We start from the raw sequence: 113,462 nt of genomic DNA, 5'->3' as shown, positions 1-113,462 counted from the left end.
GTGCGGCCGGTATAGGTCCGCACCGCGACTTCGGTATGTGGGGTGGCGCTGTCAGCCTGCTGCCGGATCTTCGCGACCATGGTCGATCCCGCCGCCAACTGCCGATGGAACTGCGGCACCAGTGACCGAATCGCTTCCAGGTCGGCGACTTCCACACCACCGGCGAAGGTGGTCGCGATGCCGATGCCGTTCCACAGATCGGCATGCCTGCTCGGGTCGAACTCCGCGATCCGAGCCGCGACCCCCTCGACCGAGCCGCCGCCGATGAACCAGAGCGCGCGCCCGATGCCCTGATCGGCAGCCCGTTTCAACGGTGCGGTATCCCCCATCCAGGACGGGTAGCGCTGGTCGACGTGCTGGCGGTCGATGTATTTCTCGGTACGGAAGAAGGCGTTGTAGAAGCCGTATCCGTCGATCGCGAGCCAGCGGTACACCGGATGTTTCGGAAAGACCTTCTTCCAAATCGGTTTCGGAATCTTGCCCATCGCAAGACCGACGCCGACGTACATGGTCAGGTCGTGTTTGGCCGCGGGACCGGTGAACAGGTCCGCGGCACGGTGGCTGAACGGGGTGATCGAGTCGACGGCCGCGAGACCCGTTGCGGCGCCCTCGAATGCGAAGCCCTGGTACTGCTCGGGCAGCTGTTGGATCTGCTCGATCAACTCCGCATTGTTCTTACTGCATACGGCGACGTGGATGCTGGTCGACAGGTGGGTGGCGACCCGCTCCAGTTCGGCCGCGGTCGCCGGGCTCGGCGTCGCGAAGCCGGGGCGTTTCAGCGGTTCCTGCTCGATATTGGTGCCGAGCAGGGTGGAGCGAAGTGGTCCGATCAGTGATGGCATATGAACCTCGATTCTGTTGGGGTGGTGTTTGTTTCGGCTATGAAGACCGCGCCGGTTCCTTCTCCGGTTCGACTGCCACCGGATCGCCGGACGCAACCGCCGCTGGATCGTCCGACTCAACAGCCACCGATTCGCCCGACTCAGCTACCACCGGCTCATCCGACTCAACCGCCGCCGGTTCATCCGACTCGACCGCCACCGGCTCGCCAGGCTCGACCACCGCCGGATCGCCGGACTCAACTGCCGCCAGGCCTCGGGACTCAACCGCCACCGGCTCATCCGACTCAGCTACCACCGGCCCGCCCGACTTACTCGCCGCCAATTCATCCGACTCAACCGCCACCAGCTCACCCGACTCGACCACCGCCGGATCACCAAGCTCGACCACCGCCGGATCACCGGACTCAGCCGCCACCGGATCACCCGACTCAGCTACCACCAGCTCACCCGACTCGACCACCGCCGGATCACCAAGCTCGACCACCGCCGGATCACCGGACTCAGCCGCCACCGGATCACCCGACTCGGCTACCACCGGCTCGCCCGACTTACTCGCCGCCAATTCATCCGACTCAACCGCCACCAGCTCACCCGACTCGACCACCGCCGGATCCGCAGGCTCGACCACCGCCGGATCGCCGGGCTCGACTGCCGCCAGCTCACCCGATTCAGCTGCCACCAGGTCTCCGGACTCAACCGCGACCGGATCACCCGCTTCAGCTGCCACCAGCTCACCCGACTCAACCGCCGCCAGTTCATCCGGCTCAGGTGCCGCCTCCTGGACGTCCACCACCACAACGGTCGCGCGATTGGCCAGCCACTCCCGAATATTCCGGCTCCACCAGAACATTCCGCGACTCGCGCAGACGATCACCAGCGCGAAGAACAAGCCGAACGAGACGTGCAGGGCCATCAGCACGCCGTACATCAGGCCGACCGAGGCGCCGAAGATGATCTGGTCGCGCTTGGCGAACGGTGTCGTCGCCGGGTCGGTGATCATGTAGTTGGTGTAGAGCACGAAGGCGATACCGGTCATCGGCAGCAGCGCCGCGATGATCGAGATATTGCTGTCCAGCAGGCCGCGCACCACCGCCTGCAGCACATACGCACCGAGCCAGGCCATGATCAGCGGTGTCTTCTTGGTCAGCTTGGCGTTGAGCATGGTGCCCGCGCCGAGCAGGCCGAGCACGATCAGCGCGTCGGCCGGACCCGAGATGTTCTCGACGAAGTGATACGGACCGACCACGGCGATCGTCGGGAAGACCAGCAGCGCGACCACGATCCCGAAATTCGACGGGTTCATGAAGTGCTTGACCTTGCCGTTGACCTTGGCCCGTAGTACCCACTTCGTGCCGACCGCGACCGTGATGCCGAACATGATCGGCAGGAACTGGTCTGCCGCATACATCAGGAAGTTGAAGGCCACACCGGTGATGTGCGCGGGCAGCAGGAACACGATCAGCCCGCGAAGTCCGTTGCCCCGGTATCCCGCCGGGCGGCGATAGGCCCACGCCGCCAGCGTCTCCAGGATCATCTCCACCACGTACGCGGTGGCCGCACTGAGGAACGGCCACAGCCACGGCTGCTCGAACCCGAGCCACAGGAAGCCCAGGATATTGAAGATCGTCAGCGAGGCCGCGAAGTTGCGCAGCGCGAGATAGCGCGGATCACGTCCTTCGATATTGACGCCCAACCACTTTCGCCGCCAAATCTGCACTGGGGTGAGCGCGGGCTCGGAGCCGTTGGTGTTTTCGATGACGGCTGTTCCGTTCGAATGTGCTTGAACACTCACTGGTGCACCTCCCGGGCATCGGAGTCGAGAACGAGGGTGTGTTGCCCTGGTTGCAGTTGCAGCTGCTGGGTGTGCACGGCGCCATGGTTATCGCGCCACGCGAGTTGTACCGGCAGCGCGGCAGTGGGATCGATATCACCGAGTCCGACGTGGATATCGGTGGACCGTTTACCCGCGTGCCCACTGCCGCCGTCGACCTGTGCCACATGGGTTTTGCCGTCCGGCATCGTCACGGTGACTTCGGCGCCGAGGGCCGGAGACCCGAGCACCGGCTTGCCCGCGACCGTTGTCTCGCCGACGGCAGCAGTGGTCGGTGGGGTCAGCAGTCGCAGGCCGAGGTACTGCCCGGGACGCGGTGCGTCGTTGCGGTAGAAGACCGGTGCTTCCCACTGCCTGGCAACCGCGAAGCTGAGGTTGCCGGTTCCGGTCGAGTCACCGACCGCGATGCCGCGGGTGGGTGTCGCCGCGAAGGTGTCCAGGGCGGGCGAGATATTGGTGAACTTGCCGCTGTCGTCCTGGGCGAAGAAACCGATCCGGTTATTGCCCGCCAGGTCCGATTCCTCGGTGAATTTCGGCCAGGCCCACGGGTATTTGCTGAAGTCGTCGTTCATCGTGGCCATTTCCTGCACCTGCGGCCAACGCGTACTCGAACCCTTGAACATGCCGTTGGTCTGCACGATCTGCGGTCGGCCGCTGTTGTCGAAGTCGGCGACCTTGGTATCCCAGCACCAGCCGTCCCAGGCGATGCCTTTCTCCACGGCACGGTTCTCGAACGGGGCGATACCCGACTCCAACTGCGCCGCGGCTTGTTTCGGATCGGGCGCGGTGTTGTAGAAGGCGAGGTTGGCTTCGACGATGCCCCAGCGCTGCGCGATATTGCTGACGAACAGATCGGGCATGCCGTCGCCGTCGAGATCGGCGAAGTCCGCGCCCATACCCTTGAACGAATCATGGCCGAGCACAAAGGACTTCGGATCCGTCGGACCGCGCTCGCCTTCGGCCAGGCCGAAGCTGATGTGTCCCGGTGTCGACTTGTTCACGAACAGGCGATCCGGGCCCATATCGTTGGCGACATACAGCTCGGGTAGTTGATCGCCGGTGAGGTCCTGTGTCGCCGATGCCAGCGTCCAGCCATTCGCCTTCCCCTCCGGGAGCGCATCGACCACCTCGCGGTACACCGCGGTCGGTTCGGCACCGCCGGTGCCCTGCTGGAAGGTGAGGATGCGGTCGGTCCCGGCATTGGTCGCTTTGGAGAACGATTCGTTCAGGGTCAGGCTGTGCTGACCGTCCGGCCCGATGAAATCGCTGTCCGGGAAATAGTTTCCGAGGTAGACGTCCGGGTTGCCGTCACCGTCGAAGTCTGCGACGGAGGCGGCCAGGGTGAACCAGCGCGCACCCTGATAGCTGCCGTCCTTGGTGGCAGGCGGCTCCACCATTTCCACCGGCCGGAATGCCTTGTTGTCAAGATGCTTGGCTCCCGCGCGCGGCAGGTACAGGATCGGGGTGCGGCCGCCGTAGTACACCATCAGACCGATGCGACCGGAGTGGTCGAAATCGCCTGGGACACAGCCGGTCGGGGCCATCCGGTCGTCGGTCGGCAGCGGCGCCGGATCGAGTACGAACGGTGCGTAGCGGCTGGTGTCGCTGTCCGGCGTCGGCGTCACGATCACCGTGTCGGATCGGGAATCGACCAGGCACAGATCATCGGCACGGCCGTTGCCGTCGATATCGTTGATCGCCGCCGCGGAGTTGACCGAGGACATCCAGGCGACGACATGCTCGTACCGTGGCTCGATATGCCGGATCTTGCGCTCGGGCAAGCCGGGTGGCAGCGCGATCGGCATCTCGGTGAAATGGAACCGGCTCGCCAGCGGACTGTTCGGATCGGTCTCGACCGGGGCGATCATGGCCGAGTGGGCCGGTACGAACAGCACCGCCATCAGCGTCACCGATGCCAATGGCACCAACGCTTTTCGCAACAGAGAAGAACTGACCGGCAATTTCACGAGTGGGGACTCTCTTCCGTGGTGAGACCGTCGAACACCGACCGCAGGGTGTCCAACGCGTGATCGAGCTGCGCCTCGGTATGACGGCAGTTGATGAAGAACCGCAATCGCGCCTCGCCCTCGGGGACCACCGGATGCCCGATGGCATTGGCCATCACATTGCGCTCCAGCAATTCCATCGAGGCACGGACCGCGGGTTCGTTCGCGCCGGTGAGGATCGGGGTGATCGGTGTGGCCTGGCCGTTGCCGGTGTCGAAGCCGAGTTCGCGGGCTCGGCGATGGAAGTACTCGGCGTTGTGCCGCAGTGCCGCGACACGTTGCGGCTCGTCGTGCAGCACGGCAAGGCCCGCCAGGGCGGCCGCCGCCGCGGACGGCGCGGGTGAGGCCGTGTACATGCTCAGACCAGCGGCGGAGTATTTGAACCCTTCGACGAGTTCGCGATTGGCCGCCAGGTAGCCGCCGACGCTGCCGAGCGCTTTCGACAGCGTGCCCATCCAGACATCGACGGCATCGCCGGGCAGATCGAACAGCTCACGCGCGCCGAGCCCGCGCTCGCCGAGGACACCGAAGGAATGTGCCTCGTCGATCATGATCGAGCAGTCGTATTTCCTTGCCACCTCGATGATTTCGGGCAGCCGGACCACATCGCCGTCCATGCTGTACACGCCCTCGATCAGCACCAGGGCCCGATCGAAGCTGCGCCGCGACATCGCCAGAATCGCGTCCAGCGATTCGGGATCGTTGTGCCGGAAGGTGACGCGTTTGCAGCCCGCCCATTCGGTACCGGAGACGATGCTGTTGTGGATCAGTGAGTCGCAGACCGCGATATCGCGCTTTCCGAGCAGGAAGGCGACGGCCGCCGCATTGGTGAGGAAACCGCTGGCCGTCACGATGGCGGCCTCGGTGTCGTAGATCCGCGCTAGCTCGCGTTCCAGCTCGCCGTAGAGCGGTAGCTCCCCCGCGACCATCCGGACCGCGGCCGCGGATGTCCCGTAGCGGCCGATCGCGGCAATGGCAGCGGCATGCACGCGCGGCTCGGCGGCCAGATCCAGATAGCCGAAACTGCTGAAGTTCAGCATGTCCCGGTCCGCGAAGCTGGTCACCGCCCCGCTGATGCCGTCGTGCGGCAGGTAGTAGGGATTGAGCACACCGGCCTCGCGCGTCCAGGCGTCGAAGGCGGCGAATTTCTCGTTGGCCTCGAGCACGCCCGGATGATCACGGAAAGAGGTCTGCAGGCTCGGGCCGCGAGCGGTCCGCACTTCGGCCGCACCGCGTTCGGGTCCCGGCGCCGTCGCCGTGCTCGAACCGTTGCCCGCATCGTGCTTGGCCATCAGGGCACGGGCGAGCGCACGGGGATCGATGCTCTCAGTTGTCATGCAGTAGTCCTCACGCTGCTGTCGTTTCGGTACTTGCTTCTTCGTGCGCGATCTGGGCGGCGATCTTGACGCCGAGGCCCGCGAGCGAGAGTCCGGCCCCGATCGACAGGACCGACATCTTGACGCCGAGGCTTTTCACGACGCGTGCACCGAATTCCATGGCCATCAGCGAATCCAGCCCCAGCTCCATGGTCGGAGTCGCCAGATCCACGGTGTCCGCGTCGACGCCGAGGACCACCGCGAGTTGTTCGGCGAGCAGACAGGCGACCACCTCGCCGCGGAATTCCGAGTCCAGCGCCAGGATTTCGGCGCGTAGAGCGCTCGTGCCCGCCGCGCCGCCGCCCGCGGCGGTGACCAGTTCGACGAAACGCGGCGCGCGCGCCGACGACCGGTGCGCGAGTGCCCACTGCGCCCAGTCGATGTCGAGTAGAGCGAGCTGGGTGATGTCGAAACGCAGACATTCCCGTAGTAGCAGAGTCGCGAAATCCATATCCAGCGAGCCGTATCCGGTCATCTCGGCATAGCGGGATACCGCCCGGGAGTCGGCCATACCGCCGTCGCCACGCATGAAACCCCAGTCCACCGACAGCGCGGGCCTGCCCTGTGCGCGCCGCGCCCAGGCGAGTGCGTCGAGCGCGGAATTGGCTGACGCATAACCCAATTGGGGCGACAGCCCCGCGATGCCGCTGGCCGAGGCGTAGAGCACGAACAGGTCGAGCTCCACGCCCGCGGCGGTGGTGGCCCGATCGAGATTAGTCGCGCCGATCACCTTCGGATCGAAGATCTCGCGCAGCGATTCGGCAGTGACCTCGGGAATCTCGGTGTTGTTGACCACGCCCGCGGCATGGATGACACCCCGCAGCGGCGCACCGCCGACCTGAATGCGCGCGACCAGATCGGCGACCGCGTCGTAGTCGGCGACATCGACGCGTTCCTCGCGCACGTCGACCCCCTCGTTCGCGAACCGCGCCAACTGTTCTCGCGCGGCATCGGTGGACGCGCCACTGCGACCGACGAGCACCAGGTGACGCACTCCGGCACGCACCAGCTGACGTGCGGTGGCCAGACCGAAGGCCCCGAAGCCGCCGGTCACCAGATAGCTTGCGGTGGGGTCGAATTCGAATTCGCCGGGAATGTGGCGTACCGCCGGATGTTCTTCGCGCAGATCGAGCACGACCCGGCCGATCTGGGCGGAGCGCGCCACCGTTTCGAATGCCGCGGTCAGCTGGTCCAGTGCGAACGGTGTATTCGGCAACGCGGTGTACTCGCCGTGGAACATCGCGTCCACCACGCGCCGGGCCGCCCGGCGGACCTGCGCGGGTCGCCGGGCCAGGATGCGGTCGATATCGACGGCGAAGAATGCCAGATTCCGGTCGAAGGGGCGCAGGTCGATGGTCCCCGAGCCGTAGATGTCGGCCTTGCCGATATCCACGATGCGGCCGAATTCGCCCGCGACCCGGAAGTTCTGCTGCAGAATTTCGCCGGGCGCGGAACTGTAGACGACATCGACGCCCGCACCATCGGTCAAGCGCAGCACCTCGTCGACGAAACCGATCGACCGGGAACCGAGCACCTCGTGCGCGCCGAGCGCCCGCACCCGGGCGCGCCGCTCCTCGGTACCGGCGGTGGCGATCACCCGCGCCCCCATCCGCAGCGCGACCTGGACCGCGGCCATGCCCATGCCGCCCGCCGCGCCGTGGATCAGCACCGTTTCGCCCGGCTGCACGCGCGCCAGTTCGCCGAGCCCGATTTCGGCGGTGAACAGCGGCATTACCGAAGTGCAGTGCAGCGGATCGAAGGTGCCGGGCGGGAAGATATCCATCCGGGTGGTCGCGCCGGTGTCCGGCCGGATCGTCACGTAGCGCTGCACGATTCCCGGTGCCACGACCGAAATCTCGTCTCCCGGTGCGATATCGGTGATATTGCTGCCGACCCGTGTCACGACGCCATAGCCGTCCATGCCGATCTCGGTGCCGAAAAATGTTCCGTCCAGCTCTTTTTCGGTCAGCACACCCAGCACCTTGAGGGTGTCCTTGTAGTTCAGGCCGACCGCCTGCATCCGGATCTCGACCTCGTCCGGTCCCGGCGCGACCCGATCGCAGGTGCGCAGTGCGAGTTCCGGCAGCAGTCGCGAGCGTGGGATATCGAGCCGGAAGGACTGTTCGGGATCGGTGAGCGGCCGCGGCACATCCCATCCGGCCAGCCGGTCGGTGAGGGTCTGCCGCCAGCGGATCGTCCAGCGCGCGCCCGCACGCAGCGCCACCTCGTCGACGGTGGTGTCGGTGTAGATCTGCTCGAGGATGTCGGCCGCCGCGGAGGCGGGTTCGGTATCCACCAGCCGCCACTGTCCGGCCGGAAGTTCGTTGAGCAGTTCGCGACGCGCTCCGGTCAGTACCGAATGCTCGAGCCGGGCGAACCGGTCGATCGGCAGGCACAACGCATGTTCGGTCACCACGACGGCGTGGAACACCACGGGCAGCTCATCGGACAGCAGCGCCTTGATCGCCTGGGCGACCTGTGCGAGCCCGTACACATTGCCCATGCCGTCGAGTTCGGACCCGGCGACGACAACGAGCCGCAGGCGCTCGACCTCGGGCCGGGAATGCGCGGTACGCAGCAGGTCCAGCAACTGTTCGTGGTCGGCCGCCGAGGCATGCTCGCCGACCGTCACCACTTCGGCCCCGATCCGCACATTGGCGACTTCCTTGGCGCGCTGGGAGATTTCCGCGCCGAGGTTGACGACGAGCAGGAACTCCTCGTCACCGGGCAGGTCTTGCATCGCCGGTTCCGCCGGGTCCGTCACGATCTCCCACACCGGTTCGTAGAACAGCCCGTCGAGCTGTTCGGAGAGCGCCGACTGCGGTGTGAGAGCGCGGAACTGCACTCCTGACATCGTTAGTGCGACGTCGCCGCTCGCAGACGCGATGCGGATATCGGCGCGCAGCGGACTACCGGGTACGCGGGTGAGGACCACGACCGGATCGACCGGAATCGGCCCGGTCCAACGGATCCCGGCGATCGCGGCAGGCACGACCACGTCGGCATCGGTGCCGGAATTCGGCTGTGTCGCAGCCGTTCTCGCGTACAGCGCGGCGAAACATTGTAGGGCTGAATCCACTATTGCCGGGTGCGCGAGATGCCGCTGACCGATCGTTGCAGACGAATCGAGGTGTGCGACAACGCTATCCGGTCCGACCCAGACCTGGCTCAGCAGCCGGAAGGCCGGGCCGTAGCGGAGTCCGTGCTCCGCCATGCTCTCGTAGAGCTCCTCGACCGCGACCTCCACCGAGTCCGCGGGCGGCGCGATGGCGACGGTCGTAGCGTCGGTGCCCGCCTCGATGAGACGGCCGCGCGCGTTGAGCGTCCATCCCCCACCACCCGCGGGCCGGGACTGGATGGTGAACCGGCGGGTGGTCTCCTCCACACCGATCCGCACGATGGGCACATCGTGCTCGTCGACGACCAACGGGCTGATGAATTCGACGGATTCGAGCCCGAACGAATCCCGGCCGGTGCGTAGCGCGACGGCGCTCATGGCGGCGTCCAGGTAGGCCGCTCCCGGCAGCACCACGGCACCGGCCACGACGTGATCGCGCAACCACGGCAGATTCGAAACCGACAGGTGGACTTCCCATTCCGTGGCCACCGAGCCCGTGCGATCGCCGAGCATGGCGAATCCATTCGGGGTGCCGATCCGATCCAGCTCCGTTTCCGGCTCCTGGGTCCACACGAAGCGGCGCTGCCACGGATAGTGCGGCAGGTCGACGTGCCCGACACCCGGATCGATCGCGCCGGGCAGGCGGTCACCGTCCAATGAACCCGCCCGGTACAACTCGCCTATCACGGTCAGTATGTTCTCGCTGTCATCGCCGCCACGCGTCAGCGTGCCGATGGCGGCGCCGGTAATACCCCGCTGCACAAGGATTTCCCGAATACTGCCGCTCAGCACAGGGTGCGGGCCGACTTCCAGGAAGACCCGGTGTCCGGCATCGAGCAGCTCGCCGATCGCGTCCGCGAACCGGACCTGGTCGCGAACATTACGGGCCCAGTAATCCGGACCCCAATCCTGTTGCGTCGCTTGCGCACCGGTGACCGTCGAGTAGGCGGGAACGGTGGTATCCCCCGGTGCGAGCGTCGCCAGTGCGGCGCGCAGATCATCGAGGATCGGGTCCATCAGATGGCTGTGGTAGGGGACTTCGACCCGTAGCGCCTTGGCGAAAATGCCATCGGCGGTGAGACGTTCGCCGAGACCCGCCAGTACCTGGCTGTCCCCGGCCAACGTGACCGCCGACGGGCTGTTCACAGCGGCGATACACACGCCGTCGAGGTCCGTCAGCAGTTCGCGCGCCTCGGCCTCGGTCAGCCCGACCGCCAGCATGCCGCCGGTCCCCGCCGTGGTGGCCTGCAGGCGGGACCGGTGGTAACTGACCGTGACCGCCTCGGTCAGCGACAATGCACCGGATACGTATGCTGTGGCTACCTCGCCGACGCTGTGTCCCACCGTGACAGCCGGTCTGATGCCGAGCCCGGCGAGTTCCGCCGTCAGCGCGGCCTGGAGCAGGAAGTTCGCCGGTTGCGCGATCTCGGTGCGCGAGATCCGGGAGTCCGCCTCGTCGCGGCCCATCTCCTCGAGGATCGACCAGCCAGCGAGTTCGGTGAACTCCCTATCGATTTCGCGCGCCAGTTCGGCTGCCGGGCCTTCGCCCGCGAGCAGGCCGCGGCCCATGGCCCACCACTGCGGCCCCATGCCACTGAAAACGAATACCGGGTCGCTGTGGCCTTCGGCGATGGCACGAGCGGGCGGTTGACCACCGCCAGCGGCGAATTCCGCCAGCTGGGAACGCAATTCGCCGGAATCGCGGTAGCGGAAAGCGGTTCGCAACGGGTGATGCGCGCGGCGCACCCAGGCTGCCTCGGTCAGGGCGTCGAGCGGTTCGGTGTCGGCCGCCGCCAATAGCCCTGCGGCGAGTGTGCGCAGCGCCGGTTCGCTGCGCGCCGACAGCGGCAGGATCGGCAGCCGCACTGCCTTTGTGTCGGAACGGGTTTCGACTGTGATCGGCGCTGGGCCGATGAGCGCATGCGCGTTGGTACCGCCGTAGCCGAAGCTGTTGACCGCCACCAGTGGCCGGACCAGCGGTTCGGCCGCCATCGGCACCCGCAGCCGCAGTTCGTCGAACGGGATCTCGGGATTGAGCTGGTCCAGCCGGGCCTGCGGCGCGATCGTTCGATGGTGAACGGTCAACGCGGCCTTGATGACTCCGGCGACGCCCGCCGCCGCCTCGGTGTGGCCGATATTGTTCTTGACCGACCCGACCGGCAGCGGCTCGGTCCGGCCGTCGATCGCGCCGTAGACCCTGCCGAGGGCCGTCATCTCCGCCGGATCGCCGACCGGTGTCCCGGTGCCGTGCGCCTCGACGTAGCCGATCTCATACGGTGCGATGCCCGCGCTGGTGTGCACGCGCCGGGCAAGTTCCTCCTGCGCAACGGGATTCGGGACCGGAATGGCCAACGTGCGGCCGTCCTGGTTCACGCCGCTGCCGCGCACCACCGCATAGATGCGGTCACCGTCGCGTACCGCGGCCTCGAGCGGCTTGAGGATCACCACGCCCGCACCCTCACCGCGGCCGTAGCCGTCGGCGGATGCGTCGAACGATTTGCAGCGACCGTCCACGGACAGGAATCGGCCCTTGCACATGGAGATGAAGGTTTCCGGCTGCAGCATGGCATTGGCGCCGCCGACGATGGCGGAGCTGCATTCGCCGAGCGCCAGTGATCGGACGGCCTGATGCAGTGCCACCAGCGACGACGAGCAGGCGGTGTCGATGGTCATGGTCGGGCCGTGCAGGTCGAGCAGGAAGGCGATGCGCGCCGAGAGCAGGGTGTGCGACGAGCTCGTCGGGGTGTGGCTGTTGATCGCGGAGCGGACCACGTTGCGGCCCACCGCATTGTCGTTCATGAAACCGCCGACGAAGACGCCGATATCGCGACCCGCGATCCGTCCGGCCATTCCGCTATCGTCGAGCGCCTCCCACGCGACCTCGAGCAGCAACCGCTGCTGCGGGTCCATGATCGAGGCCTCGCGCTGGGAGATGCCGAAGAAGTCGGCGTCGAACTCCCACAGCGACTGCGTCAGGAATCCACCCCTGCGGGTGTACATCCGGCCGGGCGCGTCCGGATCCGGATCGTAGAACTTGTCGAGGCTCCAGCGATCCGGCGGTACCTCGACGATGCCGTCACCCTTGCGGATCAGGAAATCCCAAAAGGCGCCCGGCCCGTCGATTCCACCCGGAAATCGACAGCCGATACCGACGATTGCTGCATCGGGCATTGCGCAGTCCTCGATTTCTACCCTGAGCATTGAACGGTAGGCAGCTTACTTTCGATATTCGATCGGCAGCGCAAAATGACTGAAACCTGTTGCAACGAGGGCCGATCGAGGTCCTTACAGTGAAATTACAGCGTTATCGGACAGGCCATGACATTGTTATCGCCGATGCTGACGCCGTTATATGTCGGCGCACTTCACAGCGGACTCGAAGAATAACAATGTCATGGGTTCGAATAACAATGTAATTCGATTCCATGACATTGTTATCCAAGTACGTTGTCGGCCATGAACTCTGGTGAATTCGCACTCGACCCGGCCGCCGAGCCCATCGAGGACACCGGCTGGCTGCGCGAGTTCGTCGAGCGCTACATCGCCGGGTGGAACACCGGCGACGGCGACGCGGTGGCGGCCTGCGTCACCGAGGACACCCGCTGGCTGGACCCGTCCGACGGGGAGCTGATCATCGGCCGGGCCGGGGTCGCGAAGTTCGTCCACGACACCAAGCGGGCATTCCCAGATGTCAACTACACCACCGTCTTCGAACCGGTCGTCACCGCGGACGCGCTGGCGGCGATCGTGCCGTGGCGAATGACGGGCACCCACCTCGGCATGATCGATCCGCCCGGATTCGCAGGCACCAACAAGAAATTCGACCTGTTCGTGGTCGACATCTGGCAGTTCCGCTCCGGACTCATCTGGCGCAGCAAAGCCACATGGGATCTGAACGAACTGCTGCTACAACTCGAATTGCTGCCCAAGCGCAACGGTTTCGCCGAGCGAGCCATGGCCCGCGCCCAGCGCCTCGCGGTCAAACTCCGTGGCTGATCACGTATGCGGGCCGGTCAGCGCGGTGACCTGCTCGAGGGCACGCGCCACCGACCGCTCGATCGTCGCGCGTTCGGCACCCATGCCGATCAGGATGTTGACGATCGAGGGCAACAGCACCTCCGCCACGCCTTGATCGCCATACAACCCGGCCATATCCAACTGGACGAAGCCGTACAACCCGGTCCAGAACTGCGCAGCGGCCGAGCGCTCGTTCGCGCTGTGCAACAGATCCGCCTCCAGCGCCCGCCGGGTCGCGCGCACCACGAAATCGAAGCTCTCCGCGAAGTTCTCGAAGTCGGAATCGCTGCCATCGGCCAGCACATTGCCGCGGTGCACCTTCACCTCGGCCTTCGGCGACTCGGTGGCGAACATCAGCCGGAACAGTTCGGGTTTGCGCACCGCCTCATCCCGAAAGATGAAGCCGAGCACCAGGATTTCGGCGATCGGATCGTCGCTGACCTCGCATTCGGCCAGCCGCGCGACCAATTGCGCGAAACCTTCCGAGCCGACCGCCTGGATCAAGCCCGGCATACCGCTGAAGTTGGAGTAGATCGCCATGGTCGAGACCCCGCATATCCGCGCCACGCGACGCACGGTCAACGAGGCGAGTCCTTCCGTCGAGATGAGTTGAACTGTGGCCGCTATCAAGCGATCGCGCATCGAGCCGGTTAGTGCGGGCTCCAACGCAGTTGCAGTGTCGATCATTACCTCACCTAGCAGTACTCGTCCTTGCTATGCCGCCGCGACGCCCAACTCCTCGGCGGTGATCTCCTCCAATGGCTTGCGCCGGGTTTCGACGATGAACCCGACGGCCACCACCGCCGCGATCGCGATCGGCGCCGCGCTGATCAGCGCGGTCACGGTGATCGATGGCGTGGCCACGGCGAGCACCACCAGCGCGATGACCAGTACACCGCCCGCCTTGGTCATGGCCGCCGCGACCCCGCTGCCGCGGGACCTGATCCGGGTCGGGTAGACCTCCGCGCCATAGGCGACGATGACCGCGACCACCGAGCTGGAACCCCAGATCGGCACCACGAGAAGGGCATACAGCAGTGTGGTGTTGTCGGCGACGTGGTCACCGAGGATTACGAAGCCGCCGAGCGCGACGGCGAGCAGCGTGCTGAGCGTGATCAGCGTCCATTTGGTCGAGCGGTGGTAGCAGTAGGCGACCAGGAAGTTCAGCGGGAAACCGATCAGCGCGGAGTCACGCAGGATCTTGTCGGCGGTGACGCCGGTGAATCCGAGGCTGCGCAGATTCGTCGGCAACCACAGCTGGAAGCCGTAGGTGACCAGTCCGACCCCGAGTCCCAAAAGCGCCAGCACGATGGTCATTCCGGCGAAGGGACGGCGCAGCAGCTGACCGAACCCGCCCGGCAGATCATCCTCGGTAGCGGCTTGCGGCTGCTCGACCTCGATGACCTCGGCGTTGTATGTGCGCAGCACCTCTTCGGCCTCGCGGTGCCTGCCGATGGCCATCAGGAACCGCGGCGACTCCGGAATCCAGCGGACCAGCAGCACCAGCAACAGTCCGGTGGGCAAGCCGATCAGCCACATGCTGCGCCAGCCGTAGGTCTCGCCGATCGTCGAGGACAGCCAGCTGGTGATGACGTAGGCCCCCGCGATATCGCCTCCGATCAGCACCAGCAGCCAACCGCGGTGGCGCGCCGGGATGGTCTCCGAGAGCAGCGTGAAGGCGATCGGCAGCATCCCGCCCGCGCTCAGGCCCATGATGAAGCACATCGCGACATTCAGCTCGAAGCTCGGCATTGCGCCGCAGATCGCGGTTCCGACAAAGAAGATTCCGGCCAGCAGGATCGCCGCCTTGCGGCCGATGCGGTCACCGAGCCAACCCCACAGGAACGACCCCAGCACCGTTCCGGTGATACCGGACAGCGGCAGCAGCGCCACCGGTAGCGCGTCCAGATGCGGGCTCGCCGGGGTGCGCAGGTGGTACTCGGCGCCGACACCCGGAACGACGAAGGCCAGGGTCGTCGGCTTCATCACGTCGATGGTGATCGCGGCGGCCATGATCAGCAGCAGCACCACGTGCACGCGATTGATCGGGGCGTCGTCGAGTGCCCGCACCCGCAGCCCGGCCACCGTGTCGTGCACCGCGCGCTGCGGGAACAGGCCGTAAGTTGTGACGGCCAAACCGATGACGATCAGGATCATCCCCGTGATCATGGCGCCGTCCATCGGCATGCCCGCCATTCGATAGCCCATGTCGCGCGCCATGAGATACATCGGAAGGTGCAGGCCGGTGCCGAGCACCGTCAACACCAGACCGAACCAGAAAGCTCCCGTACGACGACGGCTGACCGGACCCTCCGATCGAGGCGCGATATCGACAGCATTCACATGCATCACCGGACCCTCATCAGCCCCCACACACCAATTACCGATCGGTATTACACACGAGTTCCGTGCCGATGTGGGCTTTTTAATCTGTTCGGTATCAACAAGTTCGGGGCGCGGCGGACTTACCTATGAGAATGGTTACGACCGCGGGCGGCTGGGTAACCTGCTGCGCCGATATCGTATGCCGATTCCCACTGATGGGAATATGGTCGAAGTTGTCTATTATTCGACGTGCATGTGCCTGATGGATTCGCCGCCTTTTGTCTGATGTAGGCGGCCGAAGCGACTGTCGAGGAGGTTCGCCATGGCGTCGGCGGCGCCGGTATAAGCCTCTTCGACCGTGGCCGCGCGGTGGGTTACGGCGACCGGAGGCTGACCGGATATCCGGGCCTCCAGTACGCACTGTTTATCGTCCGGACCGCCTTTATCGGCGTTCAGATCGGTCAGATGAACTTCCAGTCGGGTGAGCTGCTCACCGAAGCGGTCGAGTGTCGAGGAGAGCGTCGATTCCACGCGCTCGGCCAGCGATGCGCCGCCGTGGATATTGCTGCCGGTGTTGACCTGAATCTGCACGAGCGTCTCCAATCCGATAGGTGTCTGCCCACGGTTACCGACTCGCCGAGCGCGAATTCAGCAATCCGTCGGCAATGCCGACACTACTCGCACGGGTGTGCGCTCAGCAGATTCCCAGGTTCAGACCGTCTGTGCCGCGATCGGTGGCGTCACTTGCTGCGCATCGGGAACGACAGTGCCGCGCAACGAGGTTCCCGCGGTCTCGCGCAGGAACGACCAGGCGACGAGTCCGATCAGGCTGGCGCCCACCATATACGCGGCCGGGAACAGTGACCAGCCGGTCGATTCGATCGCGGCCTCGTTGACCAGCGGTGCGGTGCCGCCGAATGCGGCGGTGGAGATGTTGTAGCCGAGGGCGAACCCCGCATAGCGCACATGCGTCGGGAAGATCGCCGGGAAGGTCGAGCTGATCGTCGCCAACTGGGGGACATACAGCAGGCCGAGCACGATGAATCCGGTTATGGCCCAACCGGTTCCCTGCCCCATCAGCCAGTACATGGGCAGCGCGAGTATCGCGAGTCCGACCAGCGAGACCAGCCAGAGCGGGCGGCGGCCCACCCGGTCGGACAACCTGCCGAAGAACGGCAGCACGATCATCATCACCAATTGCCCGATCAGCATCATCGCGGTGGTGGTCGATTCGCCGACGCCGATGGTGTTCTGCAGGTAGGTCGGCTGAAAGGTGAGCAGGGTGTAGTTCACCACGTTCAGGGCGACCACCAGGCCGATCAGCGTCAGGGTTTCGCGGTGGTACGTGGTCAGCACCTCCCACACGCCGCCCGGCGGGTGCGGTTTATCGGCCACCTCGGTGAACACGGGCGACTCGTTCAGATGCGAGCGCAGGTACCAGCCGATCAGGCCGAGCGGCACCGCGAACAGGAACGGCACGCGCCACCCCCAGTCGTGCATCGCATCCGAACCGAAGATGAGCTGACACAGCAGCACGACCGCCGATCCGCCGACGAACCCGCCGAGGGTGCCGAATTCCAGGAAGCTACCGAGGAATCCGCGCTTGCGGTCGCTGGCGCGTTCGGCCAGATACGTTGCGGCACCGCCATATTCGCCGCCGGTCGAGAAGCCTTGCACGACGCGTAGGGCGATCAGCAGAACCGGTGCGAACCAACCGATCTGGGCGTGTGTCGGGATCAGGCCGATGCATCCGGTAGCACCGGCCATCAACAGAATTGTGGTGGCCAGCACCACTTTTCGTCCGAGTCGGTCGCCGAGCGGTCCCCAGACCATGCCACCGAGCGGGCGCAGCAGGAAGGAGATGGCGAAGCCGAGCATGGTGCCGAGGGTGCCGAGTTCGCCCGGGAAGAATGCGTCGGTGAGGTAGGTGGCGGTCGCGGCGTAGACACCGTAGTCGAACCATTCGGTGGCATTGCCCATCGCCGAGGCGGCGACCGATCGGCGTAGCGTCTTCTTCTCCGATTCGCGATCCGTCACCTGCGCCTCCTCACCAGCCCAGGTCACGGGCCTCGATTCGTTCGACCGGCCCGATCCGGTTTTTCCGAGTGCAGGCACGGAATTAACCGGTACCCAGGTTCCAAACTGGGCAAACAAGCGGCGGGTCCGCCGAGCCGGTGACGGGCACGACGCCACCTGCGCGATCTCAAGTAAATGTGAGCATGGTCACACTTGCATTCTTGGGCGACGAATGCTGTTCGTTGTCGGACGTCGTTGGAGGCGTGATCGCCGCCGGAACGAGCCCATGGCTGATGCTGCGAACACCGCCACGGACAGCCATGCGAACCAGTCGCCGAATCGGGCGTAGACCGTCTTGTCCGAGTCCAGCGGGATGGTGGCGAGCACCGATCGGGTCACCGTGACATCGGTCCGCGCCGACGCCAGGATATGGCCGCGGGAATCACTGGCCACGAGTTCGCCGAGTTGCGGTGCGCGCGCGATGCCGACACCGGATTCGATGCCGCGCATGACGGCCATGCGGCTGTGCAACCAGCGATCGTTGGTGAAGTCGAGGGCGGGGACCAGCAGCAATGTCGCCCCGCGATTCCGGTTCTCGCGCACCAGATCCGGACCGTCGAGGTCGAAACACACTGCCAGTGCCCAAGGTTCGCCTGGAACCCGCTGCCAGCCGCTTCCCGGCTCGAGGTCGTCCTCCAGACCCGGGATCAGGCGGTGCTTGGCGTATTCGACGCCCGACGGGTAGGCGATGGCGGCGTTGACACTGATTCCGCCGGTGGTTTTCACGAGTCCCGCGACGACTTGGATACCGCGCCGGGTGGCGACCTCGGTGAGCGGACCGGACAGGGCCGTCAACGTCGATTCATCTGCGGTCCAAGCCTTTTCGGGAAGCACCACAACTTGCGCGCCCTGATCTGCGAGCCGATCGATCTCGCTCACCACACGCGCGACCATATCGCGACCGTCCGCAGAGTTCGCCGGAACGTATTCCGGCGGTTGGGACACCGCGAGGAGACCGACGCGCACGGTATCGCGCTCCGGCGCAACGGCCAAGCGCCACCAGCCGAATGCACCGACCGCAACAAGTAGCAGGGCGGTCGCGCTCGCGAACCGAAGTCGTTGCGCGCCGGTGACTCCGGGTGCGGTAAGTGCCGCAACGGTCGTGGGCACCAGCATGATGAGGAACGAGACTCCCCACGGACCGGTCAGTGCGGCTGTCTGAATCAGTGGTAGCAGTTCGAACTGGGTGTAAGCGATGCTCCACCAGGCACCGAACTGTCCGGCGAGCGATACCAGGAATTCGAAGGTGACCCAACCGGTCGGCAGCGCGAGCACCGCCGAGCCCGTACGGCCACGCAGCAACAATGCACGCGTCATCACCACCAACCCGCCGAATACCGCAGCGGTTCCGCCTAGCAGCAGCACCGTGACGAGTACAGGTTGCTCGATCGTGTCGATGAAGTACGGCCAGTACCGCAATCCGCTCCCACCCCAGGCCAGGAATCCCGCAAAGAAGGCCGCGGCCGCACCTACCCGCGGAGCTACCAGCAGCACCGGCAGTGGTGCGAGAAAAACCGAGCCGGGCAACGGATGTAGGCCGGTGCCGAGGTACCACAGCAGTGCCGACACCACGATGGCCGCCAGGACCGAGTAACGCTTCATCGAGAGCTCCACATTCGATCGGATGCTCTCCCATATTTCCGGCCCACCCTCTCCCCCACATCGCCCGAACGAGCGAACCCCGCCTCGCTCCTGCGGAGGGGCCGAGAACCCGCTCCGGAGAAGGCCATTTCGATGGAGGCTGCCGCGTACTCGGGTGCACCACATGTAATCTGGCGTCGGAGGGAGGGGCCCAATGCTGATCGATTTCGTTCCCGACGGGGATCTGTACCCTTTCGAGTCGCGCTGGTTCGACTCGTCCGTCGGCCGGGTTCATTACATCGATGAGGGGACCGGACCACCGATCCTGTTCTGTCATGGCGCTCCGGCGTGGAGTTTCCTCTACCGCCACATCGTGAAGGACCTGCGCGATCGGTACCGGTGTGTCGCCGTCGACTATCTTGGTTTCGGATTGTCCGAGCGCCCTGCGGGTTTCGGCTACACCATCGCCGAGCACACCGCGGTCCTCGGCGAGCTGATCGATCACCTGCAGCTCGACGGCTTCGTTCTGATGGGACAGGACTGGGGCGGACCCATCGGTCTGGGCGCGGTCACTGCCCGCGCGGATCGGGTGCGAGGGATCGTGCTGGGCAACACCATGTTCTGGCCGATCGAAGCGATGGCGAATCGGGCTTTCAGCGTGATCATGGGCAGCCGTCCGATGCAGCGGCGGATACTCGAACAGAATTTCCTCGTCGAGCGCGTCCTGCTCGCGGAGCTGGGAGGCAAGCTCACTGCGGCCGAGGCCGACCACTATCGCATGGTGCAGCCCACCGCGGAAGCCCGGCGCGGACTCGCCATAACGCCCAAGGAAATTCGTGCCGCACGCCCGCTGCTGGACCAACTCGCCCGGGACGTGCCCGTCCTGCTCGGCGACAAACCGGCCCTGTCGGTGTGGGGAATGCGAGACATGGTGTTCCGTCCGAACGCCTGTATCCCGCGAATACGTGCCGCCTTCACCGATCTCGAGGTAGTCGAGCTGCCGCGCGCGCGGCACTTCATTCAGGAACACGCACCGGACGCGATCGCGGCGGCGATCGCGAAGCGGTTTCCATAAGACGATCGGGCGGCACAAGGGATGTCGCGTCGACGACTGTCCGCGTAAGGCAGCTGCTCGGCAGACGTTGATCGACGCGGGTCAAATGAAGCCGGACGCGTCGCGGGAGTACTGATGACAGCGGCGGTTCTCGCGGCCGGGGACTATCAGGCCGGATTCGTAGGCGAAGACGACGGCTTGGGCGCGGTCGCGGAGGGTCAGTTTGGTGAGGACGGAGCTGATGTGGGATTTCACGGTGTGTTCGCTGAGGACGAGGGTGGCGGCTAGTTCGGCGTTGGAGAGGCCGCGGGCCAGGTGGCGGAGGATTTCGCGTTCGCGGTCGGTGAGGGTTTCGAGTTGGCGGGTGAGGTCGGGTCGGGGGTGGCCGCGGTGGGCCAGGTCGGCGATCAGTCGGCGGGTGACGGTTGGGGCGAGGAGTGCGTCGCCTGCTGCGATTACGCGTACGGCTTCGACCAGTTGTTCGCGGCGTAGGTCTTTCAGCAGGAATCCGCTGGCGCCGGCGCGCAGGGCGGCGTAGACGTATTCGTCCAGGTGGAACATGGTCAGTACCAACACTTTCGCGCTGGTCTCGGCGCAGATCCGGGCGGTTGCGGCGACGCCGTCCATGCGCGACATTCGCACGTCCATGACCACGACGTCCGGCTGTAGTTCGAGAGCCCGCTCGACGGCCTCTAGTCCATCGGCGGCCTCACCGACCACGGTGATGTCGGGCTGGGTGTCCAGGATCAGCCGGAACCCGGCACGGAACAGGTCCTGGTCGTCGACGATGAGCACGCGCATACTCAATTCCCCTGTGCGATAGGAAGTTCGGCGGTGACTTCGAAGCCCCCGGTAAGACTTGCCGAACGCCCGTACTCCAGCCGCCCGCCTGCGCTGGTGACGCGCTCTCGCATCCCGATCAAGCCATGCCCCAGGGAACCGTTGCCACCACGGCCGACGGCAGCACCTGCCGGACCATCATCGGTCACCCGCACCATCAGCCGATCCTCGAACCACCGCAACGACACTCGCACATCGGTGGCTCCCGCATGCTTCATCGTATTCGTCAACGCTTCCTGCACCACCCGATACGCCGTGACTCCGATATCACCGGAAACCACACGGCGCGTGCCGAATTCGTCGAACGACACGACCAGCCCACTGCGCCGCGACATCGCCACCAGATCGGGAATCGCCTCGATCCCGGGCTGGTGCGGCGGGTCATCGGGGCCGCGCAAAGCACCGAGACTGCGCCGAAGCTGTTGGACCGCTTCACGACCCGTATCGGCGATGCCCGCGAAGGTGGCATCTGCGCGATCCGGATCCGTGTGGGTCAGCAGCGGCCCGGTCTCGGCCTGGACGATCATCAGCCCGACCGAATGGCCGACGATATCGTGCATATCCCGCGCGATGCGCAGCCGTTCCCGATCAATCGCCGCACCCCGCTCCTCCTCGAGCCGCCGCGCCCGCTCCTCCAACATCTCGATCTGCAGCCGCCGCGCCCGCACACCGGTACCGAGCGCCCACGCCGTCACGAACGACATGGCCGCATAACCATAGGAATCCGGACTCTCGTTCGGAACGACCAGCGAGATCAGGATTCCGGCACTCACGCTGATCAGCGCGAACCGCCGCGGCCGAGTCGGACTGTAGGCCGCGATCGTGTACACACAGATGATGGTCCCGTACGGCAGTGCGGGCATGGCATGCAAACAGGCCAGCACGGTGATCGCGGGTCCGACCACGAGCAATACCAGAATCGGCGCGCGCCGCCGCCACAGCACCGGCGCGGACGCGAGCACAGAGCAGGCGACCACCCACCACGGCGCACGCGTCACGATCGCGGGCCCGACGCTGGCCACCGTGACCGCCACGGCGAGCACGATATCGACCGCACCTGACGGCAACGCGCGCAGCCGCTTCGACGACCAGGACACGGTCCGAGCAAGCACACCGGGAGAACTCATAGCGAATCCAGTTTCTCCCGCACCCGAATCAATCCGCCTCCCCCGCACGAATGACTCGCCACTCATCCTCGCGAGCGAGGCATTCACTGCCCCGGTTCGCGATCTCACGGCGCGAGCATGGTCGCGACGCTGCTCGTGACATCCTTCGCCAGCGCGGCATTCACCGGCGCGTGGTGGCTGAGCAGCCGGTACCACATGGCACCGAAGACGAAATCGACGATGAGATCCAGCGGGACGGCCGGGGTCAGTTTTCCGGCGTCGACACCGCGCTGGAGCAGTGCGCGCAGTGTCGCTCGTCGCGGACCGATCACGGTGTCCTGCAATCGTTCGGACAGGGCTGGATCGCGCTGCGCGTCCGCCATCAGACCGACCAGCGCCTGACCCGTCACTTTCTGCGCGAGGTCGAAAGTGGCCGTAAGCAGGCGCTCGACGGCGACGAGCACATCCACCGATTCATCCGAAACCCGCAGTGCCGCATGCTCTTCGGCCAAACCGATCAGCGCCTCGATCAGAATCGAGGCCTTGTCCGGCCACCAGCGGTAGACCGTCTGCCGCCCGACGCCCGCCCCATCCGCGATGGCCTTGATGGTCAGGTCTTGGTAGCCGTCGCGCTCGCAGAGTTCCAGCGCCGTGTGCAGGATCGCGCGCCTGGCGTCCTCGCTGCGGGGTCGACCGCGGGTTCCTGTCATGCGGGTCACTTTACAAGACACCGTGCCTCGAATATATTAACGAGGCACGGTGGTTCGAAAATCATCGTGGTTCGAACTTCAGGAGGATCTTGTGAACAACAAAGTCGTCATCGTTGGTGGGACCTCTGGAATCGGCCTGGCGACCGCTCGCCGACTCGCCAGGAACGGCGCGGAGGTCGTCATCGCCGGACGCAACGAAGAACGACTCGCCGCCGCACTGGCCGACCTCGGCCCGCAGGTCACCGGCAAGGTCGTGGATGCGCGCGCCGAAAACGAACTGGCACAACTATTTTCGGAAGTCGGGCCGGTCGACCATGTGGTGGTCACTGTGACCGGACCGTCCGGCACCACCCCGTTCCGCGAACTCGGCCTCGACCATCTGCAGGCCCATGTCTCCGGCAAACTGCTGCCGCATGTCGCCACCATTCAGGCGGCGCTGCCGCATCTCGCACAGGACGGGTCGATCACGCTGGTGTCGGCCGCATCCGCGGGCGGCGCCATGCCGACAACCGCCGCGTTGGCCGCCGTCAATGCCGGTGTCGAAGCCATCGTTCCCGTGCTCGCGGTCGAACTCGCACCCGTGCGTGTGAACGCCGTATCCCCCGGTGTGATCGACACCGAATGGTGGAGCTTCCTCCCCGAGGACGCCCGCGGCGAAGTGTTCGCCGGAATCGCGGCCCAGACCCCGGTCGGCCGGATCGGCACCGCCGACGATATCGCCAAGGCCATCGAATTTCTCACCGACAACACCTTCACCACCGGCGTGGTGGTACGCGTGGGCGGCGGCGCGCGCCTCGGCTCCCCCAAATAGCCCACCTCGCCCGGCTTTTTGTCACGAGCAGTGACGAAAAGCCGGGTGTGGTGGATCAGTACGCTATGAACAGAATCTCGTCCCGGGAATAGTCGTGCCCCGGGTGGTTCTCGGCCAGATGCGCCTTGGTCTTCTCGACCAGGTCGTCCTCATCCGTCCCGACGATCTGTTCGCCGCAGGGGCAGTTCAGATTTCGCTTCATCAGCGGTCCTTCCTTCTCCCCCGTCAGTCTAAGCACGCGTCCCACGCACGGGCCGGTGCCTACCCTATCCGGGCCACGACAGGCACCGCCAGGTTCAACCATTCCATTCGAGACGGCGGCAGCGCCGGGATTTCAGGCAGTCGACACGCGCGGCCGAGACCACCTCTTAGGCCATCGCCGACGACGGCATCGAATTATTCACCGGCCCACGGTAGTCGGGATCCTCGCGGCCGTGGTCTGGCTCGTCGGCGCGGTGCTATGCGTGACGCTGATCCTCATTCCGCTCGGGCTCCCTGTCATGCGGCTCGGCCGCCGCCTGTTCACGCTCGCCGGTCAGCTGATACACACTCCCTGAAGACCGTCCTGGGCACTTCGACGTCGGGACGCGCCGCCGACTTTCCGCGCGCCGCGACGGACATCAGCGTGCCATCGAGGCACTACGGCAGCGGCACCGGCCACGATAGGCACCGCCAAGTCGTGCCATTCCATTCCACGAGAAACGGCTCGGCGTGCGGCAGCGGAGTTCCCCACACCCGAGCACCGAGATCGCACAATCTTGCCAATGTCACGGTCAGGCTGGCGACGTGCCCGACTACAGCGACGGTCTCGCCACCATGGTCAGCCGCGATCCGCCGGAACGATCCGGCCATCCGGGCAACCACCTGCCGCCCCGACTCACCATCCCCGACGCGCTGCTCGAGATCACCCTCGACGATCCACGCGCGCATCACTTCCGCAGTCCGTCCCAGGATCGCCGGATCGCTGCTCCCGTCGAACTCACCGATGCCGACCTCGGCCAATTCATCCATCGCGACAACATCGAGCCCTCGTCCCGATGCCAGCTCAGCGGCAGTCCGCCGAGCACGCAACGCACTACTCGAATAGATCCGAACAATCGGCTCATCAACCAACCTACGGGCCGCCTCGACAGCTTGCCGCCGACCAGCCACGGTCAATGCCGACCACGGCACAGCACCCGCAACCCCCGCAGCGACATTCTCCGACTCACCATGCCGCAAACACCACACCCGCACCCGATCTGCCATCGCCGAGTGATGTGTTCGTGCGTTGTCCTGGGCCGCTACAGCTTCGGCGAAGTTCGGGTGGGCGCGGATGTTCACTGTCGGTAGTCCAGCAGGCCCCATGAATACACCGAGCCGATGGTGCACTGCGTCAGGTTTCACCAAACGGATCACGTGGTGGAGGTGGTGGTCGAAGAAGTAGGCGTAGCGCCGCACTGATGCGGCGCTACGCGTGCTCAGTTTCCTTGATCCGGCTGGGGATACGAACCGGGTGCGCTGCCGTCACTGCGGCTGAATACCGGGCGGAAATCGGCACCGCCGGTGTCGGTTTGGACGGACGGCTCGGTTGTCAGGGCGTCGTGACTGAACAGCCCGGGCGATCGCCCATCTTCCGTACTCATCTCACGAGCCTCCTCTGATCGGCGACGTATGGCGAATCCTGGCTTGCCGCTCAGCGGTCCGCCCGAATCAACCGTACCTTTACAACGGTGTGACGTATGCGCCGGAGATGCCACCGTCCACCAGGAACTGCGATGCGGTGATGAACGAGGAGTCGTCACTGGCCAGAAATGCGACGGCCGCGGCGATTTCCTCCGGCTCGGCGAAGCGTCCGACGGGGATGTGCACCAGGCGGCGCGCGGCGCGTTCGGGGTCCTTCGCGAACAGCTCCTGCAGCAGCGGCGTGTTCACCGGCCCGGGACACAGCGCGTTGACCCGAATGCCGTTGCGCGCGAACTGCACTCCGAGTTCACGGCTCATCGCGAGCACACCGCCCTTGGATGCGGTGTAGGAAATCTGCGAGGTCGCCGCACCCATGACGGCGACGAACGACGCGGTATTGATCACCGAGCCCCTACCCCGCTCCAGCATGTGGTTGATGGCGTATTTGCTGCACAGATACACCGAGGTCAGATTGACCTCCTGCACCCGGCGCCAGGCATCGATGCCGGTGGTCAGAATCGAATCGTCTTCCGGCGGTGAGATTCCGGCATTGTTGAAGGCGATATCGAGTCCGCCGTAGGTGTCGACGGCGGTCTGGAACATGGCCTCGACCTGCGCCTCGTCGGTAACGTCCACCTTCACGAACACCCCACCCACTTCGCCCGCCGCGGCCTCTCCCGCGGCGGCATCGATATCGGCGACGACGACCTTGGCGCCCTCCGCCGCGAACCGGCGAACGGTGGCCAGGCCGATGCCGCTCCCGCCGCCGGTGACGACGGCGACTCGATCCTGTAAGCGCTGCAACACATCTCCTTGATTAAGTAGCGATGAAGACGTTCTTGGTCTCGGTAAAGGCAAGTGCCGCATCGGGTCCGAGTTCACGCCCGAGCCCGGATTGTTTGAATCCGCCGAACGGCGTCCAATACCGCACCGAGGAATGCGAATTCACCGACAGATTCCCGGCTTCCACACCTCGGGACACCCGCAGCGCACGGCCCACATTATTGGTCCAGATGGAGCCGGACAGACCGTATTCGGTGTCATTGGCAATGCGAACGGCATCGGCCTCGTCCTCGAACGGAACCACCGCGACCACCGGCCCGAACACCTCCTCGGTGAGCACCCGATCCGATGGCGCGTCGGGCAGCACAACCGTTGGCGGATACCAGAATCCGGGTCCGTCGGGCTGGGTACCGGTGAATGCCACCTTGGTCGACGGCTCGACGAACGAGGCCACCCGAGCCCGATGCGCGGCCGAAATCAGCGGCCCCATTTCGGTGGACTCCGCCGAGGGATCGCCCACCCGAACTCCGCGGACCGCCGGTTCCAGCAATTCCAGAAACCGGTCGAATACACTGCGCTGCACCAGAATTCGTGATCGCGCACAGCAATCCTGTCCGGCGTTGTCGAAAACACCGTAGGGCGCCGTCGCTGCCGCACGCTCGAGATCGGCATCGGCGAAAACGATATTCGCGCTCTTACCGCCCAATTCGAGCGTCACCCGCTTCACCTGGCGCGCGCATCCGGCCATGATCTCCTTGCCCACCTCGGTGGACCCGGTGAAGACCACCTTGCGCACGGCGGGGTGGGTCACGAACCGCCGCCCCACCACCGACCCCTTGCCGGGCAGTACCTGGAAAACCCCTTCCGGCACACCGGCTTCGAGCGCGAGCTCACCCAATCGGATCGCGGTGAGCGGCGTGAGCTCGGCAGGCTTGAGCACCACCGTATTCCCGGCGGCCAGCGCGGGCCCGAATCCCCATGCCGCGATCGGCATCGGGAAGTTCCACGGCACGATCACACCGACCACGCCGAGCGGTTCATGGAAGGTGATGTCGACCCCACCAGCGACCGGAATCTGGTTGCCCAGCAGACGTTCCGGAATCCCGGCGGCGAAATGCAGCACATCGCGGACATTGCCCGCCTCCCAGCGCGCATTGCCGATGGTGTGCCCGGCATTGGCGACCTCGAGCTGGGCCAGCTGCTCGAGATTCGCGTCGACGGCCTCGGCGAATCGACGCAGCAACCGAGCCCGATCCCCCGGCGCGACCGCGCGCCAATCGGCCCCGGCCCGCTGCGCCCGTTCGATGGCCGCATCGGTCTCGGCCGCGCTCACCAGTTCGAGTGTCGTGACGACCTGCTCGGTCGCCGGGTTGACCACCTGCGTTGTCGTCACGAATGTCGTTCCTTTCGATAGGTGACCGCCGCCTGGACCAGTGCTCGCATCAATCGCGTATCGGTCGCGTCCGCCTCCGGATGCCACTGCACACCCACCAGGAACGGACCGTCCGGCGCCTCCGCCGCCTCGATCGTGCCGTCCGACGCGTGCGCGGTCGCGACCAGGACCTCGGCCAGGACGGCGACGGCCTGGTGATGGTGGCAATTCACCTTCACCTCCGCTCCGGCGATCGTGGCGACCAGGCTGTCCGGCACGGTCGTGACCCGGTTGGGGTGGAAGCCGCCCGGCGTGCCGGAGTGGTCGTCGTGGCCGAGCAGATCCGGCAGATGCTGGATCAGGGTGCCGCCGAACGCGACATTGACCAGTTGCAGGCCGCGACAGATCGCGAGGATCGGCAAACCGGCAGCGCGCGCCAGAGCCAACAGCTCGAACTCGGAATCGTCACGGTCGGCGCGAAGTGGGCCGAGGGCCGCATCCGGCGGCGCGCCATAGCGCGCCGGATCGATATCGGCGCCGCCGGTCAGCACCAGCCCGTCGAGCCGATCCACCAGCTCCGCGCGCGCCACACCGGTGGGCGGCAGCAGCACCGGTATGCCGCCCGCGCGCTCCACCAACTGCAGGTAGTTGTGCGGCAGCACCGCACTCGGCACATCCCAGGCGCCGAATCGGGCCTGTTCCAGGTAGGTGGGCAGGCCGATGACCGGACGGATCTGCTCAGAGCCGCTCGAAACCACGGATTCGCTCCCAATCGGTGACGGCGGCGTCGAAGGCGTCCAGCTCGACCTGTGCCGCATTCCGATAATGGTCCACCACGTCGTCGCCGAACGCTGTCCGTGCCACCTTGCTCTCGCCGAACAATTGCGCCGCTTCCCGCAGCGTACGCGGCACCCGCGGGCGCTGGGACCGGTAGGCATTGCCGTGGAACTCCGGCTCGAGCGGGAGCGCGTGCTCGATACCGTGCAATCCGGCGGCAATGGTCGCGGCGACGGCCAGATACGGATTCACATCGCCGCCCGGGATCCGGTTCTCCATCCGCAGGGACAGATCCTCGCCCACCACGCGCAGCGAACATGTCCGGTTGTCGCGTCCCCAGGCCAATGCAGTCGGGGCGAAACTCCCTGACACGAATCGCTTGTAGGAGTTGATATTCGGTGCGAGCAGATAGGTGAACTCGCGCAGGCAATCCAGTTGTCCGGCGAGGAAATGCCGCATGAGCGCGGAGGTGCCGTGCGGGCCGTCACCCGCGAATACCGCCGCACCCGATTCGGCACGCAGACTTATGTGAATATGGCACGAATTGCCTTCGCGCTCATTGTATTTCGCCATGAAACTGAGACTGCGCCCCTCCTGGGCAGCGATCTCCTTGGCGCCGTTCTTGTAGATGCTGTGGTTGTCGCAGGTGACCAGCGCCTCGTCATAGCGGAACGCGATTTCGTGCTGACCCGGATTGCATTCACCCTTTGCCGATTCGACATACAGTCCCGCACCGGCCATTTCATTGCGAATGCGACGCAGCAGTGGCTCGATGCGTGCGGTCCCGAGCATCGAATAGTCGACGTTGTACTGGTTGGCGGGCCGCAGATCACGATAGCCGGAATTCCACGCGTCCTCGTAGCTGTCGTCGAAGACCAGGAACTCGAGTTCGGTCCCGACGTAGGCGTGCAACCCACGTTCGGCGAGCCGGGCCAATTGCGCTCGCAATATCTGCCGCGGCGAAACCGTGACCGGCTCACGCGCCGGTTCCACGTGCTCGACATCACACAGCACAAGCGCGGTTCCCGGCTGCCACGGCACCAGCCGCAGGGTGCTCAGATCCGGCCGTAGGACGAAGTCGCCGTAGCCGGTTTCCCAGGACGAGATCGCGTATCCGTCGACCGTCGCCATATCGACGTCCACCGCGAGCAGATAATTGCACGCCTCGGTCGCGTGCCCGATCACCTCGTCCAGGAAAAACCTTGCCGCACAACGCTTTCCCTGCAAACGGCCCTGCATGTCGGTCATTGCCACCAGCACCGTGTCGATCTCGCCCGCCTCGACGAGCGCCTGCAACTGCACCAACTCCAGCATCCCGGAACGCATCGATAACCCCTCTCGGCAGCAACCTTGCCAACGCTAGAGCAAACGGGACGAACGCGTGACCCGACACACAAAACCCAATGGTCGGTTGGTGTTGAATGGCCTGGTGGACGACCCGACCTTCGATCCGTCGCAGCATCCGGCGCCGACGCCGCCGCGGCGGCGCGCGCTGCTGTTCGGGTCGGCGCAAACGGGGTGGCGGTGGCCGGTGGCGGCGCGGTCCGCGCTCGCATTCGGGTTGCCCGCGCTGATCGTGCTCGCGGCGGGTCATCAGCAGCAGGCGTTGATCGTCGCACTGGGTGCGTTCGCCGTGCTCTACGGCGAGGCGCGCGCCTACCGAATGCGTTGGCGGATAGTGCTGATCGCGGGGGCGGGCTTTCTCACGGCGGCGGCGCTCGGTGCCATGATCGGCGATCTGTGGCACGCGACGGCCGGAATCATCGGTGTGGCGGCACTTTCCGTTGTCGCGCTGGTGGCCAGTTATGTCATGGTCGCGACGCGGGCCGGACCGCCGGGCATGTTCTTCTTCGTGCTGGTGTGCGCGGTGGCGACGCGGATGGCCGCCGCCGGTGTTTCGGTACCGGTCATCGTGGGATATACCGCGCTCGGCGTGCTGAGTTCGGTGCTCGTCTCGATGAGTCCGATGCTGCGCGATGCGCGTGCGCCGGAAAACGCTGCTGCGGTGGCGGCGTTGCGTGCCGTCGATGCCTATGTCGAATCCCGGGAGAACGGGCAACCTTCGGCCGCACAGCGACATGCGGCGGGCGCGGCGCTGCATTCGGCGTGGGCCACGGTTCATGATGCGGGACTGCCTGCCCGCGAACCGGATTCGGAGATCGTCCGGACGCTGCTGACCGCACATCGCCAGTTCATCGGGATAGCGGACTCCGCATCGGACGTGCTCGACGCGCCGGTGCCGATGACCCGCCCGACTGTCGGTGAGCGATTGCGGCGGTCGCTGACGATCCGCTCGCATGCGGCGACCACGGCCCTGCGCACGCTGGCCGCTGCCGTGATCGCGGGTGGCCTGAGCGTGCTGTTGAACCTCGGCCGACCGGACTGGGCGGTGATCACCGCCGTCCTGGTGCTGAATCTGGGGCCGGATCGCATTGTCGGCACCGTGCGCGCATTGCACCGCGTCGGGGGCACGGTCGTCGGGCTGATCGTGTTCGCGGTGCTGCACGCACTCGGGCCGTCGGGCGTCGTCCTCGTGCTCGTGCTCATGGCCCTGATGTTCCTGACGGACCTGTTCGTAGTGCGCAATTACGGGATCGCCGTCGTCTTCATTACGCCATTGGCGCTGCTGATCGGTGGCGCGCTGGGTGGGCCGATACTCGTCCCCATCCGCGATCGGCTGATCGAAACGCTGGTCGGTGCGCTGGTCGCGGTTGCGGCAATGTGGGTGATCGTGCCGCGTGCGCACCGGCACGACCTGCGGTGGAACGAATCCAGGGTGCTGCGGGTGGCCGCGGACCTGGTCGAGATCCTGCACACGAAGCCACCGGCCGATCCGGCCGCCATGCGTTTGCGTCGCGATCTGCAGTTCGAGCTAGTCGGCAATCACCTCAGTGGCGTCGCGGCCTATCGCGACGAACCGGCTTGGACGCGTGAACAATGGTCTCGGCATGCGGAGATCGGTCGAATCGGGTACGACCTGCTCGCGCAATGTTGGCTGACACCGGCCAAGAAATTGGTCACCGACCCCGACACCCTGGCCGCACAGATCGCCCGGATGGCCGCATCGCACTGATCCGGTCGACGCGTAGCGATCGAGCGGAAAGTGCCTGTTGCCCAACCACATATCGACATTCCGGTTAGCGGCGGAATCGCCGAAATCCGGTTTCGGCGCCGGTTGCCATCAGATGGAACGACCTACCCCTATCCACCCCTATCGACAGTCATGCGCAACGGCTACAACTACGGCGCAGCATCATTGGACCGAATTGGGCACGCGCGTGCTGATCTGCATGATCAATCGATCACGCGCTGCCACCAGGTCTTCCGCACACACCGGGCAACTCGCCGAAGCAACCCGCAGAGCGGATTTCGGACATGCGAAAGATGGCAAGGTGATCGAACATGAAGACGATCCTGATTACGGGGGCCACCTCGGGCATCGGTCTCGAAGCCGCGCAACAGCTCGCCGCAGGGGGCGATCGGCTGGTGTTGGTCGGCCGGAATCCGCAGAAGCTCGCCGACAGTGCGGAATTGGTGCTGGCCGCGGGGGCGGGCGCGGTCGATACGCTGGAATGCGATATCGCATCGCAGTCGTCGGTGCGCCAGCTCGCCAAGGCTGTCGAAGCCGGTTATGACCGCATCGATGTGCTCGCCAATAACGCGGGCGGCTATCACCAGACGCGCACTGAAACCGAGGACGGTATCGAGGCGACCTTCGCGACCAACCATCTCGGCGGATTTCTGCTCACCGAACTGCTCATCGATCTGCTGGTGCAGAGCGCCCCCGCGCGCATTCTGTTCACCTCCTCGGTGATGCATTACGGCGCGACTCTCGATTTCGACGATCTCGGGTTCCGTGACGACTATTCGGGCGAAAAGGCCTACAGCCGATCCAAATTGGCCAATGTGCTCTATGCCCGCGCACTGGCCGATCGGCTGGCGGGCACCGGTGTGACGGTCAATGCCTTCCATCCCGGTGCGGTCTCGACCGGCATCTGGAATTCGCTGCCATGGTTCGGGCAACCGATCGTCGCGCTGAGCAAACGCCTGTTCTTCATCACCGCGGCCGAGGGCGCCGCGGCGCTCACCTTCCTCGCGACGGATCCGAGCGTCGCCGAGGTGACCGGTGCCTATTTCCGCAAGACCCGCGAGCGGGAGCCGTCGCGGCTGGCCCGCGACGATGCGCGGGCCCACCAATTGTGCAAGGTAAGCGCGAGTTTGGTCGGGCTGCCCGAATAGGGCGTCCACGACGACAGCGCCGTCGAAACTCCTGGCAACACAGGGAACAAATGCGACACAGAAAGCAGGGGTAATGCTGCGCACACGTTTCGAGTCCATCGGCTCGTACACACCATCCACCGTCCGTTCCACCGAGGAGATCATCGCCGGACTGGCAGTGCCGAGATCCCTTGACCTGGAACGGATTACCGGTATCAAGAATCGGCGCGTCTACGACTCCAGCGACGAGGGCTACGAATCCTCCTTCGATCTGGCCCTGCGCGCCATCGAGGACTGCCTGGCGCATTCCGATTACGCCCCAGACGAGATCGACGTGGTCGTCTCCGCCTCCATCACCCGCACTCGCGGGAAGGAAATCTTCTGCTACGCACCGTCTTTCGCGGTCATGCTCGGCAAGGAGATCGGCACGACGAAGGCCAGGCATTTCGATGTCTCGAATGCCTGCGCGGGCATGATGACCGGGGTGCTGGTGCTGGATCGCATGATCAAGGCGGGTGTGGTCCGCAATGGGCTGGTGGTCAGCGGCGAACAGATCACGCCTATCGCCGAGACCGCGGCGCGCGAGATCAACAAGCCCTACGACCCGCAGTTCGCCGCGCTGACCGTCGGCGATGCGGCGGTCGCGGTAATACTCGACGATCGCGGTGACGATGACGACGAAATCCACTACGTCGAACTGATGACCTCCGCCGACGGCGCCGAACACTGCATCGGCATGCCGAGCGACCAAGCCCCCGGTATCGCGCTGTACACCGACAACCGCGCGATGCAGAACGAGGGCCGCTACCTGCAGGCCATCAACCGCATGTCCAGCTTCCTCGAGGAGACCGGGCGCACCTGGGAGAGCGAGAAGTTCGACTACTGGATCCACCACCAGTTCAGCGCGCCCGCCATCGAGTACATCTCGCACCTCACCGAGCAGCACTTCGGCACCCCGATGCCCCAAGCCCTGAATGTGCTGCACGACTTCGGCAATACCGCGTCGACCTCGCATTTCGTGGTCCTGCACGAACACCTCGCGCAGCAGAAGATCCCCAAGGGGTCCAAGGTGCTGATGATTCCGGAGGCATCCGGCATCGTCTCCGGACACCTCGCCGCCACCATCTCCCGTCTGGAGGCCTGAGTCATGCCGACCACCATCCTCGCGGCCGCCATCAATGCCGATCTCGATACCGGTAGCTATTTCGAACTGGCGACGCGCGCGGCTACCTCCTGCCTCGAGCAGGCGGGCATTGCCCCGGAGCAGGTCGGAATGCTGATCAATGCCGGGGTTTTCCGCGATCAGAACATCTCCGAACCCGCGGTATCGGCGCTGATTCAGAAGCGGGTCGGCATCGGCCTGGAATACGCCCCCGGCCGGGTGCCTGCCTTCTCCTTCGATCTGATGAACGGCGGGACCGGACTACTGCACGCGATCGCGACCGCCGAATGCTTCCTGGTCAGCGGCGATGTGTCGTATGCGCTGCTGGTCGCCGGTGATACGCACCCGTCGACCGAGCGTCATGTCGACGGCTTTCCCTACAGCACCAGCGCGGCGGCGATCCTGCTCGGAACATCGGGCACCGCAGGCGGATTCGGTGGGCTGCACACCACCGATACGGCCGGGCCCGCCGATCCGACGGCATGGGTCGCGATGGGCGAGGCCGGCGCGAACGGCCGCTCGGCCATGAGCACCCGGGCTGGTGCCGAGGATCTGGTCGAATTGGCCGCGGCGGCCGTGCGCGACTGCCTGACCGCCGAAGGACTGGACGTCGCCGATTTCGCCGAGGGCCGCGCGGTGCTGCTCGCACCTACCTGGACCCTCGCCTTCCGTGCCCGCCTGGCGGCGGCGCTCGGATTCACACCGGAATCGGTCGTCGGCGTCGATCCCTCGGTGGACAATCCGTACTCCGCGGCCCCGGTGCACGCGTACGTGAGCGCGCGCGACAGCGGCGCTCTCGGTGCGGCACGCACTGTGCTTTTCCTGGCCGCCGACGACACCTCGGCCGCCTGTCTGGCCTACCACCAGCACGCATTCGCGCACGCCGGGAGTCAATGACACGAAAGGCATTGAAACACCTCATATTACGTAGGTGTGATCAGTTGTAGTGACAGGATCGGGCGGGCGAATTAACCTGGGTTCACCGGCTGGATCATCGGGCGCGTGGACGCGTCCTTCCCGCTGCGACGATGCCGCATCCTCAGTGCACCCGAGCTGCTCGTTTTCGATGGTGCTCTCCCTCAGTCGGGCTCACCACCTCGACGAAGGGCTCCGAGTATGTGTCAGCCTGTCCCGCCACACAGCGACAACCCAGCGCATCGCGACCAGTGGGCCGACTTCGCCAAATCCCGGGTCGGTCAGGCCATGGCCGTGCTCGGCACCGCGAGCACGGTCGGCCTGGTCGCCGAGTTGCTGGAGGTGGACGAGGCCGCGGTGCGGGCCGTCGTCCGGCAACTCGCCGAAACCGCGCGTTTCGAACATCAGGAGATCGGTGAGCGGATCCTGCGCAACACCCCCGACCAGGTCCGGCAGAAGTTGCACGGGCGGGCCGCGGAACTGCTGCACCATCGGGGTTTTCCGGCGAGCACCGTCGCCGACCATCTGGTCGACGCCGGTGCCGTCGGCTACCCGTGGGCCGTCGACGTACTGCGCACCGCCGCCGAGGATGCGATAATCAACGACCAGATCGAACCGGCGGTCGATCGGCTGGAGTTGGCCTACCGCGCCACCCGGGACGCAGGCGAGCGGGCCACCATCGCGATCCGGCTGGTCTGCCTGGAATGGCGGATCAATCCGTCGACCCGCTCGCGCCAGTTCACCCGGTTGAAGGCAGCGCTACGCGCTGGCCGGGTGCCGTATCACGAATTGCCCGCCGCCATCATGTATCTGCTGTGGCACGGGCAGGTGCAGCAGGCCGATCACGCACTCGGCCAATTGAACAGCGGCGAACCGGACGAGGCGACGCCGGAGACCGACTTTCTGCGCGCCTGGCTGCGGTACTCCTATCCCCCGCACGTCCAACGTCATCCGCGATTCTTCGCGGCACCGGCCCGGCCGCCCAAGCTGCGCACCGACCAGCATTCACCGCATCGCCACGGCGCAGATCTGCTCACCGGGCTGTTCACCCATCCGCTCGACGAGATCGCGACGCTCGCGCAGCGTTTGCTCACCAGCCATCGCCTCACCTCGACCACGATCGAAACCCTGGTCGCGGCGGTGCATTGCCTCATCTACAGCAACCGGCTCGATACCGCTGCGGCCTGGTGCGAATCGCTGCTCGCCGAGGCCGATGCCCGCCGCGCCCCGACCTGGCAGTCGATCTTCGCCGGGCTGCGTGCGGAAACCATGCTGCGCAAGGGCAACATTCGCGATGCGATCAGCGATGCGGCGCTGGCACTGAATTACGTACCCGCCGAACACCTCGGCCTCTGGATCGGCACGCCTATCGCCACAATGGTGCACGCGCTGACCATCACCGGTCGACATGCCGAGGCCGCGACCCAGCTCGAAAGGGCGGTGCCCCGAACAATTTTCGAATCGCGCTTCGGCCTGCCGTATCTGCAGGCGCAGGGCCACCATCACCTCGCGGTGGGCCGCGCCGACGAGGCATTGCGCAGTTTCCGCCGCTGCGGGTATCTCATGGACCGGTGGAATATGGACTTCCCCTGGCTGGTGCCGTGGCGCAATGACATTGCCGCCGCCCACCTCGCACTCGGCGAGCACCGGCAGGCACAGGAATTCGCGACCAGACATCTCGAGCTGCTCGGCGCCGCCGACCGGCACCGCTCCGGCGGCGTCGCACTCCGGTTGCTCGCCACCACCGGCGATCGATATCAAGCCTTCCGCTTGCTGCGTGAGTCGGCCGCGATCGCCCGCACCGGCGGTGACGATGTCGAATTGGCCACGGCCCTCGGCGAACTCGGCAAGGCACACCGCAACATCGGCGATCAGGAGCGATCTCGCACACTGATCCGCGACGCGGCACGTATCGCCGAAACCTGCGGCGCCGAGGTGCTGCTGCGCGATCTACTCGACGGCAAACCCCAAACCGCGACACAACCGACCCAACCCATGCCCGCACTGCGCCGGATTCCGGGTGGGCTCGCGACGCTGAGCCCCGCCGAACGCCGGGTGGCTGAACTGGCGGCCCGCGGCAAGGCCAATCGCGAGATCGCCGACAAACTCGCCATTACCACCAGCACCGTCGAACAACATCTCACCCGCGTCTATCGCAAACTCGGGGTGGCCCGGCGCAGCGAACTGTACTTCGTCCTGCCGATCGATCCGGCTGATACCGCGGTCTCGGCCACCGGGTAGCGCCCTACGATGCCGCCACGAGGGCATACCGGTCCCGCCTGGACTCCGCCTTCGCGACGATCACCGGTGCGAGCAGACCGGCAACCAGCAGGATCAGTCCCGCGACAGACCAGCCCGCGACGCCGATCCCGATGCACAACCAGGTCAGCAAGGCCGGACCGAGCGCATCGGCCAATCGGAGTCCGGTGCCGAATACGCCCAGATACTCACCGATGGCATCTGGCGGCGCCACGGCATTCGAGACCTCGAAACCGCCTGCCGTCTGCCACAATTCACCGACGCTCGAGACCGCCGCACCGCTGGCGAGGGTAAGCACCGCGAGCCAGCCGGACTGGCCTTCGGCCGCCGCCAGCACGACGCAGGCCAGCAGGAATGCCCACCCGGCCCGCCGCAGCGCGGCACCGCCCGCGCGGGCGGTATCGATGCTGCGGCTCGCGCGGACCTGGAAGAACACCACGACGAAGATATTGAGCATGTCGATCGCGGCGATCGACCACCGCGGCGCCGTCGTCGCACCGATGATCCACAGTGGAATCGCTACCGACTGAATCCGGTACTGCAGCGACAGCACCCCATCCAACACAGTGAGCGCCAGATACGGCCGATCACGCAGCACCGCCCAGCGCTGTCCTGGCGCGCCGGACTCCACCGCCACCGGCCCCAAGGCCGGCAGCCGCTCGACCATGAGTGCGGCCCCGGCAGCACAACCAGCGCCGATGACGATGGCCGCGTGATAGAAATTCGCCGAATCCCATTGCACGGCAACCGCGGATAGGCCGATGCCGATAGCGATGCCCACATTCAGAATCGAACGGATGTAGGCGCGGAATTCATTGGCTCGATCGGTGACGACGCGGGTGATGATCGTCGAGATCATCAGCTGCACACAGGTCTGCGCGGCCGCCGTGGCCGGAATGACGACCAGATACCACGCGAATTCGCCGACCGTGAGAAAGCCGAGGGTGCCGCACGCCGCGAGGAGCAGACTGACCCGCAGCACGCCCAGCGGGCCACGTCGATCCGACAGCTTTCCCGCCAGTATCGAGACGGCGATGGATACAGCCCCGGCGACGCTGAGGCCGATGCCGACCCGCATCGGCGAGATGTGCACGATGCGGGTGAAGTAGAGGACGACGGTGGACAGATAGATTCCGCTGAAGACGGCGGATGCCGCCGCGATCAGCGTCAGCACACGCTGCGGGCCGACCGGCGGCAGGGCAACAGAGAACCGTGACACGATCCGTTCCCGCGACTCAGGCGATGGCCGGGTCGGCGGCCGGATCGTATGCCACGCAATCCATCCGGAATCCCGCCGCGGTGCGTCGCAGTGAGTCGATGACCTCCACCGTGGAGTTGCCCCGGAAACGGAATCCGGCACCGATATCGGCATAGCCGAATGTCTGGGTGATGGTCGTCCCCGGCTGTGGGACCGAGACATGGTACGGCGCATGCTGCTGCGGTACGTGGAGCTGGACGTCCACCACGGTGCACGGTGGAGTCACCGGCGGGTGGATCAGCAACCCACCGACTACCGATTCATCACTGAGCGGATCGGCGTCGGGAATCCGGCCCAGTTGGATATCGACCGCCGCACCGAGCAGGTCGTAGCCGTGCACCTCCCGCCACATATGGGTGGTTTCGCCACCAGTGGCCCGCGCGGCCACTTCGAGGAACTGGATGCGCGGCGCGGCACCGTCGCGACCGAGGAAGAATTCGAGGTGGAAAACCGTCGGCACGTCGGCGCTGAGCGCGGTGAGCACAGCCTCGGCGAAGCCCGCCAGCGGCCCGAGCAATTCCGGATCGTCGAGCTCGACGTAACCGAGAGTCGTACCACCATTGGCGAATTCGAGACAGTTGCCGAGATACTGTGAAGCCCGCCACGGACCGAGCTCACTGCCGGTCCACACGCCGTCGACGGCACCGACCTCGTCCGCGCAGAAACGTTGTACGAGAAAAGGTTCCGCGCTCAGGTCGGGCAATACCGCGCAATCATCGACGGAATTCAGCCGGATGACATCCTTGCTCCCGGCACCGAGACGGGGTTTTACGATGAGCGGAAAGCCGTGCACCGCGGCGAAGTCCATGATCGATTCGACATCGCCGACGTGGGTGAAGGCAGGAGTCGGCACACCCGCGGTGGCGACCGTCGCACCCATCACCAGTTTGTCGCGAAACGGCAGCACATAGTCCGGACTGTCACCCGCGATATCGAATTCCCTCCGCAACTGAGCCGCGGTCAGCAAATCGAATTCGCGCAGCGCGACAATGCGGTCCGGCGTTCCGAATCGAGCCGCGAGCGCATGCACGGCATCTGGCACGTTCGCCATATCTTCGATTAATTCGACGGCGGCGGCAGCATGCCGCGGAATTCCGTCGATCAGATCCTTCGCGCAAATGTAGGTGACGGCATTGGCATTGTGGTCGATACGCTCCAGGTAGGGGACGTCGACACCGCGCACTCGATGAATCACGGTCACATGTGGGGGCACTGGTTCCTCCGCTGACAACTGTCCGACCAGATCCACTGAGGACCCGTACCGTCGGGAGTGGATCGTTCTCTCCGACAACGGAATTGTGCGCCGTGCCCATCGGCGGCGCCTGTCCGGCAACGGCTATTCAAGATCCCTTAACAGAGAGCTCGTCACACCGCGGTCCGGCTCCGTCGGCGCGGTTACCGATCTATCGGCAATCCACGGGCTACATTCGATCTCACTCATCCGAGTTCTGGACAATTCCGTTGGACGAAGGAAGTGAGTGGGTCGCCGTGGTAATGAAAGAAGGATCACCGACCAGTAGCGAACCATTGGTCGAACTGGATGTCTTTCCGCCGGAGCAACACCGCCGCTGGACCGTTCTGCTGCGACTGCTGTTGGCCATACCCCAGCTGATCGTGCTCTGGTTCCTGAGCATCGCCGCTTTCGTGGTGATCGTCTGCGGCTGGTTCGGTGCGCTGGTGCTCGGCCGATTGCCCGACTGGTGCGGTGAGTTCCTGCGCGGGTATTACGGATACACCGTCCGGGTGCACGGCTACGCCATGTTGCTGGTCGACGACTACCCGCCGTTCGCCTGGACCGCGCCGAACTATCCGATCCGCCTGCTGTTCCCCGCGCCCACGCCGTTGAACCGGCTCGCCGTGCTGTTCCGGCTCATCCTGGCCTTCCCGATCCTGGTGCTCTCGGGCTGGTTCACCACCGGATGGGGGATCATCTCGTTCATTCTGTGGCTGATCGTCCTGATCACCGGGCGGATGCCGCGCGCGATCTTCGAGGCCACTTCGGCGGTGCTGCGCATCGAAATGCGGGTGTCCGCCTACACGTACCTGCTGACCCCGACGTACCTGACGGGTGTTTTCGGCGATAAGCAGGCGGCCCCATCCGGTCCGATATATACCGGCGATTCGATGACCGGTGGTGCTCGGGTGACGGGTGGGCCCGAACCTGCTCAGTCGCCGACCCGCCCGCTGGTGCTCTCCAGCGGCGGCCGGACGCTGCTGATCGTCATGCTTGTCGTCGGCATTCTCGGCAGCTTCGCCCAATCCTCCGTCGGCTGGGGCAATGACGACGACGACGACATGGATGCGATCTCCAGTTCACAGCTCGCCCGGCGGGTCGCCATCGACTTCACCGACCAGACCGGGCACACCCCGCAGGACGTGCATTGCCCCAACTCCCTCGACGCCGATATCGGCGCGACGGAGGTTTGTACGGTCACCGATGACGGCGTCGAATTCCGGGCTCTGGTCACCGTCGACGCGATCACCGACGGGGCGGCGCACTTCCGCACCGTCATCGAGCACTGAAAAGCTAACTCTGCCTGCGGGCCCGGGCTCGGCGCTTGCCCTCGTGCATCGCTTGGACCCGGGCCACCGGGATGGTGTGACCCTCCTCGACGAGATCGGCGGGCAAGGCCTGCGGCGCGGGCATTTCCCGCGCCCACGGATCCCGATCGCCCAACTGCTTCGGTGCGGTGCGCACGGTGAAATCGCCCGGGCTGATATCTGCGAGCTCAGCCCATTCGATCGGGAAGGACACCGGCACACCCGGACGCACGCGCGGGCTGTAGGCCGCGACGACGGTCGCGCCGCCCGCGCGCGTCGAATCCAGAAACACCTTGCCCGCGCGGTCCTCGCGGATGAATGCGGTGGTGGCCAGATCCGGATCGATGCGTTCGGCCCTGGCCGCGATCGCCCGGGTGGCAGCGGCGACATCCTCGATCGGGATGCCCGCCTGGATCGGCACGAAGACGTGCACACCCTTTGCGCCGCTGGTTTTCACCGCTCCCGCGAGTCCGTCATCGGCGAGCGCCTGCCTGATCAGTTCGGCGGCGAGTACGACCCGCCGGAAGGGGCCGCCCTCGGGGGGATCGAGATCCAGGATCAGGTGGGTCGGGCCCGCGGTGTGATCGGCCAGCAGCAGGGTCGGATGATATTCGACTGCCCGCTGATTGCCGAACCACAACAATGTGCGCACGTCATCGCAGAGGGCGTAGGTCACTTCGCGTTTGGCGGTCTCGGCCCACACCGTCACCCGACGCACCCAGTCCGGGGTGTACTTCGGCAGGTTCTTCTGCATGAACGGTTCCTGGCCAGGCCGGATGCGCACCACCGAGAGCGGACGGTCGCGTAGTTGTCCGACCAGCCGATCACCGACGAACTCGAGATAGTCGATCAGATCACGCTTCGTCGCGTCGGCACCGTCGAACAATGGTGCGTCGAGATTGGTCAGCTTTACACCCGCACGGACCTCTTCGCCGGTCATCGGCCAACCATGCACCGCCGAACCACGCATGGTCAACCATCCCTACATGAGCTTGCGCATGAAGTAGGTGAATTCGAGTGCGCTGGTGCGGGCCGTCTCGTCGATATTGGTGCCGCCGCCGTGCCCGCCCTCGGTGGCCTCGTAGAACAGGTAGGGGTCGCCGAATTCGGCGAGCCGGGCGGCGAATTTGCGAGCGTGCTGCGGGCCGACCCGATCGTCCTTGCTGCTGGTCCAGACGAAGGGCTCCGGGTACCGCACACCCGGGCGCAGATTCCGGTACGGCGATATGGATTCGAGGAAGGCGCGTTGCACCGGATCGGCGACACTGCCGTATTCGCCCACCCACGATGCACCCGCGGCGATCTGCTCGTAGCGGACCATATCGAGCAGCGGTATCTCGATATCCACCGCTTGCCACAGCTCCGGATGCTGGACCAGCTCGACCCCCATCAGCAGACCGCCGTTCGAACCGCCCTGGATGCCGAGACGGCTCGGGGCGGTGACCTTCCGGTCGATCACATCCCGGCCGACGGCGGCGAAATCGTCGAAGGCGCGCTGGCGATTGATGGTCAGTGCGGCCTCGTGCCAAGCCGGTCCGAATTCACCGCCGCCGCGAATGTTCGCCAGCACGAACACACCCCCGCGATCCAGCCAGAGCCTGCCCATCAGGCCGTTGTAGTTCGGCGTCATGGACGAGCCGAAACCACCGTAGGCGTACATGATCGTGGGATTGGTGCCGTCGAACTTCATATCGGCGGCGTGGACGACGAAATAGGGCACCTTGGTGCCGTCGGGCGAGGTGGCCTTCTGCTGTTCGACCACGTAGCGGGACGAATCGAATTGTCGCGGACTGGTTTTCACCGGTGCGACCGCTCCGGTAGCAGTGTCGAGCCGCCACAGCGTGGTGGGGTCGAGAAAAGAGGTGACCGTCAGATAGGCGAGCGAACCGGCCGAATCGGCATCGACCGCATGGACGGTTGCGTTGTCCGGCAAGGAAACCGGCGCTGCCGACCAGGAACCGTCCGGTTGCGGCGTGTAGACGGTGGCACGCCCTTTCACATCGTCGAGCGAGGTCACGACGATGCGATCACGCGTTGTCAGCACAGCTTCCAGTGTTTGCGACGCATTCGGAACATAGACGGGCCTCGCGCGCAGCCGCGTGGGGTCCGCAATGAGCTCATCCGCGTCGAGCGAGATCAGTGATCCGGCGGTGAATGTCGCACCATCCGTCGTCCAATCCTGTCGCAGCGACACCAGAATTCGATTGCCGACGAAGCCCTGCAGATCCGATTTGGGCGGCAATGCCACCCGCACCAGCCCGGTTGCGCCGACCAGACTTACCTCGTTCTCCCAGAACGACGCGCGGCGGAGCACCAACCTCAACCTCCGACCGACGCCATTGTCCAGCAACAGCGGTGCGGTAGCCAGACCATCGGCCTTATCGCCGCGCGTGAGTTCTACTGCGTCGGTGAGAGATTGACCACGACGCCACTGTTTGACGATGTACGGATAGCCGGAGGTGGTCGTCTCACCCGGCTGCCATTCCCGCGAGACCAGCAGGGTGTTCTCGTCGCCCCAGGACGCATACTGCTTACTGCGCGCCAGCACGAAACCGTCCGGCACGAATCGGTTTGTAGTACGGTCGAATTCGCGCACGGTCACCGCATCCTCGCCGCCCTCGGACAGGCTGACGAGGCAGCGCTTATGAGTGACCGGATCGCAGTCGATGCCTTTCCACACCCAGTTCTTGGATTCTGCCGCCGCGAGGGCGTCGAGATCCAGAATTGTGTTCCAATTCGGTTGCGGCGATTCATAATCCGCGACGGATGTGGTGCGCCAGATGCCGCGAGTGTGGTCGCCGTCCTGCCAGAAGTTGTCGACGCCGCCGTCGCGCAGTGTCGGAGTGGGCAGGCGGTCGGGGGATTTACCGAGTTCGGTCGCCGCGGCCAGATTTCCCGCGAAACGCGGATCCTGCTCCAATATCCCTAGTGTGCGGGCATTTTCGGTGGCGACCCACTGTTGCACGCGCGGACTGTCGAGTTCCTCCAACCAGAGGTACGGATCGGTCGGTGTCGATGCACCCCCACAGGCTGTGACCAGCACTGCTGTCAGCGCCAGTACGCCAGCCCGCCATAGGCCCTTGCTTCCCATGCACCCCCCTTGAACACGTTCAGACCTCAGCGTCCATTCGACACGTTACCGCTTCGCCGACGTCAGGATTCGGCGGCGCGGTGGTAACCGAAGACGATGCAGGCGAGTGCACAGACCGCTGCGGAGGTCAGCAAGGACCAGCCGATGCCAGGGGTGACGAGCGCACCCATGATCGCGACACCGAGGGTCGCGCCGACTTGCCGGACGGCGTTGAGCAGACCGCCCACCGCGCCCGCGGTTCCCGGGGGCGCCACGTTGACTATGGCGGCCACGAGCGCAGGAAGGGCAAAGGCGACGCCGAATCCCGACAACAGCAGGCCGACCGCCAGCACCGGATAACCGAGGCCCGCGAACACCGCCGCGGCCAGCACCACACCGCCCACCGCGAGCAGGGCGAGCCCGGTCAGGATCGGTCGCCGCGGTCCGACGCCGGCCACGAGTTTGCCCGCGAGCGGCGGGATGACGGCGAACGGCACGGTGAGCGGCAGGAAGGCGAGCCCGGTCTGCAGCGGATTCAGGTGTCGCTGCAGCAGCAACGGCAAGACGAACAGTGCCCCGGTGAGCGCGAAATTCACCGCCGCACCAACCAGCAGCCCGGCCCGCACTCGGCCCGCGCGCAACAGTTCCCGATTCAATACCGGTGTGGCACTGCGTCGTTCGAGATAGACGAAGACGATCGCCGCCAGTACCGCGCCGCCCAGCGACCATGCCGTGTGCCCCAACGACTGCGCACCCGCCGCGATCAGCGCATCGGTGCACAGCGCCAGAGCGACGGCCGCGGTCGACTGCGCCGCCCAGTCGATGCGGCGATCACCGCGCGCGCAGGTCACCGCGGATCCCATGCTCAGCGCCAATACGACCACCGCGATGGGAACATTGACGACGAATATCGACCGCCACCCTGCCAGCCCGACCAGTGCGCCACCCACGATCGGCCCCGCCGCGACCGCCGCGCCACTGATCGCCGCCCACGTCGAAATCGCACGGGCGCGGCGGCTCGGATCCGGATAGAGCTGGGTGATCATCGCCATCGATGCGGGCACACACGCCGCCGCCGCGACACCCAACAACACCCGCAGCGCGACCAGCGCCCACAGGTTCGGCGCGAAGGCGCTCAGCAGCGAGACCGAACCGAAAGCCGCTGCGCCGAAACGGAATACCCGATGCGCACCATGGCGATCGGCGACCGCGCCCGCCGAGAGCAGCAGCGCGGCGAAGGCGACGGTATAGCCGGTGGTCGCCCATTGCAGTCCGGCGACCGAGGTGTGCAGGGACGCCGCCAGATCCGGCTCGGCGACCGAAAGCACCGTCATATCCAACAGCACCATGAAGTACCCGAGGGATATCCCCAGCAGTGCCCTGATCGACGCGGCGGACTTATTCGCCCGCGATTGCAGAATGCTCATCCGATCCAACAGCTCCTCGGCTCATTCGATGACCCGATCGACTCTCGCCGGACGGGCACGGCGGCTCCACCGGCTGCGGCGCATCCCGCATTCGGAATATCCGAATGCCGCGTCGCTGTTGGCCAGGCCATGGAGTTACGTCAGCTGCGGACCTTCGAGGCCGTGGTGCGCCACCGCACGGTCACCGAGGCCGCGATCGCGCTCGAACTCGCGCCGTCATCGGTGTCCCAGCAGATCCGCACCCTCGAAACCGCGCTCGGGGTGGCACTTTTCGTGCGCGACCCCAAGGGCATGCGGCTCACACCGGCGGGTCAGCGGCTCACCGGCTGGGCGCGGCGGCTGCTCGAACAGGCCGAGCAGGCGGTGCGCGACGTGCGGGACGAACGACCGGTCCTTCGACTCGGGGCGCTGGAAACCCTCGCGGGCGCGTATGTGCCGCAGGTACTGGCCCGACTGGCCGAGCGACGGCCCGATATCGAGGTCGAGGTGCGCTCGGATCGCGCCCGCGACGGCCTGCTCGCCGATGTGGCGGGCGGCGATCTCGATGCGGCACTGCTGCTGGATTCCGGTGGTGCCGTTGGTGATCTGGGCTTCCCGCCGCCCGCCGAACCGCTGGCCTTCCTCGACCTCGATCCGGTGCCGCTGGCCTTGGTCGCCGCGCCGACGCACCCGCTGACGTCGCGGTCCGGTCTGACGGCCGCCGACCTCATCGATGAACGGCTGCTGGTCAATGTGCCCGAATGCTCGTTCTGGATGGCGGGTGAAAAGGTGCTCGGCTCGGGTCCGCGGCGAGTGAAGGCCGGTGCGGTTCCGGTCATGCGGGCCTGGGCCGAACACGGACTCGGCATATCCCTGCTGCCGGAGTTCGCGGTCGCCGATGGCCTCGCGCACGGCACACTTGTCCGCTTGGACTTCCCGGTGCCCGATCTGAGTCTGCGGTTGGTGTGGCGCGCGGATCAGGAATCATTGCCCGGGATGCGCGAAATTCTCTACGCGGCCGCGCGGACATGATTGCGCCGTTCCCGGCAAACTGTTCGCAATGCTCGCGCTGGTGATTAGGCTGACGACATAGACGCAGGTCCCGACCGCGTTGGTCGACCGAGAGGAGTAACCGATGAGCGCGCAGCAGTCAGCGATCACGGTCTCCGCACTAACCGGCGATCTCTCCGGAATTGTCGGCAAACACCTCATCTACGCCTATGAGAATGGCTGGAAATTCGAGTTGTACGTGCGGGGTCCACAGACGATCGAATCGCGATGTCTGATGGGACCGATGTTCGGGCGCTGGTCCAAGAATCAGGCGGCGAAGCTGGTCCAGCTCAACGACGATCTGTACAAAATCGCCTGGGTGGAGCCGACCGGAACCACCACCGTGCTCATCATCTGGCTCGGCGATCGTCGGGTGCACACCACGATCTCCTACCCGCAATGGATGCTCGACTATCCCGAAAGCACCCTCACCCGATGCGAGCACAATCTCGACGCGATCATCGCCGACCGGGAGAAGGGACCGACCTATCCGCTGACCCTGGTCGCCTCGTCCGGGCGCATCACCTTCCTGGAAACCCGGGATCTCGACGACGATACGGTGATCAACTGTCCGCCGCACAAGCTGCCGCTCGGATACGCCGCGCGAACCAACTGAGCGCGTCGGGCGAGGTACACCGGGAAGACGGCAAGGTCGTGCTGGCTGAGCACCGGCAGATTGCGGACCTCCTCGACTGGTACCGAATCGCAGCTCGGGAAAACGCTCGAACAGCGCGGGCAGACCGATCCCGGCCCTCCACCCTTGACAGTGCCGCACCCGGCAGATATGCGGACCGTCGCCGAGGGCGAGATGCCGGTTGACCGTTGGACGGGTGATATCGAAATCGTCGGCATCGCTGCCGTGCACCGCGGTATCGCGGCCGATGGCGCGATAGGACATGACCACGCCCTCGCCGCGCTCGATCACGGTGGCGCCGACGGTGATGTCCTCGGTGGCGAAGCACACGAGCGGATGGGCACCGGAGTATCCCAGCGCAGCGTTTCCTCGATCGCCTGCTGCCATTCGAAGTCACCGTCGCGGATTGCGCGCAATTGCTCCGGGCGGCCCAGCAGGGCGCGCACGGTGTTGAGCAGAAGTCCGACGGTTGTCTCGTGTCCCGCCGCGACGAGCGCCTTCTCGGTCAGCGGCGCACCGCCGTCGGCGGCGAAGATGAGCGCGGTGGTGAGGTCGTCGGTCGGCTTGACCGTCTTGTTGCGCAGCCGCCGATGCTCGGCACCGTCCACGGTGAACATAGACCGTCCGGTATCGATCATGCCGATGAGCGGCCATTGCCGCGTCACCATCCCCGAGGTCAACAGCGCCCACGAATTGATGTCCTTGACCAGCCGGGAGTCGGTGAGAACTGCCTGGCGGTGGCGTACTCGGTGACGGTCCAGGCAGGCACGCCCAGTAGATCGATTCCCGCGAGCGGACCGGCCGCGCGCCGCCGACCGGTCTCGCCCGCGAGATCACCGACTACCTGGGCGATAACGATCGGCTACGCGCCGCGCAGACAAACCTGCTGCACGAGATACCCCCTCCAGTCCGTTGGGCTGGTGCCTCGAACCCGCAGCCCATCAAGCGGTTTCGATCTTCCGAACGAGCGGAGTCGTCCGGCCCGGGGAAGGGAACACTTCGGTACACGAGTTGGTGACCGCGCCTGGGATCCGTGGTCTGATTCACCCGCAATCGGATGGGTACCGCTGTGCTGAGGAGGTTTGCGCATGACTCGTCCCGTGCCACCGAATCCGAGCCCGATCCCGCCGACGCCGATTCCGGACCCGGTACCACCGACACCGATCCCGGATCCGGTGCCGCCGAAACCCATGCCCGAACCGGTGCCGGGGCCCGAACCACATCCGGAACCGGAGCCGGTCCCTGGCCCGGCACCGCAGCCGATTCCGCCGAGGCCCGGTCCCGAGCCGGTACCCGGGCCCTCGCCGGACCCGATACCACCGCAGCCCGGTCCGACACCGGAGCCACCGATCCCTGATCCCCGGCCACAGCCGGATCCGATGCGACCGCCACCGATCCCGAATCCCGGCGGTCCGGTCGATCCGATGGATCCCGGGCTTCCAGACCCCCGGTAGGGCTCGGATCAGCGTCAGATCAGTGCGGCGACCGCCTTGGGCGCGGCCAACCACTCACGAATAGTGTTGCGCACAAGGGTTTTTCGCCTGCACTCACAGTATGCGACAACACCGTAGCCATCGATGCCCGCGCCGCGGCACAATGCGACCGCCCGCGGCAGATGCTGGTATTGCGTGACAATGATGGCGCGGTCGATGCCGAACAAATCCTTGGCTCGTTCGCACGTCGCCCGGGTCGACAAGCCTTCACCATCGCATCGCACCACCGCCGGATCGATGCCGTGGTCCGCGAGATACTTTGTCATCGAAGTGATTTCGTTGCCGGAAGTGCCCGCCGCATCACCCGATACGAGAATCTCACGTACTTTTCCGGCGCGCAGCAGTTCGATCGCGACATCGAGCCGTCCGCGCATATAGGCCATCGGCGCACCATCGGGCCCGACCTTGGCGCCCGGCACGATCACCACCGGAACCGTCGGCGCGGCCGCGGGTCCGGACCGATATCCGGCCGATACCAGCCACAATCGGATATTGGCACCCGCGACGACCAGCGCCGATCCGGCGACCAGACCGGCACCCACCCGGCGCACGGTCTTGCGGTCGGTTATGAGCTGCACCCGCCCGACGATACTGGCGCGGGACTAAGCGATGCGCACACCACCGTCGAGCTCACCGTCGAGCAATGCGATACCCAATGTCGTCGCCTGATGCCGCATCGAATTGCGATGCCGCCAACTTTCGATGAGCCCGGCCGCACGCAGTATCGACGCGTGTTCACTGGCCGTCGCGAGTGAAACATCCAGTCGGCGTGCGAGTTCGGTCGTCGTGCAGCCCTCGGCGATCTCCTGCAGTGCGGCCGCGCGCGTCCGGCCGAGCAGTGCGGTCAACGCTTCGTTGGTCGCACGCGGACCCCATGCCGTGGCGAAATCGGCGATATCGCGCAGCACCGGGACCACCAGCGTCATCGGCGCGTCCTTATCGATAGTTGATTTCAGCAACTTCGGTCCGGGCCAGACGAACAGCGAGGGAATGATGATCAGGCCGCGTCCGTCGAGATGTTCGTCATGGCATTCGATCGGGGTGAGCACCTCCAGCGCGGGCGACCGCCACCGCGCGAAGGGCGCCAGTCCGGCGAAGAGGCGTTCGACGCCCTCGGTGGCAATGGTGCGGGCCATCCGCTCGGCCGCCACCTCGAGATGCGACTGCATATGCGCCCACCGACCGGCGAATGCCACCGCATGGAATGCCTCGACGGCGAGCCCGACATCGCGGCGAGCAGCGTTGTCGCGGTCGTACAGATTCCGCGCCCACGCGGGGAGCGGGTGGCCGGTCAGCGCGCGCTGGCGATCGGCATGCTCCACCTCACGGCGGAGTTCGTCTCGGGAGGCCAGATGCAATGCCTCGATTCCGGCCGACATCGACCGCGCACCACGGGTCGGTGTGATCAGGTCGACGAAGTGGTGCACGCCGGGGAAGATATCCGCGAGCATGCCGAAGTTGTCCGGCATCGCGCGCCGCACCTGCCCGCGCCAGCCGTCGTACAACGGCGCGTCGGTGCGCTGCACCACCCGGGTGGCCAGCAATGTTTCGCCCATCGCGCCCAGTGGTGCCCCGATCCGGATCCGCGTCAGATCGTCTGGTGTGCAGTAGATTCGCTTCATACGCTGCCCCGCATCGTCGCGCTCAGGCACCTCACGGTACCCGCGATCACCGCGGACCTCGCACCATCACCGCGAGGACCGGATCCACTCGCAGCAACTGATCCGCGGCAGCCGACGTCGCCGTCCAGCGCAGCCCGTTCGGCCACCATCGTTTCCGCCGCCCGGCCACCACCGCACCAACGCCCAACCGTCCCAGCACCGGCCATACGGGCCGCGCCACCACTTCGTCCATCATCGCCGACTCCTGAATCCGCACTGTTCAGCAGCCTAGGAATCAGTGTGCGGCACTCCCACCATGTTTCGGCCGTGGCCTAAACACCGTCGAGCATTCCTCAGCGACCTCGATAACTTGTTATAGCTTTTGCGCATGACCGCTCGAATTGTGGGCAGCCGGTCTAGGTGAAAAGCTCTCGAACCGCCCCAAGGCGGCATCGGATCGCGATCGGTTTGCTCACCGTCGCGTGGGCGGTGGGGTGCGGCACGTCGGAGGAAATCGCCCCGCCCACGTCATCGGGCCCGGCCCCGATACCCGCCGTCACCATCACCATCGACCATCAGAACTACACCGGCACGCCCCCGATCACGCCGGGCGCGGTGCTCACGGTGGTCAACCTCGATTCGGTAAAACACAGCATCACCAGCAAACGCCCCGGCCTCTTCGACCACGAGATCGGCCCGGGCCAGACCATCACCTTCACTGCACCCGACGAAATCGGCTCGCACCCCTTCTACTGCCGATATCACGCGAATATGGATGGCGCACTGAGCGTCCGGAAGGCTGTTTCGCCATGACGCCTATACGCAGTACTGGCAAGTCCCGCTGGCAGGCAGCTGGATGAAGCACTGGTCGCACACGGCCGCGCGGGCAGGCTCGGGCTTTGCCTCCTGCGTGGAGGTGGCGGTGGTGCCAGCCGATCGGCGGCCCGCCACCTTGGGCGTGAGCGGCGGGGCGGTCAGCTCGGCGGGCATGGCGGCGCCGTGGTGCTCGTAGCACTGCCACCGGGCGTAGGAGGCGTGCAACTCGAGGTCCTTCGGAACCGGCAGTCCGGCGAGTTCCAGCACGTACTTGTAGGTGTCACCGACGGTGTGGTTCTCCTGCACGCACAGCGAGGTCAGCGGCGGTTCGCCCGCGTTGTGACAGCGACGGGCGACCTTGCGCAGGATCGCTTCCATCCACGTCCGCGTCGGCGCACCCGTCTGCACCCCGGACGCCTCCTGCACCCGCTCGGCCAGCTCATCGACAGTGATGAAGTTCCCGTACCCCGTGGCGATTTCGGACAGCTCCGCATGTGCCGCAAAGGCCCATGCCATCGTCGCCTCCCGCAACGTCACCGGGACGCCGTCACCTGCCCGCCATGCCCCCGCCGCCGTGGATACCGAACTCTTGATCACCCGCTCAAGTTATCGCGCCGCCCCGCGGCTCGCCGAATGCCCCCACATTCCGGCGTCTGATCAAGATCACCATGCATCCACTCGAAGTGTGCCGTCGCCAGCGCATGATGATCTTGTTACTAGCTTCCTAGGATGCTAGCATCGGATTGTGCGCGACGAGGATGTGAAGCAGTTCAACGTGTATTTGCCGGTGGGGTTGATCAAGCAGGTCAAGTTCCGGGCGATCGAGTCCGGCATGTCGCTGTCGGCACTGGTCGCGGAGGCACTGCGCGGATACCTCGACGACACCCACGATCAGCAACCGCGAGCGCAAGAAGGAGAGACGATATGACGACGCAGGGCATCGAAGGCGTTTTCGTCGAGACGCACAATTGGGGCAAGGCGGCGCGGTTCTTTCAGGCGCTCGGTTTCGAACCCGAATTCACCACCGACCACAACTCCGGACTGTTCCGCAATGGCGACGGTCCGTATGTATTCATCGCCGAGATCCCGCGCAGTCAGACCCCACAGACGCAGCTCGTGTTGACGGTGACCGAACCGGATGCGTTCCGGCCGAGCGATGACGTCGAGGTGGTCACGTCTTTCGAGGAAACCCATTACGGGACAAAGGAAATGACGGTGCGCGATCCGGACGGCCGGGTCTGGAGTCTGCAGGTCGGAAAGGTCGACTGAACCATGCAACAGGTCATCGGTCCCGAGAGCACTGCGGAGCGGGTCGCACTGTGGCGCGCCTTGCACGTCGAGATCGATCCGGCGCCGCATGTGCTCGAAGACGAGATCGGGCTGCGGCTTATCGACCCCGACGCCGGGTGGCGCGCCCGCGGGGATATGAATCCCGAGACGACCAGCCTCTCGCGCGCGTGCGTCGTGGCGCGCGCCCGTTTCGTCGAGGATCTGGTGGTCGAGCAGGCGGCGCGCGGCGTCGATCAGTACGTCATCCTGGGCGCGGGACTCGACACCTTCGCTCAGCGCCGTCCCGAAATCGCCTCCGGACTAACCGTATTCGAGGTAGACCAGCCCGGCCCGCAGGCATGGAAGCGGCAGCGCTTGGTCGAACTCGGCTACGGAATTCCGCAGTGGCTGCGGCTGGTCCCGGTCGATTTCGAGGCCGAATCCTGGTGGGAACGACTCATTTCCGCGGGCTTCGACCCGTCGCGTCCCGCGGTGGTCGCCGAAACCGGCGTCTCCATGTATCTCACACGCGAAGCGAACGTCCAGACACTGGAGCGGATTTCGACCCTCGCACCCGGCTCCACCTTGGCCATGACCTTCCAACTCCCACTGGACCTACTCGACGCCGAGGAACGCGCGATACGTCAGGCCGTCGAGAACGCCGCGCGAGCAAGCGGAGTGCCATTCCTCAGCCTGTTCAGTCCCGATGAACTGATCGCACTGGCCGAGGCAGCGGGTTTCGTATCGGCACAACACATTTCGACATCCACCCTGACCCAGCGCTACTTCGCCGACAGAACGGACGGCCTGCAACCCCCGAACGCGGAGCAGTTCCTGGTCGCGACGACCTGAACAACCCAGATCAGCAGGCCCAGAAGCGTTGTGGTGAGGCCGATTCCGCATACCAGCGACCGACCGCCGGACTGGTATGCGGCTCCGGCGACGACCGAACCCGCGACGCCGCGATCGGCCCACCCCCGGCGCGCCCAGCGCACCGACCAGACCGAAGGTGAACTCCGAGTCGTGGTGGGGACTGGAATGCAGTGGTGTTCGCGATCGCCTACAGCGCCCGGCGCACCCCGTCCAATGCGGCGCGCACCGTTATCGAGGCCCTACGCCGCCGCGCCTGAACGCTCGATGCGCGCCGCCGGAGCGGCGCCGTGATAGAAGTACTGCCCCAAACCGACTGTGAAGATGAGCATTCCGTACACCGAATGCTCGACGGACGCGGTGAACAGCGATTGCGTCCGCAAATACCGCGTGGCAAAGATCCAGCCGCCGACACCGCTCAGCACGACCGAGAGCCAACTGCCGAAGATGATGTGCACGTAGCCGAATGCGATCGCGCTCGCGGCCACCAACCCGACGCCGTCGCCGAAGACCGGCGCGTACCGGTGGAACAGGAACGAACGGAAGATCAGTTCCTGCGGGTACACGCTGAGCACGGGATACAACACCATGACTGCCAGCCACAGCCAGGGATTTCGGCGCGGCAGCTCGAACAGATTGTCCCGCCGCAGCACCGCGACCGCCGCGGTGAGCGCCAGCGCGTTCGACCCTGCCAGCGCCGCCATGGGGCGCGCTTGTTTGTGAATCGCCTCGGAGCGCCAGAGCGCCGCGCGGTCGAAGTCCGAAGCACGCCGCAGGTAACCGGTTACGCCGACCGCCAATGCGAGCAGCGCGGGAATCGGCGGTCTACCTCGTAATACCGCGTTGTACGCGGTTGTCCCGCCGAAGAACAGCGCGGCGTATTCGGCGCCCAGGTACACGCGCCGCCACCGTCGAATCCGCACGCTCACACCATAGTTGTGATGACGCGGGCACGCCCGCCTGAAAATGCCCTATGCCCTTGCGGACATAGGGCTGCGGATCACTGTCCGGGCGCGGGGCATCCAGGCGGCGGGCCCTGCGGGTCCCCGGGCGGCGGACCCTGCTGGTCGCCGGGCGGCGGACCCTGGTGATCCCCGGGCGGCGGCGGACACTGCTGTCCCGCTGCCGGGCCCTGCGGCTGATCAGCGCTCGCGACACCGGCCCCGACGCCCAGTGCACCGAACACCACGACGCCCGCCGCAGCCGCCGTGACCAGCTTCGACTTGACTCCCATACGTTTCCTCCTGGGTTTCTGGATCCGTCGGGAGCGATCCTTGCCGCCCCGACGCGAGAATCGTTGCGGCCCAACCTCTGTCGAAAATGGGAGCAAGTTAGGAGCCAGCTATGAGCGCGCACGCCCGATCGGCCCCGGGGGGCGGGATTCGACAGCAACCACACTGCTGATTCCCAGCCGACGCTCAGGTTTGCGTGCGAGGTTCTCCCGTAGCTGCCAGCAGTTGAGGATGGGGTTCGATGAGGGTGATCGATGGCGTCGGCCGGTGGTCGACCGGTATCAGCGTCGGGTTGGCGGTGCTGATGCTCGGAGTTGGATTCGCGCATGCGGATACCGTGGTGCCGCTGCCCGACGGCGAGCAGGCCTTGACGACGGCGACGGGAATTCCGGTGGATCTGACCAGGACCGGTGAGACCGCGATCATCTCCCAGTCCCTCGCCGCCAACGGCATGTCACGCACGGCGCAGCTGTCGGCGACCGCGTACGCCACGGCTCCGGGCGCGACAGCGGGCAATTTGGAGACCGGCTATCTGATCGGCTGCCAGGTAGATCTGTCCGGCGGGCTGTCACTCGGCGGTGATGTCTACCTGTCGCCCGGCTCGGTGTCGCCGGAATTGACCCCGAGTATCAAACTGGTGCCCGGTGGCGTCGCGGTGGTGAAGTTCGGCGCCAAGAAGCTCGATCCCGCGGCGGGTGCCGTCGGCATCGCCTACCGCAATCGCGGCATCCAGCTGAGTGGGTGCGGCGGGTACGCGCAGGCGCGCGCGTTCAGCGCCCTGACGGTGACCAACGACCAAGGGTCGGCCGAAGTGACCTTGTACGGCGACCCGTTCAGCGTCGGATGAGCGGCGTGATCCGATCGAACGAGAGGAACAGCGCGATGCGCCGTTCACTGGGCGCCGCGATGATGACGTGCGCCTTCCTGCCCCTCGTACTGGTGACATCCGGTGCGGCACAAGCCGATACCTCGATCCAACTCCCAGATGGCCACGATCAGTTCACCACTCGTGATGGCCTTGTCGTCGCGGTCGACCGCACCGGTGAACACGCGACGATCTCCGGGTCGATGGCCGCGAGCCCACTGTCCCGCAACGCGTGGGTTTCCGGCGTGACATCCGTGCACATCACCGTGCCCGCCGATATCAAAGTCAGCGGCGGTCGGATCGAAACCGGTTACCTCGTTGGCTGCCAGGTCGATCTCGGCAGCGGCGCACACGCGGACGGCAGCGGCGATACGCCGCCGCCCCAGCCGAAAACCGACGCGCCCGCGGGTGCCGACAACGGCGGCAACAACAGCGACGGTGGTGGCGGCGGGGGCAACGGCGGTGTCACCGCGGGCGGATATGCCGGTGGCACCGCAGGCGACTCGAGGATCTCGCCCTACGCCGACCCCTCCCTGAGCGTTCAGTTGAAGCCCGGCAAGGTGGCCACCAAGGAAATCGAGGACTACACCTTCACCGGCACATCGGGCATCACCCAGTATGTGGACCACACACTGTCTATAGAAGGTTGTGCAGGCGCCGCCGAAGCTCGGGCCTACACCACGGTCACCGTGGACGACAACGTCATGGACGACTCCGAAACCCTGTGGGGGCAACCCTTCAGCCTCGGCTGATCGCATCGCGCGGAACGGTCATGGGATGACGGGAAGACTGGTACCGTCGCACGGCATAACGTCGGCATGACCACCATCAACCACTGGGGTAATGATGCGTTCGATCCGATCCGTGACTGCTTTCTCCCTCGCCGCGATGACCGCGGCGACCGTAACCGCCACGGCCGCACCAGCTTCCGCGGACTCGAGCGGCGGCAAGTTCGCGACGATCTACTCGCTGACCAACGGCCCGTGCGTCGCGATCGTCGACTCGTCGGTCAACGGCAACGCCTACCCGGGCATGGCCGCCTTCACCGTGACCGCCCAGATGATCGGCGTCGGCCAGTGTTCACTCGACATCACCCTGAACTACCGCAATGTCGACACCGGCGAAACCGGCAGCTTCACCACACATGCCAACGGCCCCGGCTTCTGGGGCAACAGCGGTTACTCGGCCCTGTTCAGCCCTGGTCACGACAACTTCGTCGGCACCGTCACCGTCAACGCGGCCCACTTCCCGGAAGCCGGTGCAGTCCAGTTCACCAACCACCCCTACCAGGGTTAGCTGATGTCGGCCTGCGGTCATCGGTGAGGACGCGCCTGGTTCTCGGACACGCCCGCAGTATTCGGCCGAATACGCCCGAGGCCATACTATCTCGCTATGACTGTCGGATTTGGAAAGGCCTTGGTAATCAGGAGGATTCAGCGACGCGGCCGATCGATACTGGTGACGGTCGATGCGCCGCAGCCTTTTTCGAAACCTGACGCGGACTACTTTTGTCGACTACGGATCGAGGGCCTACAGCCCGCCCCGATCATCATCCAAACGACCGGCACCGAACCAGCACAGGCGTTGATGTCCGGGTTGACCGAAATCAGCGCCCGCCTGTCCGTCTCGCTCCCGGATTTTTTGTCGGAAGCGCGAATCGGCGGTGACCTCGCACCAGCTGTCGGCTAGCCCGATACATGATCGAGTTCTGATGCACAGCCACCAGCTCCGCGACGACCTGTCGCCGAGTTGGTGGCTGTGGTCTTCGGCCGGGAATACGGACCCGTACCGGTTCGCCGTGACCATCGAATCGGTCACAGCAGTTGTTGCCCTGTTGACCGAATTTCGATCGGCGCGCCAGTCAGGGAGGGTGCGGGTTTTCACCCTGGGGTGGGTGTCGCGCGATCCGTTCACGGACGAGGATTGGCCTTGTACACGACGTGATCGATACCGCGCCCAGGGAAGTGATGCAGATGCCTCTTGCTGTTCCGTTTCTGTCTTCTCGCCGCATCCTGTTGTCGATGACCCTTGCCGGTGGACTCGTGCTGCTCGGCCCCAGCGTATTGGGGATCTCGGGGCCGCTGTCGCTACCGGCGGCCTCCACGTCGTCGTTCGATGCCGCCTCGCATAGCCACGGCGACGGGCATCCGCCGATGCTCAAGTGCCCTCGCTTCGACTGCTGACTCAGTTCCCCACGGGGGCGGCGGGGTTGGTTCTCCAAGTTGCGGAGGGGCGGAGGCTTCCGGCGGGATCTATCCGGGGTGTCCCGGCCCCAGGCCCGGACCAGGGCGGACTGGCTGCTGCACCCCAGGCTCCCCCTGTGACACGAGCGCAGCGGCTTCTAGGCCAGACACGGTTGCCCGAGGTCTAATCGACTTCGTGAGTCCCATGTCGCAAGTTATCGACCTATGGTCGGCGCTGGTTTGCCGACGCGGCGGAGACTTCGGCGTCTACAGCAGGTTCTTTTTGAACCAATCGAACAACGCCTGTTCGGTCTTGGGACGGTTGGAGGGGGAATCGGGACCGACGGATACGAGTCGGATGGCGATGTCGCGGCTCTGATCCAACGCAACGAGCGTCGGCACGGGAGCGGTGATGCAGGCGAACCGGCTGATGGTCGTGCCATTTCGATTCGACGGTTGCTCGGAAACCGTGGCACCGTCGCACGCGCGCTCGCCGGACTTCCTCAAACCATCAAAAAACTGGGTCGCTTTCGAATGGGTGGGAAATTGGAAAAACCTTGCTGACGGCGCACCAGACTCGTTGCCGAAGCATAGAACGGCGGCGGTCGCATCGCTCACGGGTGACTCGCGTCGACAGTATTGTCGGTCGTAGGCCTTGGGCAGTTTGTTGAGCAGATCTTTGTCGGCCGGAGTGTAGTCGTCGTCCGGGTCCCTCGGAGTAGTCAGGAATTGCGAATTCCCCTCTCCCGTGTCGTGTAGAGCCCAGTACAACTGGGCGCTACCGCCCACCGACTCGGGGAAGGAGAGAACCACCATGCTCAGGGCCGCGTCGTCGGTTTGGATCACCCCCGAGGTCGGTGGTGTCGTCGTGGGATCCGTGAAGCAAGCCGTCCGCCCGACCTGCCTGCCGTCTCTCATCGCGGGGCCGTCGCGGCCGGGTGGATCGTCCGGACAGTTGCTGGTCTGCAACGCTGTCTGTGACGCTACGACGTGATAGGCCTTGTCCAGTGCGTCGGCATTGGGAAACAGGTAGAAGTCCGCGCTGGGCGTGCGGATTTCGGGAATCTCGTCGCAGGTGAGATGGGCTTTCTCCCCTAGAAAGGCCGGTGGGTTCCGGTGATGACAGACGCTGCGGTTGTACGGGTCTTGCACGTTCTTCAGCAGGGTGATGTCGTCGCCGGTGAAGAATTCGGATTTCGCCGTCTCTGAGGTCGGCGGTGCGGGTTTGTTGTGGAGCAGCGGCCAGGCTCCGACGGCCGCCACGGCCGCGACGGCCGCGACAGCGGCGATCCAGAGGTGGCGTAGCCGACGCCGGGGCGCCGGGGCGGATCTCGCCTCGGGTGTGGAGGTCGCCCGGGGTGCGGGATGCGCCGCCACGGTGGGATCGTATTCGTGTACGGCAAGGGGACTATGGTCTTCGGCGTCGGCGGTAGACGACGCAAGTGCGGCGTGGGCAGCGGCGGCCAATTCGCCCGCGCTGGCGTAGCGTTCGTCGGCCGACTTCGCCATGCCGCGCGCGACGACAGCGTCGATCGCGGCCGGGATTCCCGGCGCGTAGCTGCTCGTCCGGGGTGGAAGTTCGATCATGTGGGCCCGCATGACGGCGGCGTCGCCGCCGTCGGTCGAGTAAGGGCGGCTGCCGGTCAGGCATTCGTGCAATACGCACGCCAAGGCATAGACATCGACAGCCGGGCTGGCCGGGCCTGCTCGGAAACGTTCGGGCGCCATGTAGTTGAACGAGCCGATCGCCGATCCGGTCTGGGTCAGGCGTTCGTCGGTGTTCGTGTTGGCCAGGCCGAAGTCGGCCAGGTAGGCGAACCCGTCGTGGGTGAGCAGGATATTGTCCGGCTTGATGTCACGATGGACCAGGCCATCGTGGTGTGCGGCGTCGAGTCCGGCTGCGATCTGGCTGATCACCGAGACAGCTTGCTCGGGCGGCAGCGGGCCGTGGGTTTTCAATGCGGTGCGGAGGCTATCGCCGTGCACGAGCCGCATATCGATGTAGAGCAGCCCGTCGATCTCGCCGTAGTCGTGGATCGGGATGACGTGGGGCTCCTGCAGCAGCGCGGCGATGTGGGATTCGCGCCGGAACCGGGCCCGATAGACCGGGTCGTCGGCCAACTGTTCGGGCAGCACCTTCACCGCGACCACCCGGCCCTTGGTGGTATCGAGTGCCTCGAATACCCGGCCCATCCCGCCGGAACCGATCAGCCGCCGCAGGTGATATTTCCCGAACGTCGACCCTGGCATCAGCGGCGGCCGCAGGTTGGTCACGACTGCTCCGCCTGCGTTGCCGGTGATCTGCGCGGGTTGGTCAGAATTGAGAATCGGCGCTTGAACATTGTCGACTTGCCAGCTGGACGACGACGCGGCCTCGGCCCCTTCGGTGAAAGTGCGACCCCACTGCCACACGATCTATGCCCCTTCACATTGTAGTCCGACGGTATTGGCCGGCGTGCTACGACTGCTCGGGTATCGACAGGCTCTCGCGCCGACACATCCTGCGATTGCTGGTGCCGCACTGCTGTTGGGGGCACTGTCTCGTGCGACGGACTCGCCTGGAGGAATTGGTGCGCTGCATGCTGCGCGCAGCGTGCGGCACACGGCCGGAACTGCGATCGCTCCGGCGTGCGGGCGACCGAAGCACGCTCGCAGGAACTCACGTCCGGGCGGATACGGCAACGGCGCCGCCCGATCGTCCTCCGGACGGCATGGTGACCGGGCCGCCACCGCCCGTGCGTCGGAGTCGAGTGCACGGTAGTTCACCGCCTCCGCGACCAGTTCGCGGCCCACCTCGGGGAGAAAGGTGTAGCGCGGTAGGCATCGGATCGGTCGCGAACATCCGCGACAACGGTGGACGGCATTCGTGGACTCCTGGGCAGCTGGTTCGTGTATCGGCGCGCGATGGATGAGGTCTGCCGCTTCGTTGGTAGCAGCCTTGACAAGAATCTTCGGCGTCGGCGCTCGTCCCGAATAGCCACCATAGGTGGCGATCGTTTTCACCCCTGGGGCAACATCTCCCTCCCTGGGTGCTGACACACCACTGCTGGTCGGCGCCGATTCCACCGTGGTTGTACATCGGGCCGCTCCGCTGCGCGACACGATTCCGCACGCCCCCAGTTCCTTGTCGACGCGAACCCGTCCGTCATGAATGAGACCGACACCAGGCCCCGACCCACCGAGATCACCGCTTCGGATGTGGGGACCGAGGAGCAGGTGCAGATCTTCGCCACCAGACAATCGAGGACCGGTTGCGCGCCGTGTACCTGATGTCCTGCGACGGTCTGCGCCGCTCACACGCACGGCTTCGCCGCGAGGATCAGCTTGCCGCACCTGGTCGCTGTCTCGGCCTTTCCCGACTGGGATCCTTCCTCTGCCGTCCCAACAGTCAGTGGACCAGCCGATCGCCGCGGTCGATGATGCACTCGCATCGCAATTGCGTTGCGGGGAACGGGAATAGGACCAGCCCGTGTGCGGCGCGCGCTCGGTTCATGGCGGTCGCCGTCGCCGCCGGTGGGCCTGGAAGCCGACGCGGAGGTGTTCTCGACCAGCCGATTCCGGGTTGGGACGGACTTGTCGGTGCCGTGACATATCTTGTGCGCATCGTGATCGACCGGGAGGGAGAACGATGGCCTCGAATCCGAGTGCCACGCCGGATGAACCGGCTTGGGAAAGCGCTTCTGTCGTACGGGTTTTGCCCGCCGTCGCACCGCGCAAACTGAACAAGGTGCCGTTCGTGGAGCTGGCCGACGGGCGCCTCCAGGGCGTGGTGTCGAGCGGCTCCGATATTTCACGCGTGTACGTGGCGTCGGTGACCGCGGGGACGCATGGGCTGAGCTGTAGCACCAATAACAACCGGCCGTGCGGCGGGTTGAACCAGGGGTGGGTCTGCAAACATCTGGAAGCACTCATCGAAGAGGCGGTGCTCCAGTACGGGCAGGACCGGGTGGCGCGGTTCCTGCGTGTCGATGTCCCCGAGGGCACCCGACTCGCGAACTGCCTCAATGGAACTCGCGACCCGGCTCCGGCCGCCGCGGTGTTCAGCCGATTCCTGCGGCATCTGACCTACCTGGAGCTGCCGGGTAGCGCGACGCCGATCCCGGAACTGCACTGGTTCCCTGCGGGGGTGGGTCGCTGATGCAGGCTGTACAACTAGCCGCACTGGCGGTTACGCCCGACGGTGTCGCGGCGGCCCTGGACGCGGTGGGCGGCTTCGACACCGCGCTGGTCAACGGCTTCGCCCGGGTTTCCGAACCGCAGAGCGCGGCACTGGCAGCGCTGGCCGGAGCGGTGGCGGGTTCGCCACTGGCCGAGGCCGTGGCGGCGGCGGTGTCGAAGGTGAGCACGGGGGCGATCGGCACGGATGAGCTGTCGGCGCTGGCCGCCGCCCGTGCCGCCCTGCTGGGCGCGGTGCACGACGCACTGGTCGACCAGGCCGATACGGCATTGGGCCGCAATCGATCCGAGTGGACGGCCACGCCGGACACCGCCGCCCCGAGCCCGCTCGCGGCGGGTTCCCGCGCCTGGCTGAGCGAACTGGCCATCGCCGGATGGCGCGGCGTGGACCACGACCTGGTGGCGGCCGCCGATCAAACCGTGGAGTCGCTCCTGGCAGACCCCGCGCTGCGACGGCTGGCCGTGCTGCTGGACGGCTTCACCGCCGAACTGGGCGCTTCCGCGCCGATCGCCACCATGGACCGGGTGCCCGCGCGACGCTGGGCCGATCTGTGGACGCGCGCCCTGCTGCTGTCCTGGCGCGGCGCGGAATCCGCTGTGACCGAGTCGGTTTCGGGTCGGCTGCTGCCGCTGGGCGTGGACCTGCACGAGCATGGGACCGCCGTACAGGCCCAGGTGCACGGCGTGCTGGAGGTGGCGGGCGCACCGGCCCGCCGAGTGCGGGTATCGGTGGCCGCGGCCAAGGTGGACACCATTGTGGGACCGGCGGTTTGGCAATTGCTCGGTACGCATCGGCAGTTGCTCACCGCGCTGGCCGAGCAGCGCGCGCTGGAGCTCACCGACATGCCGCTGACGGCGACCGGTGACCTGCTGTGGGATGACGATCGAGCGAAGGCCGGGGCGGCCGCCGATCCGTTCGTCACCGCCACCGTGCAGCTGCCGCAGGCGCAGGCCCCCGCCGTCGCGCCGCTGGACAGCGATCCGGTGCACATCGCCGAACCGGTTCTGCTCGAAGGGTACCGATTCCGCGACGGTGCAATGGAATTGGGCGAGCAGCGGCTTCGAGTGGAACTGGACGCGCTGCCATCCGCCGGTCCGCTCACTCCGGCCGGGGTGACCGCCTCCAGCACGATGATCGGATTGCTGCGCTGGGATGCCAGTGGCTGGTCGGTGCGACCGCTGGCCGTGCGGCGCAAGGTCAAGAGCGCACTCACCGCGTTCCACAACGGTGATTGGGCGCTCGGCCCGACCGATCCGAAAGTCGCCAAGGCACAGGCCAAGTCGGGCGATGCCGTGGCGGTGTTGCGTGAACGCGCGGGACGGTTGCTGCGCAAATGACTACAGCATCGCGAAGCGATTCCATGTGGGGTGGCCCCCGAGTGTCGGGTGGGCCGAATCATGAGACGCGACGCCAGATCCTGTACTGGCGTCTACTGGCCGGTGTCTTCACCGGGGATCAGCAACCGACGCTGGAACAGGCGAGCGCGGGCATCGTCGACGATCTGGGGTTGCCGCTGGCCGTGCTCGATCCGGGCATTTCCATCGACAATGTGGCGCAACGCTATCCGGAGATGAAGGCGGAGTTCGAAAGCCTCGACTTCTCCGAGACAGTCGACTCCACAGCCGAGGTCGCCGGGAACGAGGCCGACGCCGCGTCGCCCGAGCCCGTCGGCGCGGCCGATGTCCGCACCGCCGCACTGGTTTCCAAGCTGCTGCTGAACGTCTTCGCCACCGGCTCCGGTCAGGTCAGCGCCACCCAGCTGGCGGGCTGGCAGTCCGATGCCACTTGGCTGCGCCGCTGCCTGGGTGAGGAGCAGGCCGGCGCCGTACAAGGCGTGCTCACCGGTCTGGAAGGTGAACTGGTGTCCCGCATGCGGCTGCGCGAAGTGCTGGCCGATCCGCACCTGGCCGCCCAGCTCACCCCGAGCATGTCGCTCATCGAACAACTGCTGCGCGACAAACACAATCTGTCCGGCGTGGCCCTGGCCAATGCCAAACGCCTCATCCGCCGCTACATCGACGAGGTCGCCGAAGTCCTGCGCACCCAGGTGCAGCAGACCAGCGTCGGCACCGTCGACCGCTCGGTCCCGCCCAAACGCATCCTGCGCAACCTGGACATGGACCGGACCATCTGGAAGAACCTGCCCAACTGGAACCCCCGGGACGAGCGCCTCTACGTCGACCGGCTCTACTACCGCCAGACCGCCAAGCGCACCGTCCCCGCCCGCATGATCGTGGTGGTGGACCAGTCCGGTTCCATGGTCGACTCCATGGTGAACTGCACCATTCTGGCGTCGATCTTCGCGGGCCTGCCCAAGGTGGATGTACATCTCATCGCCTACGACACCCGCGCCCTGGATCTCACCCCGTGGGTGCACGACCCGTTCGAGGTGCTGTTGCGCACCAATCTCGGCGGCGGCAACGACGGCCCGGTCGCCATGGCCATGGCCCAGCCCAAGATAACCGATCCGAAAAACACTGTGCTGGTGTGGATTTCAGACTTCTACGAGTTCGACCGCTCCCAGCCGCTGTTCGAGGCCATGGAGACAGTGCACCGCTCCGGGGTGAAGCTCATCCCGGTCGGCTCAGTGAACAGCTCCGGCCACCAGAGCGTCAACCCGTGGTTCCGCGAACGGTTCAAAAACCTTGGCACCCCGGTGATCTCCGGACGCATCCAGAAGCTCGTGCACGAGCTCAAGAACTTTCTCGACTAGGAGACAAGCCATCATGAACGACGTTTTGCGCGCCCCCGCCGAGGTCAAGTACGCCGATGAACTGGATTGGCTGGAGTCCGTCGACGACGGCCCCAAGCCGTTCGCGTGGCGGCTGAGCCCGAAGATGGTGCGGCTGTTCATTCTCGGCTCCGAACGCGCCGACGGACTGGACCGCGAGGTGGAGCAGAAGTGGTTCGGCGACCGCAGCTTCGTCGAGCGCAGCATTGTCACCCTGGCCTCGGACCGCGGTCTGCTGCTCATCGGCGATCCGGGGACCGGCAAGAGCTGGCTGGCCGAGCTGCTGGCCGCGGCCATCAGCCGCAATTCCACACTGGTGGTGCAGGGCACCGCAGGCACCACCGAGGACCACATCAAGTACTCGTGGAACATCTCCATGGTCATCGCCAAGGGGCAGTCGAGGGAGTCGATGATCCCGTCCCCGATCATGACTGCCATGGAGCAGGGCGTTATCGGCCGCTTCGAGGAGCTCACCCGCTCCACCAGCGACGTGCAGGACGCGCTGATCTCCATCCTGTCGGAGAAGTACGTCTCCATCCCCGAGCTCGACGACGACAATGTGGTGTTCGCACAGCCGGGCTTCTCCATCATCGCCACCGCCAACAGCCGCGACCGGGGTGTGAACGACCTGTCCTCGGCGCTCAAGCGGCGCTTCAACTTCGTGCGCATTCCGGTGGTGTCCAACAAGAAGAGCGAGGCGGAGATCGTGCGTTTCCGCACCGCGGAACTGCTGCGCCGCCATTCCCTCGAATTGGAACTGCCACCCACGCTGCTGGACATCCTGCTGGAGAGCTTCGCCGATCTGCGCGCCGCCGCGGCCGCCGCCACCAGCGACGACGACAAACTGGAGTCGGCGCTGTCCACCGCCGAGCAGATCGGTGTGCTCGAGGACGCCATCCTGCACAGCCAGTTCTTCGGTGCGAAGGAATTGCGCGCCGAGACCCTCGCCGGTTCGCTGGTCGGTTCCCTGGCCCGCCGCACGCCCGAGGACCTGGCCATTCTCAACAAGTACCTGCACGGCGTGGTCGAGCCACGTACCAAGGACAAGAAGGGCAATGCCGCCTGGGGTGAATTCCTGGAGGGCGGCCGGGCGGCGATCGCGAGGCTGTCGTGATCGTCTCCGATACCCGGTCCACGCCGAATACCTTTGCCGCGCTGCGGGATCAGTTGGCGGACGCGGCCGTCGCATTCGCCGGGATGCCGGGGGCGGCGGGCGACATCCTGACGGGCATGGTCGACGATGTCGACCGGGCGCTGTCGGAGCGGCTGGAGATCTTCCCGGTCTGCCACCACTCCCCCGCCTCCGGTCTGGCCATGGTGCGGCGGCTGCGCGAAAAGCAGCCGAGCGTCATCTATCTGGAACTGTGCGAAGATATGCGGCCGCTGCTGGACGAGCTGCGCAACTGCCGGTTGCCGGTCGCCTTGCAGGCCTTCGCTACCGACACCGAGGGCTTCCCGCCCGAATGGGCGCCGCTGTCGGTGGTCGCACCGATCACCGAATCGTCGGCCGAGTACCAGGCCATCGCCTACGCACTCGATACGCCGGGCGTGGAACTGGTGCTGGTGGATCGGTCCACCGACCACGTCTTCCAGTGGGCTCCCGAAGAGGCGAAGTCGGAAACATCCGCTGACGGTGAGCAGTCAGCGGACGACGGCCTGCACGGCGAAGCGGTCGGCATCGAAATCGGCGATCTGCGACCGCGTTTCGCCGAACTGGAAGAACACCTGCTGCACCACGGCAAGGTCCGGCACTGGTCGGAATGGTGGGACCAGTACGTGGAGCAGCCCCTCGTGGACGCCGATTACGACACCTACCGCCAGGTCATGGTGATGATCGGCAGCCTGTTCCGGCGGCTGCGGCGCGGCAGCACCGTCGAGGACGAGGATCGTGAACGGTACATGTGGACTCGCATGCGGGAACATTTGGCCGCCAACGACATCGATCCTGCACAGGTGTTGTACGTGTGCGGCGCGGCCCATGCGGCCAGCCCGGTCGAACAGTTCGGGCTGGAGTCGGACGCGGCGTTCGAGATCTCACCGCGCTCGGCCACCAAGTGGCACTATGGGCTGATCCCATCCAGCCATTCCGCTATCGAGGCGCAGTTCGGGCTGGCGGGCGGCGCGGTGTCGATCGCTGCGGCCACTTGGGCGAAGGGATTGCGGCGCGGCAGATTGCAGTCGTTCCAGCTGGAAGGCCAGCAGGGTGCGAAGAAGCGCGCCAAGAAACTGCCGCTGCTCCCGGACTCATCGGAAGCCGAAGTGGCGGACCAGCTTTCGGAATTCCTGTCACGGCCGCCGGTACTGGATCCACTCGATGAGGCCGAACTCCTGGAATGGTCGGTGGATATCGTCCGGCTGGCCCGGCGCAACGGCTACCTGGCCAGCACCGCGGACGCCATCGCCATCTTCGAGACGTCGATCCTGCTGGCGGGCTTGCGCAATCGCGCCCGTCCAACGCCGTACGACTTCCAGGACGCGGCCGTCACCTGTATCGAGAAGGACCGGGTGCCCGGGCGGCGCGATGTGCGGCGGCTGTGTGAAATCCTGCTCGGCGGCGACCGCGTCGGCCAGGTCGGATACTCGGCGCTGCCGCCGCTGGCCCGCGATGTGCTCGACCGGCTGGCACCGCTGGAGCTGGATCTGTCCAAGCGGACGCTGCAGCGCGCGCTCCTGGATCTGAAGATGAATCCGGAACTGCGGCCGTGCTCGGATCTGCTGTGGCTGCTGCGCAGGTTGCTGCCGCAGGACGCGCTGCGCCCCATCATGGGTTCGCGCGGACTGGGTGAGACCTCCATTCAGGAGAGCTGGGATATCGGGCTCGGCAAATATCAGCGGTCACTGGTGGAGCTCGGCTACGAGGGTGTGTCGGTGGAGCAGGTGCTCGAGCAGCGCCTGCGTCGCGCGGTCACGGCACCGGACGCGACCGCGGCCGTAGCGCTTGGCGCTGTCGAGGACGCGCTGGTGTACCTGCGATCGGTCCGGCTCGCCGACGAGCTCGGAAATCGCGCGGTGGAACTCCTCGCCGCCGAACGAACAGTGGACGACGCACCCATCGTGCTGCGGCGAATCCGGGCGCTGCTCAACTACTTCCGCTCCACCTCGGGCGGCTTGCCACCGTGGTGCGAACGGTTCGTGACGGCCGGGTACGCGCACTATTGCACCCTGCTGCCCACCGCCTTCGCCGCCGAGGAGACCGGACCGGCGCAGGTGGCGGCCATGCTGGGCTTCCTGTTCGGGATGGAGAACCTGGCGCTGTCGCTGGGCTGCGATCACACCCAGCTGGAATTGGCGGTGCTGCAATCGCACCCGGAGGCGCCGGCCAAGGTGGCCCTGCTGTGGGCGGCGCGGTTCCAGCTCGGCCTGCTGACCATGGCCGAGCTGCGCGAGCGGTGCGACGCGATGCTGGCCAATCCGCTGGTGCTGCCGACGGTTCCGCAGTACGTGAGCGGTTTCGTGCAGGCCATCGACCCGGCTCCGGCATTGAAACCCTTTGCAGTGGAGCTATTGTCGAAGGCATTCGGCAGGCTACCGGACGCGGTGCTGCTGCCGTGGCTGCCGAAGCTCATCACCACCCTGAAGGACCAGGCGGGCGACCTGATCCCAGGACTGATCCGGGAAGCGGGCCGCACCTTCCCAGGCGCACTGCCCGCCGTGGACACCTTCGTGCCGCCCTGGTCGGTCGAATTCACCACGGCCGCAACGCCGGTGGCGGCGGCACCACGCGGGCCGGTCACCGAACTACTGGCCGCCCACCCCGCCGCCTGCGACGCGCTCGCCGGACTGCTCGGCGTCGAGGGCGGCTGGCAGGAGGCCGGACCTGCCGGAAACCGCGAGGTAACCGTTTTGCTCGACCGGTTCCCCGCAACCGCCGCCGCACTGGCGGTGCAGCTCGGAGCGTCAGCCGCACTGAGCTGACACGGGCCCGCCGGTTCGTCCCGAAATGGGCGGCCGGGGGCCGCCGTGCCAACCACCGAGCGCCGCACCGACCGACACCGTGGCGGACATCGTCGCCCGCTATCGCGAGGCGGTCGAAGGGATTGTGGGATGTGTCAGCCTTCTTGCTCTGCCAGTCCGGCCGTTGTCAGGGTGAGGTGTCGAGTCAAGATGTCGGCTGCGGTGTCGGGGTCGCGGGCCAGCGCTGCCTCCTCCAGTCGGCGATGCTCGTCGGTGCCGTCCCGGTCAGGGTTGCGGTGCGTCGACCAGCGGCGGGCCAGCTCGCTCGCGATCCACATCCGGTCGAAGATCTCCAGCAGGACGAGGTTGCCGCATCCCTCCAGCAGAGTGCGGTGGAAGACCCGATGCGCCTCGGCCCATGTCTCGCTGTAATACTCGCCCTCTTCCGGAGTGAATGCCGGCGTGCGCGCCAAGCGGTGGTGGGCAGCTCGGACGTCGCCCTCCCAGTTGACGTCACCCTTTTCGATCGACATGCGAAGCAGGACCGGCTCGATGGCTCGCCGGGCCTCGCCGATCTGCTGCCAGCGGTCGTCGGAGAACGCTGGGACCGCGAAGCCGCGATTGGTCAGCCGGTCGACCAGGCCTTCACCGACCAGGCGCACCAGCGCCTCACGCACCACAGCCAGGCTCACGCCGTGTTGCCTGGATAGATCCTGCGGCTTGAGCGCGTCACCGGGCGCGCACTCGCCGCGCATGATCGCGTTCCGCATGTGTGCGTAGACCTGCTCGGAAAGCATCTGCTTCTCCGTCGGAGCGTGGACTGTCATGATTCAATTATAGATGATTTGGCAAATCATCGATTATTTCTGATATCGTCGATGTTGCATGTTGGCACGACTAGAAAGGCGCGACACGATGAGCGCAAACGATCCCTTCGCCCGCCTCCCCGAGGCGGCCTCTTTCACGGTCACCAGCACCACGGTGAGCGACGGTGCCGCCTGGCAGCCCGAGCAGTGGTCTTCCGGCGCCCCCGGAGGCAAAGACGTTTCCCCGCAGCTGAGTTGGAGTGGTGCCCCGGCAGGCACCAAGAGCAATGCCGTTACGGTCTACGACCCCGACGCCCCCACCGGCTCCGGCTTCTGGCACTGGGCTGTGGCCAACATCCCGGCCACGACCACGAGCCTGCCCGAGGGTGCCGGAGACGCCGCCGGGATCGGCTTGCCGGTCGGCTCCTTCCAATTGCCGAACGACGCACGCCTACCTCGATATATCGGTGCGGCACCGCCAGCAGGGCACGGTAAGCACCGCTATTTCGTCACCGTGCACGCTCTGGATGTAGACGACATCGGCATCGCCGCCGACTCCACCCCGGCTCTGCTCGGGTTCATCATCGCCGGCCACATTCTGGGCCGAGCGACGCTCGTCGCCACAGCGGAGACAATGCAGTGAGTCCCGTTCGAGGGGGGCCGGTCCCACCGCCAACGCGGATTCGTCGTCATGCGCGGCTTCCGGTGGCTGAGTCGATCCCCTGCGAAGTCGAGATCGTTCGCCACTCGCGCAACGGCGGCGACGCGATCGTCCGCTGGGTCGAGGTCATCGTGAACGGCATACCGATGCCGACCACCGGCGAACCGCGTGTCGTGCACACGCCCCTCGGCACGCACGTCGCGCTCGACCTGACCGCCACGTCGGTCAGCATCCGGACCGAAGACGGGAAATGAGACCGCAAGGAAAGGCAATGAGCGACAAAGATATCGATCGCATGATCGATCGCACCGTGCTGATCACGGGCGCGACGGACGGGCTCGGTCGGGAACTCGCGGTGCGACTCGGGGCCGCAGGTGCCCGGTTGATTCTGCACGGCCGCAACGCCGATCGGGCCGCGGCGCTCGCAGCCGAGGTGACGGCCGCGAGCGGGCCCGCGCCGGAGATCATCCTGGCCGACCTGTCGCGGCTCGCGGAGGTGGACCGGCTGGCCGATGAGATCATCGCCCGCACTTCACGATTGGAGGTGCTGGTGAACAATGCCGGCACCGGCGGGCAGCCGAACGGGAGACGCGAACTCAGCGCCGACGGCAACGAATATCTGTGGGCGGTCAACCATCTAGCCCCGTATCGGCTGACGCGGCGGCTGCTTCCGCTGCTGAGGGCATCGGCTCCGGCGCGGGTGGTGAACGTGGCCTCCGCCGGGCAGCAGGAGATCGACTTCGACGATCCGAACCTGAAGCAAGGCTACGACGTGTACACCGCGTACTGCCGCGCCAAGCTGGCGATGATCATGGCGACCATCGAGTACGCCGAGAAACTCGACGGGACCGGCGTCACGGTGAACGCCCTGCACCCGGCCACACTCATGGCGACGACCATGGTGCTCGAGTCCGGGATCACGCCGATCAGCACGGTCGCCGAGGGCGCGGACGCCACTCTCCGGCTGATCTGCGATCCGGGCCTGGCGCAGACGACGGGCCGGTATTTCAACGGCACCAGCCAGAGCCGTCCGCACGCGCAGGCCGACGATCCGAAGGCGCGCCGTCGCCTGCTCGAAATCAGTGACACCGCAGTCGTTTCGGCGGTGGGCCGAAGTGGCGGGCCATGAGGTCGCGCGTCGCTCGATCAACGGAGCGCGGCTCTACCACGGCACGGTCCGGCCGTGCCGATCCAGAAACTGCAGGCCGGGTGCGCCGGCCTGCGTCTCGAGGACGTCCGCGACGGCCGGGATGCTCTCCTGCGGGGTAAGCGGCGCGTCGGGTCCGCCGAGCCGGGTCCGGTTGTGGCCGGGGTCGATGAGCAGTTTGGTGTGGCCGTCGCCCGCATTCCGGTCGTTCGGGCCAGTACTGCCGTGGCAAGCCGCAGCCGCCGCCTGTGTCCACCCGCAGGATAGAATTCGAGCAACGCCTGCGCGCGATGCAACAGGCCGGCGACATCCTCGACTCCCGCGACGCGCAGATCTTGCGACTCGAGGCCGACAACCATTCCGGACCCGGCCCTTGCCAGAATCGCCGCCCAGCACGAATTCCAGCGACTCCGCACCGCCGCATCTCTCGACTCCGACCTGCCACCTTCCCCGCAGAGCGTCATCGGCACACGCTGAAGGAGGCGGCAAAAGAACGAAACCACAAGTACGACAGGCAGATCCAACTCCAACCAACAGAATCGAGCCGACAATGGCATGGTCGATACCGCGAATCACCACCGGCACTGAACGCCGTTTGCTCGAGAGCATGCTCGACCGCAACCGAGCCGAATTGATCAACACAGTGGGCGGCCTGTCCGACGAAGAAGCCCGCCGCCGCCTCGTCGCGTCGATGACCACCCCGATCGGACTACTCAAGCACGCCGCGGTCGCCGAACGGATCTGGTTCCAGCACGTCCTGGCGGGCCTGCCCGAGAGCGAATGCGACGGCGGCACGACGCCGGGCGACGCCAGTTTCGTCATCGACGACAACGAGACCCTGGCCGAGGTGATCGCCGAATTCGAGCGCGCCAGCGAACGTTCCCGTGCGATCGCCGCCGAATTCGACCTCGACGACATCAGGACACACCCCCGCGTCGGCGACGTCAGCCTCCGATTCATCTATCTGCTCGCGATCGAGGACTTCGCACGTCACGCCGGCCACGGCGACATCCTCCGCGAGCAGATCGAACATCCCGCCGCGTCGGGCATCAATACCCCAGAACAGCACTAGCCGAGCGTCCCCTCAACCCGGTCGCGGTCGGCCAGTTATAGCCCGGGCATGTGTTGCTCGCCCTCCTTCAAACAATCCGCGCATCGGTCATACTGTTGACAGCCTTTGTCTCCCAACATATTTGATAAATGTCGAAGCGAAATCGATCAGTGTAGCCGCCCGGGCGGCGGCCGAGAGAGGGAAATCATGGGATTGCCAAGTGAATTCGGCAAGGTCGGCGGTGCGGGCATCGCGGCGCTCACACTGCTCGCGCTGCTGCCCGGTACCGCACAGGCGGCCATTGGCCGGGCCTCCTACGTCACTTCGGCGGGAAAGATCTTGTCGATCGAACGGCCGGAAAGCGGTGCCTGTATCCAATTGCAGGATGTCACAGTGCGTTTCGAGAACCGCACCAGCGACCGGGCCTACCTGTTCGGCGATTCCGCGTGCGGTGCGGGATCCGAGATCGAGGGTGTCGATCTCATCTGGAATGCTCCGGCCGGGGTGCAGGCCCTGTCCGTGCGCTTCGAGCCAACCGGGTAGCCCGCGACATCGACGCCGGAAAGACCCGAAAACCGCTCTCCCGCATTGAGTTGCGCGGCGACGGCGCCGTGTTCGCCAGGCGACGGTGAGCACGATCTCGCCTTGCATACGCCCTCGCGCGCCGCCCTGGCGTCTGCGCGGGAACGTGCTGCCGATCGCAACGCGCACCTTGCCCGCGTCGAGCAACCAACCCCATTCAGCGAGCCGTGCACCGCTCGAACGGACCTGGGCGCCCGAGAGCGTGACGCCCAGCTATATCGGCCATGCCTGATCGCAAACCCGCTGTCGGATCGGCGAAGTCGGCCTCATGGATTCGGATCTCGACTCCCGGGTGCCGCCGTCGGAACACGGTTGACAGCGCGACGCCGACCTGCTCGGCGCTGTCTGCGAGGGAGCCCACCCGCAGCACCGACGCTCCTGCGCCCGCGGACGCGCGGGCGCGCGCGATCGGCCTGCGCGAGCAGGGCACGCGCGTCCTTGTACAGCAACTCGCCCAAGGGTGTGAGGGCTACGCCGTTCGGAGATCTCCGCAGCAGCTCACAACCCAGTTCCTGCTCGAGTTGACGAATGGCACGGCTCAGCGGGGGCTGGGTCGTGCGCCGGCGGTCGGCGGCGCGGCCGAAATGCAACTCCTCCGCCACCACCACGAAATACCGCAGCGTTCTCAGTTCCATCACCTGTGACGATACCTTCGCGGTATCGGGCGAGACCAAACGGTCTTGGACGACCGATGAGCACCTGGTCCAGGCTGAAATCATGTCACTTCTTCCTCAGCCGTCGACTTGGTCCGGGCCGCTGCCCGAGGCGTCGCCGCCCTCGGACATGGCCGTATATCAACTCCCGACCGGGACCTACGAGACCAGGGCCGCCTTCGCATTCAAGGGCGGGTCTTTTCGCGACAAGCGCCGTTTCGCCGCGACTGCGGTCCTGGTGAGACACCCCAATGGCGACCTGTTGATCGACGCGGGGTTCGGCTCCGACCTCGAGACGCACATCCGATCCCTGCCGCGGATGCAGCGTGCGCCGCACCAGCTGACCAGTACCGTCAGCGAACAACTCGAATCGAGCGGGTACGACCAGGACCGCCTTGCCGGCGTCCTGGTGACGCACGCTCACTGGGATCATGTCAGTGGTATCGGTGACCTTCAGGCCCCGATCTGGATCAACGAGGGCGAGCTGCAGTACGCGAGAAATGCGCGTGGCGCACAAGTGTTCCGCGACGTCTCGGCAGGTCACGAGATTCACGAATACGGGTTCGACGGCCCCTCCTATCTCGGCTTCCCGTCGAGTTTCGACGTGCACGGCGACGGCTCGGTGGTCGTCGCCCTCGCCGGAGGACACACGAACGGCTCGGTGGTCGTCTTCGTCACTGAGCCGACGGGTAAGCGATACGCCTTCATCGGAGACCTGACCTGGCAACTCGACGGCATCCGCCGGCGCGTCGAGCGGCCGTTATTGATGCGCGCGCTCGCCGACACCGATCCCAAGAGGGTGCGCGAGAGTTTGCTTCGCGTGGTCGCAGTGGCCGGCGCCGTGCAGGTGGTCCCGGCCCACGACGTCACCGCCTATGACGGGATCCCGCTGCTACCGGTCTAGCGATCGCGGCTCAACACCCCAGGGTTTCCCGTGCGATCGCACTCATGTCTTCGGCCCAGTGACCGATCAAGCAGAACTGATCCCGTGAAAGGAGTAGCAGCCGTGACCGAATTGGTGACGTCTGACTGTGCCGCGCCCGAGGTGTCTGCGTGCCGATCGACGAGGCTGCCTCAGCGATCGAGACAACTGCGTTGCAGAGGTGGAGCACCTGGCAGGGCTCTGACTCCTCGATGGTGGCCGAACGTTTGTTCGGGTCCATCCCGATGATGACCGTCACCGGCATCCTTCCTGAATCCGAACGAATAACAGGTGTCCGTGCAGGAAGGCACCGCTACTTCGAGCCAGGGCAGACCCCTTTCCAGCCACGCCCGCATGGCAGCCCGGTGGGACGCAAGCCATTAGTGAGTCACACCGAAACCAGACCGGAGGGCAGCCGCTGAGGGAGCCTCCCACCGGGTACCTGGGCTCGATCCTGGCCAGGATCAAGCCCAACCACCAGTCTCGAGTAGCCGCATATCGGGCGCACCGAAACTCGGCTATGCGCTTTCGGATGCCCTGGATCACCACACCCACCGGGCCATCCGAAGAATCCGATACAAGTCAGAATGCAAACCGTGGGGTTTCCGTGGGGTTGGGCCAAACAAAACAGGTCAGGCCCGGCTAAAAACCGAGCCTGACCTGCTATTTCTGTGGAGCTAAGGGGACTCGAACCCCTGACCCCCACACTGCCAGTGTGGTGCGCTACCAGCTGCGCCATAGCCCCGAGTGGGTCGCTGTCGGGTTTCCCTGACTGCCTGAACGAAGTTACACCACTGGCGTGTCGGCAACCAAATCGCCTTGATTCAGGGGTGGCGGAGTGGATTGATCGATCATAGAATCGAACATATGTTCGATGGCGATGATCTCGCATCCGTGGAATTCGGGGCCATGACCGACGAGGGGCTGATCGAGGCCCTGCGGGCGGCGCACGGGCGGGCGGCGATGGCGCAGGCCGCCGAGGTGTTCGCGGTGCGGGAGTTGTATCGACGGCATCGGGCCGAGAGTGCGGAGCCGGGGCCGGGCGGAGTGCGGGCCGGCGAGTTCGCCGCCAGCGAGGCCGCGGTGGCATTGCAGGTCGACGAGGGGACGGCGGGGGCATTGATCGATATCGGTCTGGCACTGGAGGATTCGCTGCCGCGTACGCGGGCGGCTTTCGCGGCGGGACGGATCGATCTGGCCAAGGTGCGGGTCATCGTGGACAGCACCCGAGCGGTGGCCAGGGAGGTACTGGACGCGCTGGAGCCGCGACTGCTCGAGGCGGCGGGACGAAACAATCCGGTGCGGCTGCGGCAGGCGGCCCGGCGATGGGCGGCGCGGCTGGATCCCGGCGGTACGCAGCGCCGGCGGGAACTGCGGCAGGACGAGCGCGACGTTCGGCTGCGAGCGGTGCAAGACAGTATGGCGGTATTCGACGGACTACTGCCCGCGCCGGGGGCGCAGACAGTGGCGATGCGACTGCGCGAGATGAGTACGCAGGTGTGCGCATCGGATCCGCGGAGTATGCCGCAGCGACGGGCGGACGCTCTGGTGGCGCTCGCGGATGGTTCCGGACGGTTGAAATGCCAATGCGGACGCGGTGAGCGTTGTCCGAAGTTCGGTGCGCCGATCGAACAGCCGCGCAGACCATTGATCCAGATCGGGATTGCGGCGGACACGCTGCTCGGGACCAAGGAGGCACCGGCATTTCTGGCGGGGTACGGGCCGATCGACGCGGCGCTGGCCCGGATTCTCGCCGAACACGCGCGCTTCCAGGTCATACCGGAACACTCGGACGCCGACGATGAGGCGACCGTTGTCGATGAGACGATGCGGTGGCGGCCATCGCCGCGACTGGAGCGCGAGGTGCGGGCGGTGGACGGCATGTGCCGCTTTCCCGGATGCGTCATGCCCGCCGCCGAATCCGAACTGGACCACAATCACCCCTTCGACCACCAGCGCCCGGAGCGTGGCGGACGCACCATCCGCACCCATCTGGCCACACTCTGCACGAGGCACCATCGCCTGAAATCGTTGGCGGACAATAAAAGACTCCCCTGGCACATCTGGCGCGCCGATCCGGATCGCCTCCGATGGACCGTGCCGACCGGCGATATCCACACCACGATCCGCGAGGGCGCGCGATACCTATTTCCGCGAACCGACACCGATGCCCCCGTTGCCCCGTACACCGGCCACCACAGATCCGAATCGCCCGAAACTCCTCCCGCAATCCCCATCCATCCCGCCGACCGGCCAACCGCCGAAGACATCGCCTACCCACTCGACGGCTACATAGTCGTCCACGGCCAACTCCGGCGAATCCGCCCCGAAGACGAGATCCCAGACGACCACCCTCAGCCAGCCCGGTTTCCCACCCCCTGAGTGGGCCATCCACTCCGAACGAAACACCAAAGCTGGTTAGTGCCAATCCATTTCGAGCGGCACACCGGGCGGCCCGCGTGCCGATCCACCCCGAGCGGGTCGCAAGGCCGTCCGGATACCGCTCCATTCCGAGCAGAGCATGGGCTGCCCAGATGCCCGATCCACTCCGAGCAGCTCACACGTTTGTCCGATTGCCTGATCCACTGAGTGCCGCCCGTGGGCTGACCGGGCAACTCCGCTCCGACGGGTCACCAAGGCTGTCGAGTGCCGAACCATTTCGGGCGGCGCACAGGGCGGCCCCGCGGCCGATCCACGCTGAGCAGGGTCGCAAGGCCGCCCGCATACCGATCCACTCCGAGCAACTGACACGGTTGTCCAGGCACCTGATCCACCGAGTGCCTCCCGCGGGCTGACCGGGCATTCGCTCCGAGCGCGACGCCAAGGCCGTCAAGTGCCGAACCATTTCGAGCGGCCCACATGGCGGCCCCGCGGCCGATCCACGCCGATCAGGGTCGCAAGGCCGCCCGTATACCGCTCCGCGCCGAGCTGCTCGAAGGGCCGACCAGATGCCCGATCCACTCCGAGCACATCGCAAGGCGCACCGGATACTCGATCCGCTCCGAGCAACTCGCAGGGCCGACCAGCACTTGATCTACTCAAAGCAGCCGACACGTTGGTCCGGGTACCTGATCCACTAGGTGCCGACCGCAGGGCTGACCGGGCATTCGCTCCGAGCGCGACGCCAAGGCCGTCGAGTGCCGATTCAGTTCGAGCGGCCCACAGGGCGGCCCCGCGGCCGATCCACGCTGAGCAGGGTCGCAAGGCTGTCCGGATACCGCTCCACTCCGAACTGCTCACCGGGCAGACCACATGCACTCCGAGCAGATCGCAAGGCTGCCCAGCTGTCCGCTCCGCAAGCCGCTCGCAGGGCGGCCGGATACCCCGATCCAAGCGACTCACAGAGCCCTCCCCCGCCCCAAAGCTGGCGTTGACGCGCGGCAAGTGACCGCAACCGCGCTCGGCAGCGCTCATACCACGTCGCCGTGCGCTTACATTCCGCCGTTCACGACCACACATTGCCGTTGGGGGACCCGCATATCGCCGTACATGACCGCATATATCCGATTGAACGTGTGCCGTCGCCGAGAGCTATGCGCCGTCGGCATCACTCAGACATGCGAGACACCGCCGAAGCCCGCCTGGCGACGTGCTGTGTGCCCAGACCGACGTCGGCAACCCCGGGAAAAGCCCCACACGAGCGACACCCGAAATGCCGACGTGCCGCATCGCTCCGATTCGTTGAAGCTCGAATAGGGGTAGAGCAGGATTCACAAGCACCCCAGCGGATAACAATTTCACCATCCGTACCGCATGGGACGCGCACCGAACTGGCGACGCAACCGGACATACCTCGCAGGTTCCAGCGCTCGAACGCGATCCGGATCACGATTTCGTAGTGATCCCGAACACATAACGTAACTATCACGAACGATCGTATATATACATTTTTACGCATTCGAACTGCACGAATGCCGATAATCCGAAGTTGCGGTCGAGGCAATTCGGACGTTATCCCAACGTGATCTGTCGCGAATTCTTCGCTAGCGTCGTCGGCAGCCCGGATCAACGCGACGGGCTCGAACTCGAATCGCTGAACGCCGGTAACCCTGCCCCGCGGTTTCGAGGGTCCCCGACACCGCTGGGGGCAGGGACACGGCGGAAGTCCGCCGGGCCGAGCGGGCGCAGCCAGGAATCCACATGACTCAGAACCGCAAGCTCACCCGTGCCCTTGGTCTCGCCGCCGTCGCCGGTGCTATCGCCGCAGTTCCGTTCGGCCTGTCCACCGCCACCGCATCGGCCTCCGGCCACAACTGGGACGCCGTCGCGCAGTGCGAGAGCAGCGGCAATTGGAACACCGATACCGGTAACGGCTTCTCCGGCGGCCTGCAGTTCACGCAGAGCACCTGGGCCGCCAACGGCGGCTCCGGCAGCCCGAGCGGAGCGAGCCGCGAGGAGCAGATCCGCGTCGCGGAGAATGTGCTCGCCACCCAGGGCCCGGGCGCCTGGCCCGTGTGCGGCGCTTACCTGTAAGCCCGAATAGACCTGACGGGGTCCGTGCCATCGGCACGGGCCCCGTTGTCGTCAGTACGGTCGAGACATCAAAACGAAATCGCCGGTGCCGGAATTATTTCCGGCAACCAGGTGAGCAACTACTGCACAATTCAACCGAACCGCACGCTCCACATCGGGATCGAAAACCCCTCCGCGGCGGCAGAATTCGTAACTCTCACCCCAGCTCGAGATGCCTGCGACGTCAACCGAGAGTCCCACTCATCGGTACCGACTATTTCAATTCCGCAAATCGAGCGTTCTCATGGTCCGAAACACCTGCGGGGAGTGATTCATCTCACTACCCTGTGTCCACCCGGTAACTCGTCCTGATCCACGCACGGTTCAGGTCTTTACGAATGCCGTGGCTAGAAAGGCATCTCGACCATGAGCTCGACCCAGACCGCAGATCCGCCGACCCTGCTCACAGGGCTGTGGCAGCGCAAGCTGCCGCACTATCCCGATACACCCGCCCGCTCCTGGTATCTGGCCGTCGTGGTCATCGCCTCGATCGCGCTCTACTACCAATTGTTCGTCACCGGCGCCGTCGGCAATGAACTCATCGGGTACTTCGACCTGTCCTTCGCCTACTTCGTCTGGATCTTCATCATCGGCGCCGCCTTCGGTGCGGTGGCCTCGGTGCTCGCGGGCGTGCTGGATCGATGGGGCCGGGCCAATATCGTCGCCTACGGCGTGGTGATCTGCTCGCTGCTGACGCTGTTCGCGGTGCCCGCGACGACCACCAAGGAGCAGTACCTTTTCGTGTACTGCCTGGTGAGCATTGTCGAAGGCGCGGTGCTGGTGGCCACACCGGCACTGATCCGCGACTTCTCCCCGCAGCTGGACCGGGCATCGGCGATGGGCTTCTGGACGCTGGGTCCGGTCATCGGCGCCCTGGTCACCACGCAGATCTCCACCCACACGCTCGACGCGCATCCGGACTGGCAATACCACTACCGGCTGTGTGGTGTGATCAGCCTCGTCATCGCGGTGGTCGCGGTGATCGGATTGCGTGAGCTCAGTCCGCAACTGCGCGACCAGATCATGGTGACATTGCGCGACCGTGCGCTGATCGAGGCCCGGGCCCGCGGGTTGGATGTCAAGGAACTCGAGCAGGGTGTGTGGCGACAGATGTTGCGCCCCAATATCATCGGCTCGGCGTTGGCGATCAGCCTTTTCCTCGCCTTCTTCTACACCATCGTGTCGTTCCTACCGGTGTATATGGCGACGAACTTCGGTTTCAGTCCGGCCAAGGCCAATGCACTCGGCAACTGGTACTGGGCCGCCAATGCGATAGCGCTGGTGCTGGCAGGCATCGTGTCGGACAGACTCAAGGTGCGCAAGCCGTTCATGATCGTCGGCGCGCTCATCAGCATCGTCGGCATGTACCTGTTCATCGGCTACACCGATCAGCCGGATACCGATTACTACTCGTTCGCAACGGTTTTCGTGGTGATCGCGGTCGGCACCGGAATCGCCTATTCCACCTGGATGGCGAGCTTCACCGAGACGGTCGAGGCCCGTAATCCGGCCGCGACCGCGGTGGGGCTCGCGGTGTGGGGCGGCACGCTGCGCAGCGTCGTCACCGTGGTGCTGTTCGGATTGCTGATCGTGGTGAACGCGGCCGGTCCGCTGGTCAATTACGGACCACGGCTGTCGGAGATCGCGCACAAATACGCCCAGCAGCTCGCGACCATTCAGACGGTCGGCACGGAAACCCTTGCGGCACTGCAGCAGAACCCCAATGATCAGGTCGCACAGGTCACCGCGCTGACCAAACTGACCGGCGCGTCACCGGCCGATATCCAGACGACCGTCGGCCTCAACACCCGCTACCCGCAGGAATTGGCGACGCTGCAGGCGATCGATTCGGCGACACTGGCCACGCTGACCACGAATCCGGCCGATGCGAACGCGGGTCTGGCGGCGGTCGGACAGGTCGCGAAGAAGTTCGGCATTCCGGTGGATCAGGCGATCGCGCGGCTGCAAGCCGTGCAGCAGATTCCGGCCGCCGACCTCGCGGTGGCGGCGACCGTCGGCCCCAAATTGGCGCAGGCGAGTACACAACTGCAGTCGGTAGGCACGATTCCGGCCGATGATCAGGCCTATCTGGCCGCACACGCCAAGGAAGTGCAGCAGGCGCAAGCCGATTCGCCGAAGCAGTGGGAACGCTGGTGGTGGATCTGCCTTGCCGCACAGGTCGTGTTCCTGCCGTTCGTCTTCCTGATGGCCGGACACTGGAGCCCGAAGAAGGCGGCCGCCGAGGCCAAGGCGCACGACGAACTCGTCGAGCGCGAACTGGCCGCGATCGCGGAGGAAGAGCCGGAACCGGAACCCGCCGGTTAGCGGCGTCGTGCCGGGCGGTACCGCCGCCCGGCACGATCACTTGGTCAGGTCGACGACCCATTCGTGGTTGTTCACGTCGATCTTGTTCTTGCCGTCGAAGACCGCGGGCGTGGCGACCTCGCCATTGGCATCGGTCAGCGCGGCGCGTGCCATCTGCGCGTGGATCTTCGCCGCGTCGAGTTTCGTCCCGGAGCTGATGCACTGCACCGCCTCCAGCGAGGCGCCCGATTCCTTGGCGACATTCGCGAGATCGTCATTGCTGAGATCCGCGCCGCCTTCGTCCGGCTGCTTCGAGGTGAACAGCAGCGCGTGGAATTTCGAATACACCGGACCCGAACCGGTATCGGCGACACATTCGTTCGCGGCGACCGCGCGGGTCGAATAATCCTTGCTCTTCGACTTCGGGTCGAGGAAGGTCACGAGGTGGTAGCGGACCGCGAGTTTGCCCTCGTCCATCTGCTGCGCGATCTCCTGACCGTAGAGTCGCTCCAGCGCGCCGCAGGACGGGCAGAGCGGATCCTCGTACACATCGATGGTCTTCGCCGCGTCCGGGCGACCGAGCAGAATCGTGCCGTTGTTCTGGTCCAGGACCGCGCGCACGTCCGCGCTGTGCACCGATCCATAGCCGTCATTGCGGATCGTCGCGTCGTCGCGCCCCCACCGGAAAGCGAGGATCACGATCAACACGATGAGCGCGAGCGCCACGCCACCCAGGGCATATGTGGTCGCACTGGACATCGGCCGCGGCGTGTACTTCGATCCCGATTCGCTCACCCCGAACACTCTGCCCCAACCACACCCCACCCCATGCACGGGGTGCTTGATCACCATGCATTGATGCAGTCAAACGTTGAGAGCGACCCTCCCGGGTTACATGGTGATCAGACGTCCAGATCAGTGGGAGGCGTAGTTGTTGTCCTGGGAGTCGGGGGCATCGACGAGACGTTCGGCGCCGTCGGGGCCGTAGGTGTAGGCGGGCGGGCTGTCCGCGATCGCTTCCACTTTCGATTCCACACCGCGTCGGTGCAGTGGTTCCGGGACGAGTGTCCAGATGGCGGCTGCGACGGCGAGAAGTGCGCCGGTCAGGGCGAGGGCGAGGCCGTAGGAGAAGTGCTGGGCAACGGCGCCCACCGCGACCGGGCCGATGACGGTGCCCAGGTCGGCCGCCATTTGGAAGCCCGCCAGCACCGGGCCGCCGCGGGCCTTCGGTCCGATGACGTCCGCGACCGCCGCCTGCTGGGCGGGGGTGAACATGCCCGAGCCCAGACCGGCCACGAATGAGGTCACCAGCAGCCAGGGCAGGTTCGTCGCGAGACCGAGTCCGGCTGTTCCGGCCGCACAGATCAGGGATCCGACGATCAGGAAGGGTTTGCGCCCGAAGCGGTCCGAGAGCCTGCCGGATGCGAAAAGCACCGCCACATTGCCCGCGGCGAACACCGTCAGCGTGACACCGGCCATACCCGGTTGCTGATGCAGCACCTCGACAACGAGCAGCGGCACCAATGCCATCCGCACGCCGAATACCGCCGCGCCATTGGCGAAATTCGACAGCAGTACCGCCCGATACTCCGACCGTGCCAGTCCCTCCCGGAACGACATCAGCCGCAGCCCGCCCACCGGTTCCGGTGCGGCCAGGGTCGAATGCCGCAGGTTCACGTAGACCACCGCGGTAGCGAGCAGCAGCGCCGCCGCGTAGATCAGGAACGGCGCCCGCAATCCGAGCCCCGCGAGCGCACCACCGACCAGCGGCCCGCTCACGGATCCGATCAGAAAACTCGTCGACCACAGCCCGGACACCCGCCCGCGCTGCGCGGGCGGCGACATCCGGATCACCAGTGCCAGCGACGACACCGTGAACATGGTCGACCCGACCCCACCCGCCGACCGCAAAACAAGCAGCTGCCAATAACTCTGGGCGAACGCGCTGGCTCCGGTCGACACAGCGACGATCAACAAGCCCCCGAGATACACCGACCGCTCCCCCAGCCGCTGCACCAACCGCCCACTGACCGGCGCGAACAACAGCCGCATCAACGCAAACGCACTGACAATCGCCGAAGCCGCGGCAACCCCAACCCCGAACCCCCGCGCAAACTGCGGCAACACCGGCGCCACCAGACCGAACCCGACGGCGATAACAAACGAAGCCCCGACCAACACCCAAATCTCAACCGGCAAAGCCCTGGACGCCGCCCCACTCCATCCAGCAGCTACCTCGCCCTGCCCCTCGACCACACCCGAGGCCCCATCGGTACCTGGCGCCACCGTCGTCTCTGCCGAGCTCCCCTCCATCGCCGACCCCGCAGGCATTCCCGCCCAGGACGCGCCCGCCTCTCCCGCTGAAGCTCTCGAACCCAGCGACTCCGACGACCCCGCAGTCGATCTATCACTCACCGGACAGCGCCTGCCCGACCACTTCTTCCGCGGCCGCTTGGACCTGGGTCAGGTGTTCGGGGCCCTGGAAGGACTCCGCGTAGATCTTGTACTTGTCTTCGGTGCCGGAGGGGCGGGCGGCGAACCAGGCGTTTTCGGTGGTGACCTTCAAGCCGCCGAGGGGGGCGCCGTTGCCACGGGCTCGGGTGAGGACCGCGGTGATCGGCTCACCGGCGATCTCCTTTGTGGTGATCATGTCCGGTGTCAACTTCCCGAGCAGTGCTTTCTGTTCCGGAGTCGCGGCGGCGTCGATGCGGGCATAGGCCGGACTGCCGTAGCGCTTCTCGAGTTCGACATAGCGCGCGGACGGGCTCTGGCCGGTGACCGCGGCGATCTCGGTGGCCAGCAGGGCGAGCAGGATGCCGTCCTTATCGGTGGTCCACACGGTGCCGTCCATCCGCAGGAACGATGCGCCCGCGCTCTCCTCGCCGCCGAAAGCCAGACTGCCGCTGAACAATCCGGGCACGAAGAATTTGAAGCCGACCGGCACCTCGTACACATCGCGCCCGAGCACGCTCACCACCCGGTCGATCATCGACGAACTCACCGCCGTCTTGCCGATCTTGGTGAGCGCATCCCAGCCCATCCGGTTCGCGACCAGATATTCGATGGCGACCGCGAGGAAGTGGTTCGGATTCATCAGTCCGCCATCGGGTGTGACGATGCCGTGCCGATCCGCGTCGGCGTCGTTGCCGGTGGAGATGTCGTAGTCGTCCTTGATGGCGATCAGCGAGGCCATCGCATAGCGCGAGGACGGATCCATCCGAATCTTGCCGTCGGAGTCCAGCGTCATGAACCGCCAGGTCGGATCGACGAACGGGTTGACGACCTCGAGTTCGAGGTCGTAGCGCTGCCCGATCTCCTCCCAGTAGTCGACGCTGGCCCCACCCATCGGATCTGCGCCGAGCCGGATCCCGGCGCCGCGAATGGCGTCCAGGTTCAACACATTCGGCAGATCCGCGATGTAGTGGTCGAGGTAGTCGTAGCGCTCGACGCAGTTCTCCAGCGCATGCCGCAGTGTGGTCCGCCGCACCCCGGCCAAGCCGTTGCGCAACAGTTCGTTGGCGCGGTTGGCGATGGCGTCGGTGGCCTTGGTATCGGCCGGACCGCCGTGCGGCGGGTTGTATTTGAAGCCGCCGTCGCGCGGCGGATTGTGCGACGGCGTGACGACGATGCCATCGGCCTGATGCTTTGCCCCACCGCGGTTGTGCCGCAACACCGCATGACTCAGCGCGGGCGTCGGGGTGTAGCGATCGCGGGCGTCGATCATCGCGGTCACATCGTTGGCGGCGAGCACCTCGAGTGCGGTGGTCCACGCGGGTTCGGACAGTGCGTGGGTATCACGGGCCAGATAGACCGGACCGGTAATCCCCCGCGTGGCACGGTATTCCACGATCGACTGGGTGATGGCCAGGATGTGCGCCTCGTTGAACGCGGTGTCCAGACTGGAGCCCCGATGCCCCGAGGTGCCGAACGCCACCTGCTGCGCGGGCTCGGCCGGATCCGGGATGCGGCTGTAGTACGCCGTCACCAGACGTGCGATGTCCTCCAGGTCGGTGGGACGCGCGGGTCGCCCGGCTCGATCATGGGCCATGCTCGGGTCTCCCTTCCGTGTCGGCTGCGCCCGGCTCGTCATCAAAATCATGTCCACAACCACTGGGTCGTGGCCGCGGCGGCGAACACCGCGGTCAAACTGGTCACGACGCTGAGCACCACATTGCCCACCGCATAGGCGTAGGCGCCCTCGGCCGCGAGCCTGATCGTCTCGTAGCCGAAGGTGCTGAATGTGGTCAGCGCACCGCAGAAACCTGTTCCCGCGGCGGCCAGCAGCCAGTGGTTCGCGCCGGCGCCGATCAGTCCACCGAGCAACGCCGAACCGACAATGTTAACGGTCAATGTGCCCAGCGGCAGCAGAGATTCGAATCGCGCGGCTACCGCACGGTCGATGAGATATCGCGCAGGCGCACCGATCATGCCGCCGACCAGGACGAGCACCACCATCATCGGGCGCCCCCTGGACTCGGCTGCCAAGTCTCGACCTCGGACAATGCGACGTTCACCGCGGCGAGCAGCTCGGAATTCTGTTCGACGAAGGCGCGCAACCGCTCGGCCTCGTCGATGATCATCACGAGCACCGGTAGGTGTTCGGCCAGATCGAGGATCCGACTGGTGTGGATGCGCGAGGACGAGCCGTAACCCTCCACGCCGCGCCACACACTGGCGCCGGCCAGTCCGGTGTCACGGGCGCGGCGCACGATCTCGTGGTACAGGGGCCCGTGCCGCCAGTTGTCGTCCTCGTCGAGCAGCACCGTCAGCCGCGCCGCCGACAGCCACTGTCCCGCCGCCGGACCAGTGCCCGTCGGTGAATCATTCATCGCCTGACCCCCTTCCGTCGCGCTCTCCACTATTCAACTCGTCCGTCGTGCAATACCAGTAGCCCACCGCGCCGAAAACATGCCGAGCACGACCGCCCCCAGGCCCGCCACCACCGTCCCCCCGAGATAGCCGAACGCCTCGACCGCCGCACCCGATTCGAGCAGTCTACGAACCTCGAGGCTGTAGGTGGAAAAAGTGGTGAAGCCGCCGAGCACACCGATGCCGAGAAATGGGCGGAGCAGTCTGTGGGCTACCCATACTTCGGTGATCAGAACCATCAGAATTCCGATCGCAAAGCATCCCACGACATTGATCGTGAACGTCGACCAGGGGACCTGATGCGGTTGCGCAGGCCACCACACGCCGATGCCGTAGCGCGCCAGCGCGCCGAGTCCACCGCCGAGCGAGATCACCACCAGCACCGACGGCTCGACGGCAGGGGTACGGGCCCGCTGACCCATGCGCTGACCTCCTGCCGAGCCGAATGTCACCGGCGCAATGCTAACGGTCGGGTCGGCGGGCCCGAACATCCGGGACGGCGGCACCCACCATGACCAGCGTCGTTCGTTGACACGGCGGCACCGAGAACGTACGAATGCCTGGAAGGTTTGGCCGAAGTTCCCACCCACCCCTACGGACACAGGTCGGGAGCGATGATGGCGGCACGATCGGCGATACCCGAAGCGCCTAGGATGACGGCGAAAAGCGGGCGCCAGCAACTGTTCGGCAGATCGATTCGTGGCGAATGGGTTTCGATCCGGCGACTCGCAATCGCGGCGTTGGCGGCCGTGCTGGCCGGACTCGGCTACGCACCGCCCGCCCTGGCACAGCCGATCTATCCGATTCCGGAGCCGGACGGTTTCTATTGGGCGCCACCGGATGTGGGCAACTTCCAGCCCGGCGATGTGATCCGCAGTCGGCCGGTGAACGCGGTGGGCTTTCCCGGCGCGACGGCATGGCAGTTGCTGTACCGGTCGACAGATTCGGCGGGCGGCCCCATCGCGGCCGTGACCACCCTGCTGCTGCCGGTGGGCGGTGGACTCAACCGGCCGCTGGTCTCGTATCAGCCGTTCATCAATTCGCTCGGCCTGCAGTGCGCGCCGTCGCACAGCCTCTTCGACGGCGGCATGCAGGAGGCGCCCGTGCTGAATCTGCTGCTGGCTCGCGGCTGGGCGGTCACGGTTCCGGACCACCTCGGGCCGACCAGCGCCTATGGCGCCGCCCGCCTGGGCGGTCGGCTCACCCTGGACGGGATACGAGCGGTAAAGCGTTTCGCGCCAGCCGATCTCATGGCTGGTCCGGTCGGCATGACCGGATACTCGGGCGGCGCCATGGCGACCGGATTCGCGGCGGCAATGGCACCGGAGTATGCGCCGGAGCTGCCGATCGTCGGGGTCGCGCAGGGCGGGGTTCCGGTAAACCTCGGCAAGCTGGCCCGCGAGGCCGGTGCGCGGCCGAACCCGCTGTTCGGCCTCGGATTCGCGGCGACGATCGGTCTGGAGCGCGAATATCCGGCCCAGCTGTCGATGGAGCGGTTCCTCAATCCCGAGGGTTGGGCACTGCGCAACCAGGTCGCCAATGCCTGCACCTCCGAAATCATCGCTGCGGGCGCGAACAAGGACTTCGACGATGTCTTCAACGGCTCGATGTTCGACGCCGGCGACACCACGATCCGGGTCATGGACGAGAACAGCCTGGAGACATATCCCGGTGTACCACGCGCCGCGATCTACGAATGGCATGGCGCCAACGATCAGCAGGTCGATCCGTGGCTGGCCCGCGAGGTGGTTGGCCGCTATTGCGCGGCGGGCACGCCGGTGTTGTTCGACCTGATTCCGGGCACCGACCACACTTCGGCGTTATTCGCCGGTGCGCCACTGGCATTCGCCTACCTGTCCGACCGGTTCGCGGGACTGCCCGCGCCCAGCAACTGCTGACAATCAGTAACAACGCTCCCCGACTCAGGAGACCACCACGGAGCGAGTCTTACGAGCGACGTTCGCGGCCCGGCTCGCGTCCGACCGATCGAAGCGCATGCGACGAAGTCGCGAGTCTCGATCGGTCGGACGCGAGCCACCAGGGGGCCGCGAACACGCAGCGCCGCAGGCGCTGCAATTCGAACACCGAACAGATTCAGTGCACGATTACCGGTTCGCCTTCCGACGGGGCCGGAACCGTATTCGGCATCAGGAACGCGGTGATCACCGCACCGGCCACGAAAATCGCGGTGGCCCACCAGAAGCTGGTCGTGTAGCTCTCGATCTGGGCCTGTGCCACGGCCAGCGGACCCGGCGTATGTGACGACAGGTAGTCCGTCGCGGCCGAGGCGGCGATGGTGCTCAGCAGCGCCGTACCGATCGAACCGCCGACCTGCTGGCTGGTGTTGATCATCGCCGAGGCGACACCGGCGTCCTCGTGGTGCACACCGGCCGTCGCACCCTGGAAGGCGGTCGACATCGCACCACCGAGGCCGAGCCCCATCAGGATCAGGGCGGGCAGGATATTCCCGACATAGCTGCTGTCCAAGCTGATCTGGGTCAGCCATGCCATGCCGACCGCGGCGACCAGGAAGCCGCCGGCGACCACCTTTTTCGGACCGACCTTCGGCAGCAGCAGCGAGGGCACCGTGGTCGAGGAGATGACCATGCCCGCCACCATCGGCAGGAACGCCAGACCGGTCTTGATCGGCGAGTACCCCATGCTCAGCTGCATGTAGTAGGTCAGGAACAGGAAGATCGCGAACATTCCGATGCCCATGACGAACACCGTCAGGAACGAACCGCCGCGAGTGCGGTCCAGCACGATGCGCGGCGGCAGCAGCGGATTCGCGACCCGGGTCTCGATCCACACGAACACCGCGAGCAGGGCCGCGCCACCGATCAGGAAACCGAGGGTGACCGGGTTGCCCCAACTGGTCGACTCGGCGTGCGAGAACCCGTAGACGATGCCGAACAGTGCGGCAGTCACCACGACGGTGCCGGGGATGTCGAGCTTGGGCCGCTCGGCGACCACATGCTTGGCCAGCAGCAGCACCGCGCCGACCAGCGCGACCGCCGCGAAGCCGAGGTTCACGAACATCACCCAGCGCCATGAGGCCCATTCGGTGAGCATGCCGCCGAGCAACAGACCGATGGCGCCACCCGCACCGGCGACGGCACCGAAGATGCCGAAGGCCTTGGCGCGTTCACCCGGTTCGGTGAAGGTCACCGTGAGCAGCGACAGCGCGGCGGGCGCGAGCAACGCACCGAAGACGCCCTGTCCGACGCGGGCGGCGACCAGCATTTCGAAGCTGGTGGCCGCGCCGCCGACCGCGGAGGCGACGGCGAATCCGATCAGGCCGATAATGAAGGTGTTACGTCGGCCGAACAGGTCACTGAGTCGGCCACCGAGCAGCAACAGGCTGCCGAAGGCCAGGGCGTAACCGGTGACGACCCACTGCCGATCGCCATCGCTGAAACCGAGGTCCTGTTGCGCTGCGGGCAGCGCGATATTCACAACGGTCGCGTCGAGCACAACCATGAGCTGAGCCACGCCGAGTACGGCGAGCACCCACCAGCGCAGGGCGTGCGAGCCGCGGCGGCCCGAGTCAGTTTCCTCGGGGGCGGGTGCCCCACGGTCCAACGTGGTAGTCATGTGTCCCCTTTGCTCGAGGCTTGATCCGGAGGAGGTTCCTCCGCTTAATGAGATAAGCTAACACAATAACGGAGATATCTCCTCCACTTAATCCCGCTTATTGCTAGGATGTGCCTGTGAATCCCGCCACTACCGTGCCTCCACCTCGGCGCCTACGCGCCGACGCTGCCCGCAATCAGCAGCGCATCGTCGAGGCGGCCCGCCAGCTCTTCGCCGATCACGGTCTGGAGATCACCCTCGATGACGTGGCCGAACGCGCCGGAGTCGGCGTCGGCACCGTCTACCGGCGCTTCGCCAACAAGAAGGAATTGATCGCCGAGGTCTTCGAACAGAACGTCGGCGAATTCGCGGTCGCCGCCGAGACCGCGGCCAAGCATCCCGACCCCTGGCTGGGACTGGTCCAGTTCTTCGAGTACGCCTGCACCCATCTGGCTACCAATCGCGGCTTCAGCGAGGTGATGCTCGAACTCGAGGAGGATCTGGAGCGCTTCGCCCAGTTGCGCGACCGGATCAAGCCGACCATCGCCGCGGTCATCGATCGCGCGCGCGAGGCCGGCGCACTTCAGCCCGATATCGAGCCCTCGGACTTCTTCGCGCTGATCCACATGGTCGACGCGCTCGCCGAGTTCTCCAAGCCGGTGAATCCGAACACCTGGCAGCGTTATATGGCCATCGCCCTCAACGGCGTACGCAGCGATGACGCGCCGCGCCGGCCCCTACCGGCGCCCCCCTTGACGGACGAGGAAGTCGAACAGGCCAAGTCGTTCGCCTGCGCTGGCCGCAAGCGCTAGCGCTAGCGCAAAAACCGGACATATCTAGCGCGCATCTGAGCCAGCCCTTACAGTTGGACGTATGACCAACTCGTGGGGGAACTGGGCCGGGGATCAGCAGTGCACGCCAGCCGCCGTCGTCGCCCCGCGAAATACCGAGGAACTGGCCGAGATCATCGGCCGCGCCGCCACCACCGGACAGACGGTACGCGTCGCCGGTGCGGGTCATTCGTTCACCGATGCCGTACTCACCGACGGCATCCTGCTCGACCTGGCGAAACTGAACCGCATCCGCAACGTGGACCGGGAGACCGGCCGCGTTCGAGTCGAGGCGGGCATCACCCTCAATGCCGCGAGCAATGCACTGCATCCGCTCGGACTGGCCTTCCCCAATCTCGGCGATATCGACGTGCAGACCATCGCGGGCGCGACCGCCACCGCCACCCACGGCACCGGTGCGACGCTGCAAAACCTCTCGGCCGCTCTGCAATCCATCGAACTGGTGCTCGCCGACGGCAGCCGAGTCGAGTTGAACGAGGATTCCGATCCGGACGGCTGGCGCGCGGCGCGGGTCAGCGTCGGGGCACTCGGCGTGATCAGTGCGGTCACCCTGCAGTTGGTGCCGTCGTTCGTGCTGGAGGGAATCGAGCGGCCGGTGCCGGTCGAGGAGGTCCTCGCGGATCTGGACGCCTATGTCGACGGCAACCAGCATTTCGAGTTCTACATGTTCGGCCACAGCCCGCTGGCGATGACCAAGCGCAATAACCCCGTCGACCTGCCGGAACAGCCGCGCGGCCGGGCCGCCGACTGGTTCGCCGACATCCTGATGTCCAACTACGCATTCGACGCGCTGTGCCGACTCGGTAAGCGCCGGCCGCAGCTGGTGCCGTGGATCCATCGGGGCGCGGCGTATGCGGGTAGTTACCGCCGCCAGGTCGACCGCTCCTATCGAGTCTTCGCCTCGCCCCGGCTGATTCGCTTCACCGAGATGGAATACGCGATCCCGCGCGAACATTCCGCCGCCGCCATCCGCGAGATCAAGGAACTCGCGACGCGGTTCGATACGCCGATGCCGATCGAGGTGCGCTGGGTCGCCCCCGATGACGCGTTCCTGTCCCCCGCCGGTGGCCGCGACACCTGCTACATCGCCGTGCACCAGTACCGCGGCATGGACTTCGAACCGTATTTCCGTGCCTGCGAAGCGGTTTTCGACAAGTACGACGGCCGCCCGCACTGGGGCAAGCGCCACTTCCAGACCGCCGAAACACTGCGGGCGCGTTATCCAGACTGGGATCACTTCGCCGAAGTGCGCCGCCGCTTCGATCCCAAGGGCCGCTTCGCCAACGCATACGTCGAGCGGGTACTCGGCTGCGTCTGATTTGCAGCGCCTGCGGCGCTGCGTGTTCGCTCGTAAGACTCGCTCCGTGGTGGCCGAGTCGCATGGGTCAGCTTGCGAGCATCTCGGCGACCAGGCGCGGTAGGGCCGTGCCGATGGGTTCGCGGACGACCTCGGTGGCGATGCCGTCGTAGGGCGTCGGTTCGGCATTGACGATGACCAGATCCGCGCCGCTGTCGACGGCGATCGCGCACATCGATGCCGCGGGCTCCACCTGCAGCGAGGATCCGATGGCCAGGAAGATATCGCTGGCCTCGGCGGTCAGCGCGGCCTTGGTCATGGTGCGGCGATCCATCTGCTGACCGAACATGATGGTCGCGGATTTCAGGATGCCGCCGCAGGCCGGACACGGCGGATCCGCCTCGCCCGCCGCCACCCGGGCCAGCGTGGCCGCCATGCTCGTCTGGTATTCGCAACCGACACAGACGACTTCGAACATATTGCCGTGGATTTCGATCACCCGGCCGGGTGAGGATCCGGCGCGCTGGTGCAGCCGGTCGATGTTCTGGGTGATGATCGTGATGGTGCGTCCGGCGCGCTCCAGGTCGGCCAGTGCGGCGTGCGCGGCATTGGGTTGGGCCTGCCAGGCCGGATTGTCGCGGCGGGCCAGCCAGGACCGCTTGCGCAGCGCAGGATCGGCGAGGTAGGCGTCGTAGGTCGACAACAGTTCGGCGATGGGGTCTTTCGTCCATACGCCGCGGGGGCCACGGAAGTCGGGAATGCCGGAATCGGTGGAGATGCCCGCGCCGGTGAGCACACCGATCCGCCCGTCCCGTTTGCGCCAATCGCTCGTCACATCGATTCAGCCTAGGGGGCTGCATTATCGGTGCCCAGGGCGCGCGGTCGACAAGCCAAGTTCATGAGAGATTGTTACACTAAGTCTCTCAAACTCTTGGATGGTTGATCAAAGGAGATCGCAATGACCGCCGCCGCATTCGATGCCGATTCACGGACCGCACCGGAGCGCCGCCCGTTCGCACCGGGTACTCGAATGTGGGACGAAACCGGCCTGATCACCTTCTCCCTCACCGCCGGCTCGGCATTTCTGCTGCAGACCATGGAACCGACCATCGCCGCGGTGGTCGACGAACACTCCACCTTCCGCACCGATCCGCTCGGACGCGCGGTGCGCAGCATCGGTTCGGTGATGATGTGGATCTACGGCGGCGACGAGGCGATCGCCGAGGCGGATCGCCTGCGCAAGATGCACGCCTCGCTCAACACCACCACGCCAGATGGTGTCCGGCACAAGGCGCTGGCCTCCGCTCCGTGGGCCTGGGTGCTGCACACCGGCACCTTCGCCTTCACCGAGAACGCCGAATACTTCGCCCGCCGCCCGCTGACCCCGGCCGAGAAGGACGCGTACTACCAGGAAACGGTGCAGCTCATGCGCAATTTCATGGTGGCGCCCAAGGAGATTCCGGCGAACTACGCCGAATTCGAGAAATTCTTCACCGATATTGTCGAGAACCACCTGCAGGAGACCGGTACCGCGCACGACTACCTACGGGTGATCCAGTCGATCGCGCCGCCGAGGCAACTGCCGCGCGCATTGCGCCCCGCCTGGAAGCGCGTGCTCGCGCCGGTCGGCCGGCTGCAGTATTTCGTCACCGTCGGCACCACCCCGGAGGCGGCCCGGCGCAAGCTCGGCCTGACGTGGTCGGAGTCCGATGAGCGCAAGCTGAAGGCGTTGGGCTGGTTCATCGCCCGCACGGTTCCGCTGCTGCCGGAGCGGGTGCGCTACTTCCCGATCGCTTACGAGGCGCGGCGGCTCGAGCGCGATCGCGCGCGTCTGCGCAAGGTCATCGATCTGCGTCCCATGTGACGCCTCGCGCGCGTCCACGGCCCGCGGTTGCCGCTCCGGCACCGCGGGCCGCGCTGTATCCAGGCAAAATGTCGATTTCCTGACCGACCGGTTTCTTCTCGGTCGATATCCCGCGTGCGGCAACAACTCTCGAGCGACCGGCCTCGAGATGCCTTGGCGGACAAAGTCGCCCCCCTCGTCGCGAAACATCTTCCACCCGTCCTGGTATACGTATCACGCACCCTACGACGCAGACCCGGTGCAGCCCGACAATCCCGACATTGCGCCCAGAACCACGGCACCGCTCCGATTCACCAGCCTGAAAGGTACTCCCGCACATGGCTCACAAGCCCAGCGTGCTGTTCGTCTGTGTCCACAATGCGGGCCGGTCGCAAATGGCCGCCGGATTCCTCGATGCGCTCGCCGGCGACCGCATCGATGTGCACTCCGCCGGGAGCGCGCCCGCCGACGTCATCAATCCGGCCGCCGTCGCGGTCATGGCCGAACTCGGCATCGATATCTCGACGCATGCGCCGAAGCTGCTGACTGTGGACGCGGTGGCCATGTCCGATGTGGTCGTCACCATGGGCTGCGGTGATGCGTGCCCGTTCTTCCCCGGTATCAGCTACCGCGACTGGATGCTGTCCGATGCGACCGGCGAGGACATCGCCATCGTTCGCTCGATCCGCGACCGGATCCGCATCCTGGTGGAAAACCTGATCGCGGAACTGATCCCGGCCACCGCCTGCTGAGTCCGATTTGTTCAAGACGCCTGCCGAAGTGCCGCATACGCTGCGGATATGACTCCACAACTCAATGTCATCGGCATTGTCGTCAGCGATATGGCCGCCTCGCTCGCCTTCTATCGGCGCCTGGGTCTCGAGTTCCCGGCGGCGGACGACGGGCATATGGAGGCACCGCTGCCCGGCGGTATGCGCCTGACGCTGGATACCGAGGCCGTGATCAAGTCGTTCCACTCCGGCTGGCAGCCGCCGAGGTCCGCGGGGCGACTCGGCCTGGCCTTCCAGTGCGCGGATCCCGCCGAGGTCGACGCGGTCTACAGCGAACTCATCGATGCCGGATACCGCGGCGAACTGAAGCCATGGGATGCCTTCTGGGGCCAGCGCTACGCGACGATCCTGGACCCGGACGGCAATAGCGTCGATCTGTACGCCCCGCTGTCGGATTGAGCCGACGCTAGGAGCGGATGAGCAACTCGCTCAACGGCATACCCGCCAGTTCGCGCACATCGCGCGCGAGATGGGCCTGATCGGCGAATCCGGTACGAAATGCGGTGTCCGCGAGCGGTACTCCGCTGCGGGCCACCGCGAGCGCCCGCTGCAGCCGCAGGATGCGCGCCAATGTCTTCGGCCCGTAGCCGAAGGCCGCGAGCGAGCGTCGATGCAACACCCGCGCACCGAGACCCACGACCTCGGCCGTCGCCGCGACCGACCACCCGGCGTCCAGCGCATCGACGATCCGCCGCAGTACCGGGTCGGGCGGTTCGGTGTCGTAGGCCCGCCGCATCGCGAGCGCCTCCAATGCGGCGGTCTGATCCGCTGCCGCCCCGACCTGTTCCGCGAGTCGCCGAGCCGCCGCCGCGGGCCACAGATCCGCCAACTCCACCCGTTTATCGCGCAATTCGTGCGCGGGCACCCCGAGCAGTGCGGGCGCGCTGCCCGGTGCGAATCGAATCCCGACCCATCGAGTGCCCGTCACACCATCGGCCATATACGCCCGGGTATCCGGCCCGGCCACCAGCAACCTGCCATTGCTCCACAGCAGATCCATACATCCGTCCGGCAACACCGGTAAGGCCGCGGCCCCGGTGACATTGGTATTCGTCCACACCACGGCGCCCGGGAGCCGCGACGGCCGCTCCCGGTATCCCGGCACTACCTCTGCCACGAATCCGAGGCTACCCGCGCCACTTCGCGCCTCCGTCGAGGAAGGTCAGCAGCCGGTCGGCCAGCCACTGCGGCCGCTCCTCAGGCACGAAGTGACCGCAGTCCGGGATCCGTTCCAGCCGCATGTCGTCGGCGTAGTCGCGATAGCTGTCCGGGACGCCCTCGGCGAGCGGATCGCAGGCACCGTTGAGGTGCAGGGTCGGCACCCGCAGGCGCATCATGCGGTAGTGCCGTGCGAAATGCGGTACCTCGTGCAACAACACATTGCGATTGAAGTCGATGGTCGCCGCATGCGCGCTCGGTGTGCACATCCGGGACAGGTAGACCGCGGCCTCCGCATCGCTGAAGCGCCCCTGGTGCCGCCATGCGCGCAGACTCCGCTTTGTCAGCGCGGTTTGCAGTGCGGACGAACGCCCGAGCGCGGCAAGTGCGTAGATGTGCCAAGGCTTGGTGAATACCGCGGGCCGCACCCCATCGATGGTCCACGGATGCACACCGGCCAGCGCGACGAACTGGTCGAACCGCTCCGGCCAGTTCAGGCAGGCTCGATAGCCGACGACCAGGCCCCAATCACGGCCGACCACCCGCGCCCGATCCACCTCCAACCGATCCAGCAATTCGACGAGATCGCGTGCCAGTCGCTCGAAGCTGTAGCCGTCATCGGATCCTTCGGACCACCCGAGGCCGCGAATATCCGGACAGATCACCCGATACCGCTGCGCGAGCGGTGCGATCACGTGCCGCCACTCCCACCAGTGCTGCGGCCAGCCGTGCAACAGGATGAGCGGTGCACCCGCGCCCGCCTCGGCGTAGTGGATGCGCAGGCCGTCGATCTGGACGAAGTGGTGGCGCACGTCAGCCGGGATATCGGCGGAAAGTGCGGTGAGTTCGGCGGAATTCGTCAGCGATGTGATCACGGGTCTCTCCTGAGTTCGACCAACCCCCGACTCGACGCTAACATAAGATTTAGAAGTAAGTACACCATGAATTCGAACTAGGAAGATGGCGATGGCGCGGCGCACCTACAACCAGTACTGCGGACTGTCCCGCAGCCTCGATCTCGTCGGCGAACGCTGGACGCTGCTGATCATCCGCGAACTCATGGCTGGCCCGAAGCGCTACACCGACCTCGCCGACGCACTCGACGGCATCGGCACCAGCCTGCTCGCCGCGCGCATCAAACAGCTCGACGACGACGGCCTGATCAGCCGGACCACACTGCCGCCACCGGCGGCGTCGCAGGTGTACGAACTCACCCCGGCCGGTCGGGAACTCGCGGCAGCGCTTGTCCCCCTTGCCATGTGGGGCATGCGGCACCATTTCGACGAACCGCGACGTCCCGAGGAGAGCTACCGCGCCGAATGGACGCTCGTCTTCCTCGCGACACTGATCGACCCGCCCGCCGATATGCGGGCGACGATCCAATTCCACATCGACGGTTCCGCCGCGGCCATCGTCATCGGTGACGGACGAGCCACGGTGACCCCCGGCGAACTCGGCAATGCCGACGCCACCGTCACGACCGACCTGCACACGCTGGGTCGTCTCGGCACGCGCCAACTCGATCCGGCGGATGTGGTCGACCGCGTACACGTCACGGGCGATGCCGAACTCGCCTTGCGCCTAATGGGTTTGGTGATCGGTCACCGATGAATTCCGGCGGCCGCGTCACAGCGTCACAGCGGTTCAGTGCGGGGTGATGCCGCGCGGTACGACCCGGATCAGGTGATCGTCGCCCGCGGCGATTTTCGAATCCGGATCCTTACATCCGACGGTTACCTCGGCACCGGCGGGTGAGGAAAAGGTCCACAGCGTCATCCACTCTTTTCCGCCGATTGTTTCCTGTTTTTTCGTATTGGTGGAACGGAGGTCTTCGTTGCGGCCGGTGCTGTCGGTCACCGTGCAGCGTAGGCTTCCGCTCGCCGCGCCCCAGTCGACGGGCACCTTGATATCCATTACGGCATCCGCGGGAATCGGTACTTTCTTGGTCTCCCCCAGCGGAATTCGCACGTCGTCGCCCGGCTCCTCGTTTTCGATCGGCGTCGCAGCCACCGAACTCGTTTCCGATGGTGCGGACGAACTCGACGCGGCAGTCGTGGACTTGTCGTCGGTGCATCCCGCCACGGCAACGGCAAGTGCCGCCGTCGCCGTCATCCAGATCAGTTTCACAGGTCAACCTCTCTTCGACAGAGCATGACTACAACTTCCAGATGGACGCAGACTACATGGCGCGAAAATCGACAATTTGTTCGCAAATAAGAGGACTCGGCGGATATCGAAAATCGCCGATAGCGTCATATGCCATGACGGTGCCCGTCGCATTCAGCGCCCTCGATGTCCGCACCGCCGACGGCAATGCCGACGCCTACCCGACCAGACCCGATGACGGCGCCGCCCATCCCGGCGTGCTGTTCAATATGGACGCCTACGGCCTGCGGCCCTGGCTGCGCGAAATGATGCAAGCCATCGCGGCCGACGGCTACACCGTGCTGGCGGGTATTACCGCCGAATTGTTGATAGCCCATGCGAGCCAAGATGATTCGATACCCCGGGAGCAGATCACCCGTTTGGAAAAGGCACTCGACGCCGCGGACGCCCGCTATGCCTCGGTGGTTTACCCGAATACCCGCCACGGTTTCACCAGGCGCGACACCCCGGTCTTCGATCAGGTGGCCTACGACCGCCACCTCACCGATCTGCTAGACCTGCTGCACCGGTCGTTCCCCAGCCCGTGACGAGAAGGGCAAGCGTATCGGCCCGAGCCCGGCGAGCGGATCTGCGTCGTCCTGTGCGGGACCGATACCGATCCGGCGCATCTGGCGCGGTAAAGCGCACTACGCTCGATATCGACTCGGAGGAGGCACACCATGTCGGTTCAATCCCTGATGGTCCCGATCGGAACGCCCGCGCCGGACTTCAGCCTGCCCGACCTCGACGGTCAGCTGCACGCCCGCGCCGACTATGCGGACGGGCCCGGACTACTGGTCATCTTCGCCTGCAACCACTGTCCGTATGTGCGGCACCTCGAGTCGAAGCTCGGCGAGGTGGTCGGCACGCTGACCATCCCGACGGTGGCGATCTGCACCAACGACGCCGACGCCTACCCGGATGACGCACCGGAGCACCTGCGGGTCCAAGCCGATCGGGCCGGTTGGAAATTCCCGTACCTGATCGACGAAACACAGCAGGTCGGTCGAGCCTTCCGGGCCGCGTGCACGCCGGACTTCTTCCTCTACGACGCACGCCTCCAACTCGCCTACCGCGGCGCATTCGACGAATCCACCCCGGGCAACGGTAAACCGCTGACCGGCAACGAATTACGCGCCGCGGTCGAGGCGGTACGCACCGGAGCCCCCGTGCCCGAGCCACATCGGCCGAGCATGGGTTGCTCCATCAAATGGCGTGCTTAGGTGCCGATCACGGCATTCATGATGGTCCCCGCGCTGGTCGCGACGACACCGCCGATCATGGCTCCCGCCACCATCTTCGGCGATTGCAGGCCGCCGCCGGACCACTTCTCCCAGGCGAACCGACCGCCCGCGTAGGTGATGGCGGTAATGCCCGCCAGCAGGATGAACCAGGTGAAATAGCGCACCATCTGCAGGATCTTGTCCGCGAGGGGCGGCGCCTCAGGTGTCGGGTTGCCGAGTTGGGCCAGGACTGCTCCATACGTGTCATGTGCCGCGGCGAGAATCATGCTCACAGTCGTACCCCTCTTCTGATATCGGCGACGCTGGTAAGCGCCTAGCCAGATAATAGCGGCTCGACTCGAGACAGATTGTGCAGCAACCGGATTCAACGACATACCGGTCAGCTGGATTCCAACACGGGTTTGCGATCACGCCGCAGCATGTACAGCGCCATCGCCGAACCCGATACCGTGAGGACAGCGGCTATCGCATAGATCGAACGCAATCCCGGTCCGTCATCGATGGCCCAGCCACCGATGCGGCCCGCGCATGCGGCGGCGAGTTGGAATCCGGAGGCATTGACCGCGACCGCCAGTGTGGGTGCCGCGCCCGCCGCGGTCACGACCCGGGTCTGCATACCGGGAATGATCGCGAAGGCCAGCACACCCAGCACGAAAATCAGTGCCACCGTGATCAATTGAATTTCGGCGACGCCCCAGAGCACCACCAGCGTGCCCGCCAGGGCCGCGAGCAGACCCGCCAGCGATGGCATCGGCGCCCTATCGGCCAGCCGTCCACCGAGATAGTTGCCGAGCACCGCGCCCACGCCGTACACCAGCAGCAGCACGGGCACCACACCTGTCGCGAAGCCGCTCACCTCGGTGAGCAGCGGGGTGAAGTACGTAAAGACCGTCACTACACCGACATTGCCGAGCGCGGTGAGCGCGATCGCCAATTGCACACGGCGATCGGCGAATACGCGCAGCTCCCCGCGCACCGATCCGCTCGACGGCGCGCCCATGGTCGGCAGGAAACGCAGCACGAGCAGCAGCGCGACGGCCGCGCACACCGCGACCGACACGAATGTCGCACGCCAGCCGAAGGTTTGGCTGACGGCCGCGCCGATCGGAGTGCCGCCGACAATGCCCAGGTTCATGCCGAGCGCCACCTGCGCCACCGCCGATGCCTCGCGGCCGGGTTCGGCCGTCGAGACGACCGTCGCGATGGCGACGGCGAAAAACGTTGCCACCACGAGTCCTGCGGCGAATCTGGCCAGCAGCACGGTCGAATAGTTCGGTGCGAGAGCCGAACCCAGATTCGCGACGACCGCCACCGCGACCAAACCGACCACGAGCGGTTTACGCGGCAGCCGCGCCGTCGCCACGGTCACCACCGGCCCGCCGACGATCATGCCGAGCGCATAGGCGCTCACCAGCAGACCCGCCGCGGGCACCGACACCGCGAGCCCAGCCGCCACCTCGGGCAGGATTCCGGCGATTACGAATTCACCGGTGGTCAGGCTGAAGACCACCAGCATGAGCGCAAAGACAGCAGGGCGCATACATCCACTCCCAGATAGTTACAATTCAAATGATTTGAACTAGAACTATCATAGTTCGAAGCATGACACTAGACTCGACGGCATGAAGGAGCAGGCGCCACCGAATCTCGCCGTGGATACCGAGATCGATCGCGATGTCTGCAAGCTGGTGCATCAGTTCACTCACCGCCTCGACGTGCACGTTCGCCGCGTCGCCGAGGCGTTGGATATGACGCCGTCGCAGGTGATCGCCCTGCGCGAGTTGTCGGATCCGATTACCGCGCGCGAATTGGCCACCAGAATGTCGTGCGAGCCGTCGAATGCGACGTTCGTGCTGGACCGCCTCGAGCAGCAGGATCTGGTTCGGCGGCAACCACATCCGACCGATCGCCGCGCCAAACAGATCGTGCTGACGGCCGCAGGGGAGCGGCGGCGCGCCGAGGCGCTCGACCTGCTCGGGGCGCAGTCGCCACTGACATCGCTCACCGCCGCACAGCAGCAGACCCTGCGCGATCTGCTGCAGGCGATGGTGGCGCCGATTGTCTAACTATACGACCGGACGTACTCTTTAGCTATGACGACGGAGGACAAGCGCCTACTGCGCGGTGCACGGAGTCGCCAGCTCGTGCTGCGCCAAGCGGTCGACACCGCATCCCTCGACGGTCTCGAGGGTTTGAGCTTCGGCAAGCTGGCGACTGATACCGGGCTCAGCAAGGCGGGTGTGCAGACCCTGTTCAAGACCAAGGAGACGCTGCAACTCGCGGCGGTCGATTTCGGCCGCGATATGTTCATCGATGCCGTCATTCGTCCCGCCCGCGCGCAACCGCATGGGGTGCGACGACTTCGCGCCCTGATCGAATGCTGGATCGTCTACGCGCAGACACCACTGTTCGCGGGCGGCTGCCTGCGGGTCGCGAATATGGCGGAGTTCGACAGCCGTCCCGGTCCGGTGCGCGATGCGCTGGTCCGCGAGCAGCGAGAGTGGGTGGGGACCATCGCACGCGAACTCCGGCATGCCGTCGATGCGGGCGAAATCGTCGATCTGGATATCGATCTCGCCGCCTTCCAGATCGACGCCGTCCTCTGTGCCGCCAATACCGCACTGCGCCTCGGCGAAGTCGATGCGGTGCCCAAGGTCCGCCGAGTTGTCGAAAGCTTCCTCATCCCGGCGACGTAGGTATCAGGGGCAGTCAGCGGTCTGCTGCAGCTCGATCCTGATCCGGTCGTCGCTGAGGATGAGGGTGCCGTCGCCGGTGGTGGTCCATGTCGGTGCGAGGAGCAGGAATTCGGTGAGCCAGGAGTCCTGGTCGGCGAATTCCGGCGGATAGGACAGCACGGTGGAGAACGGGGATCGGGTTTTCAGAACGCCGCTGTCGGCATCCACCTCGAACAGCACGGTATTGGCGCCCGCGTGTGCGGACAGGCGGCGGGTCTCGTCGACGAACCACAGGGTGATCCGGGTGCCGCGGAGCAGGAATCGTGGTCGGCCATTCTCGGTGACGGATGAGGAGACGTAGCGGTGGCCCCAGAGATCTGAGTCTTGCATCGGTGGATCGGCCCTTACTCGCGGCGTTCGACAGCCCATCTATCCTGATTCCCGGGCCGAGCGGGCAGAACGGCCCGGTCCACTGAACGAACCGATCAGCGAAGATTCTTCTCGATTTCGCGGGCGGTATGTGCGACCAGGCCGGGCAGATTCGGCGGAAACTGTTGGGACAGCGAGATACAGCCGATCGCGGCCGCATCGCATATCCCCGGTTGACGGATTGCCGCTGCGGCACAACAGATCCCGGCGATCAGCTTGTGATGGTCGACGGAAACCATTCCCGCATCGACGATTCCGGAGCAGACACGCTGCCATTCGGCGGCCGAATAGGTCGGCGGCGGGACGGTATTGTCGGCTCGTCCCGCGAAAAGCACCTGCGCCAACGCGGTGCGATAGACCAACTCCGGATCGGCGCTGGTGTTGAGGAAGAACTCGGCGCCTTTGATCCCGGAAACCATCCGAACCTCGTCCGCGTCGAGAATGCACACCGCGACAGTCGAATTCGTCAAGGCGGACAATACCCTGGCGGGCCGTTGCGCGGCCCGGCGCAGAATCGGCGCGGCCTGCCAATGCCGCCCGAGCTCGGCCATCCGCTCGCCGACGAAATACCGCTGCTCCACGCGCTGCACGGCGCCCAGCGCCACCAACTGCTCGGCCAACCGATATGCGGTGGCCTTCGCCAATCCGGTGGTGCGTGCCAGTTGCGACAGTCCACAGCCCTCCGGTGCCGCCGAAATGGCCTCCAATATCTGGAAACCGGCGTCGAGCACACCGCGGCTCGTTCCGTCAGCCGATGGGCTACCGACCATCGCGCCCGTCCTCCTCCTTGCCGCGGCTCCTATCGGCACACGGCAAGAAAAGATGGTACGCCGGTTGTCGTTCGCAACAAGGCGTTCCGGACCCGGGGTCAGCTCACGTTGAGGACGACCTTGCCTGGGCCACGCCCCATTTCGCTCTCCTCCTGGGCAGCTGCTGCCCGCTCGAGCAGGAAGGTCCGCGCCTCGCCCGGCAGCCGGAACGCACCGCTGGCGACGCGTTCGGCGACCTGCTCCAGCAGTTCGGTAGGCCGCTCGGGACCGCTGCCCGCGAGGAAGGTGATGCCGAGTTCGCGAGCCGCCGGATCGACGATCGTCACGATCCGGTCGGTGCCGCCGCGCAATTCGATGGCGGCGGGCAGCACACCGTATCCGGCCGCGTCGAAGACCGCATCGATGCCGTTCGGCGCGAGTTCGCGGACGCGCTCGACCAGACCGGCGCCGTAGGTGGTCGGGGTGGCGCCGAGTTCGCGCACAATATCCTGATTGGCCGCGGAAGCGGTGCCGATCACGGTGACGCCCTCGGCCACGGCCAGCTGCACCGCCATCGACCCGACCGCACCGGACGCACCATTGATCAGCAGCGTTTCGCCCGGTTGTATTTTCAGTGCCGCCAATGACTTCTCCGCCGCGGACACCGCGACCGGGAGCGATGCGGCATCCGGCCAGGACAATTCCTCGGGTTTCTTCGCGACGGCATTGCTGAGGGTGTACTCCGCGTACGCCGCGACCGCCCAGCCCAGTACCTCATCGCCGACGGCGACATCGGTGACATCCGGGCCAACCGCATCGACCACCCCCGCGATCTCACCACCCGGATACTGCGGGAACACCGGTTCGCCGAAAGACAGTGCGCCGGAACGGATCTTCCAATCCACCGGATTCACCGCGGTGGTCCGCACCGCGACTCGGACATGCCCCGGGCCCGGTTCCGGGATCGGGATGTCGACGATCTGCAGTACGTCCGGACCGCCGAATTCGTAGAACGCAATCGCCCGCATCGTCCCAGCCTACGGGTCGAACCGCGCGCTGACGGGTAGCGCCGCCAGGCTTTCTCAGGAGAGTCTCATCGAACACCCACCCTTGGTCTCAGAACCGTTGCGTTCAATGGCCGATGGCTGCCCCGTCCGGTCCCAGTCTCACCCGGGCGGCAGGCAGCGCCAACTTCGGCAAGAATCCGAAACGACCTCGAACCTAATCGGCGGCTATCTCGTAACTCCTACTACAACGAGCCGACAACGCCGAGGTCATGATGAGCGTCGAACACGTCAACCGTCGAACAATCGTCATCGGAGCAGGGGCCGCGGCAGTTGTCGCGGCCTGTTCCACGAGCGAAAGCTCGTCGACGCAGGTCACCTCCACCACCTCCACCGCGGTACCGACGACGACATCGAGTTCCGTTGCCGCCGAACCGCCGCCGCCCCCGGCCGAGGTGCCAGCCGGGCCGGAACCCACCCCCGGCACCGCACTCGCCCGCACCTCCGACGTGCCGATCGGGTCCGGGGTGTTACTCGGCGATACCGTCGTCACCCAGCCGAGTCCCGGCAATTACCAAGCTTTTTCGGTGATCTGCACGCATGCGGGCTGCGCGGTCGGCACGATCAGCGGCGGCACCATCAATTGCCCTTGTCACGGCAGCAGATTCAATCTCGACGGCTCCGTCGCAACGGGTCCGGCCACCCGACCGCTCGCCGCGCGGACCATCTCGGTACAGGGCGAATGGATCGTCGCAGGCGCATTCGCAGCGCTACCCGCCGCACGGCAAGAGGTCCAGGAGCAACCCGCACCGGCACCGCAGGTCGAGGAGGGCGCACCGGAGAACGCCATCGCCCGCGCCTCCGACGTACCGGTCGGCTCCGGGCTCATCCTCGGCGACACCGTGGTGACCCAACCGAATCCCGGTAATTACCAGGGCTTCTCGGTGATCTGCACACATCAGGGCTGTGCCCTCAACGAAATCGCGGGCGGCACCATCAACTGTCCTTGTCACGGAAGCAAATTCAATCTCGACGGATCCGTGGCGACCGGTCCGGCAAATGAACCGCTGTCGCGCCGCGAGGTATCGGTACAGGGCGACTGGATCGTCGCGGGCGCACCGGCGACACCGCCGGTGATCAAGCCGTGGTGGTGCGAGATCCCGATCTTCGCGCCGGGTAGTGCGGACTGCTGACTACTTCCGCCGTGCAGTTCGGGTGGCTCCGATGGAGGCCGCCACCACACAGATGACGCCAACCCATTGCGCCGCGTGCATGATCTGGCCGAGGACGATCAGCCCGGCGAGTGCGGCGGCCGCCGGTTCCAGGCTCATCAGCACGCCGAAGACGCGCGGTGGAATGCGCCGCAGCGCTTCGAGTTCCACGGAATACGGCAGCACCGACGACAGCATCGCGACCGCGAAACCGGCTGCGAGGACCGAGGGCTGGAACAATGTGGCGCCCGCGTCGGCAATGCCGACCGGGACCATGAGCACACCGCCGAAGGCCATCGCAATGGCCAATCCCCCACCGCCGCTGGTCCGGTCACCGAGTGCGGCACTCAGCAGAATGTAGCTCGCCCACAGCGCCCCCGCGGCCAGCGCGAACAGCACACCCGACCAGCCCACATCGCCGCCCGCCTTGGTCAGCAGCAGTACGCCGCCACCGGCGAGTACGGCCCACACCGGATCGGTCCAGCGCCGCGAGCCGGCCAGTGCGACGGTGAGCGGCCCCAAGAATTCGAGGGTGACCGCCATACCGAGCGGAATCCGGTCGATGGCCTGGTAGAAGCACAGATTCATGGATGCGAGCACGGTGCCGTAGCCGAGCACCACCGGCAGCGCGCGCCGCTCGATCCGCAGCGCGGACCGCCAGACGACCAGCAGCACCACCCCGGCGAAGAACAGGCGCAACGTGACCGCACCCGCGGCCCCGGTGGCGGTGAACAGCTGCTTGGCCAGCGCCGCGCCGACTTGCACGCTGATGATCCCGATCAGCACCAATGCCGTCGGCGGCACCCCGCCGAGCCCGCGCGCGTGCACCGCACGCAGGGGCGTCAGCGGCCACGCCGACTTCGGATTCCGTTCGATATCGATCGCGACCACGCAGCGCCTCCGTCCAAAATCCCAGCATCCCAGAAACTGTCAGGCCGCCGGGCGAGGACCTGCCAGATCGACGAGATCGGTATCCTTCGGCGCGGAATCGCGTTCGCTCGCTTGCGACTTCGCCCGCTTGCCGGCAACGAGATACGCAACGACCAGCAACACGCTCAACCACACGTAGGTGTTCCCCCACAGGTGTTGCCAAGGCGTCCAAGCCAATTCACGGCGATTATCGCCCGGCAGCCAGTTCTGCGGCCCGTACACGAATGCCGCCGCGGTGAGGACGATCGCCACATACCAGCCGATCGCCCGACCGCGTGGCAGTGTGGTCGCGTAACAGACCATCGCGAACAGCGCGGGCGCGATCATCACCCAGTGATGCGACCAGGAGATCGGCGATACCAGCAGCGTGAAGACGGCGTTGATCGACAGTGCGAGCGCTGGCACCTCGGCGGCCTGCCGCATGGCCGGGACCACCAGCGCGAGCAGCGCCGCACTCAGCACCAGCCACAGCACGGTGAACAGCGGCTTCTCCACGCCGAATCGGGCGAGCACGGCCTGGATCGACTGGTTGGTGTGGAAGGAGGAACCGCTGAGTCCAGAGACATTGCCGAGGCCGCCGAACCAGTAGTTGACCGATTCCTTGGGCAGGATCGCGAAGCTGAGCGCGGTCGCGACCGCGCCGGTGATCGCGGCTGTCACCGCAGCGCGATAATCCCGGCGCACCAGGAAGTAGAGCACGAACGCGGCCGGTGTCAGCTTGATCGCGGCGGCGACGCCGACCAGCATGCCGCGCCGCCATTTCGGCTTCGCGGTGAGCGCGTCCGCGGCCACCAGCACCATCAGCAACAGGTTCACCTGTCCGAAGTCCAGCGTGGAGCGCACCGGCTCCAGCAACATGGCCAGCGGTGTCGCGCAGGAGGTGGCGAGCAGCGCGAGTTGCAACGCGCCGCGCTCGGGCCAGCGGCGCCGCGCGACCAGATACAGCGTGACGGCCAGCGCGAGCGTCGAGGAGATGAAGAAGGTGAAGGCCGCGGCATCCCATGGCAGCAGCGCGAACGGGCTCAGCACCAGTGCGGCGAACGGCGGATAGATGAACGGCAGTCCGATGCCGATCGTGGTCTGCGGCAACTGGCCGTACATATCCGCGCCGTCGCGCAGAGCCTCGATACCGAGCCGGTAGACCTGCAGGTCGATGAACCCACCGGTGATCCGGTGAAAGGGCCACAGCGGCGCCATCAGGCACCAGGTGGCGAAGGCGACGAGCAGCACCGGCACCAGCCACACCGCGCGCCCGAATCGTCGGTTCACGGGCTTCGACCTATCTGGGGTGGTGACACTACTCATCCGCGGCGACTATACCGACCCGCACGAACGCAGCCGAATCCGCGTTCTTGCTCATGGCAATCGGTCAACGCTCAGGACGCCCCGAACAAGCCGAGCAGATCGTTCTTGCCGAACATGGCGGCAGCGGCCCGCGCGGACGGTGTCCCGGCATCCGGATCAGCACCGGCGGCGAGCAGGGCTCGCAGGATCTCGGTCTCGCCTTTGAAGACCGCACCGGCCAGCGGGGTCTGCCCCTTGTCATTGGCTCGATTCGGGTCGGCATCCCGCGCGAGCAGCACTTGGACGGCGTCCTGATGACCGTGGTAGGCGGCCAGCATGAGCAGCGTGTCGCCGTTGTCGTTGGTGAGGTTCACCGGGACACCGGCATCGAGGTACGCCGTGAGCCGCTCGGCATCGCCGTGCCGAGCCAGATCGAAGATCTTGGTGGCGAGTTCGATCAGGTCCGGGTCCGTCTCGTCATTGCCCATCTGCCAGTCCTACCACTCGAGATGCGCCGGAGACGGCAGTTGTCACGGAATGATTCGGCCTGTCGCGGTCGATAACAGTTTCATAACTCGCCGAGCGGGTACCCCATGAACATGACAGTGACGCACAAGCGATTTCACCGCCCCGCCGGTGTCGATCGCGGAACCGCGCTGCTGGCCTCGGCAACCTGCCTGATTTTCGTGGCCGGCATCGCCACCATCACCCGTTCCTTCCCGACCAGCGCGGCGGCCGCCGGATGCATCGCGGCCGGACTCGCCGTGACACTCGGCATCCTCCCGCACAGTCGTTAGCCGATCCACCAGAACGTCGACTCCACTGCCCGATACGGCAGGCTTACTGCCGTGCGTGTACTGCTGCTCGGCCCCTTCGAGGTCCGCGATGACGAGGACCGACCGCTTCGGATCGCCGGGGTCAAGGTGCGCGCATTGCTGGCCCGGCTCGCCATGGAACCCGGCCGGGTCGTGCCCGCCGACGCACTCGCCGATGCGATCTGGGACGGACGCCCGCCGGATAACGGTGCGAATGCGTTGCAGGCCTTGGTGTCCCGAGTCCGGCGCGCGGTCGGCACGACGCGGGTCGAGGGACTCGCGCCCGGTTATCGGCTGGTCATCGATCCGGTCGATGTGGATGTCGTCCGGTTCGAACGCCTGGCCGCGGCCGGGCGGGAATCGGATGATCTGTCCGCATTGCGCGAGGCCGAGTCCCAGTGGCGGGGTCCGGCGCTGACCGAACTGCTGGAGCTGCGGTTCGCGGCCGATGCGGCGGTGCGGCTGGACGAGTTGCGGCGCGGCGCGGCCGAACATCGGCTCGGGCTGGAAGTCGCCGCGGGCAATGATGTCCTCGACGAAGTGCGCGCGCTGGCCGAGGCGCATCCGCTGACCGAGCGCATTCAGGGTCTGTTGATTCGTGCGCTGTATGCGGCGGGTCGGCAGGCCGATGCGCTGGCGGCCTTCGAACGCATCAGGGATCGGCTCGGCGACGAACTCGGCATCGACCCGTCCCCCGAACTGAGCGAACTGCACCTGTCGATTTTGCGGCAGGAATCCGCGGCGCCGCGCCGACGCACCAACCTGCGCGCCCAGGTCACGAGTTTCGTTGGGCGCGAAGACGATGTGGCAGATCTGACGGCGCGACTCGCGGTCGCCCGGCTGATCACCATTGTCGGACCGGGTGGTGCGGGTAAGACTCGACTCGCCGTCGAAGTGGGCGAGCGGGTTTCCGGTGGCGTCTGGCTGGTCGAACTCGCCGCGGTGCGCGATCCGGAGCAGGTTGCGTCTGCGGTGCTCACCACGATCGGTGTGCGAGAGGTGGGGGTGCTCGAGCCCTCGGCAGGGGATCCCGTCGATCGGTTGACGGAATTCCTTGCGCGGCAACATGTCCTGCTTGTCTTGGACAATTGCGAACACCTCGTCGATGCGGTCGCCGAGCTCGTCGACCGGCTGCTCGGCGCGTGTCCGGAGCTGCGGGTGCTGGCTACCAGCCGGGAATCACTCGCGGTCGATGGCGAACACATTCACCAGATTCACCCGCTGCCCTGGCCCGATGATGCGGCTGCGGCCGAAAGCTCTCCTGCGGTACGGCTTTTCGTGGAACGCGCGCGAGCGGTCCGTCCGGATTTCGCGCTCGATGCCGGTACTGCCCTCGCCGTGGTCGAGATCTGCCGACGGCTGGACGGTTTGCCGCTGGCGATCGAATTGGCGGCGGCGCGGCTGCGGGCGCTTTCGGTCGGCCAGATCGCGGCGAAGCTCGATGATCGGTTCACGCTGCTCGGTCGCGGCAGCCGGACGGCGCAGGCCAGACATCGGACGCTGCGCGCGGTCATCGAGTGGAGTTGGGCGCCGCTTTCGGAGCCCGAACGTGAACTTGTCAGGTGGCTGGCGGTCTTTCCGGCCGGTGTGACTCTCGATGCTGTCGACGATCTCGAGCTCCTCACCGGGTTGGTGGACAAGTCATTGGTCGAACGCGGCGGCGAGCGATACCGGATGCTCGAGACGATCCGGTCGTATGCGCTGGAACGGCTGGCGGAGTCCGGCCGGGAGGATGCGGTTCGGGGCAGGCAGGCGCAGTACTTGCTGCGGCGCGCCGAGTCGGCGGAGGCCGAACTGCGGTCCACCGCGCAGCTCGATGCGCTTGCTCGGCTCGATGCCGAGCGCGACAATATCGCCGCCGCATTGCGATTCGCGGTCGACACCGGTGCTGTCGAGTTGGGCATTCGGCTGATCGCGGCAATGTTCTGGTACTGGACGTTGCGCGGGATCCACAGCGAACGGCTGCACTGGATGCGGGCTGTGTCGGAGCTTCGGGGCGAGGTGCCGGACGAGTTGCGGGCATTGCGCGGTGTGCTCGATGGGTTGTCGCGGTACGAGGGCGGTGCGATCGAGGACGGGATGCGGGCGGTGGCGGCCGGTCTCGAAATCGCGAGGAGCTCAGGTCTACCCAGTGGACCTGCCCGTACGGTGTTGCTGGTAGCGCCCGCATTCCTGGAGGGGCAGGACCTTTCGGCTTCATGGCCAGGGCTCCTCGGATGGGAGCGGGGTATCGCACTCTTGCTCGGTGGTACGAGCATCGATCAATTGGTCAGTGCGAAAAAGGAATTCGAGTCAGTCGGCGAACGCTTCGGTCTGTCGACGACACTTCAGTCGATCGCGGAGGACCAGCTGCGCCGTGGTGATCTGCCCGAGGCGATCACTTCGCTCACCCGTGCCGCTGCGGCCTTCGAAGAGCTCGGCAGTGCGGGTGATGCCGCGGCCGTCTGTGCCGAATCGGCCACCGCACTGGCTCGACTCGGCGAACTCGACCGTGCCGAAGCCGCGCTGGCCCGGGCCGGACAACACGTCGAGGCGGCCGGAGAGCCAGGCACCGCGACTTATGTGCGGCTTGCGCGTGCGGAGTATTTGCTGCGTCGCGGGGACCGGAAAGCGGCACTGCGTGAACTCGAGCGGGCCGAAACCGGTCTAGCGAACACCGCCTTCGGTACTCGAATCCGCGCTCGGAGTAGTGGTTTTCGAGCACTCATCGCGATTCTCGACGACGATCCGGTGCGGGCTCGGCGGGTGCTCGATACGGCGACCAAGGGGCTGATCATCGATCGAAACGGGTCGATGACGACTGCGAGCGGGGCACAACCGGACGATTTGGCAATGTTCGCGCACCTGTATGCCACGTTGGCAATGCGCGACGGCAACGCAACCGCCGCGGCCCACTTACTCGGTGCGGCGGCCGCCATGCTCGGCGCGGAGGATCGGCGCGGGTACGACAATCTCGTCGCACCGGCAGACCGCGCCCGCGAAGCACTCGGTACTGAAGCCTTCACCACTGCCTATGAGAGCACAGCGGGCTCGCAACCCACTGCCGCAATCGAATTCCTGCGGTCACAGGTGCCGTGAACGCCGATTCCGAAACCGAGTCAGCTATCCGAATCCGCTGGTACGGAAGTTGATTCGGGCACCTCACCCGCAACGATCATGCCGAGCAACGCGAGTGCGCGCTCATCGGCCGAATCCTGCTCGGCGTGATAGGCGATGAGGATCTGGCCCGGAGCTCCGTTGACGGTGAAGGTTTCGTAGGACAGTGTGAGGTCGCCGACCAGCGGGTTGCGAAAACGTTTGACGCCCGCGGTTTTCGCGCGCACGTCATGACGGGCCCACAGCCGCCGGAAATCCTCGCTCTTCAGGGTCAATTCGCCGACCAGTTCGGTCAGGCGCGGATCGTCGAGGTCGGTGCCCGCGGTGGCACGCAGGCTGGCGACGGTATCGGCGGCAATACTCGGCCAGTCGGCATAACACGCACGCGCCTGCGGGTCCAGAAAGATCGCCCGCACCATATTGACGCCCTCGGCCGAACAGGAGTTGACCGCGGTGGCCAGTGGATTCGCGGCGAGCACATCCATATGCCGACCGAGCACCAATGCTGGCGTATTCGGCCAGGAATCCATCAGGCGCAACAGCCCGGGCGCGACCCGCTCGGGCCGTCGCGTTGCCCGCTTGCGCCGGGCAATCGGACGCGCCAACTCGCGCAGGTGCGCGACCCCCTCCTCGTCCAACGCGAATACCCGGGCCAATGCCTCGACGACCTGCTCGGACGGATGCTTATCCCGTCCCTGCTCCAGCCGTACGTAGTAGTCCGCGCTCATGCCCGCGAGCATGGCCACTTCCTCGCGGCGCAGTCCGGCCACCCGCCGCTGGCCGCCACCCGGAATCCCGAACTCCTCCGGACGCGCCAGTTCACGGCGGGCGCGTAGGAACACGCCCAATCGGTTCTCGGAGTCCATGCATCCGAGGGTAGGACAACCGGGCCTGGCCTGGGTGGCCCCGCTACTACCAGGAAGTCCGCAGCCTGGCGGGTAGCGATCTCGGATACGAACGTGGTGCTCATGACAAACAACCTCGAAGGCCGCACCGCGGTAGTAACCGGAGCATCCAGTGGTATCGGCGCCGCCACCGCCCGACAGCTCGCACACAACGGCGCCCGCGTCGCCCTGCTCGGCCGTCGCAAGGATCGGATCGAAGAACTGGCCGCCGAGATCGGCGGACCGACCCTCGCGGTGGTCGCCGATGTGGCCGATCGGCAATCAATGCGCGACGCCGCGGCGACGGTGCGCGCGGCATTCGGCCCGGTGGACCTGGTGGTCGCGAATGCGGGCGTCATGCTCGCCGCGCCGTTCGAAGCCGCGGACACCGCCGAATGGGATCAGATGGTGGGGACCAATATCAATGGATTGCTCTACACCGGAAGGGCTTTCATAGATGACCTGCTCGCCGCGGCACGCGATGGCCGCCGCGCGGATCTCGTGCATGTCGGCTCGATCGGCGGGCATACCGTCTTCCCCAACTACGGCGTCTACACCGCGACGAAGGCCGCGGTTGCCCATCTCACCCGCAATCTGCGCGCGGAACTCGGCCCGCGCGGTGTCCGGGTGAAGAACATCGAACCCGGATTCGTCGAAACCGAACTCGGTGCTGGGATGCGCGATGAAGAGCAGCGGGCCGGGCTCACCCAGTGGCGCAGCGAACTCGAAATACTGCGTTCGGACGATATCGCCGATACCATCGCCTACGCCGTCGCCGCACCGCCGCGGGTCAATGTGGCCGAGCTCATCGTCGTACCGACCCAGCAGGGCTGAACTCGATGCGGCGGACGTCCGCCGGTCACCGTCAGAAACGGGTTATGACAGCGCCGTCCATCCGTCCCACACCCGTGGGCCGATATCGCCGCGCACACAGGCCAGGCGGAGATCCGCCTGCTCCTGGTACTCCGAATTCGCGGCGGCCGCCTGTGCGGCCATCGTGGCCATCCGGAACTCCCGGATATCGCGCAGCAGGTAGAAGCCGTCCCAGCGCATCACATCACAGCCGTAGGCCTGGCAGTACTCGCCGTACTGTGCATCGGTGATCCAGCCGAACGACGCGCATTCGATCGCCGCATGCACCAGATCCCATTCCGGCGGGCCGATCGACACCAGTCCGGTATCGAGCAGGATCACGCTGTCGTCCTCCGCGACGACCACATTGCCGCTCCACGCGGCGCCGTGGATGACCGACCACGGCCGTCCGGACGGCAGCGCGGCCCAGCGACCCCGCAGTTCCGCCAAATGCCTACGCAGCCAGGATCTGTCGTCCGCGCTCATGGTGTGCGCGGCTTCGATGCGTTCATCGAGTCCCACGAAGGGCGCCACCTGTCCGATTTCCATATCGGTCGGCGGCGCCAGCCCGTGCAGCCGTGTCAGCGCCGCGGCCACCTCCGCGGGTGTGCCGGCGCGGTGCTGCGGCAACTCGTGCCAGAAGGTCACCGCGCGACCGTCCACCACCACCGGCTGCGGAAGCTCGGAAACCACCTGTGCCACTGGAATTCCGGCGGACTCGAGCCATCGAGCGACATCGACCGCGCGCTTGGCGGCACCCTCTTGTCCGGGTGCCCCGATCCGCGCCACCACACCACTGGGTAGCCGGTAGTCGATCTCGTCGGTCACTCGAAGTAGTTGGGCCCCTTCGGCATTGATACCCGCGTCTGCGCAGGCGACCCGCAGCATCGACCACGTCCCGTTACCAACCCGCATCGCGGTCATTTCCCCATGGTAGCGGTTCGATCTGACGAATTGCATTGATTCACAACCAATCTGACTTGCTATGCCCGGCAACCAGGCCGCTCGGATCGGCTCGAGATCCACGCCCAGGTGCACGGGCCAGGGTCTTCGCATGAGAGCCGAAGATCTCTACGGCCGTGGTCATCACGTCCGTCGCGGACACGATCGGCCTGAAAGAAACCCGGATCAGCCGGGAGTCGTCGCTGATCGACGAACTCGGCGCTGAGTCGATCGACCTGTTGGATATG

109 protein-coding genes and 1 tRNA gene (2 of these 110 cut by a window edge) are annotated in these 113,462 nt (G+C 65.9%); 52 read left to right on the top strand and 58 right to left on the bottom strand.

Translation table 11 applies throughout. From position 1 onward, the window contains the following. The 5 genes in view from ACQPZ2_RS10915 to ACQPZ2_RS10895 are tightly spaced (at most 38 nt apart) and all read right to left on the bottom strand, a layout consistent with a single transcriptional unit that may run on beyond the window. A protein-coding gene (locus tag ACQPZ2_RS10915; RefSeq protein ID WP_433525433.1) for a DUF1702 family protein crosses the window boundary here: on the bottom strand, positions 1–842 show its 5' portion. The gene continues 124 nt to the left of window position 1, outside the view; only the first 842 of its 966 coding nucleotides appear in the window; it begins with the start codon at positions 840–842; its stop codon lies beyond the left edge, outside the window. 37 nt (positions 843–879) lie between these two features. Further along, entirely contained in the window at positions 880–2,634 is a 1,755-nt protein-coding gene (locus ACQPZ2_RS10910) for a hypothetical protein (protein ID WP_433525432.1), read from the bottom strand. After that, a complete protein-coding gene (locus ACQPZ2_RS10905) occupies positions 2,631–4,598 on the bottom strand; it encodes a CRTAC1 family protein (RefSeq protein WP_433525431.1) in 1,968 nt (655 codons plus the stop codon). Before ACQPZ2_RS10905 ends, ACQPZ2_RS10910 begins: the two co-directional genes overlap by 4 nt. A 38-nt stretch (positions 4,599–4,636) precedes the next feature. After that, a complete protein-coding gene (locus ACQPZ2_RS10900) occupies positions 4,637–6,016 on the bottom strand; it encodes an aminotransferase class I/II-fold pyridoxal phosphate-dependent enzyme (RefSeq protein ID WP_433525430.1) in 1,380 nt (459 codons plus the stop codon). Between the two features lie 10 nt (positions 6,017–6,026). Further along, positions 6,027–12,344, bottom strand: coding sequence for a type I polyketide synthase (locus ACQPZ2_RS10895; RefSeq protein WP_433525429.1), 6,318 nt, complete (start codon positions 12,342–12,344; stop codon positions 6,027–6,029). 285 nt (positions 12,345–12,629) lie between these two features. Here ACQPZ2_RS10895 and ACQPZ2_RS10890 point away from each other — a divergent pair, with 285 nt between their 5' ends. Next, positions 12,630–13,169, top strand: a complete 540-nt coding sequence (locus ACQPZ2_RS10890) for an ester cyclase (protein ID WP_433525428.1) — start codon at positions 12,630–12,632, stop codon at positions 13,167–13,169. Here ACQPZ2_RS10890 and ACQPZ2_RS10885 read toward each other — a convergent pair whose 3' ends face one another. From ACQPZ2_RS10885 to ACQPZ2_RS10865, 5 genes are all read right to left on the bottom strand, one after another. Further along, the gene (locus ACQPZ2_RS10885) at positions 13,170–13,877 is read right to left on the bottom strand and encodes a TetR/AcrR family transcriptional regulator (RefSeq protein ID WP_433525427.1); all 708 of its coding nucleotides are present in this window, start codon (positions 13,875–13,877) and stop codon (positions 13,170–13,172) included. A gap of 27 nt (positions 13,878–13,904) precedes the next feature. After that, entirely contained in the window at positions 13,905–15,539 is a 1,635-nt protein-coding gene (locus ACQPZ2_RS10880; protein ID WP_433525426.1) for an MFS transporter, read from the bottom strand. Positions 15,540–15,755: 216 nt separating this feature from the next. Next, positions 15,756–16,106 (bottom strand): HPF/RaiA family ribosome-associated protein, encoded by a 351-nt coding sequence (locus tag ACQPZ2_RS10875; protein WP_433525425.1) that lies wholly within the window; start codon positions 16,104–16,106, stop codon positions 15,756–15,758. Between the two features lie 120 nt (positions 16,107–16,226). After that, positions 16,227–17,495, bottom strand: a complete 1,269-nt coding sequence (locus ACQPZ2_RS10870) for an MFS transporter (RefSeq protein ID WP_433527388.1) — start codon at positions 17,493–17,495, stop codon at positions 16,227–16,229. Positions 17,496–17,738: 243 nt separating this feature from the next. Further along, positions 17,739–19,193 (bottom strand): nitrilase-related carbon-nitrogen hydrolase, encoded by a 1,455-nt coding sequence (locus ACQPZ2_RS10865; RefSeq protein WP_433525424.1) that lies wholly within the window; start codon positions 19,191–19,193, stop codon positions 17,739–17,741. Between the two features lie 193 nt (positions 19,194–19,386). On the opposite strand from ACQPZ2_RS10865, the gene ACQPZ2_RS10860 reads away from it, so the two are divergent. Then, positions 19,387–20,247: a haloalkane dehalogenase gene (locus ACQPZ2_RS10860; RefSeq protein WP_433525423.1), complete on the top strand. Its 861-nt coding sequence runs from the start codon at positions 19,387–19,389 to the stop codon at positions 20,245–20,247. Positions 20,248–20,328: 81 nt separating this feature from the next. On the opposite strand, the gene ACQPZ2_RS10855 is transcribed toward ACQPZ2_RS10860, so the two are convergent. The 3 genes from ACQPZ2_RS10855 to ACQPZ2_RS10845 all read right to left on the bottom strand — a co-directional run bounded on the left by ACQPZ2_RS10855 (position 20,329) and on the right by ACQPZ2_RS10845 (position 22,882). Then, positions 20,329–21,033, bottom strand: a complete 705-nt coding sequence (locus tag ACQPZ2_RS10855; protein WP_433525422.1) for a response regulator — start codon at positions 21,031–21,033, stop codon at positions 20,329–20,331. Next, positions 21,030–22,193 (bottom strand): sensor histidine kinase, encoded by a 1,164-nt coding sequence (locus tag ACQPZ2_RS10850; protein ID WP_433525421.1) that lies wholly within the window; start codon positions 22,191–22,193, stop codon positions 21,030–21,032. The genes ACQPZ2_RS10855 and ACQPZ2_RS10850 overlap by 4 nt, the downstream gene beginning before the upstream one ends. A gap of 104 nt (positions 22,194–22,297) precedes the next feature. Further along, entirely contained in the window at positions 22,298–22,882 is a 585-nt protein-coding gene (locus tag ACQPZ2_RS10845; protein WP_433525420.1) for a TetR/AcrR family transcriptional regulator, read from the bottom strand. A 91-nt stretch (positions 22,883–22,973) separates the two neighbouring features. On the opposite strand from ACQPZ2_RS10845, the gene ACQPZ2_RS10840 reads away from it, so the two are divergent. Next, positions 22,974–23,693 (top strand): SDR family oxidoreductase, encoded by a 720-nt coding sequence (locus tag ACQPZ2_RS10840; RefSeq protein WP_433525419.1) that lies wholly within the window; start codon positions 22,974–22,976, stop codon positions 23,691–23,693. Positions 23,694–23,748: 55 nt separating this feature from the next. Here ACQPZ2_RS10840 and ACQPZ2_RS10835 read toward each other — a convergent pair whose 3' ends face one another. Further along, positions 23,749–23,895, bottom strand: coding sequence for a DUF1059 domain-containing protein (locus ACQPZ2_RS10835; RefSeq protein ID WP_063721623.1), 147 nt, complete (start codon positions 23,893–23,895; stop codon positions 23,749–23,751). 232 nt (positions 23,896–24,127) lie between these two features. Between ACQPZ2_RS10835 and ACQPZ2_RS10830 the strand changes: the two genes are divergently transcribed. Continuing rightward, positions 24,128–24,250 carry a hypothetical protein gene (locus ACQPZ2_RS10830; protein ID WP_433527732.1) on the top strand — a complete coding sequence of 41 codons (123 nt, stop codon included), beginning with the start codon at positions 24,128–24,130 and terminating at the stop codon, positions 24,248–24,250. An 82-nt stretch (positions 24,251–24,332) separates the two neighbouring features. Here the strand turns inward: ACQPZ2_RS10830 and ACQPZ2_RS10825 are convergent, their stop codons facing one another. The 6 genes from ACQPZ2_RS10825 to ACQPZ2_RS10800 all read right to left on the bottom strand — a co-directional run bounded on the left by ACQPZ2_RS10825 (position 24,333) and on the right by ACQPZ2_RS10800 (position 29,616). Further along, a complete protein-coding gene (locus tag ACQPZ2_RS10825; RefSeq protein WP_433527387.1) occupies positions 24,333–24,941 on the bottom strand; it encodes a histidine phosphatase family protein in 609 nt (202 codons plus the stop codon). Between the two features lie 212 nt (positions 24,942–25,153). After that, positions 25,154–25,318 (bottom strand): hypothetical protein, encoded by a 165-nt coding sequence (locus ACQPZ2_RS10820; protein WP_157124815.1) that lies wholly within the window; start codon positions 25,316–25,318, stop codon positions 25,154–25,156. A gap of 79 nt (positions 25,319–25,397) precedes the next feature. Beyond that, entirely contained in the window at positions 25,398–26,225 is an 828-nt protein-coding gene (locus ACQPZ2_RS10815; RefSeq protein WP_433525418.1) for a 3-oxoacyl-ACP reductase, read from the bottom strand. Then, positions 26,176–27,534 (bottom strand): aldehyde dehydrogenase family protein, encoded by a 1,359-nt coding sequence (locus tag ACQPZ2_RS10810; protein ID WP_433525417.1) that lies wholly within the window; start codon positions 27,532–27,534, stop codon positions 26,176–26,178. Before ACQPZ2_RS10810 ends, ACQPZ2_RS10815 begins: the two co-directional genes overlap by 50 nt. Next, the gene (locus ACQPZ2_RS10805; protein WP_433525416.1) at positions 27,531–28,271 is read right to left on the bottom strand and encodes a gamma-glutamyl-gamma-aminobutyrate hydrolase family protein; all 741 of its coding nucleotides are present in this window, start codon (positions 28,269–28,271) and stop codon (positions 27,531–27,533) included. Before ACQPZ2_RS10805 ends, ACQPZ2_RS10810 begins: the two co-directional genes overlap by 4 nt. Beyond that, on the bottom strand, positions 28,252–29,616 hold the full coding sequence (locus tag ACQPZ2_RS10800) for a glutamine synthetase family protein (RefSeq protein WP_433525415.1): 1,365 nt from the start codon (positions 29,614–29,616) through the stop codon (positions 28,252–28,254). The genes ACQPZ2_RS10805 and ACQPZ2_RS10800 overlap by 20 nt, the downstream gene beginning before the upstream one ends. Before the next feature lie 88 nt (positions 29,617–29,704). Here ACQPZ2_RS10800 and ACQPZ2_RS10795 point away from each other — a divergent pair, with 88 nt between their 5' ends. The 5 genes from ACQPZ2_RS10795 (at position 29,705) to ACQPZ2_RS10775 (ending at position 36,826) form a co-directional block, all read left to right on the top strand. Beyond that, entirely contained in the window at positions 29,705–31,363 is a 1,659-nt protein-coding gene (locus tag ACQPZ2_RS10795; RefSeq protein ID WP_433525414.1) for an FUSC family protein, read from the top strand. Positions 31,364–31,692: 329 nt separating this feature from the next. After that, on the top strand, positions 31,693–32,529 hold the full coding sequence (locus tag ACQPZ2_RS10790; protein WP_433525413.1) for an SDR family oxidoreductase: 837 nt from the start codon (positions 31,693–31,695) through the stop codon (positions 32,527–32,529). 73 nt (positions 32,530–32,602) lie between these two features. Then, on the top strand, positions 32,603–33,652 hold the full coding sequence (locus ACQPZ2_RS10785) for a 3-oxoacyl-ACP synthase III family protein (protein ID WP_433525412.1): 1,050 nt from the start codon (positions 32,603–32,605) through the stop codon (positions 33,650–33,652). A 3-nt stretch (positions 33,653–33,655) separates the two neighbouring features. After that, entirely contained in the window at positions 33,656–34,567 is a 912-nt protein-coding gene (locus tag ACQPZ2_RS10780; protein ID WP_433525411.1) for a hypothetical protein, read from the top strand. Positions 34,568–34,786: 219 nt separating this feature from the next. Next, positions 34,787–36,826, top strand: coding sequence for a LuxR C-terminal-related transcriptional regulator (locus tag ACQPZ2_RS10775; protein ID WP_433525410.1), 2,040 nt, complete (start codon positions 34,787–34,789; stop codon positions 36,824–36,826). 4 nt (positions 36,827–36,830) lie between these two features. On the opposite strand, the gene ACQPZ2_RS10770 is transcribed toward ACQPZ2_RS10775, so the two are convergent. Beyond that, complete coding sequence (locus tag ACQPZ2_RS10770) at positions 36,831–38,063, bottom strand: MFS transporter (RefSeq protein WP_433525409.1); 1,233 nt, start codon at positions 38,061–38,063, stop codon at positions 36,831–36,833. Between the two features lie 16 nt (positions 38,064–38,079). Next, entirely contained in the window at positions 38,080–39,315 is a 1,236-nt protein-coding gene (locus ACQPZ2_RS10765; RefSeq protein WP_433525408.1) for an ATP-grasp domain-containing protein, read from the bottom strand. Between the two features lie 281 nt (positions 39,316–39,596). Between ACQPZ2_RS10765 and ACQPZ2_RS10760 the strand changes: the two genes are divergently transcribed. Then, entirely contained in the window at positions 39,597–40,625 is a 1,029-nt protein-coding gene (locus ACQPZ2_RS10760) for a DUF4389 domain-containing protein (protein ID WP_433525407.1), read from the top strand. Between the two features lie 4 nt (positions 40,626–40,629). On the opposite strand, the gene ACQPZ2_RS10755 is transcribed toward ACQPZ2_RS10760, so the two are convergent. From ACQPZ2_RS10755 to ACQPZ2_RS10745, 3 genes are all read right to left on the bottom strand, one after another. Beyond that, a complete protein-coding gene (locus tag ACQPZ2_RS10755; RefSeq protein WP_433525406.1) occupies positions 40,630–41,583 on the bottom strand; it encodes a DNA polymerase domain-containing protein in 954 nt (317 codons plus the stop codon). Positions 41,584–41,625: 42 nt separating this feature from the next. Continuing rightward, positions 41,626–43,734 (bottom strand): prolyl oligopeptidase family serine peptidase, encoded by a 2,109-nt coding sequence (locus tag ACQPZ2_RS10750; RefSeq protein ID WP_433525405.1) that lies wholly within the window; start codon positions 43,732–43,734, stop codon positions 41,626–41,628. A gap of 62 nt (positions 43,735–43,796) precedes the next feature. Beyond that, positions 43,797–45,140 carry an MFS transporter gene (locus tag ACQPZ2_RS10745; RefSeq protein ID WP_433525404.1) on the bottom strand — a complete coding sequence of 448 codons (1,344 nt, stop codon included), beginning with the start codon at positions 45,138–45,140 and terminating at the stop codon, positions 43,797–43,799. Between the two features lie 129 nt (positions 45,141–45,269). Between ACQPZ2_RS10745 and ACQPZ2_RS10740 the strand changes: the two genes are divergently transcribed. Together ACQPZ2_RS10740 and ACQPZ2_RS10735 are read left to right on the top strand one after the other, a co-directional pair. Continuing rightward, positions 45,270–46,151, top strand: a complete 882-nt coding sequence (locus ACQPZ2_RS10740; protein ID WP_433525403.1) for a LysR family transcriptional regulator — start codon at positions 45,270–45,272, stop codon at positions 46,149–46,151. A gap of 103 nt (positions 46,152–46,254) precedes the next feature. Then, positions 46,255–46,785, top strand: coding sequence for a phenolic acid decarboxylase (locus tag ACQPZ2_RS10735; RefSeq protein WP_433525402.1), 531 nt, complete (start codon positions 46,255–46,257; stop codon positions 46,783–46,785). Positions 46,786–47,090: 305 nt separating this feature from the next. Here the strand turns inward: ACQPZ2_RS10735 and ACQPZ2_RS10730 are convergent, their stop codons facing one another. Then, complete coding sequence (locus ACQPZ2_RS10730; protein WP_433525401.1) at positions 47,091–47,471, bottom strand: hypothetical protein; 381 nt, start codon at positions 47,469–47,471, stop codon at positions 47,091–47,093. Between the two features lie 389 nt (positions 47,472–47,860). Here ACQPZ2_RS10730 and ACQPZ2_RS10725 point away from each other — a divergent pair, with 389 nt between their 5' ends. Further along, the gene (locus ACQPZ2_RS10725; RefSeq protein WP_433525400.1) at positions 47,861–48,160 is read left to right on the top strand and encodes a hypothetical protein; all 300 of its coding nucleotides are present in this window, start codon (positions 47,861–47,863) and stop codon (positions 48,158–48,160) included. Positions 48,161–48,271: 111 nt separating this feature from the next. On the opposite strand, the gene ACQPZ2_RS10720 is transcribed toward ACQPZ2_RS10725, so the two are convergent. The 3 genes from ACQPZ2_RS10720 to ACQPZ2_RS10710 are packed head-to-tail and all read right to left on the bottom strand — an operon-like array spanning position 48,272 to position 50,153. Then, positions 48,272–48,874 carry a SanA/YdcF family protein gene (locus ACQPZ2_RS10720; RefSeq protein ID WP_433525399.1) on the bottom strand — a complete coding sequence of 201 codons (603 nt, stop codon included), beginning with the start codon at positions 48,872–48,874 and terminating at the stop codon, positions 48,272–48,274. Positions 48,875–48,898: 24 nt separating this feature from the next. Beyond that, positions 48,899–49,918, bottom strand: coding sequence for an ArsR/SmtB family transcription factor (locus ACQPZ2_RS10715; RefSeq protein WP_433525398.1), 1,020 nt, complete (start codon positions 49,916–49,918; stop codon positions 48,899–48,901). A 46-nt stretch (positions 49,919–49,964) separates the two neighbouring features. Continuing rightward, positions 49,965–50,153 (bottom strand): hypothetical protein, encoded by a 189-nt coding sequence (locus ACQPZ2_RS10710; protein WP_433525397.1) that lies wholly within the window; start codon positions 50,151–50,153, stop codon positions 49,965–49,967. Between the two features lie 164 nt (positions 50,154–50,317). Between ACQPZ2_RS10710 and ACQPZ2_RS10705 the strand changes: the two genes are divergently transcribed. Beyond that, positions 50,318–50,710, top strand: a complete 393-nt coding sequence (locus ACQPZ2_RS10705; RefSeq protein WP_433525396.1) for a cupredoxin domain-containing protein — start codon at positions 50,318–50,320, stop codon at positions 50,708–50,710. 3 nt (positions 50,711–50,713) lie between these two features. On the opposite strand, the gene ACQPZ2_RS10700 is transcribed toward ACQPZ2_RS10705, so the two are convergent. Beyond that, on the bottom strand, positions 50,714–51,310 hold the full coding sequence (locus ACQPZ2_RS10700) for a hypothetical protein (protein WP_433525395.1): 597 nt from the start codon (positions 51,308–51,310) through the stop codon (positions 50,714–50,716). Positions 51,311–51,458: 148 nt separating this feature from the next. On the opposite strand from ACQPZ2_RS10700, the gene ACQPZ2_RS10695 reads away from it, so the two are divergent. From ACQPZ2_RS10695 to ACQPZ2_RS10685, 3 genes are read left to right on the top strand one after another with little or no spacing between them, the layout of a single operon-like run. After that, positions 51,459–51,641, top strand: coding sequence for a CopG family transcriptional regulator (locus tag ACQPZ2_RS10695; RefSeq protein ID WP_433525394.1), 183 nt, complete (start codon positions 51,459–51,461; stop codon positions 51,639–51,641). Continuing rightward, positions 51,638–51,982, top strand: coding sequence for a VOC family protein (locus ACQPZ2_RS10690; RefSeq protein WP_433525393.1), 345 nt, complete (start codon positions 51,638–51,640; stop codon positions 51,980–51,982). The genes ACQPZ2_RS10695 and ACQPZ2_RS10690 overlap by 4 nt, the downstream gene beginning before the upstream one ends. Before the next feature lie 3 nt (positions 51,983–51,985). Further along, complete coding sequence (locus ACQPZ2_RS10685; RefSeq protein ID WP_433525392.1) at positions 51,986–52,834, top strand: class I SAM-dependent methyltransferase; 849 nt, start codon at positions 51,986–51,988, stop codon at positions 52,832–52,834. A gap of 260 nt (positions 52,835–53,094) precedes the next feature. Here the strand turns inward: ACQPZ2_RS10685 and ACQPZ2_RS10680 are convergent, their stop codons facing one another. Next, positions 53,095–53,775 carry a CPBP family intramembrane glutamic endopeptidase gene (locus tag ACQPZ2_RS10680; RefSeq protein WP_433525391.1) on the bottom strand — a complete coding sequence of 227 codons (681 nt, stop codon included), beginning with the start codon at positions 53,773–53,775 and terminating at the stop codon, positions 53,095–53,097. A 77-nt stretch (positions 53,776–53,852) separates the two neighbouring features. Continuing rightward, the gene (locus ACQPZ2_RS10675) at positions 53,853–54,086 is read right to left on the bottom strand and encodes a hypothetical protein (protein WP_364393543.1); all 234 of its coding nucleotides are present in this window, start codon (positions 54,084–54,086) and stop codon (positions 53,853–53,855) included. Positions 54,087–54,325: 239 nt separating this feature from the next. On the opposite strand from ACQPZ2_RS10675, the gene ACQPZ2_RS10670 reads away from it, so the two are divergent. From ACQPZ2_RS10670 to ACQPZ2_RS10650, 5 genes are all read left to right on the top strand, one after another. Beyond that, positions 54,326–54,931 carry an MspA family porin gene (locus ACQPZ2_RS10670; RefSeq protein ID WP_433525390.1) on the top strand — a complete coding sequence of 202 codons (606 nt, stop codon included), beginning with the start codon at positions 54,326–54,328 and terminating at the stop codon, positions 54,929–54,931. Between the two features lie 35 nt (positions 54,932–54,966). Next, positions 54,967–55,701 carry an MspA family porin gene (locus ACQPZ2_RS10665; protein ID WP_433525389.1) on the top strand — a complete coding sequence of 245 codons (735 nt, stop codon included), beginning with the start codon at positions 54,967–54,969 and terminating at the stop codon, positions 55,699–55,701. A gap of 112 nt (positions 55,702–55,813) precedes the next feature. Then, complete coding sequence (locus ACQPZ2_RS10660) at positions 55,814–56,245, top strand: hypothetical protein (protein ID WP_433525388.1); 432 nt, start codon at positions 55,814–55,816, stop codon at positions 56,243–56,245. A gap of 162 nt (positions 56,246–56,407) precedes the next feature. Beyond that, the gene (locus ACQPZ2_RS10655; RefSeq protein ID WP_433525387.1) at positions 56,408–56,638 is read left to right on the top strand and encodes a hypothetical protein; all 231 of its coding nucleotides are present in this window, start codon (positions 56,408–56,410) and stop codon (positions 56,636–56,638) included. A 251-nt stretch (positions 56,639–56,889) separates the two neighbouring features. After that, positions 56,890–57,132: a hypothetical protein gene (locus ACQPZ2_RS10650; RefSeq protein ID WP_433525386.1), complete on the top strand. Its 243-nt coding sequence runs from the start codon at positions 56,890–56,892 to the stop codon at positions 57,130–57,132. A 267-nt stretch (positions 57,133–57,399) separates the two neighbouring features. Here the strand turns inward: ACQPZ2_RS10650 and ACQPZ2_RS10645 are convergent, their stop codons facing one another. Beyond that, a complete protein-coding gene (locus ACQPZ2_RS10645; protein ID WP_433525385.1) occupies positions 57,400–59,406 on the bottom strand; it encodes a serine/threonine-protein kinase in 2,007 nt (668 codons plus the stop codon). A gap of 1,354 nt (positions 59,407–60,760) precedes the next feature. Here ACQPZ2_RS10645 and ACQPZ2_RS10640 point away from each other — a divergent pair. Genes ACQPZ2_RS10640 through ACQPZ2_RS10620 form a run of 5 tightly spaced genes read left to right on the top strand, consistent with a single transcriptional unit; the run spans position 60,761 to position 67,955 of the window. Continuing rightward, entirely contained in the window at positions 60,761–61,270 is a 510-nt protein-coding gene (locus tag ACQPZ2_RS10640; protein ID WP_433525384.1) for a hypothetical protein, read from the top strand. Then, positions 61,270–62,646, top strand: a complete 1,377-nt coding sequence (locus ACQPZ2_RS10635) for a hypothetical protein (RefSeq protein ID WP_433525383.1) — start codon at positions 61,270–61,272, stop codon at positions 62,644–62,646. The genes ACQPZ2_RS10640 and ACQPZ2_RS10635 overlap by 1 nt, the downstream gene beginning before the upstream one ends. Continuing rightward, a complete protein-coding gene (locus tag ACQPZ2_RS10630; RefSeq protein WP_433525382.1) occupies positions 62,643–64,022 on the top strand; it encodes a vWA domain-containing protein in 1,380 nt (459 codons plus the stop codon). The genes ACQPZ2_RS10635 and ACQPZ2_RS10630 overlap by 4 nt, the downstream gene beginning before the upstream one ends. A gap of 13 nt (positions 64,023–64,035) precedes the next feature. After that, complete coding sequence (locus ACQPZ2_RS10625; RefSeq protein ID WP_063046956.1) at positions 64,036–65,154, top strand: ATP-binding protein; 1,119 nt, start codon at positions 64,036–64,038, stop codon at positions 65,152–65,154. Then, the gene (locus tag ACQPZ2_RS10620; protein ID WP_433525381.1) at positions 65,151–67,955 is read left to right on the top strand and encodes a DUF5682 family protein; all 2,805 of its coding nucleotides are present in this window, start codon (positions 65,151–65,153) and stop codon (positions 67,953–67,955) included. Before ACQPZ2_RS10625 ends, ACQPZ2_RS10620 begins: the two co-directional genes overlap by 4 nt. Positions 67,956–68,089: 134 nt before the next feature. On the opposite strand, the gene ACQPZ2_RS10615 is transcribed toward ACQPZ2_RS10620, so the two are convergent. After that, positions 68,090–68,761: a GntR family transcriptional regulator gene (locus tag ACQPZ2_RS10615; protein WP_433525380.1), complete on the bottom strand. Its 672-nt coding sequence runs from the start codon at positions 68,759–68,761 to the stop codon at positions 68,090–68,092. Between the two features lie 88 nt (positions 68,762–68,849). On the opposite strand from ACQPZ2_RS10615, the gene ACQPZ2_RS10610 reads away from it, so the two are divergent. The 5 genes from ACQPZ2_RS10610 to ACQPZ2_RS10590 all read left to right on the top strand — a co-directional run bounded on the left by ACQPZ2_RS10610 (position 68,850) and on the right by ACQPZ2_RS10590 (position 72,142). Next, the gene (locus ACQPZ2_RS10610) at positions 68,850–69,383 is read left to right on the top strand and encodes a YbhB/YbcL family Raf kinase inhibitor-like protein (RefSeq protein ID WP_433525379.1); all 534 of its coding nucleotides are present in this window, start codon (positions 68,850–68,852) and stop codon (positions 69,381–69,383) included. Between the two features lie 62 nt (positions 69,384–69,445). Then, a complete protein-coding gene (locus tag ACQPZ2_RS10605) occupies positions 69,446–69,655 on the top strand; it encodes a hypothetical protein (protein WP_433525378.1) in 210 nt (69 codons plus the stop codon). Between the two features lie 17 nt (positions 69,656–69,672). Then, entirely contained in the window at positions 69,673–70,530 is an 858-nt protein-coding gene (locus ACQPZ2_RS10600; RefSeq protein ID WP_433525377.1) for an SDR family NAD(P)-dependent oxidoreductase, read from the top strand. Between the two features lie 568 nt (positions 70,531–71,098). After that, a complete protein-coding gene (locus tag ACQPZ2_RS10595; RefSeq protein ID WP_433525376.1) occupies positions 71,099–71,620 on the top strand; it encodes a DinB family protein in 522 nt (173 codons plus the stop codon). 186 nt (positions 71,621–71,806) lie between these two features. Beyond that, a complete protein-coding gene (locus tag ACQPZ2_RS10590; RefSeq protein WP_433525375.1) occupies positions 71,807–72,142 on the top strand; it encodes a hypothetical protein in 336 nt (111 codons plus the stop codon). 196 nt (positions 72,143–72,338) lie between these two features. On the opposite strand, the gene ACQPZ2_RS10585 is transcribed toward ACQPZ2_RS10590, so the two are convergent. Both ACQPZ2_RS10585 and ACQPZ2_RS10580 read right to left on the bottom strand, forming a co-directional pair. Beyond that, a complete protein-coding gene (locus tag ACQPZ2_RS10585) occupies positions 72,339–72,542 on the bottom strand; it encodes a hypothetical protein (RefSeq protein WP_433525374.1) in 204 nt (67 codons plus the stop codon). Further along, complete coding sequence (locus ACQPZ2_RS10580; RefSeq protein ID WP_433525373.1) at positions 72,448–72,816, bottom strand: LysR family transcriptional regulator; 369 nt, start codon at positions 72,814–72,816, stop codon at positions 72,448–72,450. The genes ACQPZ2_RS10585 and ACQPZ2_RS10580 overlap by 95 nt, the downstream gene beginning before the upstream one ends. 82 nt (positions 72,817–72,898) lie before the next feature. On the opposite strand from ACQPZ2_RS10580, the gene ACQPZ2_RS10575 reads away from it, so the two are divergent. Next, positions 72,899–73,738: an MBL fold metallo-hydrolase gene (locus tag ACQPZ2_RS10575; RefSeq protein WP_433525372.1), complete on the top strand. Its 840-nt coding sequence runs from the start codon at positions 72,899–72,901 to the stop codon at positions 73,736–73,738. Positions 73,739–74,428: 690 nt separating this feature from the next. Here the strand turns inward: ACQPZ2_RS10575 and ACQPZ2_RS10570 are convergent. Beyond that, positions 74,429–74,501 (bottom strand) — tRNA-Ala (locus ACQPZ2_RS10570). A gap of 122 nt (positions 74,502–74,623) precedes the next feature. On the opposite strand from ACQPZ2_RS10570, the gene ACQPZ2_RS10565 reads away from it, so the two are divergent. The 3 genes from ACQPZ2_RS10565 to ACQPZ2_RS10555 all read left to right on the top strand — a co-directional run bounded on the left by ACQPZ2_RS10565 (position 74,624) and on the right by ACQPZ2_RS10555 (position 80,593). Then, the gene (locus ACQPZ2_RS10565) at positions 74,624–76,138 is read left to right on the top strand and encodes a DUF222 domain-containing protein (protein WP_433525371.1); all 1,515 of its coding nucleotides are present in this window, start codon (positions 74,624–74,626) and stop codon (positions 76,136–76,138) included. Between the two features lie 1,758 nt (positions 76,139–77,896). Continuing rightward, a complete protein-coding gene (locus ACQPZ2_RS10560) occupies positions 77,897–78,229 on the top strand; it encodes a transglycosylase family protein (protein WP_063046924.1) in 333 nt (110 codons plus the stop codon). A gap of 405 nt (positions 78,230–78,634) precedes the next feature. Beyond that, positions 78,635–80,593 carry an MFS transporter gene (locus ACQPZ2_RS10555; protein WP_433525370.1) on the top strand — a complete coding sequence of 653 codons (1,959 nt, stop codon included), beginning with the start codon at positions 78,635–78,637 and terminating at the stop codon, positions 80,591–80,593. Between the two features lie 36 nt (positions 80,594–80,629). On the opposite strand, the gene ACQPZ2_RS10550 is transcribed toward ACQPZ2_RS10555, so the two are convergent. The 6 genes from ACQPZ2_RS10550 to crcB (ACQPZ2_RS10525) all read right to left on the bottom strand — a co-directional run bounded on the left by ACQPZ2_RS10550 (position 80,630) and on the right by crcB (ACQPZ2_RS10525) (position 85,893). Beyond that, entirely contained in the window at positions 80,630–81,367 is a 738-nt protein-coding gene (locus ACQPZ2_RS10550) for a DsbA family protein (protein ID WP_433525369.1), read from the bottom strand. A gap of 120 nt (positions 81,368–81,487) precedes the next feature. Further along, entirely contained in the window at positions 81,488–82,885 is a 1,398-nt protein-coding gene (locus ACQPZ2_RS10545; RefSeq protein WP_433525368.1) for an MFS transporter, read from the bottom strand. A gap of 94 nt (positions 82,886–82,979) precedes the next feature. Next, positions 82,980–84,620: a phosphoglucomutase (alpha-D-glucose-1,6-bisphosphate-dependent) gene (gene pgm / locus ACQPZ2_RS10540; protein ID WP_063046921.1), complete on the bottom strand. Its 1,641-nt coding sequence runs from the start codon at positions 84,618–84,620 to the stop codon at positions 82,980–82,982. 47 nt (positions 84,621–84,667) lie between these two features. After that, entirely contained in the window at positions 84,668–85,030 is a 363-nt protein-coding gene (gene crcB, locus ACQPZ2_RS10535; protein ID WP_433525367.1) for a fluoride efflux transporter CrcB, read from the bottom strand. Then, positions 85,027–85,401 (bottom strand): DUF190 domain-containing protein, encoded by a 375-nt coding sequence (locus tag ACQPZ2_RS10530; protein WP_433525366.1) that lies wholly within the window; start codon positions 85,399–85,401, stop codon positions 85,027–85,029. Before ACQPZ2_RS10530 ends, crcB (ACQPZ2_RS10535) begins: the two co-directional genes overlap by 4 nt. Positions 85,402–85,434: 33 nt before the next feature. Next, a complete protein-coding gene (crcB, locus tag ACQPZ2_RS10525; RefSeq protein WP_433525365.1) occupies positions 85,435–85,893 on the bottom strand; it encodes a fluoride efflux transporter CrcB in 459 nt (152 codons plus the stop codon). A 201-nt stretch (positions 85,894–86,094) separates the two neighbouring features. On the opposite strand from crcB (ACQPZ2_RS10525), the gene ACQPZ2_RS10520 reads away from it, so the two are divergent. Beyond that, a complete protein-coding gene (locus ACQPZ2_RS10520) occupies positions 86,095–87,339 on the top strand; it encodes a lipase family protein (protein ID WP_433525364.1) in 1,245 nt (414 codons plus the stop codon). A 196-nt stretch (positions 87,340–87,535) separates the two neighbouring features. On the opposite strand, the gene ACQPZ2_RS10515 is transcribed toward ACQPZ2_RS10520, so the two are convergent. Further along, positions 87,536–89,035: an MFS transporter gene (locus ACQPZ2_RS10515; RefSeq protein WP_433525363.1), complete on the bottom strand. Its 1,500-nt coding sequence runs from the start codon at positions 89,033–89,035 to the stop codon at positions 87,536–87,538. Positions 89,036–89,151: 116 nt separating this feature from the next. On the opposite strand from ACQPZ2_RS10515, the gene ACQPZ2_RS10510 reads away from it, so the two are divergent. Together ACQPZ2_RS10510 and ACQPZ2_RS10505 are read left to right on the top strand one after the other, a co-directional pair. Then, the gene (locus tag ACQPZ2_RS10510; protein ID WP_433525362.1) at positions 89,152–89,826 is read left to right on the top strand and encodes a TetR/AcrR family transcriptional regulator; all 675 of its coding nucleotides are present in this window, start codon (positions 89,152–89,154) and stop codon (positions 89,824–89,826) included. Between the two features lie 61 nt (positions 89,827–89,887). Then, positions 89,888–91,183 carry a D-arabinono-1,4-lactone oxidase gene (locus ACQPZ2_RS10505; RefSeq protein ID WP_433525361.1) on the top strand — a complete coding sequence of 432 codons (1,296 nt, stop codon included), beginning with the start codon at positions 89,888–89,890 and terminating at the stop codon, positions 91,181–91,183. A 67-nt stretch (positions 91,184–91,250) separates the two neighbouring features. Here ACQPZ2_RS10505 and ACQPZ2_RS10500 read toward each other — a convergent pair whose 3' ends face one another. Further along, on the bottom strand, positions 91,251–91,997 hold the full coding sequence (locus tag ACQPZ2_RS10500; RefSeq protein WP_433525360.1) for an SIR2 family NAD-dependent protein deacylase: 747 nt from the start codon (positions 91,995–91,997) through the stop codon (positions 91,251–91,253). A 123-nt stretch (positions 91,998–92,120) separates the two neighbouring features. On the opposite strand from ACQPZ2_RS10500, the gene ACQPZ2_RS10495 reads away from it, so the two are divergent. From ACQPZ2_RS10495 to ACQPZ2_RS10485, 3 genes are all read left to right on the top strand, one after another. After that, on the top strand, positions 92,121–93,026 hold the full coding sequence (locus tag ACQPZ2_RS10495) for an oxygenase MpaB family protein (RefSeq protein ID WP_433525359.1): 906 nt from the start codon (positions 92,121–92,123) through the stop codon (positions 93,024–93,026). 317 nt (positions 93,027–93,343) lie between these two features. Then, complete coding sequence (locus ACQPZ2_RS10490; protein WP_433525358.1) at positions 93,344–93,757, top strand: arsenate reductase ArsC; 414 nt, start codon at positions 93,344–93,346, stop codon at positions 93,755–93,757. Between the two features lie 48 nt (positions 93,758–93,805). Continuing rightward, positions 93,806–94,195 (top strand): VOC family protein, encoded by a 390-nt coding sequence (locus tag ACQPZ2_RS10485; RefSeq protein WP_063041471.1) that lies wholly within the window; start codon positions 93,806–93,808, stop codon positions 94,193–94,195. Positions 94,196–94,202: 7 nt separating this feature from the next. Here the strand turns inward: ACQPZ2_RS10485 and ACQPZ2_RS10480 are convergent, their stop codons facing one another. Then, on the bottom strand, positions 94,203–94,913 hold the full coding sequence (locus ACQPZ2_RS10480) for a helix-turn-helix domain-containing protein (protein WP_433525357.1): 711 nt from the start codon (positions 94,911–94,913) through the stop codon (positions 94,203–94,205). A 10-nt stretch (positions 94,914–94,923) separates the two neighbouring features. After that, positions 94,924–95,934, bottom strand: a complete 1,011-nt coding sequence (locus ACQPZ2_RS10475; RefSeq protein ID WP_433525356.1) for an alpha/beta fold hydrolase — start codon at positions 95,932–95,934, stop codon at positions 94,924–94,926. Between ACQPZ2_RS10475 and ACQPZ2_RS10470 the strand changes: the two genes are divergently transcribed. Then, entirely contained in the window at positions 95,921–96,565 is a 645-nt protein-coding gene (locus ACQPZ2_RS10470; protein WP_433525355.1) for a winged helix-turn-helix transcriptional regulator, read from the top strand. The genes ACQPZ2_RS10475 and ACQPZ2_RS10470 overlap by 14 nt on opposite strands. Positions 96,566–96,598: 33 nt before the next feature. Here ACQPZ2_RS10470 and ACQPZ2_RS10465 read toward each other — a convergent pair whose 3' ends face one another. Further along, complete coding sequence (locus ACQPZ2_RS10465) at positions 96,599–97,081, bottom strand: hypothetical protein (protein WP_433525354.1); 483 nt, start codon at positions 97,079–97,081, stop codon at positions 96,599–96,601. A gap of 134 nt (positions 97,082–97,215) precedes the next feature. Between ACQPZ2_RS10465 and ACQPZ2_RS10460 the strand changes: the two genes are divergently transcribed. Together ACQPZ2_RS10460 and ACQPZ2_RS10455 are read left to right on the top strand one after the other, a co-directional pair. After that, the gene (locus tag ACQPZ2_RS10460; RefSeq protein WP_433525353.1) at positions 97,216–97,647 is read left to right on the top strand and encodes a dienelactone hydrolase family protein; all 432 of its coding nucleotides are present in this window, start codon (positions 97,216–97,218) and stop codon (positions 97,645–97,647) included. Positions 97,648–97,779: 132 nt separating this feature from the next. After that, positions 97,780–98,322 (top strand): thioredoxin family protein, encoded by a 543-nt coding sequence (locus ACQPZ2_RS10455; RefSeq protein ID WP_433525352.1) that lies wholly within the window; start codon positions 97,780–97,782, stop codon positions 98,320–98,322. On the opposite strand, the gene ACQPZ2_RS10450 is transcribed toward ACQPZ2_RS10455, so the two are convergent. Together ACQPZ2_RS10450 and ACQPZ2_RS10445 are read right to left on the bottom strand one after the other, a co-directional pair. After that, positions 98,319–98,609, bottom strand: a complete 291-nt coding sequence (locus ACQPZ2_RS10450) for a hypothetical protein (RefSeq protein WP_174415132.1) — start codon at positions 98,607–98,609, stop codon at positions 98,319–98,321. The genes ACQPZ2_RS10455 and ACQPZ2_RS10450 overlap by 4 nt on opposite strands. A 113-nt stretch (positions 98,610–98,722) precedes the next feature. Further along, complete coding sequence (locus ACQPZ2_RS10445) at positions 98,723–99,883, bottom strand: MFS transporter (protein WP_433525351.1); 1,161 nt, start codon at positions 99,881–99,883, stop codon at positions 98,723–98,725. Between the two features lie 82 nt (positions 99,884–99,965). Here ACQPZ2_RS10445 and ACQPZ2_RS10440 point away from each other — a divergent pair, with 82 nt between their 5' ends. Together ACQPZ2_RS10440 and ACQPZ2_RS10435 are read left to right on the top strand one after the other, a co-directional pair. Then, complete coding sequence (locus ACQPZ2_RS10440) at positions 99,966–100,409, top strand: MarR family winged helix-turn-helix transcriptional regulator (protein WP_433525350.1); 444 nt, start codon at positions 99,966–99,968, stop codon at positions 100,407–100,409. Between the two features lie 27 nt (positions 100,410–100,436). Continuing rightward, the gene (locus tag ACQPZ2_RS10435) at positions 100,437–101,039 is read left to right on the top strand and encodes a TetR/AcrR family transcriptional regulator (RefSeq protein WP_433525349.1); all 603 of its coding nucleotides are present in this window, start codon (positions 100,437–100,439) and stop codon (positions 101,037–101,039) included. A 3-nt stretch (positions 101,040–101,042) separates the two neighbouring features. Here ACQPZ2_RS10435 and ACQPZ2_RS10430 read toward each other — a convergent pair whose 3' ends face one another. The 3 genes from ACQPZ2_RS10430 to ACQPZ2_RS10420 form a co-directional block, all read right to left on the bottom strand. Continuing rightward, positions 101,043–101,408, bottom strand: a complete 366-nt coding sequence (locus ACQPZ2_RS10430) for an META domain-containing protein (protein WP_433525348.1) — start codon at positions 101,406–101,408, stop codon at positions 101,043–101,045. Positions 101,409–101,503: 95 nt separating this feature from the next. Then, the gene (locus ACQPZ2_RS10425; protein WP_433525347.1) at positions 101,504–102,217 is read right to left on the bottom strand and encodes a helix-turn-helix domain-containing protein; all 714 of its coding nucleotides are present in this window, start codon (positions 102,215–102,217) and stop codon (positions 101,504–101,506) included. Between the two features lie 98 nt (positions 102,218–102,315). Continuing rightward, positions 102,316–103,224, bottom strand: a complete 909-nt coding sequence (locus ACQPZ2_RS10420) for an NADP-dependent oxidoreductase (protein ID WP_433525346.1) — start codon at positions 103,222–103,224, stop codon at positions 102,316–102,318. A 248-nt stretch (positions 103,225–103,472) separates the two neighbouring features. On the opposite strand from ACQPZ2_RS10420, the gene ACQPZ2_RS10415 reads away from it, so the two are divergent. Then, positions 103,473–104,393: a Rieske 2Fe-2S domain-containing protein gene (locus ACQPZ2_RS10415; RefSeq protein ID WP_433525345.1), complete on the top strand. Its 921-nt coding sequence runs from the start codon at positions 103,473–103,475 to the stop codon at positions 104,391–104,393. Here ACQPZ2_RS10415 and ACQPZ2_RS10410 read toward each other — a convergent pair whose 3' ends face one another. From ACQPZ2_RS10410 to ACQPZ2_RS10400, 3 genes are all read right to left on the bottom strand, one after another. Next, the gene (locus tag ACQPZ2_RS10410) at positions 104,394–105,302 is read right to left on the bottom strand and encodes an EamA family transporter (protein WP_433525344.1); all 909 of its coding nucleotides are present in this window, start codon (positions 105,300–105,302) and stop codon (positions 104,394–104,396) included. Positions 105,303–105,341: 39 nt separating this feature from the next. Continuing rightward, complete coding sequence (locus ACQPZ2_RS10405) at positions 105,342–106,610, bottom strand: glycosyltransferase 87 family protein (RefSeq protein ID WP_433525343.1); 1,269 nt, start codon at positions 106,608–106,610, stop codon at positions 105,342–105,344. 107 nt (positions 106,611–106,717) lie between these two features. Then, positions 106,718–107,113 carry an ankyrin repeat domain-containing protein gene (locus ACQPZ2_RS10400; protein ID WP_040694299.1) on the bottom strand — a complete coding sequence of 132 codons (396 nt, stop codon included), beginning with the start codon at positions 107,111–107,113 and terminating at the stop codon, positions 106,718–106,720. Positions 107,114–107,224: 111 nt separating this feature from the next. Here ACQPZ2_RS10400 and ACQPZ2_RS10395 point away from each other — a divergent pair, with 111 nt between their 5' ends. Next, entirely contained in the window at positions 107,225–107,422 is a 198-nt protein-coding gene (locus ACQPZ2_RS10395; protein WP_084508582.1) for a hypothetical protein, read from the top strand. 51 nt (positions 107,423–107,473) lie between these two features. Next, the gene (locus ACQPZ2_RS10390; RefSeq protein ID WP_433525342.1) at positions 107,474–110,518 is read left to right on the top strand and encodes a BTAD domain-containing putative transcriptional regulator; all 3,045 of its coding nucleotides are present in this window, start codon (positions 107,474–107,476) and stop codon (positions 110,516–110,518) included. Between the two features lie 20 nt (positions 110,519–110,538). On the opposite strand, the gene ACQPZ2_RS10385 is transcribed toward ACQPZ2_RS10390, so the two are convergent. Beyond that, the gene (locus ACQPZ2_RS10385; RefSeq protein ID WP_433525341.1) at positions 110,539–111,402 is read right to left on the bottom strand and encodes a helix-turn-helix transcriptional regulator; all 864 of its coding nucleotides are present in this window, start codon (positions 111,400–111,402) and stop codon (positions 110,539–110,541) included. 102 nt (positions 111,403–111,504) lie between these two features. Between ACQPZ2_RS10385 and ACQPZ2_RS10380 the strand changes: the two genes are divergently transcribed. Then, a complete protein-coding gene (locus ACQPZ2_RS10380; RefSeq protein WP_433525340.1) occupies positions 111,505–112,254 on the top strand; it encodes an SDR family oxidoreductase in 750 nt (249 codons plus the stop codon). Positions 112,255–112,296: 42 nt separating this feature from the next. On the opposite strand, the gene ACQPZ2_RS10375 is transcribed toward ACQPZ2_RS10380, so the two are convergent. Next, the gene (locus ACQPZ2_RS10375) at positions 112,297–113,196 is read right to left on the bottom strand and encodes a phosphotransferase family protein (RefSeq protein WP_433525339.1); all 900 of its coding nucleotides are present in this window, start codon (positions 113,194–113,196) and stop codon (positions 112,297–112,299) included. Positions 113,197–113,351: 155 nt separating this feature from the next. Here ACQPZ2_RS10375 and ACQPZ2_RS10370 point away from each other — a divergent pair, with 155 nt between their 5' ends. Continuing rightward, positions 113,352–113,462, top strand: the beginning of a protein-coding gene (locus ACQPZ2_RS10370; protein WP_433525338.1) for an acyl carrier protein. The gene runs 186 nt beyond the window's last position; only the first 111 of its 297 coding nucleotides appear in the window; the start codon lies at positions 113,352–113,354; its stop codon lies off the right edge, out of view.

Source organism: Nocardia pseudovaccinii (assembly GCF_050942345.1).
Classification (GTDB): Bacteria; Actinomycetota; Actinomycetes; order Mycobacteriales; family Mycobacteriaceae; genus Nocardia; species Nocardia pseudovaccinii.
The sequence above is the reverse complement of the archived record's forward strand: the minus strand, read 5'-3'. Positions and strand labels throughout refer to the sequence as shown.

What these genes read in the sequence shown, in the direction of transcription:
- ACQPZ2_RS10440 (WP_433525350.1), top strand. Translation starts at nt 99,966, where the DNA reads ATGAAGGAGCAGGCGCCACCGAATCTCGCCGTGGATACCGAGATCGAT.
- ACQPZ2_RS10565 (WP_433525371.1), top strand. Translation starts at nt 74,624, where the DNA reads ATGTTCGATGGCGATGATCTCGCATCCGTGGAATTCGGGGCCATGACC.
- ACQPZ2_RS10505 (WP_433525361.1), top strand. Translation starts at nt 89,888, where the DNA reads ATGACCAACTCGTGGGGGAACTGGGCCGGGGATCAGCAGTGCACGCCA.
- ACQPZ2_RS10520 (WP_433525364.1), top strand. Translation starts at nt 86,095, where the DNA reads ATGACGGCGAAAAGCGGGCGCCAGCAACTGTTCGGCAGATCGATTCGT.
- ACQPZ2_RS10555 (WP_433525370.1), top strand. Translation starts at nt 78,635, where the DNA reads ATGAGCTCGACCCAGACCGCAGATCCGCCGACCCTGCTCACAGGGCTG.
- ACQPZ2_RS10800 (WP_433525415.1), bottom strand. Translation starts at nt 29,616, where the DNA reads ATGCGTTCCGGGATGCTGGAGTTGGTGCAGTTGCAGGCGCTCGTCGAG.
- ACQPZ2_RS10455 (WP_433525352.1), top strand. Translation starts at nt 97,780, where the DNA reads ATGTCGGTTCAATCCCTGATGGTCCCGATCGGAACGCCCGCGCCGGAC.
- ACQPZ2_RS10890 (WP_433525428.1), top strand. Translation starts at nt 12,630, where the DNA reads ATGAACTCTGGTGAATTCGCACTCGACCCGGCCGCCGAGCCCATCGAG.
- ACQPZ2_RS10850 (WP_433525421.1), bottom strand. Translation starts at nt 22,193, where the DNA reads ATGAGTTCTCCCGGTGTGCTTGCTCGGACCGTGTCCTGGTCGTCGAAG.
- ACQPZ2_RS10755 (WP_433525406.1), bottom strand. Translation starts at nt 41,583, where the DNA reads ATGACCGGCGAAGAGGTCCGTGCGGGTGTAAAGCTGACCAATCTCGAC.
- ACQPZ2_RS10710 (WP_433525397.1), bottom strand. Translation starts at nt 50,153, where the DNA reads ATGATGGACGAAGTGGTGGCGCGGCCCGTATGGCCGGTGCTGGGACGG.
- ACQPZ2_RS10740 (WP_433525403.1), top strand. Translation starts at nt 45,270, where the DNA reads ATGGAGTTACGTCAGCTGCGGACCTTCGAGGCCGTGGTGCGCCACCGC.
- ACQPZ2_RS10615 (WP_433525380.1), bottom strand. Translation starts at nt 68,761, where the DNA reads ATGACAGTCCACGCTCCGACGGAGAAGCAGATGCTTTCCGAGCAGGTC.
- ACQPZ2_RS10470 (WP_433525355.1), top strand. Translation starts at nt 95,921, where the DNA reads ATGGCGCGGCGCACCTACAACCAGTACTGCGGACTGTCCCGCAGCCTC.
- crcB (WP_433525367.1), bottom strand. Translation starts at nt 85,030, where the DNA reads ATGATGGTGGTGCTCGTCCTGGTCGGCGGCATGATCGGTGCGCCTGCG.
- ACQPZ2_RS10750 (WP_433525405.1), bottom strand. Translation starts at nt 43,734, where the DNA reads ATGGGAAGCAAGGGCCTATGGCGGGCTGGCGTACTGGCGCTGACAGCA.
- ACQPZ2_RS10690 (WP_433525393.1), top strand. Translation starts at nt 51,638, where the DNA reads ATGACGACGCAGGGCATCGAAGGCGTTTTCGTCGAGACGCACAATTGG.
- ACQPZ2_RS10835 (WP_063721623.1), bottom strand. Translation starts at nt 23,895, where the DNA reads ATGAAGCGAAATCTGAACTGCCCCTGCGGCGAACAGATCGTCGGGACG.
- ACQPZ2_RS10485 (WP_063041471.1), top strand. Translation starts at nt 93,806, where the DNA reads ATGACTCCACAACTCAATGTCATCGGCATTGTCGTCAGCGATATGGCC.
- ACQPZ2_RS10790 (WP_433525413.1), top strand. Translation starts at nt 31,693, where the DNA reads ATGAAGACGATCCTGATTACGGGGGCCACCTCGGGCATCGGTCTCGAA.
- ACQPZ2_RS10775 (WP_433525410.1), top strand. Translation starts at nt 34,787, where the DNA reads ATGTGTCAGCCTGTCCCGCCACACAGCGACAACCCAGCGCATCGCGAC.
- ACQPZ2_RS10900 (WP_433525430.1), bottom strand. Translation starts at nt 6,016, where the DNA reads ATGACAACTGAGAGCATCGATCCCCGTGCGCTCGCCCGTGCCCTGATG.
- ACQPZ2_RS10880 (WP_433525426.1), bottom strand. Translation starts at nt 15,539, where the DNA reads ATGCATGTGAATGCTGTCGATATCGCGCCTCGATCGGAGGGTCCGGTC.
- ACQPZ2_RS10745 (WP_433525404.1), bottom strand. Translation starts at nt 45,140, where the DNA reads ATGAGCATTCTGCAATCGCGGGCGAATAAGTCCGCCGCGTCGATCAGG.
- ACQPZ2_RS10760 (WP_433525407.1), top strand. Translation starts at nt 39,597, where the DNA reads ATGAAAGAAGGATCACCGACCAGTAGCGAACCATTGGTCGAACTGGAT.
- ACQPZ2_RS10715 (WP_433525398.1), bottom strand. Translation starts at nt 49,918, where the DNA reads ATGAAGCGAATCTACTGCACACCAGACGATCTGACGCGGATCCGGATC.
- ACQPZ2_RS10870 (WP_433527388.1), bottom strand. Translation starts at nt 17,495, where the DNA reads ATGGGCAATGCCACCGAATGGTTCGACTACGGTGTCTACGCCGCGACC.
- ACQPZ2_RS10685 (WP_433525392.1), top strand. Translation starts at nt 51,986, where the DNA reads ATGCAACAGGTCATCGGTCCCGAGAGCACTGCGGAGCGGGTCGCACTG.
- ACQPZ2_RS10400 (WP_040694299.1), bottom strand. Translation starts at nt 107,113, where the DNA reads ATGGGCAATGACGAGACGGACCCGGACCTGATCGAACTCGCCACCAAG.
- ACQPZ2_RS10860 (WP_433525423.1), top strand. Translation starts at nt 19,387, where the DNA reads ATGCTGATCGATTTCGTTCCCGACGGGGATCTGTACCCTTTCGAGTCG.
- ACQPZ2_RS10380 (WP_433525340.1), top strand. Translation starts at nt 111,505, where the DNA reads ATGACAAACAACCTCGAAGGCCGCACCGCGGTAGTAACCGGAGCATCC.
- ACQPZ2_RS10670 (WP_433525390.1), top strand. Translation starts at nt 54,326, where the DNA reads ATGAGGGTGATCGATGGCGTCGGCCGGTGGTCGACCGGTATCAGCGTC.
- ACQPZ2_RS10780 (WP_433525411.1), top strand. Translation starts at nt 33,656, where the DNA reads ATGCCGACCACCATCCTCGCGGCCGCCATCAATGCCGATCTCGATACC.
- ACQPZ2_RS10430 (WP_433525348.1), bottom strand. Translation starts at nt 101,408, where the DNA reads ATGCAAGACTCAGATCTCTGGGGCCACCGCTACGTCTCCTCATCCGTC.
- ACQPZ2_RS10515 (WP_433525363.1), bottom strand. Translation starts at nt 89,035, where the DNA reads ATGACTACCACGTTGGACCGTGGGGCACCCGCCCCCGAGGAAACTGAC.
- ACQPZ2_RS10560 (WP_063046924.1), top strand. Translation starts at nt 77,897, where the DNA reads ATGACTCAGAACCGCAAGCTCACCCGTGCCCTTGGTCTCGCCGCCGTC.
- ACQPZ2_RS10675 (WP_364393543.1), bottom strand. Translation starts at nt 54,086, where the DNA reads ATGGGAGTCAAGTCGAAGCTGGTCACGGCGGCTGCGGCGGGCGTCGTG.
- ACQPZ2_RS10530 (WP_433525366.1), bottom strand. Translation starts at nt 85,401, where the DNA reads ATGAATGATTCACCGACGGGCACTGGTCCGGCGGCGGGACAGTGGCTG.
- ACQPZ2_RS10665 (WP_433525389.1), top strand. Translation starts at nt 54,967, where the DNA reads ATGCGCCGTTCACTGGGCGCCGCGATGATGACGTGCGCCTTCCTGCCC.
- ACQPZ2_RS10385 (WP_433525341.1), bottom strand. Translation starts at nt 111,402, where the DNA reads ATGGACTCCGAGAACCGATTGGGCGTGTTCCTACGCGCCCGCCGTGAA.
- ACQPZ2_RS10725 (WP_433525400.1), top strand. Translation starts at nt 47,861, where the DNA reads ATGGGTACCGCTGTGCTGAGGAGGTTTGCGCATGACTCGTCCCGTGCC.
- ACQPZ2_RS10575 (WP_433525372.1), top strand. Translation starts at nt 72,899, where the DNA reads ATGTCACTTCTTCCTCAGCCGTCGACTTGGTCCGGGCCGCTGCCCGAG.
- ACQPZ2_RS10825 (WP_433527387.1), bottom strand. Translation starts at nt 24,941, where the DNA reads ATGGCAGATCGGGTGCGGGTGTGGTGTTTGCGGCATGGTGAGTCGGAG.
- ACQPZ2_RS10600 (WP_433525377.1), top strand. Translation starts at nt 69,673, where the DNA reads ATGAGCGACAAAGATATCGATCGCATGATCGATCGCACCGTGCTGATC.
- ACQPZ2_RS10625 (WP_063046956.1), top strand. Translation starts at nt 64,036, where the DNA reads ATGAACGACGTTTTGCGCGCCCCCGCCGAGGTCAAGTACGCCGATGAA.
- ACQPZ2_RS10630 (WP_433525382.1), top strand. Translation starts at nt 62,643, where the DNA reads ATGACTACAGCATCGCGAAGCGATTCCATGTGGGGTGGCCCCCGAGTG.
- ACQPZ2_RS10415 (WP_433525345.1), top strand. Translation starts at nt 103,473, where the DNA reads ATGATGAGCGTCGAACACGTCAACCGTCGAACAATCGTCATCGGAGCA.
- ACQPZ2_RS10845 (WP_433525420.1), bottom strand. Translation starts at nt 22,882, where the DNA reads ATGACAGGAACCCGCGGTCGACCCCGCAGCGAGGACGCCAGGCGCGCG.
- ACQPZ2_RS10450 (WP_174415132.1), bottom strand. Translation starts at nt 98,609, where the DNA reads ATGATTCTCGCCGCGGCACATGACACGTATGGAGCAGTCCTGGCCCAA.
- pgm (WP_063046921.1), bottom strand. Translation starts at nt 84,620, where the DNA reads ATGGCCCATGATCGAGCCGGGCGACCCGCGCGTCCCACCGACCTGGAG.
- ACQPZ2_RS10610 (WP_433525379.1), top strand. Translation starts at nt 68,850, where the DNA reads ATGAGCGCAAACGATCCCTTCGCCCGCCTCCCCGAGGCGGCCTCTTTC.
- ACQPZ2_RS10495 (WP_433525359.1), top strand. Translation starts at nt 92,121, where the DNA reads ATGACCGCCGCCGCATTCGATGCCGATTCACGGACCGCACCGGAGCGC.
- ACQPZ2_RS10885 (WP_433525427.1), bottom strand. Translation starts at nt 13,877, where the DNA reads ATGATCGACACTGCAACTGCGTTGGAGCCCGCACTAACCGGCTCGATG.
- ACQPZ2_RS10590 (WP_433525375.1), top strand. Translation starts at nt 71,807, where the DNA reads ATGGGATTGCCAAGTGAATTCGGCAAGGTCGGCGGTGCGGGCATCGCG.
- ACQPZ2_RS10435 (WP_433525349.1), top strand. Translation starts at nt 100,437, where the DNA reads ATGACGACGGAGGACAAGCGCCTACTGCGCGGTGCACGGAGTCGCCAG.
- ACQPZ2_RS10640 (WP_433525384.1), top strand. Translation starts at nt 60,761, where the DNA reads ATGGCCTCGAATCCGAGTGCCACGCCGGATGAACCGGCTTGGGAAAGC.
- ACQPZ2_RS10895 (WP_433525429.1), bottom strand. Translation starts at nt 12,344, where the DNA reads ATGCCCGATGCAGCAATCGTCGGTATCGGCTGTCGATTTCCGGGTGGA.
- ACQPZ2_RS10865 (WP_433525424.1), bottom strand. Translation starts at nt 19,193, where the DNA reads ATGAAGCGTTACTCGGTCCTGGCGGCCATCGTGGTGTCGGCACTGCTG.
- ACQPZ2_RS10375 (WP_433525339.1), bottom strand. Translation starts at nt 113,196, where the DNA reads ATGACCGCGATGCGGGTTGGTAACGGGACGTGGTCGATGCTGCGGGTC.
- ACQPZ2_RS10730 (WP_433525401.1), bottom strand. Translation starts at nt 47,471, where the DNA reads ATGGTGACGCGGCAATGGCCGCTCATCGGCATGATCGATACCGGACGG.
- ACQPZ2_RS10460 (WP_433525353.1), top strand. Translation starts at nt 97,216, where the DNA reads ATGACGGTGCCCGTCGCATTCAGCGCCCTCGATGTCCGCACCGCCGAC.
- ACQPZ2_RS10445 (WP_433525351.1), bottom strand. Translation starts at nt 99,883, where the DNA reads ATGCGCCCTGCTGTCTTTGCGCTCATGCTGGTGGTCTTCAGCCTGACC.
- ACQPZ2_RS10420 (WP_433525346.1), bottom strand. Translation starts at nt 103,224, where the DNA reads ATGCGGGCGATTGCGTTCTACGAATTCGGCGGTCCGGACGTACTGCAG.
- ACQPZ2_RS10490 (WP_433525358.1), top strand. Translation starts at nt 93,344, where the DNA reads ATGGCTCACAAGCCCAGCGTGCTGTTCGTCTGTGTCCACAATGCGGGC.
- ACQPZ2_RS10785 (WP_433525412.1), top strand. Translation starts at nt 32,603, where the DNA reads ATGCTGCGCACACGTTTCGAGTCCATCGGCTCGTACACACCATCCACC.
- ACQPZ2_RS10820 (WP_157124815.1), bottom strand. Translation starts at nt 25,318, where the DNA reads ATGAGTACGGAAGATGGGCGATCGCCCGGGCTGTTCAGTCACGACGCC.
- ACQPZ2_RS10395 (WP_084508582.1), top strand. Translation starts at nt 107,225, where the DNA reads ATGACAGTGACGCACAAGCGATTTCACCGCCCCGCCGGTGTCGATCGC.
- ACQPZ2_RS10595 (WP_433525376.1), top strand. Translation starts at nt 71,099, where the DNA reads ATGGCATGGTCGATACCGCGAATCACCACCGGCACTGAACGCCGTTTG.
- ACQPZ2_RS10545 (WP_433525368.1), bottom strand. Translation starts at nt 82,885, where the DNA reads ATGGAGGGGAGCTCGGCAGAGACGACGGTGGCGCCAGGTACCGATGGG.
- ACQPZ2_RS10815 (WP_433525418.1), bottom strand. Translation starts at nt 26,225, where the DNA reads ATGCGGCACTTGCCTTTACCGAGACCAAGAACGTCTTCATCGCTACTT.
- ACQPZ2_RS10635 (WP_433525383.1), top strand. Translation starts at nt 61,270, where the DNA reads ATGCAGGCTGTACAACTAGCCGCACTGGCGGTTACGCCCGACGGTGTC.
- ACQPZ2_RS10425 (WP_433525347.1), bottom strand. Translation starts at nt 102,217, where the DNA reads ATGGTCGGTAGCCCATCGGCTGACGGAACGAGCCGCGGTGTGCTCGAC.
- ACQPZ2_RS10580 (WP_433525373.1), bottom strand. Translation starts at nt 72,816, where the DNA reads ATGGAACTGAGAACGCTGCGGTATTTCGTGGTGGTGGCGGAGGAGTTG.
- ACQPZ2_RS10735 (WP_433525402.1), top strand. Translation starts at nt 46,255, where the DNA reads ATGAGCGCGCAGCAGTCAGCGATCACGGTCTCCGCACTAACCGGCGAT.